At 51.9% G+C, this 115,343-nt stretch carries 94 protein-coding genes, 1 tRNA gene and 1 pseudogene (1 of these 96 running past the window's edge); 27 read left to right on the top strand and 69 right to left on the bottom strand.

What is annotated here, in order from left to right; genetic code table 11:
* Positions 1 to 899, bottom strand: partial view of an oxygen-dependent tRNA uridine(34) hydroxylase TrhO gene (gene trhO / locus G8770_RS16425; RefSeq protein ID WP_167189240.1) — the 5' portion only. It extends 40 nt beyond the left edge of the window; only the first 899 of its 939 coding nucleotides appear in the window; the start codon lies at positions 897 to 899; its stop codon lies beyond the left edge, outside the window.
* Between the two features lie 168 nt (positions 900 to 1,067).
* Positions 1,068 to 1,385 carry a BolA family protein gene (locus G8770_RS16420; protein ID WP_167189237.1) on the bottom strand — a complete coding sequence of 106 codons (318 nt, stop codon included), beginning with the start codon at positions 1,383 to 1,385 and terminating at the stop codon, positions 1,068 to 1,070.
* A gap of 209 nt (positions 1,386 to 1,594) precedes the next feature.
* On the opposite strand from G8770_RS16420, the gene G8770_RS16415 reads away from it, so the two are divergent.
* Positions 1,595 to 3,553: a VacB/RNase II family 3'-5' exoribonuclease gene (locus G8770_RS16415; protein ID WP_167189234.1), complete on the top strand. Its 1,959-nt coding sequence runs from the start codon at positions 1,595 to 1,597 to the stop codon at positions 3,551 to 3,553.
* A 110-nt stretch (positions 3,554 to 3,663) separates the two neighbouring features.
* Here the strand turns inward: G8770_RS16415 and G8770_RS16410 are convergent, their stop codons facing one another.
* Positions 3,664 to 5,352 carry an acyl-CoA dehydrogenase family protein gene (locus G8770_RS16410; protein WP_167189231.1) on the bottom strand — a complete coding sequence of 563 codons (1,689 nt, stop codon included), beginning with the start codon at positions 5,350 to 5,352 and terminating at the stop codon, positions 3,664 to 3,666.
* Positions 5,353 to 5,645: 293 nt separating this feature from the next.
* Between G8770_RS16410 and G8770_RS16405 the strand changes: the two genes are divergently transcribed.
* Complete coding sequence (locus G8770_RS16405; protein ID WP_167189228.1) at positions 5,646 to 6,284, top strand: TetR/AcrR family transcriptional regulator; 639 nt, start codon at positions 5,646 to 5,648, stop codon at positions 6,282 to 6,284.
* Between the two features lie 59 nt (positions 6,285 to 6,343).
* Here the strand turns inward: G8770_RS16405 and G8770_RS16400 are convergent, their stop codons facing one another.
* Positions 6,344 to 6,826, bottom strand: a complete 483-nt coding sequence (locus tag G8770_RS16400; RefSeq protein WP_167189225.1) for a DUF4124 domain-containing protein — start codon at positions 6,824 to 6,826, stop codon at positions 6,344 to 6,346.
* 132 nt (positions 6,827 to 6,958) lie between these two features.
* Here G8770_RS16400 and recQ point away from each other — a divergent pair, with 132 nt between their 5' ends.
* Positions 6,959 to 8,764 (top strand): DNA helicase RecQ, encoded by a 1,806-nt coding sequence (recQ, locus tag G8770_RS16395; RefSeq protein WP_167189222.1) that lies wholly within the window; start codon positions 6,959 to 6,961, stop codon positions 8,762 to 8,764.
* Between the two features lie 98 nt (positions 8,765 to 8,862).
* On the opposite strand, the gene G8770_RS16390 is transcribed toward recQ, so the two are convergent.
* The 5 genes from G8770_RS16390 to G8770_RS16370 form a co-directional block, all read right to left on the bottom strand.
* The gene (locus tag G8770_RS16390; RefSeq protein ID WP_167189219.1) at positions 8,863 to 10,188 is read right to left on the bottom strand and encodes a DEAD/DEAH box helicase; all 1,326 of its coding nucleotides are present in this window, start codon (positions 10,186 to 10,188) and stop codon (positions 8,863 to 8,865) included.
* Between the two features lie 427 nt (positions 10,189 to 10,615).
* Positions 10,616 to 11,326: a pseudouridine synthase gene (locus G8770_RS16385; protein ID WP_167189216.1), complete on the bottom strand. Its 711-nt coding sequence runs from the start codon at positions 11,324 to 11,326 to the stop codon at positions 10,616 to 10,618.
* Entirely contained in the window at positions 11,323 to 12,711 is a 1,389-nt protein-coding gene (locus tag G8770_RS16380) for an MATE family efflux transporter (protein ID WP_208022317.1), read from the bottom strand. The genes G8770_RS16385 and G8770_RS16380 overlap by 4 nt, the downstream gene beginning before the upstream one ends.
* Before the next feature lie 773 nt (positions 12,712 to 13,484).
* The gene (locus tag G8770_RS16375; RefSeq protein ID WP_167189213.1) at positions 13,485 to 14,660 is read right to left on the bottom strand and encodes a vWA domain-containing protein; all 1,176 of its coding nucleotides are present in this window, start codon (positions 14,658 to 14,660) and stop codon (positions 13,485 to 13,487) included.
* A gap of 124 nt (positions 14,661 to 14,784) precedes the next feature.
* A complete protein-coding gene (locus G8770_RS16370) occupies positions 14,785 to 15,630 on the bottom strand; it encodes an AAA family ATPase (protein ID WP_167189210.1) in 846 nt (281 codons plus the stop codon).
* Between the two features lie 355 nt (positions 15,631 to 15,985).
* Here G8770_RS16370 and G8770_RS16365 point away from each other — a divergent pair, with 355 nt between their 5' ends.
* A complete protein-coding gene (locus G8770_RS16365; protein ID WP_167189207.1) occupies positions 15,986 to 17,449 on the top strand; it encodes a coniferyl aldehyde dehydrogenase in 1,464 nt (487 codons plus the stop codon).
* 136 nt (positions 17,450 to 17,585) lie between these two features.
* On the opposite strand, the gene G8770_RS16360 is transcribed toward G8770_RS16365, so the two are convergent.
* The 4 genes from G8770_RS16360 to G8770_RS16345 all read right to left on the bottom strand — a co-directional run bounded on the left by G8770_RS16360 (position 17,586) and on the right by G8770_RS16345 (position 20,879).
* A complete protein-coding gene (locus tag G8770_RS16360; RefSeq protein WP_167189204.1) occupies positions 17,586 to 18,053 on the bottom strand; it encodes a rhodanese-like domain-containing protein in 468 nt (155 codons plus the stop codon).
* A 193-nt stretch (positions 18,054 to 18,246) separates the two neighbouring features.
* The gene (locus tag G8770_RS16355; protein ID WP_167189201.1) at positions 18,247 to 18,579 is read right to left on the bottom strand and encodes an Hpt domain-containing protein; all 333 of its coding nucleotides are present in this window, start codon (positions 18,577 to 18,579) and stop codon (positions 18,247 to 18,249) included.
* Positions 18,580 to 18,770: 191 nt separating this feature from the next.
* Complete coding sequence (locus tag G8770_RS16350) at positions 18,771 to 20,477, bottom strand: ATP-binding SpoIIE family protein phosphatase (protein WP_167189198.1); 1,707 nt, start codon at positions 20,475 to 20,477, stop codon at positions 18,771 to 18,773.
* Between the two features lie 96 nt (positions 20,478 to 20,573).
* The gene (locus G8770_RS16345) at positions 20,574 to 20,879 is read right to left on the bottom strand and encodes an STAS domain-containing protein (protein WP_167189196.1); all 306 of its coding nucleotides are present in this window, start codon (positions 20,877 to 20,879) and stop codon (positions 20,574 to 20,576) included.
* 537 nt (positions 20,880 to 21,416) lie between these two features.
* On the opposite strand from G8770_RS16345, the gene G8770_RS16340 reads away from it, so the two are divergent.
* From G8770_RS16340 to G8770_RS24695, 3 genes are all read left to right on the top strand, one after another.
* Positions 21,417 to 21,593, top strand: coding sequence for a PA3496 family putative envelope integrity protein (locus G8770_RS16340; protein ID WP_167189193.1), 177 nt, complete (start codon positions 21,417 to 21,419; stop codon positions 21,591 to 21,593).
* 605 nt (positions 21,594 to 22,198) lie between these two features.
* Positions 22,199 to 23,626: a tyrosine-type recombinase/integrase gene (locus G8770_RS16335; RefSeq protein ID WP_167189191.1), complete on the top strand. Its 1,428-nt coding sequence runs from the start codon at positions 22,199 to 22,201 to the stop codon at positions 23,624 to 23,626.
* 422 nt (positions 23,627 to 24,048) lie between these two features.
* Positions 24,049 to 24,237, top strand: a complete 189-nt coding sequence (locus G8770_RS24695; RefSeq protein ID WP_167189361.1) for a helix-turn-helix transcriptional regulator — start codon at positions 24,049 to 24,051, stop codon at positions 24,235 to 24,237.
* 657 nt (positions 24,238 to 24,894) lie between these two features.
* On the opposite strand, the gene G8770_RS16325 is transcribed toward G8770_RS24695, so the two are convergent.
* The 12 genes from G8770_RS16325 to G8770_RS16270 all read right to left on the bottom strand — a co-directional run bounded on the left by G8770_RS16325 (position 24,895) and on the right by G8770_RS16270 (position 39,737).
* Positions 24,895 to 26,604: an FAD-dependent oxidoreductase gene (locus tag G8770_RS16325; RefSeq protein WP_167189188.1), complete on the bottom strand. Its 1,710-nt coding sequence runs from the start codon at positions 26,602 to 26,604 to the stop codon at positions 24,895 to 24,897.
* A 30-nt stretch (positions 26,605 to 26,634) separates the two neighbouring features.
* Complete coding sequence (locus G8770_RS16320; protein WP_167189185.1) at positions 26,635 to 27,261, bottom strand: gluconate 2-dehydrogenase subunit 3 family protein; 627 nt, start codon at positions 27,259 to 27,261, stop codon at positions 26,635 to 26,637.
* A gap of 215 nt (positions 27,262 to 27,476) precedes the next feature.
* Entirely contained in the window at positions 27,477 to 28,550 is a 1,074-nt protein-coding gene (locus G8770_RS16315) for an NAD(P)H-dependent amine dehydrogenase family protein (protein WP_167189182.1), read from the bottom strand.
* Positions 28,551 to 28,632: 82 nt separating this feature from the next.
* The gene (locus G8770_RS16310; RefSeq protein ID WP_167189180.1) at positions 28,633 to 29,121 is read right to left on the bottom strand and encodes a TetR/AcrR family transcriptional regulator; all 489 of its coding nucleotides are present in this window, start codon (positions 29,119 to 29,121) and stop codon (positions 28,633 to 28,635) included.
* 114 nt (positions 29,122 to 29,235) lie between these two features.
* On the bottom strand, positions 29,236 to 30,837 hold the full coding sequence (locus tag G8770_RS16305) for a hypothetical protein (RefSeq protein ID WP_167189177.1): 1,602 nt from the start codon (positions 30,835 to 30,837) through the stop codon (positions 29,236 to 29,238).
* Between the two features lie 55 nt (positions 30,838 to 30,892).
* On the bottom strand, positions 30,893 to 32,335 hold the full coding sequence (locus G8770_RS16300; protein WP_167189174.1) for an MFS transporter: 1,443 nt from the start codon (positions 32,333 to 32,335) through the stop codon (positions 30,893 to 30,895).
* Positions 32,336 to 33,238: 903 nt separating this feature from the next.
* Positions 33,239 to 33,856 carry a TetR/AcrR family transcriptional regulator gene (locus G8770_RS16295; protein WP_208022316.1) on the bottom strand — a complete coding sequence of 206 codons (618 nt, stop codon included), beginning with the start codon at positions 33,854 to 33,856 and terminating at the stop codon, positions 33,239 to 33,241.
* 98 nt (positions 33,857 to 33,954) lie between these two features.
* Positions 33,955 to 35,706, bottom strand: coding sequence for a hypothetical protein (locus G8770_RS16290; protein WP_167189172.1), 1,752 nt, complete (start codon positions 35,704 to 35,706; stop codon positions 33,955 to 33,957).
* A 62-nt stretch (positions 35,707 to 35,768) separates the two neighbouring features.
* Positions 35,769 to 36,275 (bottom strand): VOC family protein, encoded by a 507-nt coding sequence (locus G8770_RS16285; RefSeq protein ID WP_167189169.1) that lies wholly within the window; start codon positions 36,273 to 36,275, stop codon positions 35,769 to 35,771.
* Positions 36,276 to 36,306: 31 nt separating this feature from the next.
* A complete protein-coding gene (locus tag G8770_RS16280) occupies positions 36,307 to 36,591 on the bottom strand; it encodes a hypothetical protein (RefSeq protein ID WP_167189166.1) in 285 nt (94 codons plus the stop codon).
* 100 nt (positions 36,592 to 36,691) lie between these two features.
* Complete coding sequence (locus G8770_RS16275) at positions 36,692 to 38,047, bottom strand: DUF1552 domain-containing protein (RefSeq protein WP_167189163.1); 1,356 nt, start codon at positions 38,045 to 38,047, stop codon at positions 36,692 to 36,694.
* A gap of 19 nt (positions 38,048 to 38,066) precedes the next feature.
* On the bottom strand, positions 38,067 to 39,737 hold the full coding sequence (locus G8770_RS16270; protein ID WP_167189160.1) for a DUF1592 domain-containing protein: 1,671 nt from the start codon (positions 39,735 to 39,737) through the stop codon (positions 38,067 to 38,069).
* 341 nt (positions 39,738 to 40,078) lie between these two features.
* Here G8770_RS16270 and G8770_RS16265 point away from each other — a divergent pair, with 341 nt between their 5' ends.
* Positions 40,079 to 40,363, top strand: a complete 285-nt coding sequence (locus tag G8770_RS16265) for a high-potential iron-sulfur protein (RefSeq protein ID WP_167189157.1) — start codon at positions 40,079 to 40,081, stop codon at positions 40,361 to 40,363.
* Positions 40,360 to 41,601: a c-type cytochrome gene (locus G8770_RS16260; RefSeq protein WP_167189154.1), complete on the top strand. Its 1,242-nt coding sequence runs from the start codon at positions 40,360 to 40,362 to the stop codon at positions 41,599 to 41,601. Before G8770_RS16265 ends, G8770_RS16260 begins: the two co-directional genes overlap by 4 nt.
* Positions 41,602 to 41,818: 217 nt before the next feature.
* Here the strand turns inward: G8770_RS16260 and G8770_RS16255 are convergent, their stop codons facing one another.
* From G8770_RS16255 to G8770_RS16240, 4 genes are all read right to left on the bottom strand, one after another.
* The gene (locus tag G8770_RS16255) at positions 41,819 to 42,640 is read right to left on the bottom strand and encodes an SDR family NAD(P)-dependent oxidoreductase (RefSeq protein WP_208022315.1); all 822 of its coding nucleotides are present in this window, start codon (positions 42,638 to 42,640) and stop codon (positions 41,819 to 41,821) included.
* Between the two features lie 147 nt (positions 42,641 to 42,787).
* Positions 42,788 to 43,942: an FAS1-like dehydratase domain-containing protein gene (locus tag G8770_RS16250; protein WP_208022314.1), complete on the bottom strand. Its 1,155-nt coding sequence runs from the start codon at positions 43,940 to 43,942 to the stop codon at positions 42,788 to 42,790.
* Positions 43,943 to 44,067: 125 nt separating this feature from the next.
* Positions 44,068 to 45,345, bottom strand: a complete 1,278-nt coding sequence (locus G8770_RS16245) for a cytochrome P450 (RefSeq protein ID WP_167189151.1) — start codon at positions 45,343 to 45,345, stop codon at positions 44,068 to 44,070.
* A gap of 53 nt (positions 45,346 to 45,398) precedes the next feature.
* Positions 45,399 to 45,758, bottom strand: a complete 360-nt coding sequence (locus tag G8770_RS16240) for a 2Fe-2S iron-sulfur cluster-binding protein (protein ID WP_208022313.1) — start codon at positions 45,756 to 45,758, stop codon at positions 45,399 to 45,401.
* A gap of 174 nt (positions 45,759 to 45,932) precedes the next feature.
* Between G8770_RS16240 and G8770_RS16235 the strand changes: the two genes are divergently transcribed.
* Positions 45,933 to 46,349: a TetR/AcrR family transcriptional regulator gene (locus G8770_RS16235; RefSeq protein ID WP_167189148.1), complete on the top strand. Its 417-nt coding sequence runs from the start codon at positions 45,933 to 45,935 to the stop codon at positions 46,347 to 46,349.
* A 791-nt stretch (positions 46,350 to 47,140) separates the two neighbouring features.
* Here G8770_RS16235 and G8770_RS16230 read toward each other — a convergent pair.
* The 10 genes from G8770_RS16230 to G8770_RS16185 form a co-directional block, all read right to left on the bottom strand.
* Positions 47,141 to 47,812, bottom strand: a complete 672-nt coding sequence (locus G8770_RS16230) for a Kelch repeat-containing protein (RefSeq protein ID WP_167189146.1) — start codon at positions 47,810 to 47,812, stop codon at positions 47,141 to 47,143.
* Positions 47,775 to 48,116 (bottom strand): Kelch repeat-containing protein, encoded by a 342-nt coding sequence (locus tag G8770_RS16225; protein WP_167189143.1) that lies wholly within the window; start codon positions 48,114 to 48,116, stop codon positions 47,775 to 47,777. The genes G8770_RS16230 and G8770_RS16225 overlap by 38 nt, the downstream gene beginning before the upstream one ends.
* 213 nt (positions 48,117 to 48,329) lie before the next feature.
* On the bottom strand, positions 48,330 to 49,076 hold the full coding sequence (locus tag G8770_RS16220; protein WP_167189140.1) for an SDR family NAD(P)-dependent oxidoreductase: 747 nt from the start codon (positions 49,074 to 49,076) through the stop codon (positions 48,330 to 48,332).
* Between the two features lie 59 nt (positions 49,077 to 49,135).
* A complete protein-coding gene (locus G8770_RS16215; RefSeq protein WP_167189137.1) occupies positions 49,136 to 51,505 on the bottom strand; it encodes a TonB-dependent receptor in 2,370 nt (789 codons plus the stop codon).
* 130 nt (positions 51,506 to 51,635) lie between these two features.
* Positions 51,636 to 52,649, bottom strand: coding sequence for a ThuA domain-containing protein (locus G8770_RS16210; RefSeq protein ID WP_167189134.1), 1,014 nt, complete (start codon positions 52,647 to 52,649; stop codon positions 51,636 to 51,638).
* 197 nt (positions 52,650 to 52,846) lie between these two features.
* The gene (locus tag G8770_RS16205; RefSeq protein WP_167189131.1) at positions 52,847 to 56,311 is read right to left on the bottom strand and encodes a glycosyl hydrolase; all 3,465 of its coding nucleotides are present in this window, start codon (positions 56,309 to 56,311) and stop codon (positions 52,847 to 52,849) included.
* A 374-nt stretch (positions 56,312 to 56,685) separates the two neighbouring features.
* Positions 56,686 to 59,112: a TonB-dependent receptor gene (locus G8770_RS16200; RefSeq protein WP_167189128.1), complete on the bottom strand. Its 2,427-nt coding sequence runs from the start codon at positions 59,110 to 59,112 to the stop codon at positions 56,686 to 56,688.
* A 195-nt stretch (positions 59,113 to 59,307) separates the two neighbouring features.
* Positions 59,308 to 61,203, bottom strand: a complete 1,896-nt coding sequence (locus tag G8770_RS16195) for a pyrroloquinoline quinone-dependent dehydrogenase (RefSeq protein WP_167189125.1) — start codon at positions 61,201 to 61,203, stop codon at positions 59,308 to 59,310.
* A gap of 170 nt (positions 61,204 to 61,373) precedes the next feature.
* Positions 61,374 to 62,657 carry a cytochrome P450 gene (locus tag G8770_RS16190; protein ID WP_167189123.1) on the bottom strand — a complete coding sequence of 428 codons (1,284 nt, stop codon included), beginning with the start codon at positions 62,655 to 62,657 and terminating at the stop codon, positions 61,374 to 61,376.
* A gap of 58 nt (positions 62,658 to 62,715) precedes the next feature.
* On the bottom strand, positions 62,716 to 63,033 hold the full coding sequence (locus tag G8770_RS16185) for a 2Fe-2S iron-sulfur cluster-binding protein (RefSeq protein WP_167189120.1): 318 nt from the start codon (positions 63,031 to 63,033) through the stop codon (positions 62,716 to 62,718).
* A 217-nt stretch (positions 63,034 to 63,250) separates the two neighbouring features.
* Here G8770_RS16185 and G8770_RS16180 point away from each other — a divergent pair, with 217 nt between their 5' ends.
* Complete coding sequence (locus G8770_RS16180; RefSeq protein WP_208022312.1) at positions 63,251 to 63,823, top strand: TetR/AcrR family transcriptional regulator; 573 nt, start codon at positions 63,251 to 63,253, stop codon at positions 63,821 to 63,823.
* 257 nt (positions 63,824 to 64,080) lie between these two features.
* On the opposite strand, the gene G8770_RS16175 is transcribed toward G8770_RS16180, so the two are convergent.
* From G8770_RS16175 to G8770_RS24690, 8 genes are all read right to left on the bottom strand, one after another.
* The gene (locus G8770_RS16175) at positions 64,081 to 64,506 is read right to left on the bottom strand and encodes a DUF6573 family protein (RefSeq protein ID WP_167189115.1); all 426 of its coding nucleotides are present in this window, start codon (positions 64,504 to 64,506) and stop codon (positions 64,081 to 64,083) included.
* A gap of 89 nt (positions 64,507 to 64,595) precedes the next feature.
* Positions 64,596 to 65,111 (bottom strand): JAB domain-containing protein, encoded by a 516-nt coding sequence (locus tag G8770_RS16170; protein WP_167189112.1) that lies wholly within the window; start codon positions 65,109 to 65,111, stop codon positions 64,596 to 64,598.
* A 104-nt stretch (positions 65,112 to 65,215) separates the two neighbouring features.
* Positions 65,216 to 65,641, bottom strand: a complete 426-nt coding sequence (locus tag G8770_RS16165) for a DUF3577 domain-containing protein (protein ID WP_167189109.1) — start codon at positions 65,639 to 65,641, stop codon at positions 65,216 to 65,218.
* A 190-nt stretch (positions 65,642 to 65,831) separates the two neighbouring features.
* Complete coding sequence (gene parM / locus G8770_RS16160; protein WP_167189106.1) at positions 65,832 to 66,923, bottom strand: ParM/StbA family protein; 1,092 nt, start codon at positions 66,921 to 66,923, stop codon at positions 65,832 to 65,834.
* A 4-nt stretch (positions 66,924 to 66,927) separates the two neighbouring features.
* Positions 66,928 to 67,284, bottom strand: coding sequence for a hypothetical protein (locus G8770_RS16155; RefSeq protein ID WP_167189103.1), 357 nt, complete (start codon positions 67,282 to 67,284; stop codon positions 66,928 to 66,930).
* Between the two features lie 5 nt (positions 67,285 to 67,289).
* On the bottom strand, positions 67,290 to 68,027 hold the full coding sequence (locus tag G8770_RS16150; RefSeq protein ID WP_167189100.1) for a PFL_4669 family integrating conjugative element protein: 738 nt from the start codon (positions 68,025 to 68,027) through the stop codon (positions 67,290 to 67,292).
* Positions 68,028 to 68,355: 328 nt separating this feature from the next.
* Positions 68,356 to 69,336 (bottom strand): hypothetical protein, encoded by a 981-nt coding sequence (locus G8770_RS16145; protein ID WP_208022311.1) that lies wholly within the window; start codon positions 69,334 to 69,336, stop codon positions 68,356 to 68,358.
* The gene (locus tag G8770_RS24690) at positions 69,318 to 69,770 is read right to left on the bottom strand and encodes a phage integrase N-terminal domain-containing protein (protein ID WP_208022310.1); all 453 of its coding nucleotides are present in this window, start codon (positions 69,768 to 69,770) and stop codon (positions 69,318 to 69,320) included. The genes G8770_RS16145 and G8770_RS24690 overlap by 19 nt, the downstream gene beginning before the upstream one ends.
* A gap of 993 nt (positions 69,771 to 70,763) precedes the next feature.
* Here G8770_RS24690 and G8770_RS16135 point away from each other — a divergent pair.
* The gene (locus tag G8770_RS16135; protein ID WP_167189094.1) at positions 70,764 to 70,967 is read left to right on the top strand and encodes a helix-turn-helix transcriptional regulator; all 204 of its coding nucleotides are present in this window, start codon (positions 70,764 to 70,766) and stop codon (positions 70,965 to 70,967) included.
* Between the two features lie 565 nt (positions 70,968 to 71,532).
* Here G8770_RS16135 and G8770_RS16130 read toward each other — a convergent pair.
* Positions 71,533 to 71,609, bottom strand: a tRNA-Arg gene (locus G8770_RS16130).
* A 179-nt stretch (positions 71,610 to 71,788) separates the two neighbouring features.
* On the opposite strand from G8770_RS16130, the gene G8770_RS16125 reads away from it, so the two are divergent.
* Positions 71,789 to 72,502, top strand: coding sequence for a 16S rRNA (uracil(1498)-N(3))-methyltransferase (locus G8770_RS16125; RefSeq protein ID WP_167189091.1), 714 nt, complete (start codon positions 71,789 to 71,791; stop codon positions 72,500 to 72,502).
* Between the two features lie 143 nt (positions 72,503 to 72,645).
* On the opposite strand, the gene G8770_RS16120 is transcribed toward G8770_RS16125, so the two are convergent.
* Together G8770_RS16120 and ald are read right to left on the bottom strand one after the other, a co-directional pair.
* Complete coding sequence (locus G8770_RS16120; RefSeq protein ID WP_167189088.1) at positions 72,646 to 75,204, bottom strand: putative bifunctional diguanylate cyclase/phosphodiesterase; 2,559 nt, start codon at positions 75,202 to 75,204, stop codon at positions 72,646 to 72,648.
* 308 nt (positions 75,205 to 75,512) lie between these two features.
* Entirely contained in the window at positions 75,513 to 76,655 is a 1,143-nt protein-coding gene (gene ald, locus G8770_RS16115; RefSeq protein WP_167189085.1) for an alanine dehydrogenase, read from the bottom strand.
* Between the two features lie 203 nt (positions 76,656 to 76,858).
* Here ald and G8770_RS16110 point away from each other — a divergent pair, with 203 nt between their 5' ends.
* The 3 genes from G8770_RS16110 to G8770_RS16100 all read left to right on the top strand — a co-directional run bounded on the left by G8770_RS16110 (position 76,859) and on the right by G8770_RS16100 (position 78,976).
* Positions 76,859 to 77,332: an Lrp/AsnC ligand binding domain-containing protein gene (locus G8770_RS16110; RefSeq protein WP_167189082.1), complete on the top strand. Its 474-nt coding sequence runs from the start codon at positions 76,859 to 76,861 to the stop codon at positions 77,330 to 77,332.
* A 198-nt stretch (positions 77,333 to 77,530) separates the two neighbouring features.
* Positions 77,531 to 78,070 carry an adenine phosphoribosyltransferase gene (locus G8770_RS16105; RefSeq protein ID WP_167189080.1) on the top strand — a complete coding sequence of 180 codons (540 nt, stop codon included), beginning with the start codon at positions 77,531 to 77,533 and terminating at the stop codon, positions 78,068 to 78,070.
* A 408-nt stretch (positions 78,071 to 78,478) separates the two neighbouring features.
* A complete protein-coding gene (locus tag G8770_RS16100) occupies positions 78,479 to 78,976 on the top strand; it encodes a hypothetical protein (RefSeq protein WP_167189077.1) in 498 nt (165 codons plus the stop codon).
* Positions 78,977 to 79,135: 159 nt separating this feature from the next.
* Here G8770_RS16100 and G8770_RS16095 read toward each other — a convergent pair whose 3' ends face one another.
* Together G8770_RS16095 and ttcA are read right to left on the bottom strand one after the other, a co-directional pair.
* Positions 79,136 to 79,531: a hypothetical protein gene (locus G8770_RS16095; protein ID WP_167189074.1), complete on the bottom strand. Its 396-nt coding sequence runs from the start codon at positions 79,529 to 79,531 to the stop codon at positions 79,136 to 79,138.
* Between the two features lie 267 nt (positions 79,532 to 79,798).
* Positions 79,799 to 80,701 (bottom strand): annotated as a pseudogene (gene ttcA / locus G8770_RS16090) (tRNA 2-thiocytidine(32) synthetase TtcA); the annotation flags it as partial.
* 296 nt (positions 80,702 to 80,997) lie between these two features.
* On the opposite strand from ttcA, the gene bioA reads away from it, so the two are divergent.
* A complete protein-coding gene (gene bioA / locus G8770_RS16085) occupies positions 80,998 to 82,299 on the top strand; it encodes an adenosylmethionine--8-amino-7-oxononanoate transaminase (protein WP_167189068.1) in 1,302 nt (433 codons plus the stop codon).
* Between the two features lie 135 nt (positions 82,300 to 82,434).
* Here the strand turns inward: bioA and G8770_RS16080 are convergent, their stop codons facing one another.
* The 10 genes from G8770_RS16080 to adk form a co-directional block, all read right to left on the bottom strand.
* The gene (locus G8770_RS16080; RefSeq protein ID WP_167189065.1) at positions 82,435 to 83,442 is read right to left on the bottom strand and encodes a tryptophan--tRNA ligase; all 1,008 of its coding nucleotides are present in this window, start codon (positions 83,440 to 83,442) and stop codon (positions 82,435 to 82,437) included.
* A 90-nt stretch (positions 83,443 to 83,532) separates the two neighbouring features.
* On the bottom strand, positions 83,533 to 84,669 hold the full coding sequence (locus tag G8770_RS16075; protein ID WP_208022308.1) for a tRNA-queuosine alpha-mannosyltransferase domain-containing protein: 1,137 nt from the start codon (positions 84,667 to 84,669) through the stop codon (positions 83,533 to 83,535).
* 96 nt (positions 84,670 to 84,765) lie between these two features.
* Positions 84,766 to 85,872 carry a cyclic nucleotide-binding domain-containing protein gene (locus G8770_RS16070; protein ID WP_167189062.1) on the bottom strand — a complete coding sequence of 369 codons (1,107 nt, stop codon included), beginning with the start codon at positions 85,870 to 85,872 and terminating at the stop codon, positions 84,766 to 84,768.
* A 128-nt stretch (positions 85,873 to 86,000) separates the two neighbouring features.
* On the bottom strand, positions 86,001 to 87,311 hold the full coding sequence (locus tag G8770_RS16065; protein ID WP_167189059.1) for a M18 family aminopeptidase: 1,311 nt from the start codon (positions 87,309 to 87,311) through the stop codon (positions 86,001 to 86,003).
* A gap of 122 nt (positions 87,312 to 87,433) precedes the next feature.
* Positions 87,434 to 88,318: an NAD(P)-dependent oxidoreductase gene (locus tag G8770_RS16060; RefSeq protein ID WP_167189056.1), complete on the bottom strand. Its 885-nt coding sequence runs from the start codon at positions 88,316 to 88,318 to the stop codon at positions 87,434 to 87,436.
* 190 nt (positions 88,319 to 88,508) lie between these two features.
* Positions 88,509 to 89,303 (bottom strand): undecaprenyl-diphosphate phosphatase, encoded by a 795-nt coding sequence (locus G8770_RS16055; RefSeq protein ID WP_167189053.1) that lies wholly within the window; start codon positions 89,301 to 89,303, stop codon positions 88,509 to 88,511.
* A 72-nt stretch (positions 89,304 to 89,375) separates the two neighbouring features.
* Positions 89,376 to 90,083 carry a tRNA (adenosine(37)-N6)-threonylcarbamoyltransferase complex dimerization subunit type 1 TsaB gene (tsaB, locus tag G8770_RS16050; RefSeq protein ID WP_167189050.1) on the bottom strand — a complete coding sequence of 236 codons (708 nt, stop codon included), beginning with the start codon at positions 90,081 to 90,083 and terminating at the stop codon, positions 89,376 to 89,378.
* Between the two features lie 187 nt (positions 90,084 to 90,270).
* Positions 90,271 to 91,128, bottom strand: a complete 858-nt coding sequence (locus G8770_RS16045) for a hypothetical protein (RefSeq protein WP_167189047.1) — start codon at positions 91,126 to 91,128, stop codon at positions 90,271 to 90,273.
* Between the two features lie 564 nt (positions 91,129 to 91,692).
* The gene (gene hemH / locus G8770_RS16040; RefSeq protein WP_167189044.1) at positions 91,693 to 92,679 is read right to left on the bottom strand and encodes a ferrochelatase; all 987 of its coding nucleotides are present in this window, start codon (positions 92,677 to 92,679) and stop codon (positions 91,693 to 91,695) included.
* Between the two features lie 217 nt (positions 92,680 to 92,896).
* Positions 92,897 to 93,547: an adenylate kinase gene (adk, locus tag G8770_RS16035; protein ID WP_167189041.1), complete on the bottom strand. Its 651-nt coding sequence runs from the start codon at positions 93,545 to 93,547 to the stop codon at positions 92,897 to 92,899.
* A gap of 931 nt (positions 93,548 to 94,478) precedes the next feature.
* Here adk and G8770_RS16030 point away from each other — a divergent pair.
* Positions 94,479 to 94,853, top strand: coding sequence for a pilin assembly protein (locus tag G8770_RS16030; RefSeq protein WP_208022307.1), 375 nt, complete (start codon positions 94,479 to 94,481; stop codon positions 94,851 to 94,853).
* Positions 94,854 to 94,873: 20 nt separating this feature from the next.
* Here the strand turns inward: G8770_RS16030 and mazG are convergent, their stop codons facing one another.
* From mazG to cysM, 4 genes are all read right to left on the bottom strand, one after another.
* The gene (mazG, locus tag G8770_RS16025) at positions 94,874 to 95,674 is read right to left on the bottom strand and encodes a nucleoside triphosphate pyrophosphohydrolase (protein WP_279537179.1); all 801 of its coding nucleotides are present in this window, start codon (positions 95,672 to 95,674) and stop codon (positions 94,874 to 94,876) included.
* 184 nt (positions 95,675 to 95,858) lie between these two features.
* A complete protein-coding gene (gene relA, locus G8770_RS16020) occupies positions 95,859 to 98,102 on the bottom strand; it encodes a GTP diphosphokinase (RefSeq protein WP_167189038.1) in 2,244 nt (747 codons plus the stop codon).
* A 68-nt stretch (positions 98,103 to 98,170) separates the two neighbouring features.
* On the bottom strand, positions 98,171 to 99,544 hold the full coding sequence (rlmD, locus tag G8770_RS16015) for a 23S rRNA (uracil(1939)-C(5))-methyltransferase RlmD (RefSeq protein ID WP_167189035.1): 1,374 nt from the start codon (positions 99,542 to 99,544) through the stop codon (positions 98,171 to 98,173).
* A gap of 196 nt (positions 99,545 to 99,740) precedes the next feature.
* A complete protein-coding gene (cysM, locus tag G8770_RS16010) occupies positions 99,741 to 100,628 on the bottom strand; it encodes a cysteine synthase CysM (protein ID WP_167189032.1) in 888 nt (295 codons plus the stop codon).
* Positions 100,629 to 100,797: 169 nt separating this feature from the next.
* Between cysM and G8770_RS16005 the strand changes: the two genes are divergently transcribed.
* Positions 100,798 to 103,581, top strand: a complete 2,784-nt coding sequence (locus tag G8770_RS16005) for a response regulator (RefSeq protein WP_167189029.1) — start codon at positions 100,798 to 100,800, stop codon at positions 103,579 to 103,581.
* A 160-nt stretch (positions 103,582 to 103,741) separates the two neighbouring features.
* Here G8770_RS16005 and G8770_RS16000 read toward each other — a convergent pair whose 3' ends face one another.
* Together G8770_RS16000 and G8770_RS15995 are read right to left on the bottom strand one after the other, a co-directional pair.
* Entirely contained in the window at positions 103,742 to 105,565 is a 1,824-nt protein-coding gene (locus G8770_RS16000; RefSeq protein WP_167189026.1) for an ABCB family ABC transporter ATP-binding protein/permease, read from the bottom strand.
* A gap of 276 nt (positions 105,566 to 105,841) precedes the next feature.
* The gene (locus G8770_RS15995; RefSeq protein WP_167189023.1) at positions 105,842 to 106,192 is read right to left on the bottom strand and encodes a hypothetical protein; all 351 of its coding nucleotides are present in this window, start codon (positions 106,190 to 106,192) and stop codon (positions 105,842 to 105,844) included.
* Positions 106,193 to 106,442: 250 nt separating this feature from the next.
* On the opposite strand from G8770_RS15995, the gene G8770_RS15990 reads away from it, so the two are divergent.
* The 4 genes from G8770_RS15990 to G8770_RS15975 all read left to right on the top strand — a co-directional run bounded on the left by G8770_RS15990 (position 106,443) and on the right by G8770_RS15975 (position 110,170).
* Positions 106,443 to 106,985 carry a hypothetical protein gene (locus tag G8770_RS15990; protein WP_167189020.1) on the top strand — a complete coding sequence of 181 codons (543 nt, stop codon included), beginning with the start codon at positions 106,443 to 106,445 and terminating at the stop codon, positions 106,983 to 106,985.
* A gap of 260 nt (positions 106,986 to 107,245) precedes the next feature.
* Positions 107,246 to 108,175, top strand: a complete 930-nt coding sequence (locus G8770_RS15985) for a D-hexose-6-phosphate mutarotase (protein WP_167189017.1) — start codon at positions 107,246 to 107,248, stop codon at positions 108,173 to 108,175.
* A gap of 192 nt (positions 108,176 to 108,367) precedes the next feature.
* Positions 108,368 to 109,213 (top strand): TSUP family transporter, encoded by an 846-nt coding sequence (locus tag G8770_RS15980; RefSeq protein WP_167189014.1) that lies wholly within the window; start codon positions 108,368 to 108,370, stop codon positions 109,211 to 109,213.
* A gap of 30 nt (positions 109,214 to 109,243) precedes the next feature.
* On the top strand, positions 109,244 to 110,170 hold the full coding sequence (locus G8770_RS15975; protein ID WP_167189011.1) for a histone deacetylase family protein: 927 nt from the start codon (positions 109,244 to 109,246) through the stop codon (positions 110,168 to 110,170).
* 67 nt (positions 110,171 to 110,237) lie between these two features.
* Here G8770_RS15975 and G8770_RS15970 read toward each other — a convergent pair whose 3' ends face one another.
* The gene (locus G8770_RS15970) at positions 110,238 to 111,050 is read right to left on the bottom strand and encodes a DUF1223 domain-containing protein (RefSeq protein WP_167189008.1); all 813 of its coding nucleotides are present in this window, start codon (positions 111,048 to 111,050) and stop codon (positions 110,238 to 110,240) included.
* Between the two features lie 661 nt (positions 111,051 to 111,711).
* On the opposite strand from G8770_RS15970, the gene G8770_RS15965 reads away from it, so the two are divergent.
* The 4 genes from G8770_RS15965 (at position 111,712) to G8770_RS15950 (ending at position 115,164) form a co-directional block, all read left to right on the top strand.
* Positions 111,712 to 112,530: a hypothetical protein gene (locus tag G8770_RS15965; protein ID WP_167189006.1), complete on the top strand. Its 819-nt coding sequence runs from the start codon at positions 111,712 to 111,714 to the stop codon at positions 112,528 to 112,530.
* Between the two features lie 258 nt (positions 112,531 to 112,788).
* The gene (locus G8770_RS15960) at positions 112,789 to 113,361 is read left to right on the top strand and encodes an ABC-three component system protein (RefSeq protein WP_167189003.1); all 573 of its coding nucleotides are present in this window, start codon (positions 112,789 to 112,791) and stop codon (positions 113,359 to 113,361) included.
* Positions 113,355 to 113,570, top strand: a complete 216-nt coding sequence (locus G8770_RS15955) for an ABC-three component system middle component 7 (RefSeq protein WP_167189000.1) — start codon at positions 113,355 to 113,357, stop codon at positions 113,568 to 113,570. Before G8770_RS15960 ends, G8770_RS15955 begins: the two co-directional genes overlap by 7 nt.
* A complete protein-coding gene (locus tag G8770_RS15950; protein ID WP_167188997.1) occupies positions 113,563 to 115,164 on the top strand; it encodes a DUF2326 domain-containing protein in 1,602 nt (533 codons plus the stop codon). Before G8770_RS15955 ends, G8770_RS15950 begins: the two co-directional genes overlap by 8 nt.
* Positions 115,165 to 115,343: the final 179 nt, after the last annotated feature.

Below are 115,343 nucleotides of genomic sequence, written 5' to 3'. Positions count from 1 at the left end.
ATGTGAATTTCATTTCGCTTACGGGCCAGCTCCATCTGCTTTTGCCGCTCCATAAAGCGGGCTCGCTGATCTGGGGTCTGCGTGTCATAGCACCGAGGACAAGCCACACCCTCAATAAACTTTTCAGACTTTTTATCGTCGGCAGTGATCGGCTCCCGGCATCCGTGACACAGATCATAAGTGCCCGGGTTCAGGTTGTGGTCAACACTTACCCGGTTATCAAACACATAACACTCACCATCCCAAAGACTCTCCTGCTCGGGCACATCTTCGAGATACTGTAAAATACCGCCGTGTAAATGATAGACCTCTTCAAAGCCCTGCTCTTTCATGTAAGCAGTCGACTTTTCACAGCGAATTCCACCAGTACAAAACATAGCCACCTTCTTATGTTTGCCGGGATCCATATTGTCAGCAACATATTGGGGGAATTCCCGGAATGACTTGGTGTTAGGGTTTAATGCCCCTTTAAAACTGCCCAGTTCGTACTCGTAATCATTGCGAGTATCAACCACAACCACGTCCGGGTCTGAGATCAGTGCATTCCAGTCTTTAGGGGCCACATAGGTACCAACGACCTGACGGGGGTCAATCCCCTCCACCCCCATAGTAACGATCTCTTTTTTAAGCTTGACCTTCATGCGGTAAAACGGCATTTCCGCATCCAGGGACTCTTTATGGCTTAGGTCAACCAGGCGCTCATCCGCTTTCAGGTAACTCAACACACTGTCAATGCCTTCCCGAGTACCGGCAATGGTGCCGTTTACTCCCTCGCAGGCAAGCAGTAACGTACCTTTAACTCCCGCAGCCAAACAATGTTCCAGCAAGGGGTCACGTAAATCCTTGTAATCTGGCAGGGCAACAAATTTATACAGGGCGGCAATAACAAACTGGCTCATAACGGTTAACTGACTCAACTTCTGAAAAACTAAAAAATGGCGGCAACAGGCTCAACTTGTACACGGCCCAGGCGGGCGCCATTGTAGCGAACTGGTGTTTTTTTGAACACATCAAATTTTAAGGCTCAGGCAGGGTATCCCGTCAGAGCGCCCCTTCACACTTACAACTCAGCGATCAGCCTTGGACCCACCCAGACACTGCGGTGACTCAGGGGCCAACCCCGTCTTCTGCCACTCCTGCGGGCTGTAGGTGTGCAGCGCCAAAGCGTGGACCTCGCCATCCATTTCGTCGCTCAGCACCTTATACACCTGTTGATGACGCTGAACCTGACGCACCCCGTCAAATCCCTCACACACCAAAACCACCTTAAAGTGGGACTCTGAGTCCGGCGGTACGCTATGCATATGACTCTCATTTACCACCTCCAGATATTGGGGGGAAAAACGTTGCTCTAACTTGGCCTCAATGGCCGACTGAATTTTCATAAACCCTGCGACTCCAATCGTGAAGCATAAAACTTGTCTGGCTGAAAAATAAATCCAATTATACCGGATTTCCCTGCCAAGAATTTATTAATGCGGCCACAAAGCCAAAGTGTCGCTTTATCTGCGGGTCGAATTTGCTATTATTGCCGCCTTAACGAACCGCCTTCCGGCGAGCTTTCTTCACGTATCCAACAAGATGCTGCCCTCACATGCTTGATCTCAATGCTCTAAACCAACTGAACCAACTGAAACAAACCATCCGTTCCGATAAAAACCTGTTCCAAGGCACCGTACGCGGCAGCCAGGGACGCTTTGGGTTTGTGGTTCTGGAGGATGGCCGCGAAGCCTTTTTAGCCCCGGATGAGATGGCCCGCGTCCTGCCCGGTGACCGGGTTGAGGTCAGTGTGACGGAAAAGGCCGAGAACCCCGAAAGCAACAAAGTTGATGCCGAACTGGATAAATTGATCAGCTCCACCACCAAAACCCTGGTCGGCCAGTACGTGGTGCGCGGCAAGGGGCATTTTGTGTCTGTGGACATGCCACAGCTGAATCGCTGGGTTTTCATCCCGCCCAAAGCCCGCGGTAAAGCCCAGGAAGGTGATTTCCTGGTCTGCCGCCTGGTACGCCACCCCTTCGAGGATGGCAAGGGCCAGGCCAAAGTCACAGACATCCTCGGCAAGCCCGGAGACGTCGGTATTGAGCACGCGTTCATCAGTCAAAAACACAATTTGCCGACCCAATGGCGTAAAGAGGAACAAACCCAGGTTGACGCCATCAGCTCCCTGGCTCTGACAGAATTGCCAGATTACGACGCGCGCACCAAGCTGCAGGACTCGCTGTTTGTCACTATTGATTCCGAATCGACCAAAGACATGGACGACGCCCTGTCTATTGAGACGACGGACTCAGGCTGGCTGTTAAAGGTCGCCATTGCCGATCCTACCGCGTCGATTGCCCCCAACTCGGCACTCGACAAAACCGCCATGCAGCGTGCCAATACCGCCTACCTTCCCGGCCGGGCCATTACCATGTTGCCGGAAACCCTATCCAACCATACTTACTCTTTGGTTCCCGGTGAAGACCGTCCAGCCCTGCTGTGCCAGATGCAGATAAATCACAGCGGTGAAATAGAGCAGGCCGACTTTGAATTCAGCATCATCCGCTCCGCCCACAAATTGAGCTATGACAATGTTGCGGCTCTGTTGGAACAGGAGCAGCAAGAAGCCGTCCCGACAGACTGTCACGATCTGTTGAAGACCCTGCTCGCCTGCAGTCAGGCACTCAACAACTACCGTCGCGACAACATGCTGCTGATGGAAGAGCGAGATGATTTCGACCTCGTTTTGAACGAAAAGATGCACATTGCCGACATCAGGCGCCAGAGCCACAATCTGGCCCAACAAATCGTCCAGGAAGCCATGCTGGCCACCAACCGATCGGCGGGCGATCTGTTTGCACGACACAACCTCAACACTGGCAGTCACAGCGGTATCTTCTCATCCCACAAAGGTTTTCGCGCTGAGCGACTGGAGAGCATTAAAAAAGTTGTCGCCGAAGATTTTCCCGACTTGGCCGAGTTGGACCTGGAAACCCTGGACGGTTATCGGCAATTAATTCACAGCCTGCACGGCAACCCGGAAGCAGCCTCCCAGCTGGCGGCTTTCAGGCTGATGTTACAAGCCGGTGTATTGACGACTGATGCCTCACCCCACTTGGGGTTGGCTATGGAACACTACGCCACGGTGACGTCCCCCATTCGTCGCTACAATGACTTCTTCAACCACCGGGCAATACGGGCCATCCTGGAGCAGAAAAGCCTTCAGGGCCCCTCCGTGGAAGCTCTGGCTGAGATGCAAAAAAGTATCGGCACCACCCGCAGCGCCAGCCGCGACCTGGAGCAATGGCTCATCTGCCTATTCATGGAACAACAGCAGGGCAAAACACTGGATGCCAAAGTCTTTCGGGTAACCTCACAGGGAATCACGGTAAAGCTGGACGAATGGGGCGTAAACGGCTTCGTGAAACTGAATCCGAAAGCCTTTAAATTTGACCCCGACCGCATGAGCCTCTGCGGCGAAGAGCAGAGCTTCCTTCTGGATCAACCGCTGCAGGTTCAGGTCAGCCGTGTGGATTTGGACAAAAAGCGCATCAACTTCAATTTGGTCTAAGCCCCAAAAGTAAGCCCAACAGATAGACTGGTCAGTGCAACGGCCAGTCTATCTGTCCCCCGTTCTCCCCTCGCCCGTCCTCCCCCAGTGACTTTCAGTCATCTCCGGATTCAGTCCAGAGAGGGCGTTGCCCGCTGTATAATCGCTTTACAATCAATGCCTTCAGGCAGAGTACCGTACACCCAACCCGAATTACTGCTGCCTAACCGCGACCGACAGAACGCGTCCGCCACGATGCCATCACCAAATTGCAACAGCGAAGATGCCTCAATCGCCAGTGCCATTTTTTCCACCACCGCACGAGCTCGATATTCCATGTTGTCGGTCACCTCAAACTCTTTGGCCAAATCAACGATCGCCTGATCCATGTTGGGGTGCAGCCCACTGGCTTTACTAATTTCGGCCATAAACGCGGAAAGAGAGCCTGGGCTTTTAGCCATTGCCCGCAGCATATCAAGACACTGGACATTGCCACTGCCTTCCCAAATGGTGTTGATGGGCGCCTCACGGTACAAGCGCGGCATCATGCCGTCTTCCATCACCCCCATACCGCCAATGCACTCCATTGCTTCATAGGCGTGTCCCGGTGCGCGCTTGCATATCCAGTATTTCCCCACAGCCGTCCCCATACGCACCAACTGCTTTTCCTGTTCATCGTGTTCACTGCGGTCCAGCGCGCGACCGATACGCATGGTCAGCGCCAGGGCCGCCTCCTGCTCAATGATCAAATCCGCCAACACATTCTGCATTAACGGCTGCTCGGTCAGCAGCTTGCCGAATGCCATTCTTTGAGAGCAGTGATGGGTGATCTGCGCAACCGCCTGGCGCATACCCGCAGCAGAACCGATCATGCAATCAAAGCGGGTCATGGCGACCATATCAATAATGGTTGGCACTCCACGCCCCTCCTCTCCGACCATCCAACCCAGAGCTCCCCGCAATTCCGTTTCGCTCGAGGCATTGGAGACATTTCCCATTTTGTTCTTCAGCTTTTGAATCTGCAGCGGATTTTTCGTCCCGTCCGGGCGCCAGCGTGGCACCAGAAAACACGAAACCCCGGATTCTGTTTGCGCCAGCACCAGAAACGCATCACACATGGGCGCCGAGACAAAATACTTGTGTCCGACCAATTCATAAGCCTGCCCAGGTCCACCCTCGGCAACGGGATAAGCACGCGTGCTGTTGGTACGCACATCAGAGCCACCCTGCTTTTCCGTCATAGCCATACCTATAGTGACCCCGGCCTTTTGCTCATGAGGCACATTGCGGGGATCGTATTCCGAAGAGAGAATTTTAGGCGCCCACTGCTGATACAAATCCGGTTGATGCCGCAGTGCCGGAATGGCCGCAGACGTCATCGTCACAGGGCAACCGTGGCCCGCCTCAACCTGATTCATCAAATAGTATTTGGCCGCCCGCACCACATGGCCCGCCGGTCGGTTCTCCGTCCAGTGCAAAGCGTGAATCCCCTCTTTAATCGACAGGTTCATCAACTGGTGATAGGCCGGGTGAAACTTCACCTCATCCACTCGGGCCCCATGGCGGTTATGAGTGTGCAGAACCGGCTTGTTTTCATTGGCCTGGTACCCCCACTCAATCACCTCCGCGGATCCGGTGAGCGCGCCAAAATGCTCCAGATCGGCCCTGGCCCACTCCCCCCCCTGAGCCATCAAGCTCTGCTGCAAGGCCGCATCGCTGGTGAAGGCGTTGTAGTTTTCCAGGGCGGGCGGCTGGTTTTCAACCTTGTGGGTTTCGGCCCAATAGCGGGTACTTGGAGTAAAATCAGCTGAATGAGTCATGCTACACCTCACAGGCAAGCTGGCAGGAAGACTTTTCGCCTGCCAGCCTTTGGTCGACGGTGGTTGAGCGACTGCTCGAAAGCCAAGCTTTTTAGAAGGCTCTTTCAAGGCAGGGATCAATTCACACCAATAAAGTGAATCCGAGTTCACAGATTAATAAAGTGAATCACGGTTCACACCTATAGTCAACAGCCGGCACACCCGTTAGAATAGCCCAGCCTTGAGAGTGTCAGTGTTAAAACTGTCAAAATTGAAAGCGCACCCCTCAAACCACTGGTTAGAAACAGGTCACCATGCCCTACCGCCCTACCGCAAAAACGGAAGCCCGCCGCGCAGCCCAGAAACAGCTGCTGCTGAAAAGCGCGCTGACTCTGGTCACTCAACATGGCTTTCAGGGCCTGACCATCAGCGCACTGGCCAAATCCGCCAACGTCGCCACCGGCACTGTGTACAAATATTTCAATTCCAAATCCGATTTGTGCACGGCGGTCTTTAAAAGCGCCACCGAAAAGGAGGTCAATAACGTCAGGGAGACCGCTTTCCCGAACGCTGACAGCGAAGCCGTGTCCTGCCGCCAGCGCCTCGTCAACGCCATCACCACCTTTACCGAGCGAGCCGTGAAAGCCAAGCGTTTGGCGTATGCACTCATCGCCGAGCCGGTTGACCCACAAGTTGATGCTGAGCGGCTGAACTACCGCCAGGCCTACGCCGATATCTACGCCGAACTCATCAGGGAAGGGATCAAGAGCAAAGAATTTCCGGAGCAGTCCGTGGAGGTCAGTGCCTCCGCGCTGGTCGGGGTCCTGGCGGAAACCCTGATTGCCCCGCTCGGCAGAGATCAGCAGCACCCGCTGAACGAACGTGAAGAACAAGCCTTGCTGAGTGCCCTGAAACAGTTTTGCCTGAGAGCCATTACCGGCCTGCCGACTTAAATCTCCGCTCCTAGCTCCTAGCTCCTAGCTCCTAGTTTCTAGTTTCTAGTTTCTAGTTTCTAGAAATCACACTGGCGTTTCACCGCCAGACGGTAAAGCTCCAGTTTTTCCTTCAGTTGCCGCTTGGCTTTTGGCTTGAGCCAGGTGCGCCGCTGGGCATCGTATTGCTGCACCGCATCTTCCAGTTTATAGCGCGCCTTATCACAGCGCTGCTGCAATGCTCTGGCTGCCTTGGCCGCTATCGCTCGCTGTTTAGCGCGCTTTAACTCTGCTGACTGGCGCTCCCGGGTTCGCTGCTGAAACCAGCGCTTGTTTTCCTCCAGGCGGCGCACACTCTCTTGTGAAGGCCGCTGCAGCGGCGGCCCGGACACCTCCAACACCCTGGCATCAGCTTCCGGCTCCAGCGCTGAATCCGAATAATGCGATTGCCCCTGAGCATCCACCCAATGATATACCCTGGCAGCTGCCGCAACTTGCCACATCGACAGAAGCCCCACGAGAAGACAGACGACTTCAAACCGCCCCGAACGACCATTCCACATACAGCCACCATTCCTTGGTATGAAACTTTATTGTCCCCACCAAGAATAATGACAAATACGGCAGCCTCCAACGCCCTCTGCCCACTTATGGCTGTTACAATGCGTCTCCCTTGATAAATCGTATACCAAAGCATGAACTCTGAGGCCGCCCTGGCACTTTTGCAAAACACCTACGGCTATGACGCGTTTCGTGGTCAGCAGTCGCTCGCCATTGAATCCGCCCTGAACGGCCACGACAGTCTGATTCTGATGCCCACGGGGGGCGGTAAGTCCCTGTGTTACCAAATTCCTGCGCAGCTGCGCGAGGGCACTGGCATCGTGATCTCACCGTTAATAGCCCTGATGCAGGATCAGGTGACCGCCCTGCGAGAATTGGGGGTCAGCGCCGCCTATCTCAATTCAAGCCAAACTTTGGACGAACAAAAAGCGATCACCCGGCAATTTGCCGCCGGTGAACTGCAAATGCTGTACATTGCTCCTGAGCGCCTGCTGAAACCGAAAACCCTGGCGTACTTATCCAGCCAGCCTATTTCGCTGATTGCCGTCGATGAGGCTCATTGTGTATCCCAGTGGGGACACGACTTTCGCCAGGATTATTTGGGGCTGAGCGTGCTGAAAGAGCACTTCCCACAGGCACCACTGATGGCATTAACCGCCACTGCCGACCAGCGCACGCAGCAGGAAATTGAACAGCGCCTGAACCTACAGTCGCCAGTCAGGTTCAACGCCAGTTTTGATCGACCCAACATTCGCTACCACGTGAGTGTTCGTCAGGACGCCCGCAAGCAATTGATCAAGTTTCTGGCACAACACAAAAACGAAGCAGGAATTGTGTACTGCTTATCCCGAAAGAAGGTTGAAAGTACCGCCGAGTGGCTGGTCAGCCGCGGGGTTAACGCCCTGCCGTACCACGCCGGCTTGCCGGCTTCCCTGCGGGAAACCCACCAGCAGCGTTTTTTGCGCGAAGACGATGTGGTGATGGTGGCCACCATTGCCTTTGGCATGGGCATTGACAAACCGGATGTGCGTTTTGTCTTCCACATGGATTTGCCCAAAAGCCTCGAAGCCTATTATCAGGAAACGGGCCGGGCCGGCCGGGATGGAGCGGCGTCTGAAGCTCACATGGTATACGGTTTACAAGATGTGGTGCGGCTCAACCAAATGCTGACTGAATCCCCCATGAGTGAACAGCAAAAGCAGGTGGAACGGCATAAACTCAATGCTCTGCTCGGCTGGTGCGAGATTACTCACTGTCGCCGCCAGGGGTTGCTGAACTACTTTGAAGAAGAAGCGCCCACGTTTTGCGGCAACTGCGATATTTGCCTGTCGCCCCCCAAAACCCGGGAAGCCACCACTGAGGCACAAATGTTTCTCTCTGCCGTGTATCGAACGGGGCAGCGTTTTGGCACTGCACATATTGTGGATGTTTTGCGTGGTCTGGACACGGAAAAAGTCAAACAGCACGGTCACGAGCAACTCAGCACTTACGGAATTGGCAAGCATTTAAGTGCCGCGCACTGGCAATCCATTGCCCGCCAGCTGATTGTTCAGGGTTACTTAAGTAACGACTTTGAGCGCTTTGGCGCCCTGACGCTTACCGAAAACAGCCGCGCACTCTTGCGCAGCGAAAAAACCTTCCATTACCGGGAGCAGCTGGCTGAACCCCAGCAGCGCAAAAAGTCGACTTCCCGCAACGGCGTCTCTGAGGCTGACCGCGCCTTATGGGATGCCTTGCGCGATTGCCGTAAACAATTGGCCAACGAACACGACCTGGCCCCTTATATGATTTTTCACGACGCGACGTTGATGCAAATGATGGAAGAGCGCCCCCGCGACATCCGTGCCATGGGCTTTATACACGGCGTTGGGGCAAGCAAGCTGGACAAGTATGGTGAAACGTTTCTGGAAGTGATCGCGAAATTTGCCGATCAGCCCTGAACTTCGGACAAACTTAAAGCGCCTCCCCTGAGTTCGTCTTGCGATTGGGCCCAAACAGTCAAAACCCACTGCTGTTCAGGCCCTACATTCACTCGATTTTAGCTTGCCGCCTTGCCGGGATTAGGCCGTGCCGAACGCCGACGATTGGCATTGGCGGGCTTATACGCGCTAGCGGGCCTGTGGCCACGAGCATTTTCACCCGAGCGCTGACCGTCACGGTGGTCCGGCTTGGGGTTTTTCGGCTTTTTCGGTTTGTGCTGTCGCGTATCCAGGCGTGACTGCGGCAAAGGGTGTACCGGGGTAAACCCTTCGAGATCACGCCGCTCCAACAGCTGATTGGTTAATCGCTCAATTGCCGTCAGCAACTTGAATTCTTCTGCCGTTACCAAAGATACCGCCTGACCTACCGCGCCCGCTCGGCCGGTGCGACCGATACGGTGTACATAATCTTCGGCTACGTTGGGCAGATCAAAATTCACCACCTGGGGTAACTGGTCAATATCCAAACCGCGAGCGGCGATGTCGGTTGCCACCAACACCCGGATAGATTTACCTTTAAAATCGGCCAGCGCACGGGTACGGGCACCCTGGCTTTTATTGCCATGAATGGCCGCGGCGGTTATGCCTTGCGCATCGAGCTGTTTGGTCAAGCGGTTGGCGCCGTGTTTGGTCTTGGTAAAGACCAGCACCTGCTCCCAGGCATTATCCTGGATCAACTGCGTTAAAACCGCTGGCTTCTGGTTTTTATCGACGCCATAGATCCACTGGCTGACACTCTCTGCGGTGGTGTTGCGTTTGGCCACCGAGATTTCAACGGGATCATTCACCAACCCCTTGGCCAAGGCACGAATTTCATCCGAAAAAGTGGCTGAAAACATCAGGTTTTGACGCTGCTTGGGGAGCACGGCCAAAATTTTCTTGATGTCGTGAATAAACCCCATGTCCAGCATGCGGTCTGCTTCGTCCAATACCAACACCTCGAGCTGCTGGAAGCGCACAGCATTTTGCTGGTACAAATCCAGTAAACGCCCCGGGGTAGCCACCAAGACATCGACCCCTTTGCGCAGACGCATCATCTGGGGATTGATTTTCACCCCGCCAAACACGACGGTAGACGTTAACGGCAAGTGCTTGCCGTAAGTCTCAACGCTTTCAGCCACCTGTGCGGCCAATTCGCGGGTCGGCGTCAACACCAGTGCTCGCACCTGGTTGGGCCGCGCTCGCTCGCCTTTTGACAACAATTCCAGCAATGGCAGAGTAAAACCTGCGGTTTTACCGGTCCCGGTTTGCGCAGCAGCCATCACGTCTCGCCCTTCCAGTACCGCGGGAATGGCCTGAGCCTGAATCGGAGATGGAGTATCGTACCCCTCCTCTTCAACGGCTTTTAAAATGGATGCTGATAAACTAAGGGACGCAAAACTCATAGGGGGGGAACTCATGTGGGGAGAAGCTTTCATAAGGAAAAACTTGCAAAGGAGACGCCCTCACGAGGAGAGACTCCTGAAGAAACATCTGGGTCAGGACACGTTTGAAAGGTCGATAATCGCCACCCAGCACGCATCAAATAAGCCGTGCAGCTTACAGGAAAAGTGCCCAAACTGCCACGATCCGAGCCCCAGGCAAAGCCGCTACCGCCCAGATATAGGGGCGTCAGTGCCACTGGAGCCTAAAATTGCCACCGATTCAAGCTCCGGCTCTTCATGATCTGCCGCTGCTACCCCGGCAAAACCCGGCCTGAGCTCCCGGTTCAGGCCATTGCCAGCCGTCCCCGGCCACAGGCCCAACCACCGGCTTCGCCTGCTGACTGACGTGGCCGACAAAAGAAGCTTTACCCAATATCAGCAAAGAGTGTCAGGATGACAGAGCCTCCACTTCTGCAGCCGTCAATGCCCTGGAATCCCCGGACAGCAGATCATCCGGCAGCGCCAGAGCACCAATAGCCTCTCGGTGCAGGTCGACCACCTTATTATTAAAACGGCCAAACATTCTTTTGATCTGATGGTAGCGCCCCTCTTCCAACACCACTTTAGCTTCATAAGGGTTGATGATAGTCAACCCGGCGGAGCGAGTGGTGATACCTTCAAATTCAAAGAACATCCCTGCCGCAAAGGCCTCGATATATTCATCGGTGACGGGCCGCGCCAGGGTGACGTGATAAAGCTTGGGCACTTTGGTGTCCGGATGGGTCAATGACTGAGACCACTGGCCATCATTGGTCAATAACACCAAACCTGTCGTGTTAAAGTCCAGCCTTCCAACTATGTGCAAATTGTGACGCTCATGAGCAGGCAAAAGATCGATGACCGTAGTGTGCCTGGTATCCTGGGTCGCACTGACCACACCTTTGGGTTTATGCAGCATGATATAACGAGGTGCCCGGGCAGACAGCAACGCTCCGTCAAACTCCACCCGACAAAATTTATCCACCACCCGATGAATCGACCGAGCCACAGCACCATCCACCCGGACCCGCCCCTGTGCCAGAATCAGGCGCACCTCCCGCCGCGGGATGTGCAGTTCATGACTGAGATAGCGGTCCAGTCGTGTCCGGCAAGTGATCATAAATTGGCGGCTTCAACCGGAGTCCACTCTTGCGGAATGTGCTTGCGCCATCCCGAGCCGGTCAACCGCAAAGTAAATGCCAAAGCCAGAGCCAAAATCAACCCCACAAAGATCATCCACGCCATTTTTGGTCCCAACTGCAGCTCAACAATCACCACATACTGCGCCAACACCATGAGCCAATGCAATAACACCGAAGTAACCATAAGCCAGCGAGTGTCTCCAGCTCCGCGCAACACACCACCCGCCACCAGAATCACCGCATCGGCCATGACGTAGCTGGCCATGCCGATCATCATCCAGCTCGACAGCTGAAAAATGGCGTCGTTTTCCGTTGCTGATGTCATAAACACACCCACCAAGGATTCCCGGAAAAAGATAAACAACAAAGCCAAACTACCGGAATACATCAATCCCAACACGAACCCCGAACTAATGACCGAATTCAGCCGCTGAAAATCCTGTGCCCCCATGCAGCGGCCCACCATACTGATCACAGCAATATGCAAGCCCACCATGGGCACAAAGGACAACAGGTCCCAATTCAAAACAATGGCTGCCGACGCTCCTGCGGTTACACCGTAGGACTGAAACAATAAAATGAACACATTGAAGGCCGCAACATTCAGAAACATTTCAAGGCCCGAGGGAAAACCCAAGCGCCAATAACGATTGAACAGCGGCCGATCAAATTGATAGGAATCGGCAACCGAAAATTCAGTACTGTTACTGCGCGAACGGTAAAACAGAAAAAACAATACCAGGGCAGTAAAATTACTTAACACGGTACCCCAGGCGGCACCCGCGATCCCCATTTCGGGCGCGCCCGCATAGCCAAATATCAAACTGTAGGAAAGCGGTACATTGATCACAACCCCCAGCAGATCCACTATCATCACAACTTTTGTATTGCCAATACCCGCAAAAAACGACGAGAAGCACGCTTTAAACAGGGTCAGAAACCCCCAGGCCAGCAGAATTTCAAAATACTGTTTCTCCAAAACCAGCTGTTGCGGATCATGACCCAAACCATCAAAGCTGAGATACACCCCATACCCCATGAACCACAGGATGGGTGTACACAACCCAGCGATAAAGAGTCCTTGGGTCACAATTCTGGAACACAGGCTTTTCTTTCCCGCACCTAAATACTGAGCGACCAAAGCATTGCCGTACGACAGCAGCCCTATCCAGAGAGACATACACATGAACGCTGCCACCCCACCACCCAGCGTTGCCGCCACATGAGTAGGGCTCACCAGCGACATAAAAAAGCGGTCGGTGAAAATCATCAGCGCAAATGTACCCTGGGATATCACCATGGGGATCGCGATCGCGATCAACATTTTTAACGTTTGTTTATCTGTTCGAATTAATGCCCACATTCTTCCATTCCATGCCCGATCCCTTCCGAGATAAAATCAGTTATTACTTAAAATAGCGATATCATCGATATCATCATCGTGATCCATCGTCCCTCTTCCTTTTCTCTACATCGGTTAGTAGCACCTGTGCTAAAAACCGGACAATCACTGCCCTGGTATCAAGCTCAGCCCAATTTCCGGGCATAAAAAAACCCGGTAGATCCAAGACCCACCGGGTTTTCAAGAAACTTGCCGGGAGGCCTCAATGCCCCCCATAGCCATGAGAGACGTTAAAAATCCACAATACGCAGTGCCGCACAACACGGCTTAAAGCCATGGCGCAGATCCGTTACGACCCCTGTCACGAACAGAGAAGTCGCAATAGCTTGTGGATATTCAATCATATACATGTTCAGTCTCTTTAAACCTTGTCTGTAAATGCGTTATTTCAATACAGCGCAGATTTAAAAATCTGCAGGATTTGGAACGCTGTATTGGTTGCCATCGATGGCTTTACGCTACGTTTACCATGATCCAGAAGGCGATAATTTTTACAAACTGCTGGTTGGGTAACATTCGATGGAGAAAAAGATGACTGCAAGCGTATAGAATACCCTTGAAAAGTCAACAGATTTTCGGGCTTTGTTCAGCCATTATAAAAAACGGCAAAACCTCACCAACACCGGACAACCTTTTCATGACGTCCCAGCAATCATCATTTGAAAAAGCCATTAAAAATGCCAGCATATAGCTGGCATTTTTGAGCGATCACAAAGAGTTGTCCGCCACAGGGGTTACTTGGTCAGGTACTTTATACCTTCATCCAAACCCTCCAGTGTTAACGGGTACATTTTGTTATTCACCAGCTTGCGAGTCATGTCAATCGTCTGGGTATGATTCCAATACTTTTCCGGTGTCGGATTCAACCAAATGACTTTGTTAAAGGTTTCCGTTAACCGCTGCATCCATACGTAGCCCGGCTCTTCATTCATGTACTCAACACAACCGTACTGAGTACTGATTTCATACGGAGCCATGGAGGCATCCCCGATAAAAATCACTTTATAATCGCTGGCGTAAGTATGAAGCACATCAAACAACGCAGTGGTATCGGTACTGCGGCGACGATTGTCTTTCCACAGATACTCATATATAAAGTTATGGAAATAGAAATATTCCATGTGCTTGAATTCAGTTTTACAGGCTGAAAACAACTCTTCACACACCCGCACATAGGGATCCATAGACCCACCGACATCAAAAAACAGTAAAATCTTCACTGCGTTGTGGCGCTCAGGGACCATTTTAATATCAAGAAAGCCGGCATTATTGGCCGTAGAGCGGATGGTGTTGTCCAGATCCAGCTCTTCGGCAGCACCGGTGCGGGCAAACTTGCGCAGCTTACGCAGCGCCACTTTGATATTGCGAGTGCCCAATTCAACGTCATCCGCCAAATTTTTGAACTCGCGCTTATCCCAGACCTTAGCCGCAGACTTGTTGCGGCTCTCACCGCCAACCCGAACCCCTTCCGGGTTATAGCCACTGTTACCAAAAGGTGACGTGCCACCGGTGCCGATCCACTTATTGCCCCCCTGATGCCGTTTTTTCTGCTCTTCAAGGCGCTTGTTAAACTCCTCAATCAGCTTTTCAAGCCCACCCAGGGATTCAATCTTGGCCTTCTCTTCATCGCTCAGCGTTTTCATGAACTCTGCACGAGTCCATTCATCCGGGATCAGTGCTTCAACAATACCGTCGAGGTTTTCCAGGCCTTTGAAATAAGCGCCAAAGGCACGATCGAACTTATCAAAGTACTTTTCGTCTTTGATCAGGCACGTACGTGCCAACAGGTAAAACTCGTCCACACTCCCGAATGCCAACTGCTTTTCCATTGCTTCTAACAGCACCAACAGCTCTTTCAGAGACACAGGTACTTCGGCCTTACGCAGGCCGTAGAAAAAATTGACTAGCATCTAATACTCCTTACCGAGCACCCGTTTTGGTTTTAGCGCCCTTCGTAAACATACCACCCGGCAAACCTGCTACCCAGCCTATGCTCAATTCAACCACAGCACTCGAACCAAGACGGTTCTGTATTTAGGCGTTTTTACGACGAGTCATAAACGCAAGACGTTCCAGCAAATGCACATCCTGCTCATTTTTCAGTAAAGCGCCGTACAAAGGTGGAATGGCCTGACGGGTATCGCCACTCTGCAGCACCTCATCCGGAATATCGTCGGCCATTAACAATTTAAGCCAATCCACCAACTCTGAAGTAGAAGGCTTTTTCTTCAACCCCGGTACCTGGCGCACATCAAAGAAAACATCCAGTGCATCCCGAACCAGATCAGCTTTGATGGTCGGAAAATGAACATCAATGATCTGTATCATGGTTTCACGGCTTGGGAAACTGATGTAATGGAAGAAACAACGACGCAGGAAAGCATCAGGCAATTCTTTCTCATTATTACTGGTGATAATCACGATGGGGCGCTGCTTGGCCTTAACCACCTCCCCGGTTTCGTAGACAAAGAATTCCATCTTGTCGATTTCAACCAACAGGTCATTGGGAAACTCGATGTCAGCCTTATCGATCTCATCAATCAATAAAACAACCTGCTCTTCGGACTCAAACGCTTCCCACAACTTGCCTTTTTTCAGGTAGTTGGCGATATCGTTCACTTTTTCATTGCCCAGCTGAGAGTCCCGCAAGCGCGACACCGCATCGTACTCGTACAACCCCTGCTGTGCTTTGGTGGTTGACTTAATATGCCATTGAATCAAACGCATTCCCATGGATTGCGCCACCTGCTCCGCCAGCATGGTCTTGCCGGTTCCCGGCTCCCCTTTGACCAGCAGAGGACGCTGCAGGGCTACGGCCGCATCAACGGCCATTCTCAAATCGTCTGTGGCGACGTAATTCTCAGTACCTTCAAATTTCATGAATCTTTCCCTTGGGTTGGCAATGGGCAGAGTCTATCACAGCCCTTTTCACGGGTAGCCATTCAGTCATTGGGAGCCCCCCGATTGCGCGAAAATGAACAGCAAATCGGCCATTTTGACCTCTCTTGCCGCTCAAGCTGAGCTCGCCTGGAGATCACGGACAGCCTCTGCAAGCCCAAGGCAGGACTGGACCCAACGGGCTCATAGGAAAGAAATCCCAAATCCTGCTTCTCATGCCCTCCGCATTAGGTTAAATTTGTACGTTAGTACTATTTTAATAATACGCTATGGTATACCCAAGAGCGCCGACTACATCTTGGCGCTTTGCCCACTGATGATGCGCCGGAGGCATTGCATGAATATTTCTGTAGAAACATCGGTTAACCGCTCCACGACTGCAGCTACGGATGAAACAACTGGCTTGAGTCGTTTTCAGCAGGTTTTTAACCGTCAGCGTCAGCTTTCCCGACAGACGCCCTACCCAAGTCTGGAACAACGTCTGGACAGTCTGGACAAGCTGGAAAACCTATTGCGGGACAACCAGGAGGCCATTGCGGCCGCGATCTGTGAGGATTACGGCAATCGCTCCAGCCAGGAAACCCGCTTGCTGGAAGTCTACGGCCTGCTCAGCGGCATAAATTACACCAGAAAGCGCATTAAGAAGTGGATGAAACCTCAGAAACGCCACGTAGGACTCGCATTTTGGGGCGCTAAAAACACCGTCATTCCACAGCCCAAGGGCGTGATTGGCATCGTGACGCCATGGAACTATCCGTTGTTCCTCTCCTTGAGCCCCTGCATCAGCGCCATCGCTGCCGGCAATCGCTGCATCATCAAACTGGCTGCCAACTCACAAACCCTTGCAAGGCTTCTGGACGAGCTGATCAAAGCCCAATTTAACGACGACACGGTGGCGGTCATCCCTGGCGTGTCCGCTACGGAATTCACTCACCAACCCTGGGATCATCTGGTGTTTACCGGCTCACCTGGCACTGCAGTGACCGTCATGGAAACCGCCGCGAAAACACTGACACCGGTTACCCTGGAGCTGGGTGGTAAATCACCCACCATTGTTGCGGATGACTTCGACGTGAATACCGCAGCCGAGCGCATGTTAATGGGCAAGTTTTTTAATGCCGGGCAAACATGCGTCGCTCCCGATTACGTCTTCGTGCCCCGCTCAAAAACCGAGGAGTTCGTGGCGGCGGCAAAACGCATTGTCAGCCAACGCTACCCTACGGCGCAAAGCAAGGATTACACGTCCATCATTGACCAAAAGGCATTCAACCGCCTGAGCAATACCCTGGCTGACGCCAAGACAAAAGGCGCCAACCCCATTAACCTGCTGGGCAACGACCCGATTGATGAAAGCAACCGTAAGATCCCCCCACATCTGGTACTCGATACCACCGATGACATGATGATCATGCAGGATGAAATTTTTGGCCCCCTGTTACCCATCAAGCCCTATGACACCATTGATGATGTCATTGCTTACATCAACAGCCACGAGCGCCCTCTGGCACTGTACCTTTATTCCAATAACAAGCCGCTGCAGGATCACGTTATCTATAATACGCTGTCGGGAGGCATGTGCATTAACGACAGTGTTTTCCATGTAGCTCAGCACGACATGCCATTTGGTGGTATCGGCAATAGCGGTATGGGGCACTATCATGGACCTGAAGGCTTTAACGAATTTTCAAAATTACGCCCCATCTTTAAGCCCGGAAAAATCAGTGGTATCCAGATGATGGCGCCGCCCTACGGGCCGACCTTTGAGAAGATGTACAATTTAATGGTGAAATTTAAGCTGTAAGGGCGTGAGTTCAGAAGCACTCTGATTCAAGGAATCTTAACCAGAGTCCTTTCTGCAATACAAAAAAAAGCCGGATGTTTTAATCCGGCTTTTTTGTGAGAAGACGTCGCTGGGGGTATTGGCGGTTACCGCACCGCTATTGCTTGGCAGCCATCCCCATCTGGGAGCGCTCATCCACGACAGCCACATGACTCATGACCGCCGGAAAATCCTCTAGCAGCCAGGCAAAATACCCAGCGCGAAAATAAAAAACATTCTTAAACCCCCAGTATACGCTCACTGCAGAAGCATACGCACTGCGCAGACAGTTTGAACTGTTGCAGTAGAGTACCAAGGGGGTATCACGAGTCACGCCTTCAGCGGCATAGAGCTTGGCAAAGTCACGCTGAAAATCCAGGTGTACAGCGCCCGCTATATGGCCTATTGACCACTCTTCATCAGCTCGGACGTCGACAAAAAGCGCGCCGCGGTCGTATAGCTGCTTGGCCTGAAAGACATCGACCGTTACGGCTCCGGTAATTCCCGCGGGTGATTCATCGCTGTAGGAACTGACAGCAAGAAACAAACCTGTTATGCACAGGACCCAGCTCAACACAAACGGCATAGCGACTTCCCCACCAGAAAACCCTCCACAGACAAGGCCCATGGAGAACTATCCGCAAGGGCTCGTAATATGAAGTGTAGGCAAAGGAAGTTTTAGGGCTTAGTGTGTTTTAGACTAAAGGCAGGATGCCAGCTTTACGAATTGATACAAGCAGCCTGAACGTTGGGCGTGGGGGTAATTTCATGGTATCAATTTATAGCCCCTCCAAAATTGACCTCACTTGATCAAACTCCGCTTTCACTTGATACAGAACATCTTCCAACCCATCCAGCTGGTTCTCCTTAGCCCTGTGCTCAACCTGAAAACACAACTCAGATAAACGCACAGCCCCCAAGTTGCTACTGCTGCCTTTGAGGCTGTGAGCGGTCTGTCTGAGCATCTCCCCATCGCCTGCGTTAAATTCCTCGAATAACTGCGGGATGCGTAGCTGGGCGTCGTCCAAAAAGGTGCTGACCAACAATTGAAAATCGTCCTCCATAACCTCTTTCAACATGCTCAAGGTATCTGTATCCACAGATTCGTTCATAGCATAAAACTCCTGAAAATAGGCTCTACAGCCGATCGGATCTCGGGAACCTGAGTTGTGGCCCGTTCTGGCCCCTGTCCTTCCCGAATGCTGATCTTCACGGATCTTGACAGCGCTTAAACACCCGCCGCCAAACTCACTGTCGGTATTGCGATTGGAAAAAATATTAAAACACGATTCACCAGCACAATCTAATCATCGGCATCCCATACAAAGGTCACTTCCACCTGATTGCCATTACCCAAATATCGGAGACTGTGACTCAGGGACCGAATCAGGGCAATCCCCCGCCCACTGTAAGCCTCCAATCGATGGCCATTATTGATGTTTTTCACATGCTCAAAACCATCACCGGAGTCTGTCACCCGAATGGTTAAAACGCCCCCAGCCCCCTGAGTTTGATGCTCCATATCAAAACGGATAAAACCTGCCGAGAGGGCATCCATACGCTTTTGACGCTCTTGATAATACCGTTCAAAACCCTCAGAGGTTGTTTTCCAGCTGGAGGGGAGTCTCAACACCCCATGCTCCAGTGCGTTTGAATACAACTCTGCCAGAAGAGTGTACAAAGTCCCGCTATGCGATCGTAAACCGGGCACTTCCACCAGGATATTCAGCAGCAGAGGCAAGGGATCAAAGAGCTTCAAGGTAGAAGTCTTGAGCTCCAGTGTCATCGACCACTCCTGCAACCCACCGTAGCGACTGGTCGTATACTCCTGCCGAGTATCGGGCAATTGTCCGGGGTCAGCCATCGTCAGTTCGATCAAGGATAAATCGTCGTCACGCTGACCGTCAGAATATTCATGAACGGCATCCAGTATCCGTTCAAACACCGTGTCTGCCTGAGCGTTGTTTTCGAAGAGTTGCTTTAGTCGCTCCTCACCGAACATTTCCCCGTGTTTGTTGCGGGATTCTATAATGCCGTCAGACCACAAATACAGCCGGTCACCAGGGTTCATTTCAACTTGTTCGCAATCATCCTTGAAATTAGCGTCATTCAAAACCCCTAGCGGTAAATGAGTAGAGCGCACCGTATCCACGGCTCCTGAGTCAAGCCGATGGATATAACAATCTGGCAGCCCCCCATTCCAGATTTTAATTTTCCTTTTGGAAAAATTCATATCTACTATCGTGGCACAACAAAAAACCCCCACTGGCAGTATTTGTTTTAGCTTTTGATTGATCTCCCGGAGGATATCGACCATTGAATAGCCTTTTCCCACCATGCCATAAAAAATTGAAGACAGTGGCATCGAGCCTATGGCCGCGGGCAACCCGTGACCGGTAAAATCGCCTAACAAGACCATCATACTACCGGAGGGACGCACGGCAGCGACAATCACGTCACCATTAAAGATGGCCAGGGGGGAGAGAGAATAGCGGACGTTAGGCGCATTCATGCTGCCAGTGTGGGCAATTTTATCAAAAATTTGTTTCGCCACCTCCTGCTCCCGCATTAAGTGACTGTTGTGCTGAGCAATTTGATCCCGTTGTAATTGAACCATTTGGTGCATTTCACGCATTCGTGAAAAAGCTTTAATTTTTGCCTTTAAAATTACACGACTGTAAGGTTTTGACAGAAAGTCATCACCACCCGCTTCAAGGCATTTAACCAAAGAGTCTGTATCGGCAAGCGAGGTGAGAAAAATGACAGGAACCAGGTCTTCACCCGCCAAAACTTTGATCTGGCGAGCAGCTTCAAACCCATCCATGACCGGCATCAGCGCATCCAGTAAAACCAGGTCCGGATGGTGCTCTTGGTAGGCCGCTACGGCCTTAATTCCATTATCGACACTGATGACCTGATGGCCTTCCTTTTTGACAATAGCTTCTAAAATCAATCGATCCGAATCTGTATCATCAGCGATCAGAACAGTTAATGCTCGGGATTCCAACATAGGGTAAGCAGACGCCTTTATATGTGTAAACTCAACTGTGGTTATACCTGCTGGCTTCACTCAAACAACCGGCCTCGCACATCCAGACAGACCGAATTACCGAATGGTAAACAGCTGCTCAAAATTAGAAATGGTTAAAATCTTTTTGACATCCGGGCTGCAATTCACAATTTCGATATCAGCTGAATTGCCACCGGCATGGTCTCTGAGCAACAGCAACATACCCAACGCCGAACTATCCAGATAATTGGCACCATCAAGATCAACCACAAACTGGGATGGAGCCACCGGCAGTGACTCGTAGGCATTTCTAAACTCCTGATGAGCACTGAAATCAAACCGCCCACTGATGGAGATGGTCAACTTTTGTTCAACTTCAGAAAGGTGAGACTTAATACTCATAAATACGCCTTTTGCCCTCTACCCAGCCTGTCAATTCTACCCCGGCAAGCACTCCAAATGTCCCCGACAGCCATTCCTGCTGCTGCGCACCTTGTATCCAATAGCTAACGGACTGAAAGTGATCGGTCCCCGTCCCCCCCAAGACTCAATGCCCGGTTCACAATGACGGGAAAATCCCCATCAATCGGGTGCTCAACAATAAACCATAACTAATATTAGACCAATATCTGCCAACCTCTTCAGAATTCAACCACTGAGGGCCCCCAGCATTCCTCACACGTTGACACCGACGTCGGTGCACTGGCGAAATTCGCACCAAAATAGACCCAAACTGGCTTGAAATCGTCATTTTTTGCACCGCCGAAATACCCCTGACTGTGCGACCGGGAGGGAGCGCTTGTTGGTCACAGATATTTCACAAAATCATCATCCAATGTGCTTGACCCAAGTCCCCTAAACGGTATATTTTTCATGCGAGCTTGATACATTAAACCAATAAAAAATACAGGCACGGTATCGACAAGGAGGAATCTCGATATGAGCAACGAACTCTTACAACCAGAAGCCACCACCAAGTCCAACACCAAAAACAATCGACGAAGCAGCGCCGAAGCCAAAGCCCTGGAACTGGATGCCCGGCGTAAATTAGAGGAACGGCTTGAAGACATGCGTCTCGAAAGAGAAATCGTCGAATTCGACTTCGATTACGCCTGATTCACGGAGAAACCCACCCCAGATTGTCAAAAGAAAGCAAGCAGTGATGCTCGACCAGATCTGCTTGCTGCCCCCGGATGAACGTCTCTCAGACCGACCGAAGCCCTCAGAATAGTCATGTGAGGAAGGCGTTGTTAACTTTTCCTCTCACGCACGAGCAAGCCTGGCGAACAGCCTGTAAGCAAGGACGAGCACGCAGCCAGCGACCTATTATTCAAGCTCGCTGACGATCACACACAAAGTGCACAGATACGCGCCGGCTCGCCCTGCATCAGAAATCAGACAGCACGCACCGCCCCAAGCCAAACGACATTGACCGAATGCACCAGAGCAAAATGCTCAAGGCTACACGTTGCGCGGGAAAACAAGGAAGTAACAGGAGGGTTTGCTGTCGAAATGGCCCGCCCTAGTGGATTCGAACCACTGGCCTTCCCCTTAGGAGCCAGCTATTAGTTGTTTTTTACTGTGCGGTAAAATCCTAACCTATTGTTTTTATTATATTTATTGTTCGGCATTGTTCGTTGTTTTCCGTGGCTGCATGCTCATATTGGCTGCATATTGGCTGCATGATATGATGCAACCAATAGCTAATGATAGGCTGAGCCATGAACAATAAGCCTCGCCAAAGATTAACAGCGATCACCAATGCTAAAGCGGACAAATTCGCCTCTTCAGCGGGAACTCGTTCACAACTTAGCTGTGCCAATATCAGCGGCTTTCATCTTGTAAAGAACGCTAGCAGTGCTTCTTGGCGTTATCGCTATACCGACAGTTCAGGCGTTCGAAAGCAAATTACTATTGGGCAGTACCCCGCCATGTTGCCACAAACGGCTGCAGCGATAGCCGCTGAGTGGAACAGTCGAGGCGCCGACCCACTGGGTGAAAAAGAGAAACAACGAAGCCAACAACTGCAACAGGCCCAAGAGGCCGGACGTCGTACACTACGCAACTACCTCGACGGACAATACTCCCGAACTTTGGCAACGTTTGGTGAGAAGAAAGCACGAGCCTACCGCTCCGAAATATTATTTAGCTTTGAAACGTTCCTCGATCGCGATATGGCCACCTTAACCCGTCGTGACATGGGTGAATGGCAAACCAGAATAGAAAAGCAGAAAAAGCGCTACAAGCCTAAAAACGGCTCATCTCCCTTTTACGACCATAATACAATTACTCGTTTTTTCGGGCTCTTGCGTGCCCTCCTCAACCAGGCGGTGAAAGATGAAGTGCTAGAAGTAAACCCTATCCAGGGGTTTGCGTTGAAACCACCCGTATATAACGAAGCAGTTGAGGAAAAAGAACGCCGCCTGGAAGCAACACGCCGAATGCTAACGCCTAGCGAAATGACCCAATTGCTGATTGGGCTAAATATGTTCGGCGAACGAAAGCGCGCAGAAAGACGAAATAGCCGTGCCCACGGCAAAGCCTATCTGCAAGAATTGGATTCTGTAGAATATCCCCACTGGTTTGTACCCTTCTGTCGACTTTCTATGTCCACTGGTTGGCGCCCTGGAGATATATACGCGCTTAGATGGGAGGAGGTAGATCTGCGCTTCAGCGGCAAGCTGCGTAAATACAGTGAAAAATCGAAAGCCACAGCACGGCGCAAAGGCAAGGCCGGAACGCTGATGGAAGTCCCCCTTTCGGCCAATACAAAGCAACTACTTCAGGCTTGGAAGAAACAACAAGACAACCCCGATACCGGCCTGGTTTTCCCCTCACCGGTTACCGGACAGATGATGGCAACCGACGCTCACTATGATCCATGGTCCGACACAAAAAAATACGGAGGGCTCCCTGAGGAACTCCACTATTACGCACTGCGACACCACGGGATAAGCACAATGGTTGCTGCCGGAATCCCTCTTCTTTCCGTAGCAAAGATCATTGGCCACAAGAGCGTAGAACTGATTGAGAGGCACTACGGACACCTTTGCCCTGACAGCGCCCAAGAGGCCATGGACGTTATAGAGGCAACAATCAGCAAAGCGCAAGACAATAAATCTACCATTCCAAATAATTTCCAAAGCTAGATTTTGTCTCGCCCCCATTTTTGTGACCTACTACCAAACCAAACAAGGATAAGCGCCACACTACTTAGCCTATTTTTTCATCGTATAAGCCTCAGTTTATAACCTCATCGAACAAACACTCAATGAGAGATAAGTCACTTTCAACCCCTCTTAAATACTATTGCACACCATCGAACAAAGTTGGTTTCTGTGAAAAAATAGTAAGCTGAGAACATCATCTGACGTTAGCGAGCTATTCGATGTAACGTATGATTGACGAATTACGATCAAGCCGTAAAATCAAGTTACATTGACAAACAACTTTAGTTTCAAAAGGTTTTTAGCAATAAAGTCGTAGTAATCAGCTCAGTTAAAATTCGAATCAAGAAATCCTAAGGGGCGCCATCGTGGAACCTAGATCTAACGAAACCATTTCGGAATTTATGCGCCCCAATACAGCGGCTAAATATATCGGCGTGTCACGGACAACGCTCTATGTGATTTCGGAAGTAGACGAAACATTTCCACGAAAAATAAAATTTTCTACTCGCTGTGTTGGATGGCGCCGATGTGACCTAAGCCTCTGGCTTGAAAGAAAAGCTGCACAAGCAGAATTGGGAAATAATGACTAAAGCCAATCTTAGATTAGCCAGATGAATCAATATCCGTTTATAGTATGTTTCGCTGGAAGCTATACCCCTCCTCGCGAGGTAGGCCTGAACATCCGTTATGCCTTTGGTTCCCGTTAAAAACCAGTTGCCTCACACAATCTTGTATAAGGCGCCCCAGGAGTAGCAGACGACATATGCCATAATTGGGGACTGGCCATAAGTAGTGCTGCCGCTTTAGTGGCGGCGGTGGCCAGCTTCCCCGAAATGGATTCTTACCCGAGCCACTGGCTCGCCGTCATAGCGCCGGTGAGCCAGGATTGGCAACGTCCCACTTATCGCCGACCTCAAGCCGGAAGACCTCCCTCTTCCTCCTGAATATATCAACCCCCATCTGTAAACGCTTACAGATCCTGTTGTTAATCTATACTTTGCGGCTCCACAACTCAAAGAACGACCCGGTTCAAGCTGATTGCCAGTCATAACAATAAACTCTCAGTGAGACGCCCATGCCCCGCTTCGGCACCTTGAAGACTTGGCGACCACGCCTGCTCGCCATTCTGTTGCTACTCGATTTTAATGAAACCTAGATACGCACGCCCAGAGCGACAATCAGCACTACCACCACGGCAGCGCTGATTTTCAGGTATTTTTTTGATATTCATGGATACCTTCCCGGCCTTAAATCACACCTGCTTCCAGCTGCTTCACCGCATAATCGCAGGCTCGGGCCGTAAAGGCCATGTAAGTCAACGACGGATTGACGCAGGAAGAGGACGCCATAAAGGAGCCGTCTGTAACAAACAGGTTGGGCACATCGTGAGCCTGGTTGTATTTGTTCAGCACTGATTGAGATGGATCATTACCCATGCGGGCGGTGCCCATCTCATGAATGCCGGAGCCCGGGACGGAGAGGCTTTCGGCATCGCCAAAGGACATGGTAAAGGCGGAACCCGACGCATCCACAATGCGCTTACCTTGTGCCTGAATATCCTTCGCCATGGCCTTTTCATTGTCACCCCAGTTGAACTCAAACGCTACCTGCCGCATGCCGTAACGGTCCTTTTTCTGGCTCAGGTAAACACGATTTTGGGGATTGGGCAGACACTCGCCAAAGCCGGCGGCAAAGAAGGTCCAGGTGTTGGGCAATTGAGCCAGCTTGGCTTTCAGGCCAGCACCAAAGCCTTTCTGGTTGAAAGAACCGGTCCAGTTGCTGTTATTGATAATCGTCTGATAGCCGTAGCCGCGTACAAAACCCAGATCCTCTTTCTGGCCAGGCAGGTTGCGGAAGCGCGGAATGTAGAGCCCGGTCGGGCGGTTGCCGTAGTAATAGGTATCACGATTATCGGCAAACATGCCCATAGTGCCGAGGCCGAGGAAGTGGTCCATCAAGTTCTGCCCCAGCACACCACTGCGATTGGCCAGGCCGTTGGGGAAAGCTTCACTGGTGGAGTTAAGCAGCAGTTGGGTGGAACCCACAGTAGAGGCGCACAGGAACACCACTCGCGCACTGAAGCTGTGACGCTGCAGGGTTTCGGAGTCAATCACATGCACCTTGCTGATACGCTGGGTCTTCTCGTCATACTCCAGTCGTTCCACCACCGAGTTGGGTCGCAGGGTCATTCTGTTGGTGGCTCGCGCAGCCGGCAAAGTGGAGCTTTGGGAGCTGAAATAACTACCGGTAGAACAACCGTTCTCGCAAGGACCACAGTAGTGGCAAGCGCTGCGCCCGGGCAGGTCTTCGGTGAGGATGGCGGTGCGGGCGTTGGTAAGGGTGACGTCCGGCGCGTTTTGCTTCAGACGCTCGGCGATGGTTTCCTCCACCGCATACCAGGGCATGGGCTTCTGGAATTCGCCGTCCGGCAGCTGCGGCAGGCCTTCCTTACGACCGTTCACACCGATGAATTTTTCTACATAGCTGTACCAGGGCGCGATGTCGTCATAGCTGACAGGCCAGGGAATCCCGTGGCCATCTTTGGCGTTAGCCTTGAAGTCTTCCTCGCTCCAGCGGTAGGTCTGGCGCCCCCACATCAGCGAGCGTCCGCCCACTACTCCGCCGCGGAACCACTGGAACTCCGAGCCCTCGTCGGTGGCGTAAGGATTGAGCTTGTCATTGTTCCAGAACTGTATGTTGGTCGTGCGGAAGGCGTGTAGCTTACTTTGCACCTCGTAGTTTTCCGCTTCCAGCTCGCGCTGGGGTTTACCGTTAAAGGGAATCTTCCAGCTCGGGGCATGTTCGCCCAAATATCCAGTGCCGTGTTGCAGATCGCGGCCTCGCTCCAGCACCAGCACCCGCAGACCCTTTTCAGTAAGTTCTTTTGCAGCCCAGCCACCGGTAATACCGGAGCCCACAACAATGGCGTCGAAGTCGTAATTTTTTGCAGTAATCATATCAGGCTATCCGTTCTCAGATCGGTCAACTCAGCGAATGGTCGCAAATGGCGCCCAGGTAGTGTCACCGGGCTTTCGGGGGTAGTGACCGTCAAATTTCATCGGCATGGGGTTGTAGCGCAGAACCTGCTTCACCCCCGCTTCGGAAGTGAAAAAGCCCCAGATGGTGAGTTCCTTTAGCTGGCAAATGAATGGCGCATCGCTGATAAAAGTGCGCCGCACATTACCCATGGCATACCAGGGACTCTTGCTGGCAGCAGCCTCCAGTGCTTCCAGCACTGACAATTGCTGTTCAGCACTGAGCTTGTCATAGGACGCGCCCAACTCCGCGGGGATGCCAGTCTCCAGATTTTGAAGTCCGCTCATAAAAATTGAACTTTCCTCATCGTTGAGCCAGTCCTGCACCATCAGCTCGATAAAGTGGGGGACGCCGGCATCGATAGCTCCGGGTGTGTCCGTGCGGGGGATGATCGTTTCCGCCGCGGCGGCGACTATGGCGCGCTGCTGGCTGGAAAACAGGGTCGCCGGCATTTTAACGTAGTCATCCGCCGAGGCGAGATAGGTCATTTGCGTCTGACTCAGCGCCAGCACATGGCCGGATACGCCAGCACTGCCCACCAGAACGGCGGCGCATTGCAGAAACTCTCTTCGGTTCATTATAGTTTCCTCTCACATTCTTCCGATTTTTGTTACGTCTTGTATGATCGGGCAGTACCGGATCTTATGCACTGCCCACATCTCCACAGATCAATTAGAGCAATGATCTGAAAAACTTTATTGTTCACATTTGATTAATTATGCGAGGAACAGAATAGGACGTAACCACGCTCTGCCCTATCTCGCCTATCAAATCCCAGAATGCAAACCGTGAATTATTTGACATGGAGTACTGACCCTAGCCAAGGAAATATCTGTGGCAGTTCTGCAGATGTGACGATGCCATGACGAGCAAAACACACGGAGGGGATTGCATTAACTGGGCGATGCGCAGTGAAATTGGGCATAATGGCAGCCCGTGTAAGCGGATCCTGAGAAATCGGGAACGTGATGGTAATGTCCAGCGGCGCATCGCCTTCAACCAGCACTCGCCAACCGTCCTCTCTCAGCACCCAATCAGCTTCCAGGTCCGTGGAGACGAACCAATTGGAGCGAAAGCGCAGCACAGGCCTGCCTTGGTGCAACCCGGTCACAGTATGACGCTGACCACCGACACTGCCAGCCGCAATGGTTGTGGTGTGTAACAGAACCGGCTGACGGGTTACTGCAAACTCGCTGTCGACAGAAACCTCATCAAACTCAAGACCAATCGCACTCGCTATCACGCCCAGCGAGTGCCCGAACACCGTGTCCCGCTCTGTGAATTGCAGCGCTGAAAACACGTCCGGCGCTTTGCCGAAACCCATGATATTCAGCAGCATGTCTTCCGAGCAGGTATCTACACAATTGGCAAATTCGTCAATGGTCAGGAGATCCAGCCGCCGCTGCAGTGACAACAAGGGTGGCAACAGCGCCTCGGTGATAAATCCCGGGCTACTGCCACTGGAATGAATTGAGCTGTTGCCTTCCCGGCAGGCGCTTTCCACCCGCTCCCGCAAAGACGTATCCATGGCAGCCGGATTGAAAAACTCGGCGCGGGTGGTGACAACATTCACACCACGGGCAAGTAACGTACAGACCTCATCGACGTCGGTCCGGTCCGGCATATACACCACACAGTCAGGTTTGAGTGCCAGAATGGCCTCCATGTCCTGGCAGGCCAGCACCCCGGTTGCTGGAAGGCCACACAGCTCACCCGCGTCAATACCTTCTTTCGCAGGCGAATAAACCCTCACTCCAACCAACTCCATTGACGGGTGCTCAAGCACCGCTCTCAAGGCGCTGCTACCAACGGTGCCTGTGGCCCACTGTGCAACGCGTAACTTTCTGGCAGGTTGATTATTATTCATATTTTGCTCCTGTTGGCACGCCGATGTTATATTGTGTGGTGTGTGTATCAGCCCCTTGGCTCTTGCTCTCTCACCCCAATGCTCAGGGCGTTATGATGGTGTACAGGTATTCGGCCACGTCTGTGGCGGGTACATCACCTTGCTGTTGCAACCACCACGACAAGGTTTCGATCATAGTTGTCACCGTGAGAATAATTGAAAGATCCCGAGGCAGCCTGCAGGACTTATCACCATGCGTTTGTGCAGCCACCTCGCGGGAGATGCGCAGTAACTCCGCTTTAATGGTGGCCGCCGCGCCTCCGGTTAACAACGCCGTCCACAGTGATCGATGGGTATCAATGTAACGGCATTGAGCCTGACAAGCTTCCAGCGTGCCGGAAGCCTCTAACAGCGGCAGACACAACCCGACCATGCGCTGTGTCTCATCCGCCGCCACATCATCCAGCAAGGCTTCCTTGGTGTCGTAGTGCCGGTAAAAAGCTGCATATCCGACTCCGGCTTCGGCCGTAATTTCACGCACCGCAATCTGCTCCAGTGACTTTTTTCCAGCAACCTCAGAAACCCCGAGCAAAGGGCCATTCTGGAGCGAATGAAACGGGCATCCTGCTTCTGCGCTACTGACATGTCAGGCTTGCTCGGACCAAACTCATAACCCTGGAATACACATGCCTGCGAACCAGCATGGTCACTGACATGCGGCACTGTCGCCGCCCGGAAAGACGATGTAGTTAAGACTTGCAGGCGAGAGCGTCAGCTCACCCGGCTCAACCGGTACGGCCTCCAATAGCGGCAGATCATTGTCAGGCGTCAGCGCTAACACCGTCCCATTGACCATGGCCTCATCTGGTGTGTTGCCTTCGGTCAACACATAGAGCTGCGCTGCTGCCGGAGCCTGCACTGTGCGTGTATTATCCGGGTCCAGATTAATGGCCAGGACCGCTACGCCACCGGGTTGATCGCGCAGACAATGGGCGTAGAGGTGCAGGTCACTTGTCCCTTTACCCGCATCCAGCACTTTCGTTCCCATAAACTGTCGCCACAGCCAGGCTGCCCAGTAGTTGGGACGCGGCCTGTGCGTCGTGTCATCCAGCAATCCGTAATCACTCGCCGCCAGAGTGTTGTGCATATAGACTTGCACCCCCTGCCGGGCAGAGCGGGCCAATTGATCGGTAAAGCGGAATACATCCGTAAAGGTAGATGCCCAGGGATTGCCGCCGCACGCCGTCTCACCGGTTTCGGTAATCCAGAGCGGCGCACCAGGTGCTACCTGATCACGCAACCCACCGGTCGTTGCAATCGCCTTGTCGATCAGTCCCAACCAACGGCTACTCAGCGCATCCTCTTTGCCAAAACCAATCACCGGTATCTTGCCGCAGCGCTCTGATCCGCCCCCATAGAAATGGAACGACACGGCATCAGGCGCTGGCTCATTCCGTGTCATCAAATCTTCGCGTTCGAACACCGTCAGACCCGATGCCCATTTGCGCAGGAACTGGTTAGGCTGGCCAAGCTCGGCAGCTCCCGGACCCAGGATCAACGTTGAGGGTGAGGCTTTACTCAACCAGTCATGAAAACGGCTATAGTCGCGCCGATAATCCTCTGGCGTATAACCTGCCGGCGCCTGCGTCAGCTCAACCGTTTCCGGTTCATTGGCAAACTCCGCCGCAGCGATCTCTGCCCCCAGATTTTGGGTGTAAGCCAGCCACGGCTCTGCTTGCAGGGACCACTGCCACACCCCATTGTCGTCACGTGCGCCAGGACTGGTGGCAAAAGAGGTCACAATAGCGGCGTCCACCCGACGGGAGAATTCCACCGCGGCTCGCCATTGTTCACCAGTCAGCACGGAATCAAACCCCTCTGGTGCTTTGCCCCTGGTCGAGTTGTCCGGGTCGAAATAGGTGGCATTTGCCCAAGTGCCACTGACACGCATATAGGCCGGCCCCAGAGCGGCGGCCAGTGCCGTCAGCCGCGGGTCGGACAGATCCAACGGAGGGCGGTACTCATAGCGATCATCGCCCTCCTGTTTGCCATCCTTGTAGGGACGCCAGAAACGGCCACCTGTAACTTCGACCATCTCCACATTGTAAGAAAGAAATCGATCGCTGACGGTGCCGACCAACTTCATCGACGCAGGATCGATCACCTCCCTACCGCTCCCCAGCCCGCGCAGGGCAAGCCAGACAAGCACAACCAGAACGACCAGCAGAGCCATAAGTTGCAGCGCAAGGATTTTACCTGTTGCCCAGCCTTTATGACCGGATCCCGACATTTTGTTATCGTTTAGCATGTGTTACCTGTACTTTATCGACTGACGTCGATGTTCAATTCGTGACCAAACTCCTTTAAAGACATTTACCTACAGTAGTCACCTGGCCTACTTCGGGAGCAGCCCGGAGCCCATTTCTGGAAAACAGTAAATAAAGAACAAACACCAGGAAGATGCCGGCAGCGACATACCCCATGGTCAGCGTATAGGAGGCTTGCGACGGGAAGTGCCCACTGCCATCCTCCAGAGTGACGGTGGATACACTGAGAAGATAGGCCACAACCTGGGCACCTATACCGGTTGCGGTGCCCCGCACCACAGTCATCATGCCGGTAACTTCACTGGTCCGCTCGGGCGGCACCACCCGGGAAATAATGATCGGCAACATGGCAAATAGGAATGAGCTTGACCCGCCCATCAGAATCATCAGCAGCACGATAAATGGCACCGAACCATGATGGATCATGGCGGTAAACCAGCACGCGCTGAGCAACAACGCCCCAAAGGCCATACTGGATCGAATGCCATAGCGAAGGCTGAACCAGCCGGCAATAGGGCCGCCGATAAACGCCATCAGCGTCTGGGGTTGCAGCAACAGTCCTGACATGGACGCTGACAAGCCAAGGCCCGCGCCGGTCTCTACCGGTTGCTGCAGTAAAATGGACCAGATTTGCTGGAACTGATTCCAGGTCAGACCGAGCAGTGCGGCGCAGAGCACCACCAGGGTGATCTCTCTGCTCTGCAGCAAGCGGATCTGCATCAATGGCTGGCTGGCTCGCAGCTCACTCCACACCCACGTCAGCAGGAACGCCAATCCGCCACCCATCAGCAACAGGGTCATACCATCGGTCCAGCCCCACTCCGTGGATTTCTTGAGCGCCAGCATGATCATGACAATGGCGGGCACAAACAGCAGCCCCCCCAGATAGTTGGTCCCGGCCGCTGCCCCGGATGCACGCCCTTGCGGCACACAGACATACACGATCAGCCACGCCAGAATCCCGACAGCGGCATTGGCATAAAAAATCCAGTGCCAGGTGAAAAGATCCACCAGCACACCGCCGGCCAACAAGCCCAAACCACCCGATACGGTCAACACGGCAGAGAGCACCCCCAGATACAGCGGCAGCGCCTTGGAATCAATTTGCTCGCGGAGAATGCCGACGCACAGCGGGAAGATGCCACCGGCAGCCCCCTGAATAATCCGGCCGATAATAACCCCGGTCAGGGTCGGCCACACGCTGGCGATCAGCGAACCAATGACACTCAAGCCGATCACCAGCAGCAACACCCGGCGGCGCTCAAACATATCCCCCAAGCGTCCGAATATGGCCGCGCTCACGGCACCAGACAGCAGAAAGGCGGTTATCGTCCAGCCAACCGCCGATGGACTGCCAAAGTCCTCGATCATAAAGCGCAAGGCCGCGAACGCCATGGAGACTTCGAACGTTGACAGGACTTCCGCCGCGACCAGCGCGCCCATCAGTTTGTATTGAAAACCACCTGAATTGGCCATCATCTTTTAATCTTTATTGTTGAAACCTACCCAAGCAGGCTCATTAAAATTATTGCTAGGGCCTGCAAGTGCCCAATCCGATACACTTTCTGTTCAGTTTGTGACGCTAGCCATTACAGCTGACAAGCCCGACACCAGTTATCGCCAAGCTCAGCAACAACGCCCTTCAGTGGCGCAGGTCTCCCAAACATCACTAATGATACTATGTGAATCATTAAGGGGCAATCATAATTCCCGGATAGCAGCTGATAATCAGTGGGCACGCAAAATTATGAAGAAACCGTCCTGTCCGTACACACGGGCAGAAGGGGACCAATAAAACCCATAGCGCCCGGTTTGCACAAGGGCGATTGTGATTGAATATTGGCCCATTCAATACAATGGTAAATGAGTCGTGAAAAAGCGAATTAGTGCTTTTCCACAGGTTTATAGGGCATCATTGGGGTAACCGAAATACATGCAAGCCACACGAAAATATTAATTATTTTCATGGCATCTCATCATTATTTTTGGTTTTTTTACAGACCGCCAAAGGTATTAATTAATGTCTCGCTCAGCATCCGGTTAGACGAAACTTCATTACATATATTTCGCAAATCATAGACTTATATTGCCGTGTCGGCTTTGTGGTTCTCATTGGCGCAAAAAATGAAGAATACACAAAGTTTTCACTGCAACTTCAAGCAATATTCTTTAAATGGATAAGTTTCGAACGGGCAACAGGTTTCGCTAATGACGGCTGCATTTAGACTGTCTCATTCGCCACGCCAGCACGTGAATTATTGTTTTATTGTTTGCATGCCAGTTTAAAAACACTACCAGAAGCTGCCCAAAGCACTGTAAGGCAAACCAGCCACTTGGCGTCATCCGTAAGCAGGAATCAAGATCGGGCCCACAACGGCCAATCTAAGCGGGCAGGTAGTCGCGCATGAAGCCACACAGCGCGTCGGCAACTACTTCAACCCTGACAAGCCCGACCTTGTCATCCGGGTTGGTAACGGCACTGGCACAAGCCCAGACGATTTCAATCACCAACAACTCCGCCCGGGCTCTAGGATAAGGGTCTTGACAGTTATCATCCATCGCAATCGCAAATGCCCGGGATCGCTCCGCTAGTGCCGAGAGCCAGGCGTAACCCACGTTGCGACCATAATTCGGACTGCTCTTCGACCGATGCCCGACAATCTGACTCAGCAGCGACAGAAAAGCCGATTCCTGCCTGAGGAAATTACCCACATCCAGCAACCAGGCCACCACCTCTTCTTTGGTCGGCGTTGGCCCCGGGAACTTTGCCATAAATTCCCGCCCCCGCGCCGTATAAACAGCCATCAGCTCTTCCAGAACCTGATCTTTATCTCGAAAGTGGGCATAGAACGTCGGGCGGCTGGCGCCGGCTTCCGCCGCAATCTGATCAACAGTGGCCGCCTCATAGCCCTCACGGTCAAAAATACGGCCGGCCGCATCCAGCAGTCGATTGTGGGTATCTTCCTTCTGCACATCACGTAAAGTTTTTTTGACGGCCATAATCGGACTACTTGGTGCTCTGTCTATGGTAAAGGTCGGATTATAAGTCATATTCACCAACAATACCGTGTCGAATCAAATCCGAAGACCGCCACCCCTTATTCAGCCTCTGCATTCTTCATCAGAGATACCAACTCCTGAGTAGGGATAAATGCTGTCACCCCTTCGATTTCGTAGGCTGCCGATATGCCGCGGAACTCCCCAATTTGTGGATCCCAATAACCGTCCGCAGCGCGCCTATAGGCATTGTAGAGGCTAGGGCACTGAAAACGCATAGTCGGCTCCAGGATGCGATTGCGACCCCAATTGGTCATCCGCAACCGCCAGTCAAGATAGCCGCCGACCACAGCTTTCATGCGGCGATTCGGTAACAGCTCGATTCGCATCTGTGCGTTGCGCAGCTTAAAGGCGTTCTGCCCCCCCTCCTGCCAGGTCATTTCAGCAACGGGCTCGGTCGTCACAACGCCGTTGTCTATACGACCCTGAAACTGTGCGGCAAACTGGGTGAATTCGGGATTGTCCGAGAGGCGAAAGGTATAGTCCGGCTGGATATCCGCCCCATCCGCGGTTTTCACCATGAGGTCCTTGGAAAACAGCACGCTGACCAGCACATCGTCATCGTTCTTGTCGTCGTCAATGCCGCTGATATTGACCAGTAGCGTTACAGAGCCGTTGCGCATCATTTCGTTCGCCACCTTGGGGATATTCCCCCCCGGACGGAAGCCCGGCACGCAGCCCTCAACCACATACAATTGGTTGTCAATGCCTTCCCGGCCGTCCTCAGAGACAAAATTCTTGTGCCGGTGCGTCTGTGCGGGAGCCTCACCTCTGCCATCGTAGTTGTCCAGGTCGAACCCCACCACCGTCTCGGTCTCGGGCGCTGCATGTCCCGGATCCGGTACAATTCCCGGCAGCGCACACACGTTCAACCCTTCCGGGCCGCGCAGGGCGATACCCTCCCGCAGTGTTGCCAGGCCACCCGACTGCATCAGCTCCGCCTTGCCTCTGGGAACCTCCTTCGGGTCCCACAAAGCGAAGTATTCATCCATGCCCGGCTCCCGGTTCATCGTCGGGCAGTCCCCCTCCTCAGTCCCCCCCTGCAACTGAATCCAGGTTAAAAGAAACGTCTTGCTCTCGCCCGAGGACGGCAAGGGCAGCAGCCTGGCCGGATCGGCTGTGGTTACGATACGACCGGCACCTTGATAATTGATCCATTCGATATCATCAAACTGCAGAATCAGTGCTTGCTCGGGCGCGCGGGATACCTCGGGGCAACTCAAATTCACGCCCTGCAGCTTGTATTCGAAATAGTCCGGCACCTCATCCGGTGGCGTGCCCACCTCACCAATGCGCCGAGCCAGCTGGGAGGACTCCGCGTAAGTCAGCTCCGGAATCCTGACACCGCGGTGACACAGCTGCATGAGCGGGGCATAGACATCACTGCGTTTATCCAGCGCCACGGCCAGGACACCAGCACCGGATTCAGGCGCCCAGGGAGGGGACATAAACAGTCGGGTCTCTTTCGGCTTCCACATTTTTGCGTCGCACACAAATGGGTTGCCTTTTTGCGGTTTACAGGCGGAGGTTTCAACCCACTCACGGGATTCAAGTTTGACCCAACCCTTGTAGTGCCCCCCCTGCCAGCCGCTGTCAATTCCCGGTATCCGCAAGAAACTCTCTCCGACATACCCGGCCTGTACCGATAACGAAACCGTGATTGCGAGCAACAGCGCAACGGCAACCCTGCAGCCACCTGGTACATCACCAGGTCTGATTCGTCGCCACAGGGAGCCGCGGTCACAGCGCTCCAACCCCAATAACACCCACCACTTTCGAACACACCTTTTCATAGCCGATAACCTTTATCAAAACTTCTGCCCCTGCTTGTCGAAAGCTCAAGCCTGCACGCTACTCAGCCCTTTTTGACAGATGACAGAATCCTCGGATCCAGCTGATAGAACATGATCGGATACCCGTCGGGGTCGCTGCTGTAAAGATGGCTGACATCTTCTTCGCGGACGCTATAGCCGGCTGCTGTTAACCGCTCTTTATAGAAATCATTCGAGGGCACCATAAAAATCAATGACCCGGCTTTGTTGACAACCTCCGCAACCGCTGGACCTCCGGCCTTCGCCACCTGCAAGGTAAGCATCATGCCGTCGAGAAATTTGCCACTGCTCGAGAGCATGATTTCCACCAGCTTACCGTCCCTTTCCACGCGACCAACCGTCTTCAGACCAATCACACCGGTATAGAAATCAATAGAACGCTCGATATTGGAGGCCTGCACGATCACACCGGTTAGCTGACCGCGGAGCTCCGCATGAGCATCCGGAGCGTCACCGCCCAAAACGTCAGTGAACGCACCGAAAAGTCCCAGAAAGCCGGTTATGAACAAAATGAGTTGCTTGTGTTTCATGCTGCCTCCAGTGTTTGCCAGTTATAAATGATTATTGATCAGACAGCTCAGACAGCTCACTGTCGATTTTCTCAAGCACCTCGGCAGTCACCATATCCGGTGCGAAAGACTGCAGACTGACCAGTGTCAGGGCACGGGTCATAGACACCTGATCGTTAGTGGTAAATCCCGGCATGTGCTTTTCCAGAATGGCGGCAGCCGCAGGATCATCTAACAGAGTTCCGATATCCGTATCGGCGGTTGAGTAATCCGCTGCGAAGACAGCAACAGACATGAGTGAAAAAGCAAATGCAAAAGCTTTGAGAATGTGACGCATAAATAAGTCCTCTTTGGGTAACACGCTGTATGGAAATTACTATCTTGGTCTTGTGTGCTTTACAGAATTGACTGGTGAATAAATCCTCCTTTGTCAGACATTAAGTTTCTATTAATTCGTCGATGGCTTTTGTGGTCTGCATGGCTTCGGTGCCCCAGCTGCTCACCGGCATACCCAGCACCTGTTGAATGGTCAGTCCAACCCTCGAACTGGGATCCCCCTGGCCGGCAATGTGCCGACCGGAGCGCAGTTTCCCGTTGGCCCGACCGGCCACCATAATGGGCAGCGAATCGATTGAGTGGACCTTGGCAGAGTTGGTGTCTGAAGTGGCCAGGATCAGGCTGTGGTCCAGCAGGGTGCCATCACCCTCCTTCACAGAATCCATCAGGTCGAGGAAGGCAGCAAATTCGTTCATGCAGCCCTCAATGAAAAACGCGGCTTCCGGCTGGTAACCCAGCTTGGGATCCACCGGGTCCACATGAGTCAGGTTGTGATGGGCCATACTGGCACCCGGTTTACGCAAATTGGAGGTGGCGCTGGTGAACGCGAGGTTAAATACCTGGGTCTGATTACAGGCCAGCGCATGCACCAGCAGTTTTCCCAACACCCGATGATTGGCGACCGCGGTATCCCAGACTGGCCCCAACTCGCTCTTGCGAGGCTGGCGGGGCAGCTCACAGGCCTCCAGGGGCTCCGGCTTCTGCAACATCAAGGCAAGCTGCTCCTCCATCTCCCGGACATTGGTGAAATACTGATCGACCCTGGCACGATCCTCCGCACCCACAGTGCGGATGAGCTTCTGCCGCTCGTCCTTAATGGAAGAGAGCACACTCTGGCGTAGCATAATCTCCGGATCGGGCTGGAAGTCGGCGGAGTTGGGGTCCTGGAACTCCGGGCCAAACAACCGCTTGTACAAGCGTACGGGATCCACTTCACTGGGGTTCACTGTCGATCCCTTGCGCATGCTGTAGCTAACTTTGGGATCGCCGGTGCAGGCAATTTCCAGTGACCGGAAGCGGGTCTTTGAGCCAAAGGCATCCGCCACCAGACAATCAATGGTCGGCGCGTCCGCGTTACCGTAACCAACGCCACCTTCCGTGGGCGCTGTACCACTCAAGGTCGCCATGGCGCCGGACCAATGCATGAAGTCCGGCTTGCCACCCAGCACGCAGTTGAAGCCCGACAGCACTGAGACCTTGTCCTGATGCGCCTTGATGGCTTTCAGCTCAGCCTTGAGGTCGTAGCCGGGCCCCAGGTTATCGGGTATCCAGCGGTCCGCATTGATACCACAACCCCAGAACCAAGTGCCGAAGCGCGTGGGCAGCGGCGCGCCCGACGCCAACGCCAGGCCATTGTCATTGAGGAAAAGATCCAGCATCGGCAGTGCCACTGTCACGGCCGAACCACGCAACATCCCTTTCAGAACCTGACGCCGGCTCCACTTTCTAGAAATCATTTTGGTTCTCCTCCGCCGATTAGTGGGTTGACAACGCAACGTCATTTGTCGACGACACAGCAACACGCCGGAAGGCATCGCTGGTAGCTATGGTTCTCAGCAGCGGCCCTAAACGGTACTGCTGCTTGGCAAATTGCGTCCGCAAATAACGCATCCAGTCTCTCTCCCCGGCCACCAGCGGCCGACCCACCCCATACTCATAAGCGCGCGTGGTCAGGCAGTCCGTGACGGATGCGCTTTGGCCTAGCAACTGTTGCAGCTCGATGGCATTGCTGTAGTTGTGGCCTTCAAACTCTCCAGCTGCATCGATAACTGCGCCATTTTCCGTAGTCCGGTATTTGCCAATGGCATCGTAATTCTCCAACGCCAGGCCAATCGGATCGGTAATCGCGTGGCACCCCGCGCAAGTCGGCACTTCGGCATGAACTTTTAAGCGGTCCCGAGCGGTTTTGAACTCCTGGTTATTGGTATCCTGTACCAGTTTGAAATCCACAGCCGGGGGCGGCGGCGGTACATGCTGGCACAGATAGAGTTCACGGATGCTCTTGCCGCGTATCGTTGGCGAGGTACGCCCCTCATGGGTGGGATCCAGCATTAAAAATGCAGCCAGCGAGAAGAGGCCTGCGCGCTGGTCGTCGTCGGCGAAGGTGTAGGTATCCCAGTCCGTCACGGCTTGCTCAGAGGCCGGGATGCCATACAGCGCGCTCAAGCGGCGATTGACGAAGGTGGTTTTGCTGGTAAACAACTCGCGGTAGCTCCCGTCACGGGTAACCATAAGATCCAGAATGGTTCGTAGACTCTGCTCTTTGGCATCTTCGGCCAGCCCGGAGGAATACATCGGGAAGATGGCCTGCTCTTTGGTCAAACCGTTAAATTGTTCATAGCCAAACATGTCGGAGAAAAAGGCGCGCACGCCCTGCACATACTTGTCCGACGTCATCATCCGGCTGACCTGGGCCTGCAGCAGGTCGCCATCACGCAGATCCCCGCGTTCCGCAGCGGCGAGAAGCTCTTCATCCGGAGGCGCATCCCACAGCAGAAAACTCAATCGTGTGGCCAGTGAATAATCGTCGATAAAAGCGACTCCCTCGACCACCGAGTCCGAATCGATCTCCTCAACACGAAACAGAAAATTGGGTGACACCAGCAACCGGGAGATGCCCGCCTCAATACCTTTGGTGAAACTGCCACTCAGTACGGTGGAATCCTGCACTACGGCCAACAACGAATCCAGCTCGCCACTGCTCAGCGGGCGTCGGTAGAGCAATTTACCGTATTTCTCGAAAAAAGCCGCGGCACATGCCTGGCTGAAATCACTGTCCACAGGCTCGTCGCAAGTTAAAAAGGAGGTTCGGCGGTCTTCATCCATCACCTGCGCAGCAATTTCCCTGGCCCGGAGCTCCGCCTGCTCAAAACCAGAGCGGGAGACGACCACTCGGCTGTTGCCGACCGCAAGCAGGCCCTCTTCCCGACGCGGAGGATCAAAGCGGCCGGGCACATCAATAGAGTGACCGAAGATCTCCCGCACTGAGCGGGTAATCTGCGCCTCACTCAGGCGGCGGAAGGTGATGGTACCGCCTGTAGTCTCCGGCTCGCGCTCGCCACCCAGAATCAGTATCGCCAGAGCAAAAACCGCCCCGACCGCCAGCACACCACATACAGGAACCAGTACACGCTGCCAATTGTTCATCGCCACTCTCACCACCAGCTGTTCTTATTGATTATCGCTGTTCTAAAAACAGAGCCATTCGCTCTGCTCCGAACTTCTTAAATATGGCTGCCCGTTTCTGCTACGCCATCAATTAAGTAGTTGCATTTTTTTCACACCACCATATCCTAACCTTACACACAGTAAAGTCAACAACCTTTGTGTACTCCAAATATACTTTATGTAACATGAACCTAAATCAAACAAGGTCAAGCTACAAGTCGCAGCCGTGACAGGCTGCTTGAAGGAAGGCGCAGGACAAATTTCTCAGCACAGAAACCGGAGACGATATGGATCGAATAAAGATAACAAGACGTTGTTTTATGGCACAAACGATAACCACTGCGGCAGGCTTCGTGCTGATTGCCACTGGGTGCACTGACAAAGCCACGACCCAGGGATGCTATGACCCCGAGCAACTGAGCAACGCACAAATGAATCTGCGCGCGTCCCTGAACTACACCGACCTCTCAACGAGCACCAGCGCTTGTCGCGGCTGCAGCTACTTTACTCAGGGGTCACAGACCGCGGATTGCGGCAACTGCGCCATCTTCAATGGGTCCGTGAGCGCCAAAGGCCACTGCTCGTCCTGGAGCCCCAAAGCGTGAAACAGATCATCCGCCAATCGCTCCAGCGTGTTTCCATGAGCGCACTTTTGTGTGTGGCCACCGGCCCCGTCCTCGCCGACTCATCTGCAGATCAAATAGCCGCAGGACAATACATTGCCATCGCGGCCAACTGCGCAAGCTGTCACACGGCTGATGCGCGCGCGCCTTTCGCTGGCGGGGTTGCCTTTGAGACAGCCTTTGGGACCATTTACTCACCGAACATTACACCTGACCCGAAAACCGGTATAGGTTCATGGTCCGCCACACAATTCCGGGACGCGCTAAAACAGGGGCTGCGGGCAGACGGTGAGCACTTGTACCCGGTGTTTCCCTACACTTCCTACAGCCAAATGTCGGATACGGACATTGATGCGCTGTATGCGTACCTGATGAGTATTCAACCCGTTAGCGCAACCAATTCAGAAAACCATTTGGCCTTTCCCTTTAACCAGCGTTGGTTGATGGCGCTGTGGAAACTGATGTTTTTCAAAACCGACCCACTCGCCGCCCCTGAAGATCAATCGGAGGCCTGGCAACGCGGACGCTACCTAGTGACCGCTCTGGGGCACTGTGGCGAATGTCATTCACCGCGCAATGCGCTCGGTGCAACCTTGGCAGACCATGCACTGACGGGCGGCTCCTACCTGGATCAAATTCCCGGCGGACAAACCCGCCCGTGGTTTGCCGTCAACCTGACCTCTGCGGACGACGGGCTTGGGCAATGGTCCAACGAAGAGTTGCAGCAATACCTGCAGTACGGATTAAACCGTTACGCCACCTCCTTCGGCCCGATGAACAAGGTCATCATGAACAGCACCAGCCAACTCTCGGAGCCCGATCTCACCGCCATGGTCACCTACCTGAAAAGTCTTCCAGCCAAGCCAGCAGACAAGCAGCCGCCGGCCACGAATCAGGTCAGTCTGGCACGAGGCCGCAGTCTGTATGCCGTTCACTGTGCGACCTGCCACCTTCCGACCGGCAAGGGCGATCCGGATACCGGCCCCGCGCTGATTGACAACCCAGTAGTACTGGGTGCCGATCCGTCGTCCCTGATCAATGTGATTCTGTACGGAGCAGAAATCCCATCCACTGCCCTGCCGATACAGCGCACTCCGATGGATCCCTATGAGCACAAACTGGATGACGAACAGGTAGCCGATATCGCCACATATATTCGTAATACATGGGGAAACACCGGCAAACAAGTATCGGTAGATGACGTCCTGAAGCAGCGTTGAGACTAGCATACTACTACGCCCTTAATGCCAGCCCTATTAACTCATCAGCAACCTAAGCACAAATCCAACACACCCCATGCTGATTGCCGAAAGTGACGGACTTATTTTTTGTACTACCGCGCTGAAAGATTCATGAAGCGAGATGAGGAAGAAAAACAGGAGCAGAAGAATGGGCGCTGGTGTCAAACCACACCAGCCCATCCTCCACCCCACAAGATTAGATGGTCTCCCCAGCATCCACCATTAATACGCTCCCTGTCATAAACAAAGACAGATCCGAGGCAGCAAAAAGAGCCACCCGAGCAATATCGTCAGGCACGCCGACCCTTCCCAGCTTGCTGGTAAGCATAGATGGAATATCGACGGCAGCCTGGTCTGAACCAGGCAGGTTTTGCTGGATCATTGCAAGATTGCCTTCAGTGACGACAAACGTTGGCGCAATCGCCAAGACCCGAATATTGTGGGGCGCAAGCTCCAGCGCAGTTTGCCGGGTTAATCCAACCACAGCATGTTTTGACCCCACATAAGCAGTCAGTCCAGGGGCGATCCCACGCACGCCAGCCAATGACGCGATATTGACAATAACTCCTCCACGGCCAGCCTCAACCATGGCTCGCGTGGCCTCGCGAGAGCCAATGAAAGTACCTCGCGCATTGATATCGTTGACACTATCCCATTGCTCATCACTCATTTCCAGAAGGGGCACACTGGGAAAAACACCGGCATTATTGACCCAGATATCAATGCCACCAAAGCTTTCTTTGGCCACGCTAACCGCCGTGATAATGGAGGATCTATCTGCGACATCCATACGAATACCGAGTACCTTCCCAGGCTGGCCAGCGTCAAGGTCGGCCGCCGCCTCTACAGCACGGGCCTCCTCTATATCACCAATCAATACATTGGCACCAGCTTCCGCCAAGCGCTGAGCAATACGCTTGCCGAGCCCCTGACCACCACCTGTCACTACCGCATTGCGACCTTTCAGGGAAACCAGATCCGCAATAGCGTGATTTGAAACGTCTGGAATTGCCATCATTTTATCTCCGCTTAGAACTATTTAGGGAAAGGATCACTGTAATGGTCGATTTCCTTCAACTACAGAAAGCAACACTACACTTCTATGGATCTACAGAAATCTGCCTTACTGGGTTATTAATTCACTAGCGACTGCTTGAAAAAAAACTTACGCGGATAAACTTATTACAGCCTTTCCCGTCGCCACAACAACACCACTCTGATTGGCCAGGGAAAATTTAACATTAACCTCTGAACCTCCATCAGTTCTTGTAACTTTATCCGTGACGGATCCGGTCATCACCGTAATGTCACCCGCAAACGCCGGCCCTCGGTACTGGGTATTGCAGTAGCTCACATAACCATGCTCACCAGCCCAACCCGCCAGATAATCCAGCGCCCAGGCCCCCATGGATGCACCGTACCCGTAGGCTTTAGGCATCCCGATCTGACGGGCGTAACGAGGAAACAAGTGCCCCCTGGAAGGGCCAATATAGGCGCCATCCGTCTGTTCGGGATTCACCTTTTCCCACTCACCATCCATTTCCTTACCATTCATGTCGCCGACCCAACCAAGCTCTACCGGCTTACGCCTGGTCATCGCCCCCCAAAGCGTCATCGTATATGCACGCCACTCTGTCGTCAGGCTAGGAATGGTATGAGGACCTATTACCCGCGTAGGCAACTGTTCGCCGACGCTCACTGAACTGAATGATCGATTGGCGTGCCCAAGATCATGCAGCGCGCTGATGAACTCAAATTTTTTGTCTTCCAGATCAACTAACTCCGCATCGCTCCATACATACTCATCCTGATTCTCACTGGACTGCATTTCGACGGCATAAGCGGGGTTATATCGAATTCCGGTAGAACGCTGGGTTGCGATCCGGTCACCTTCACGGCTGAAGTAGTGGCTGTCGCCCCGTTGAAAACAGGTCGGTCCGGCAAAAGAGGTTTCTTTAACAACATAATCGTATGGGATACGCTCGTTATAAATGCGATCCCCCTCATGGATTCTGGGGCCGTAAAACCACCACTCGTCCCCGCCAAACAGAAGATGTGAATTGGGAATCAAACCAATACACGCAGGTGTTGCGCCGTGCCCATCATCCTGGGTGATGGCAAACGATTGCGGGGCAACGAGGCGGCCTCCAAAACGACTTTCCTGGGCAAAACCCCGATCATAATGCAGCCGATTCGGGTAGTGCATGGCCTGCACCCAGCGGCGAATATCGTTTGCGGCGACCGGCTCCAGTGGGAGTGAGTCTTCCAGTCGTTTACCCATGTAGCGATCAAGATCGGATGTATCAAGAGTTCTTTTCATTATAGTTATCCTGATGTAGACGAAATTTAACCTGTAGGAGGCTGTCTATACTTAATGCCTACCAACCCGGACTATGCCCTGCCTGACTAACTCCGGGTTCCAGACTTTCTACAGCAATGAATCCATCAGGCTTTAAATTCGACTTGCAGGGTGTCCAGACCACGAATAATAAAAGACGGTTCAAACTTATACTTTCGACTTCCTACCTTGCCATGTACGGCCTCGTTGAAACCAATCTCCGAGGTATGGTCAAAAAACGCATTGATAATCTCAATCACCTCAGCCCGGGCTAACGGTGCGCCTGCGCAGGTATGCACACCACGTCCAAAAGCGAGATGCTCGCGGATTCTAGGGCGCTTCAGCTTAAACTCGTTGGCGTCCTCGCCCCATTTCACGGGGTCCCGGTTAATGGCCGCAATTGCCAATCCGACGCGTGTCCCGGCAGGGATATCCATATCGCCAATTTTGGTGTCCCGCACAGCCAATCGCGCTGTAATTTTAGAGGACCCTTCGAGGCGCAAAACCTCTTCAATCATCCATGGAATCAGATCCCGATCGTCACGTAATTGTTGTTGTAATCCAGGAATGTCAACAATGTAACGCATGGCATTTCCCAACAGTTTTGCACTGGTATCCTGACCCGCGGCAAACAGGAATGCTGACAAACCAACCAGCTCGGAAAGATCAGGCTTTGTTCCGTCTGGATAGCTGGATTGGGTCAACTCAGTCAGCATGTCACCCGTCGGATTTTTCATCCTGTCCTGAAGATATTCAGCCATAAACTGTGCAATGAAGTTCATAGATGTCATATCGGTTGGCGAATCAGCGTGCTCGATACTCCCCACCGTTTGACCAGCTGCAATCACCTCTTCGAATTTAACCCGGTCTTCGGGCGGAACCCCAAGCAGGCTGGCGATAATCATCGTTACATACGGGGCCGCCACTTCACTGACCAGCTCGCAACTGCCTCTTGCCACAACTCGCTGCACCAGCTCTTGCGCGTAGTCGTGCATAAAAACGTTATTTGCCTTTAATCGGGTGGGGGTAAATACTCGACTGATCAGAGAACGAACCTTGGTGTGATGCTTGCCGTCGTAACAAACCACCATATCGTGCCCAACAAACTTATCCCGTGCTTCATCCAGCTGTTCGCTAATATCACTGCCTTTCGGCTCAAAAGGCAGGGGAAAGGCTGCACTGGCCAGTGAGTTGACGGATGAGAAATCTATGGGGTTTTTCCACACCTCAAGCGCTTCTTCAAATCCGGTTATCAGCAAACAATCGTACTTTTCCAGCCGGCAAATTGGCCCTTGTGACCGCAAGGCATTGAAGTATTCGTAGGGGTCTACGAGGATTTCTGGATCTGTAAAGTAATCACGCTCTGATAATTCTTGTGCTGTCATGGCTGACTCTCCTGATAATGGGTTAGGCCTTATTTCGTGAGGAACAACTATGATTACTCTTCAGGTGCAATAGTGACCCTTAAACCATCATAAGCCTCAGTCAGCCTGATTTGGCAACATAAACGCGAATTTTCCTGTCTGCTTAGTACACCACCCAGCAAAACATCTTCATCTTCATCCATGCCACTCATGACGCTTTCGGGAGCCGCGTCTATGTAGACATGGCAGGTTGCGCAGGCACACACCCCACCGCATAAGGCAAGCATGTCAGGCATCCCTGAATTTGAAATCGCTTGCATTAAAGTCTCACCAGGTTCAATCGTGATGATTTCTTCCTGCCCACTTCGATCTACCACAAAAACGCTCGACATATTATTTAATCCCGGATTAATAGAACGGTTATTCAGCAACATTTTTACCCACTGTCAATGTACGGCAATGGGTGTACAATGCCACTATTGATACACACAGTATCATATGGATAAATTTAATATTGTCAAACTCCTAAGGATATATTTTTTTTATCCTTAAATATCAGTTAGTTATGATTATGGCGAAATACTTATAGTTACTATGAATATCATTTAATGAAATCCCCAAGAAACGGCAATTCGCCCTCCACGAGGACACGAGAAACACGAAAGTCCCTGCGCAACAGCTTACTGACACTGCTTGAAGAAAAGACGTTTGAGCAAATCATCGTGCGAGAAATCACGACCAGAGCTAGCGTGGGTTACGCAACTTTCTTTCGGCACTATAAGGATAAAGACGCCCTACTGAATGACCTAGCTGCACAAGAAATTCACAAACTACTGACCATGACGCTTCCCATTTTATACAGCGTAGATTCAATGGCCTCAGCGCAAGCTCTGTGCTCATTTGTATGGGAGCACCGAAAATTGTGGAAAACTCTTTTAACCGGTGGAGCATCTTCGATAGTAAAAGAGGAATACCTAAGTCAAGCTCTGGGATTGGCCAAAGAACAGGCCCATCCTGACGCCTAGCTACCTGAAGCTTTAGCCATTTCTTTTACCGTCGCAGCAGCGATAGAGACATTAGTTTGGTGGCTAAAGCAGGAAAACCCTGCTGCTTCCCAGCAGGTCGCCGTATACCTCAATCACTTAGCGATCAATCCGGTACTAAACCCGCCTATGGCCTAACGAACTCAGGAAAATAGCACAGCGGATTAACGCTTAGCATTGTGGACATCGCCTTGAAAAAAGATATTGCGGCCGCTTACTGGATGCAAACATTAAGAGCAAATTGACGGTAAGTTTGATCTACATTCCGCCTCAACACACCCATGTGACACCCGCCCAATGCCTGTCGTTAAGCGACCAACATGACGAATCGCTGCCACATCAATCGAAGAGAGCTGTTACGCCACGCACTGCGTCTTTTGGTTCCAAGGCAGCTGCCAGTTTCTCAACCCTTACATAGCCCTACCGATGCGAGCGGATTGCAAAGCAATGATTGAATCTGTAAGCAGGAATATGATCATGCAAAAAGAGGGATCTGCGCATCCGTGTTTAGAAAACACGATATGAGAACAACTCGCCTGAGTCGCGATCCTATGACTCCAATGCTGAATGGGTGAAACCAAGCACACAAGACTCTAAATCCATTCTACACTGATAGAGCGGCGATGACATCTTGACGCTGCCCGAATCCATCACTGACGAATACGGCCATGTCAGCAAGTGCGGCTACTATGTAGCCAGGCTGTGAGGCCGTGAATGATAGGCGTATCCAAGGATATGCCTATCGTTGTTGAAATAAAAATAGGCGTTTCTGCCTAATTGAAATTTAGCTGAATAGCTTCCAGCTTCGCACTTGTGCCATTGGTGGCAATTCCGGTGGCTCCACCAATCGCATAGGCACACCCACCATAAGCCACAGCTCCCAGGCCGTGGCGGGGTGTCAACATCGGCTGCTCCGTAAACCAGCGGTCTTTACTGGGCTCATAGCGCCACGCCTCAGCGTAGACCCGCACTCCGTCGGCCCCAAAGTGCTCGCCACCGAACACCATCAACTGATTATCGATGACCGTAGCAGCCAATCCACCCTGTGCTTGCGGCATAGGTGTGGCCGTGCGCCAGCGCTCCTCCTTCACGTCATAGACTTCAAGAGTATCGAGATTCACACCAGTATCTGACCGTCCACCAGCCACATATAGGTCGCCGTTTAAGACACCACCAGCCGCACTGTTCCTTGCTGTAGGCGCTGGCGCAGCCTGAAACCAGTGCCCGGCACTCGTATCCAGTATCAGGTGCCGGTCACTGCTGCGATGATCAAACCAACCGGTATTTCGCTCAGCTTTCGGGGTGCGCCCTCCGATCACGTGAATTGTATCGTCCACTAGCAGACTGACCGACTCTCCGTGAACCTCAGGTGCCTCGGTCAATAGCGACCAGCTGTCACTGGCGATCTCATACCGCCAGCTCTGCCCGGTCATGATCCAAGCCATTGTTGCCCTCCTGACGAAATCCACCCAGAGCATAGATAGCATCGTTTACCGTCACCAGCTGCAGGTGATGGCGCGCCTCTGGTAATGGTGCCAACTCTGTCCATCGGTCATCAGCAATACTGTATCGGACATGCCTCTCTGTAGCTGCGGTTTTGCCATTGATGCTTGCCAGACCTCCCGCCACATAAATACAGCCCTTATGCAGGGCGGGATAGATTTCCTGCACCGGATACGGCAGGTCAGACAACACTTGCCAGCCTGGCTCCACAAGCACTGCACCATAGCCGTGCCTCGTCAATGACATAGACACAATCGTTAGCGAGGTTGATTTCAAAAAGTTACGACGCTTCATCAGCCCGTATCTCCACTGAAGCTAAATAGTCAGCCAAGGGAAGCTTTAGCCAACACTATGACTGACGGCAATGACCAGGCGACACGAGCAAGTAACCGCTCATCCCCTGGGAACTCCCAGTGAATCCGGATTGCAACTAGCAGGCTGTTGAAACGCCACGGTCTGCTAGATGTACATCCCGCCGTTCACCCCGATCACTTGTCCAGTGATGTAACTGGCTTCGTCCGAAGCGAGGAAGACACAGGTTCCTGCGATGTCTTCAGGTTGTCCGGCGCGGGGAATGGGGATCATCGGTATGATGGCTTCGAGTGGAAATTGGCCCGCGTCCATCGCGCGGTGCATCTGCGGAGTTTCGCAGACTGACGGGGCGACTGTGTTGACAGTAATTCCCTTGGCCGCCAGCTCGCGCGCTAATCCTTTGGTCAGGCTGATGACGCCACCCTTAGACGCCGAGTAGTGCGCCATGTGCATTCCGCCTGATTGCCCTGCGTGTGAAGAGATCGTTACGATCCGGCCCCAGCTCGCCTCCAGCATATCTGGCGTTGCAGCCTGAATGGTGTGGAACACACCGGTAAGGTTAATATCCATTACCTGCTGCCACTGTGCATGAGTCATATCGGTAAACGGAACCATCGGTGCGATCCCGGCATTGGGAACGACAATCGTGATCGGACCCAGCTCCTTGCGGATTGCAGCATATGCGTCATCGATCTCTTCCCTATTACTGACATCGACCTTCTGTGCGAACACGCGCGCGCCCTCCGCGCTTAACTTATCTGTCTCTTGCCGAAGCAATTCATCCTGAACGTCGAGAAGCGCCGTCGGGTGGCCCTTCCGTGCGAAGCTCTGCGCGATGCCAAGGCCGATCCCGCCGGCGGCTCCAGTTACTACTACAACGCGATCTTTACTCATTTCAACCTCCATTTTTAAGGAACATACTGGTTAGCAGACTGTGGGTTTTCAACGACTTATTAGAAGTTGTACTTCAGGTTGACGCCCATCTCCTGAGGTGCGTTGAGCGTAACCTGACGATAGTCTGAGACCGCTGCCGGGACGCCAGTGAAATTTTGGCTTCCAGGCGTGCGATCGCGGGAAGTGACAACCTCCTTATCCAGTACATTCTTCACAAACAGCATCACCTCCCAACGCCCATTGCCATCCTTGAGGCCTGCGTACACATTCAGGATATCGTAGGCGCCGACGTCGTCGAGCGGATTGGACGGGTCATTTTCGGATTCGTCGTAGAAGGTCCAGAGCCCGCGCACATAGCCATCCATTCCAACCACGGGGAAAAGATACTCAGAACTCAGCGTCGCCGTCCACAAGGGCGCATAATCAGTTCGCTCCGACGTTTTGCACGTTGTCAGATTGTCGCTGCCCGCCGCCGCCTGAACATCACTGAGTGTAGGAACTGTACCGCTAGTGTCAGGAATGCCGTCCTGCGGCAGGTAATCGTTACAGGCCGCATAGGCATCTTGCACCTCGCCCTTCGAGTAACTCAACATAATGCCCGTACTCAGACTATCGGTGGGGAGCCAGATGGTCTCCAATTCGAAGCCATTAACTTCGACCGGAACCGGAGAGACGAAATTAAACCGCCCCACTTTCGGATTGCCAGATGCATCAAACTCCTGAAAGTACACCCCTGCTGAATTTCGCAACGGATAGTCGTCGAAGGTCTGGTGGTAGGCTGCGATGTTCAGCCTTAACTTTTCATTCAGCAAGGTCGATTTAAAACCAACCTCAAAGGACTCCGATGTCTCGGGCGGTAGTAGCAGGAAACTTTTTTCCAGATCTGACTGCATCGTACTGAGGTTTCCAATAGCATTGGCACCATAGCGCCAGGACGTTCCCCACGAGGTGTATACCATCAGCGATTCGCTGAAATTGTGTTTGAAACTCGCGGTGTAAACGGTTTCATCTTCACTGCGTTTACCATCAGTCAGGATTGTCCCAAGATTGGTAATCGCCAAATAATCGGTTGACTCCCAATCAATCTGGCGAGCACCCACCGAGACCTCGGTATCCTCCGTAAAATGATAGGTCAGGTTTACAAAAACCGATTCCTCGTCACTCGGTGAGGGCTTACCATTATTCTGGTTACTGATGTTGGTCAGAAATGTTCCTTCAAACAATCCGGGTAGATAGATAAGCTGCGGGGCTGAATAAGACACATTGGTGTCTGAGTGGCTTTTCAAATACCCAATCACATAATCCAAACGATCAAACAAAGGCTCAATGGATTGCAGTCTTATCTCATGATTGTATCCGTCGGCATCGGTATAAAGGTCTTGATCAACCCGCTGAAAGGCGTCTGGGTAGGATTCATCTACCGCATTGGTCACGTCTATCGGTGTCGTTCTTTCCACCAAATCAGAGTTGTAGGACCCCACGTAATTGAGCTGCGCGTAATCATTGATGTCCCACCTGGCATTAAAGACCGTCATACGCAGGTCTTGTTCTGCAATCTCCGGCGTGTCCTGAATCGAGCGGCGATCACTTGCCTTTATATCAATCGCTGAAACCGGCAGTGACGAATTCTTTAAGTAGGCCGACTCTACCGGGAAAAAAATCTCCCGACCAGGCTGAACTTGCTGGTACATAAGGTCGAATGACAGTGATTCTGTCGGTGTAAATGACAATGAAATCCGGTAACCATCTCCGCGATACTCAGAATCACCATGGCCGAACACACTGGAAACATCGTTAATGTTATTTTCTTCCCAGAAGCCAGCGAAGCGTATAGCCAGTCTGTCTTCGATCAAAGGAATATTTATGGCGGACTGCACATTCTTGCCACTGTTATTGGTGGCCGTGATATCAACATACCCGGAGAAAGCGTCAGATATAGGCGTCACAGTGGTCACGCTAATTGATCCTGAGGGCGATGCTTTGCCCCGCAAAGTACCCTGAGGTCCCCTTAGCACTTCAACACGCTCGATATCGAAGACGTTTTGCATAACGGTTAACTGACCCGCATGCGCTTCATTCATGTAGAACTCCACTGACAGAGGGACATTCGCGAATGAGTCAAATCGGATTCCCCGCATTGAAGCAGCGGGTGAAATGGTATCCTCTTCCATAGTCAGACCTGGCACTACGCTTTGCAGATCCTCCAACTTGCGAATGTTCAAATCCGCAATCTTCTGTCCAGTTACACCGTTAACGGTCAGCGGCACATCCTGAACGCTTTCATCCTTGCGCCGCGCCGAGACAATAATCTCCTCCATCGTCAGTGTTGGTGCCGCCACCGCATAAGTCGGTAGCCCCATATTGACTGCAATAACTGCCATTAAAAGAAGGTGTTGTTTTTGTCTTGCGTATTTATTTTTATTATGCATTTGTATCTCCTTTTTTAGCTCATCAGAGTTATGTATGAAATATCTACCTTCGACCTATAAACCCAACTCCCGAACACTGTAATCGTTTACAAAACATAGCGCACATGTCGCGAACCACACACCAAATTACTTAGTGTCCGGACTCCTTCTTGCGGCATGATTCCAAATTAGACCCGGCTGTCCACTCCAGCGCGTTTTTCAACAACCCCAAATTATTAACAGACTGGTAAGAACTGGGTAAATGGCCTATGCCGGTGTAGAAAGCCCTGCCCTGCCCCACACAACGGGACCAGGCTATTGGATGATCAGGCCCCATTTTAATGTCGATCCCCCCCATCACCGGCTTGTAACTCGACTCATCAATCGTAGCGACTACCTTCGCGCCCGATTTTCTCGGATTCTCGGAGAACGAATACCACTCTTCATTCAGCTTCCAGACCAGGGGCAACCCCTGCGCAATGCCCGTATCAGAGGGCTCCAATTTAATTACGGCATCCTGGTAGTGCGGATTCATGGTGTGGCCAATAAACTGAGCCCCAATCAGATCCTGGACGTACCAATCCCACAGGTAAATAAAATCCCCCCCGGATCCGTGGATCCCAAAATAACCACCGCCATTCTGCACGTAATTCTGAAATGCTTTTCGCTGCGACAACGTCAACACATCGCCACTGACATTGTTCCACACCACAACGTCAAACCTTTTCAGAGTGTCCGGACTGAAAGCACCGCCTCTGTCCGTCACCATCACATTCCAGCCAAGCTCGCCGGCAAGGGATTGTATGGCGGCGGTTGCCGCAGAGGTGGCCTCATTATGATCAAAGCCGTTGACCTTGATAAAAACCAGAATGGATTTTTCACCATCACCCAAGGTGACCTCCGGGCGATCATTGTCGTACCTGGCGCACCGGTTGTGCCGCGCCTCATCAGTGAGCTCGATCCCCGCCAACTGATCATTCAGTGACTGTAATTTTTCCTGACTTAACGGATATCGGACAAGGCCGGATACGCTGTTAAGCGTCGCTATCGCACTCAGCGAAGGCGCTTCGGTTTGCTTGAACATCGGCGGAACCCGCTTGGCCAGATCAGGAACTTCCTGCTCGATAATGGCAACAACTTGAGCATTAGCAAATAAATCCATCATCGGGGTATCCGCCGAATAACGTTCATTCCTTAAAGGACAGTCGACAATCTCCTGAGCAGGTTGTTGCACCACAGCACAAGACGTCAATATCAGCACGCCAAGCGCGCAAACCGTAAGTGGTAGTTTTAATTTTATGGATAACACGTTTCACCGGCTCCTCTGATTAAGTCAACAACGCCAGTTCTGTTGGCTTTGTCTCAGTTATTACTATTGACCGTCATTACCCGGACCGGACCCAACAAACCAGAAGGCCTCAAGGGAGCACTGGGTAAATAAGTTTTAAACGTTGTATAGCCAATCTGACTTTCATTATCCGGCTGTCTGTCGCCAACCAGCCTGTTCACCCAGAGATTAGCCACTTTCACGGTTAGCGTGTTATTGCCATCCTGGACCACTCCTGAAATATCAACTCGGTAAGGCGGCTTCCAGGCGGTTCCCGCATAACGGTCATTAACGTAGACCTCAGCCAGATCACCCACTTCGCCCAGATCCAGCATCACCTTTTGGTCGGAGTCTGTTGCTTCGAAATTGAATGAGTTGGTGTAGGTGGAGACTCCGGAAAAGTACCGCACGCCCGGATCTGTGCTATTTGACAACGACTCCAGACGGCCAAGAACAACTGACACTGGCGCTCCTCGGTCCTCCTCAAAGTCCACGGTCCACGGAGCTTCCACCTCAGTATGCATACTGATAACAGGCGCCCCCAGAACAACCTCGGGCTGATTGGCCTCATTTCGGAAGACCACAAAGAATGACTCCCAGTCGTTCATTGACAGGGGAACAACAGTGGTTCCGCCCTCTATGCGATAAGACATTGGCTCTATCTCACCGGTATCAGCTCGCCATTTTTCCGGCACCCGACCGTTTACGCGAAAACGGGCTTCAGCATTCTGGGAAACACCACGATTGGCGAGATAATAAATGTCAACATCCGGCATTTTTCGATGGACGAATTCAACAGCATTTGCCTCACCAGCGGCGCCTTTTGTAGACTTCAGGTCGCCAGTGCTGACAGTTACGCTCACGTCCGGCACTATCCCCAGATCAAGCAAGGCCTGCTCCAGCTGTGAGCTGCGGACAACCTGGCCCCTGCCAGGACTTGTCTCACCCTCGCCTGCCCAGATCGATGCCACCAGAGCCGAGAACTGTTCCGCGTCGTCCGCCAGACTGGGGGACTGCTCCGGCGGCTCCCCAATCAACGTTGCTCCTTCGCGAACGAGTTGCGCCAGCCGTGACAACACCGGAAGAGTCATGAAGTCCCGGCTCGATCCGCCAAGGTAGATAGCTCTGTATACAGCCCCTGCCTTGGTTTTGATCGTACCGTTCTCCACATACAGCTCATTCAAAATGGTGTGCGCCGATATGAAGTCATACCCATATTGACGGGGCACATCTTGTGGATAGCCCCGGGTGGCTGCGAGTACCCCTAACGGTGGCTCTTCCCCGTAAAAGTAGGCAACGTCCGCCACAAACTGGCCCTGCTGCAACATGTAGCTGTTTCTGGCGATATAGTCGATCCAGGGTTTGGCCATTTCCGCCCAGGTCTCGTGGCGAGTGAAGTATTGACCGAAGACATGCAGAGACAGTCCCGGAGCGTTGTCGTCCAGTGGCTGGTGAGGTGACGTGTGGATTATGGGTCGATTAACACCATGCAGAAATTCTGCATCTATCATAGGCTGGAGATCTGCAGGTGCATGTGCCCAGGGCGACAGGATCGAGGTTAAAGATTCAGTGGCCACATAATCACGGCCATACTGATGTGCCACAGACGCAGCCCCACGCATATCTGCTATGTAGTTCTGTCCCGGGTTTCCGCCCTTGGGATAAGTCCACATCGCGGCCATCGGTACATCGGCGAAACGCCGCATGTCCAGATCATCGCCCAGCGTGGACACCGTTCGATTGGCTTCCAATGACTCACCGTAAACCGTTAAGCCTTGCTTCTGTGCGACCTTAGCTACGGTACCGTAATGTTGTGTCGCAACAAGCTCCGCCAGAGTTCTGCGGTAATCATAGAGAAACGCATCGCTGTCGCGCCGGCTTCCCATCACTTCGCCAGTCAGTGCAGGCAACCAGGGGGTGGGGTCATACCCTCTCAGCGCTTTAAACTTGCCGACAATGTCTGGAGTCCAGTTGGAAGGACCCGCTTCGGTACTGTCCGTAAGCAGTGCATTCAGACCCCGATGCCCCATCAGATCATCGCCAACAACCTCGCGCAGATTACCGAGGTAGGTGTTCAGGTAGCGCTCCACAGCGGCCGCATCGTACTTATCCACTTCCAGTCCGGTGGCTTCCGCTGTCGCTGGCGAGTTGGTCTTTCCAGTTAGCGCATACCCCAATCGCAACACTCTCCAGCTTCCCGCCGGCGCAGACCAGGTCAGCACGCCCTCTGAATCCATCTTGTCCGTGAGATCCAGCACCCCATCAACGGCGATGCCGATCTGTTCAGCGTCACTCGATGTGGTCAGCTGATGGTAATCATCGACCAGACGAAAGCCGGCTTTGGTTTCAAAACTGTCGATTCTGGGACTGCCATACAATCTGAAATCGGCCAGTTCCGGCGCCCCTGCAGAACCGGATCCCAGCCCGCCCAAGCCCGATGGATCAATACCCGGTGCGGGCCGGAAGGCAAAGGCACCGCTGGGCTTCTCGCGGGTAAACACTAGCCTGAAGCGGCTGGCCACTACTGGCTTGAAACTGACCGTAGAGGGCGTCTTCCCTAGGGACACGCGGGCGATTTCCATCCACTCGCCACCGTCAGAAAGCGCTTCCAGTGTCGGCTGTAACTTGCCGCTCAGAAAATCGTCGGGCAAATGGTTTACGTATACAACAACAGCCTCTACCGACTGCGCCTGGGAATACTCAATGTCAATGCTGCCAGGCGTTTTACGAGTACCCTTGGGAAGGGACACCCCGGTTGCCAGATCGTCATCCAACAAGGATACAGCATCGATGGCAACGCCATTCGCCAGCACGGTAACCGGCTTCTGCACAACCACCGGGGTTTCCGGTAAGCGATAGGCCAGTACCAGGCTGTCTCGATAGAAGGCTTCAGGAATAGCACCGGGGTTGTGGCCGTGTTTATACTCTGCCGGGATTGACTGGTACGGCCCCGCCATCCCCGACGGGGCTGCCAACGGAACCCGCAGATCCTGGCCACCCGCCAGAGTGGTTTCACTCCACACCAGTTTCTTCATGGCATCTTCCGGAGTGACCCAGGGGCCGCCCGTCAGGCTCCAGCCGGCCGACGAAGCAACCGCGAACTCCAACTTGAGGTCTTTAGCGGTTGCCACAGCCTTCGCAAATGCCTTTTTCCATTCGGGCGTCATGTAGCTGATGCGCTGGTCTACAACAATCGGGGTCTCCATGGCCGCGTCAAAGTTCTGCACCCCGCCAATTCCGATTCGGTGCATCCACTCCAAATCTTTAACGATACCGGCTTCCGATATATTGCCGTTCATCCAGTGCCACCACACTCTGGGACGAGCCTCGGTGGGGGGTGAGGCAAATTCAGCCTCCAGGGTCTGATGTAAATTTTTTCCCTGCTGGGCGACGCTGTCATCGCAGCCTGACAACGAGATAACGGAAATCATTACCACAACTATAACCGGTGAAATACGGCAGAGTTTCAACATGGCCAACAGTGGGAACACTACAATCATTCTTATTTTCTCATTTCTTCTAACGAGCTTTCGGTTTCGTAAAGAGACCGTGTTCCGGGGACTTTACAAGCCGCCACCTTCACGCACAGAAGCTTAGCCCAAGGGGAAATCAATTACACAAAATGATCCACAATGTGTCATTAAGAGTTTCACATCAGCCAATGCAGGTCAACCATTTCCGTAACTAAATTTCGCAATAATAGCTAATATTTTCTAATTATTACCAAAATCACCTAAATCTACCCTTGCATGCAACAAACCACTATAGATCATCTCAATATCAATAATAGACAGGTAGGTTCGCAATAAAAAAAGCCCAATTACCATCGGTAATTGGGCCAAGCACCGTGTTGAGTATCAACGACGAGGGAAAGTTAGAGCCCGAAGTTGTAGCGGACGTTGAGGCCGATTTCTCGAGGGCTGTTCAGCTGAGTCTGATAGTAACCAGAGTCGCCGAGATAGTTGGCCAGTGTTCCTCCAGAACCGAATTGAAGATCTTCGAACGCAGTAACCACCTCTTCATCCAGAGCGTTCTTGGCAAAGAGCTGTACATCCCAACGACCTTCTGAATCGCGCAGACCCACATACAGATTTAGCAACCCATAGCTATCTATCGTTGTGCGCAGATGTTTATTGTCGTTTTCAGGATAGTATGAATATATTCCGCTCAGGTAACCCTCCATAGAATCACCTACAGGCACAAAGTACTCTGAACGCAAGGTGGCGCTCCAGTCAGGAATGCTGCTTGCTGATGCTCCTGTATCACACAGCGCGACCTGATGATTGGCATCCAAACTCGTGTTCAGGAAGTCCGGTGACCCATCCTGGTCTCCATCGTTACAGGGAATCGGCCCCTTAAGCTCGCTGTCATTCCAGCTCCCAATCGCAGACACAGACCAGCTCGGCGTCACCTGAAAGCTGGCATCCAGATCAATACCTTGCACAACGGCATCGGCATTGGAAGTAAAGCGGAATGCCTCAATGCCGTTTGTGCCGAAGTACTGGGTTTCTTTGGAGTAATACAGATAGTTGTCGAAGTCCTGATAGTAATACGCCACATTCAAGCGTCCCCGACGATCCAGGAAATCCAGCTTGACCCCGACTTCATAGGAAATCGAGGTTTCAGGATCGCGCTTGCCCACCAACTGACTCATGTTGGCATCCGGAGTCGGCAGCGGGTTTATTCCGAGACTGTCCATTGGCGCAAGGCGGAAGGAAGTACCAACGTTGCTGTACACCATCAGCTCGTCACTGAACCGATGTGAAGCAGCGATGTTCCAGATAACGTCATCTTCTTTTTGCTCAGGTGCATCCAGGACTGCCCCGGCGACCTCAGTGTAATTCCACTCGCGAGCGTAGATTTTACGCGCGCCAGCCGTGATTTCTGTCGCGCTACCCAAATAGAAGGTTAAGCTGGCGAAGGCAGAGATTTCTTCCGTCAGATCCGGACGATAGATTTCCGGCGATAATATATAGGCGCCGGTAACAGGATCAGGATTCAGAAAAGACAGTGCCGGGTGCAGGTCCGCACTGAGTATCTGGTTACCGTTTAACTTGTTAACACCTTTAATTTCTTGATAGAAGATGCCCACCGTGTAGTCAAACAGCCCCTTGTAAGGCTCATCGAGGGAGAAACGTATTTCGTGGGACACCTGCTCTTGATACAAATCCAGATTCTGGAACCACTCATCACGTTGATCGGCAACCAAATCCGGTCCAAGGGAAAAAGACCCGTCGCCTGATGAGTAAATATAATTTGTCTTGTCCACAGGGTCATTTGAATAACTCTGAAATTCACTGTACTGACCAACATACGACAGCATGTGATCGCCCAGTACCCAGTTCAAATTGAGAGTTGTCGCTTCAATCTCATTTTCGATATGAGCGGCCGTAGCCGAAATGCCTTTCCGGTCTTCCGATTGAATGGAACCGAAATCATGATGGGGCAAAGTCGATCCATCGTTGTAGCCGGTAAACTGCGTGAATGAAACCACATCCTTGGTTATTTTCTGGTACATCAACTTACCGTCAAAGTTTTCTGTTGGCGCGAAGCCTACAGTAGCCCTGAAGCCGGAAATGTCAGAGTCAGGTTTGGTATCATTAAAGACGCTTTCTACCTGATTAACTTCATTCTCATCCACCACACCGGCGATGCGAAACCCGAGCTTGCCATCGATTACGGGGACGTTCACTGCGCCCTGATAGTTGGTTCCGCCCTGATCGGTAGCGGTAGCGTTCACATATCCTTCAACGTCGTCGAGATTAACGCTTCTCGTGGTTACGGTAATCGCACCGGAAGGTGCTGACCGACCTCGAATCGTACCTTGTGGGCCACGCAGTACCTCAACCTGACCCACATCAAAGACCTGGGTAAAAATCTGGTTGGATTCGACAGGCGCATCGTTCAGGTAGAACTCGACAGTAGGTGCGGTATTGGATTCTACCGCGAAGCCGACGCCTCGCATGGCTGCTGACGTCGTATATCCATTGACTCCACTGTCCAACGATACACCTGGGACCAAGTTCTGCATATCTTTGAAGTTAGTGATATTCAACTCAGACAAAGTGTCGGCATTAACTGCATTTACCGTTTGAGGTACATCTTGAAGACTTTCGTCTTTTCTTCTTGCGGTGACGATAATCTCTTCCAGCGACATGCTCGGGCTATAGCTCGCATCGGATTGAGCAAATACTGTCGATGCGGAAATTGCCAGAAAAGAGGCACCTAGGACCTTGGTGCCACGATTGTTTATCAGAGAAACTGCGTGCGCCAGATTACTGCGGCTTGGGTATTTCTTCATATCAAACAACTCACTCTCTTTTTATTATTAAAATATGCGTTCCCCCACAGGAAAGAAGAACACACGTAACCGTTTATACTTATGCCAAAAATATAATCCTATTTGTGGCAAGACGTGTATCGTCAGGGCTGAAAACTGAGGAATCGCTCATCAGTTTAACCCCCTTCACCCATCAGTCACATTCTCAAGTACTCACTAAGACTTGGGCTGCAGCTTGAAAGCCACCACAGCATCACCCAACTCGGTTCCCCACATGCTATGACCGCCGGCGGGGACCACGACATACTGCTCACCCCGATACTGATAGGTTATGGGGGTTGAGTTCGCCGGTGACGGAAGCTCGTGAGACCACAGCGTTTTTCCAGATGCAACATCTATCGCCCTGAATTGATAGTCGGTGGCAAAGCCGATAAAGGCTATTCCACTCCCGATCATCAGGGGTGATCCACCACCAGGGGTACCGAGCTCCCAAGGGATAGGTACTGGCGCCAGCTTTTCAATACTGCCCAATGGAACCTCCCAGACAATCTCCTTCTTAACCAGATCTACCGCGGTCAACTTAGCCCAAGGAGGCGCCGAACAGGGAGCACCGAGGGGAGACAGGAAGGGCTTGATCGTTGTTATGTAGGCACTACCAGTGTTAGTGAACGTGAAGCCCGCAGATAGGTCGGCGTGCCCCTTTTCAGCGCCATCCGTTGCCGCCACCTCCTCACGCCTCTTATGGCTCACAATTAAAGGTACGGTATTGGAAGCAATAACCATAATATGGCTTGCTGGATCATACGCACCACCGCCCCAGTTAGGTCCACCAGATGGTGCTGGCTGATAGATAGTGCCCTGCTCACTGGGTGGCGTATAAATAGGCCCAGTTTGTAGCTTTTCCGCTTCCCGGCGACACAGCCATTTATCAATAGGGGTAAAACCCCAAACATCGTCGAGCGAGAAACCCTGGGGACTGACGGCAGGCATACCGACGGGGAAAGGCTGTGTGGGAGACAATCGCTCACCCGCAACAGCACCCATCTGGGGAACTTTTCGCTCCTCAATTGGCACCAGCGGCTCTCCGGTAATTCGATTGAATATAAACACCAGTCCCTGCTTGGTGTTTTGTACCAAGGCCGGCACCAGTTGGCCATCAACTGGGTAGTCAATCAGCATACCGGGAGTCGGCAAGTCGTAATCCCAAACGTCATGGTGGACCACCTGGAAGTGCCAAGCCACTTCTCCTGTGGAGCCTTTTAGAGCGACCACAGAATCCGTGTAAAGATTGTCGCCGGGACGCTCACCGCCGTAGAAGTCGACCGATGGGCTGGTCGTGGGCAAATACACCATATCCAGAGCTTCGTCGACCACCATACCGGACCATACATTACCACCACCGTTAACTGACTTTCCTTTGGTCCAGGTTTTCATGGCCGGGTTATTGCCATCCCGCGGAATCGGATCGAAATTCCAGAGGTACTCACCGGTACGAGCACTGAAAGCCATTACGCGACCACTAGGAGAATCCAGGCGCTGGTTATCCATGACACTTGAGCCAACGACTACTACATCATTGACCACAGCTGGGCGGGACAACGCTGCCACTTCTCCGGGAATGAATTGTGGCTTACTCGTCTCAATCGTTACTTCACCCTGCTCACCAAACGACTGGCAGGGCTGTCCATCGACAGCATCGATAGCGATCAAACGATAATCCGATGTCCCCAGCAGCAAACGAGTCTTACACTGCTGGCCATCCTGTGCCAGCGTATCCGTCCAAACGGATACTCCGCGACACTTGTTGGTCGAACTTTTGGGGCTTTTGGGATCGTATTCCCAGCGTTTTTTCCCTGTCGCCGGATCAAGCGCCATGACCTTACGGGTCACACTACAGACGATGAGATTGTCGCCGACCAGGACGGGCGTATCCTGGAACGCTGTCAAACCGGGGTCTGACGGTATATCCCCGGTATTGAATTGCCAGGCAAGGCCCAGCTGATCGATATTGGATTTCCGGATGCTGTCCAGCGGCGAGTACTTGCTGCCAAAGTTCCTTTCTTCCGTATCCGCTGACGCCCCGGGTGCCCCCAGAGCGATCAAGAATACCAAAGCAAAGATCCTACTAACTATTATTTTATATCTGCTCATGGCTATCTACTGCATGTATACGTTCGACCGAACCCAAACGGTCAGTGATTCACCATTCAGGGCTCGGCACCTACTTTGAGGCGCGAAAGGCGATGCCATCTCTCCTCACAACTCAGAATCGCTCGGGAAAGTTACTTGGGATCCAGCTCTACATACAGATTGTCCAGACCGCGAATAATGAACGATGGCTCAAACTGATAATGACGAGCACCAGGCTTTCCATGCTTTTCTTCCGATATCCGGATGTCGGAGGTGTGGTCAAAAAAGCAATTCAGAATGGTGGCAACCTCGACACGGGCTAGGGGGGCGCCTGCACACGTATGCTGACCACGGCTGAATCCGATATGCTCGCGGATACCGGGGCGCTTAAGCTTGAATTCATTCGCATCCTCACCCCAGCGACGCGGATCCCGGTTGGCCGCCGCAATAGCGACAATCACCTGGGTTCCCGCAGGCACGTCATAGTCACCAATTTTGGTATCGCGGCGCGCCAGACGATGGGTCGCCTTACTAGACCCCTCGAGACGCAGCACCTCTTCCAGCATCCAGGGAATCAACTTGCGATCTTCACGCAGTTGCTGCTGCAGCCCGGGGACGTCGACGATATAGCGCAAGGCATTGCCCAGAAGCTTGGCGCTAGTATCCTGACCAGCTGCGAACATGAACACCGCCAGACTGATCAGGGTCATAAGGTCAGGCTTGGTTTCACCATCAGGATACGTGGCAGTAACCAGTTCGGACAAAAGATCGGTACCGGGATTTTCGGCACGCTCCTGAAAATAGCGATAGAAAAAGGTACCCATGAACTCAAGGGTTGATGTGTCTGTTGGTTTATCGGGGTTATCGATACTGCCTACTGTCTGCCCTTTGGCAATTTCAGCTTCGAAGAGCTTCCGGTCTTCATCAGGCACACCGAGGAGATCAGCAATCACCATGGTTACGTAGGGAGTGGCAATACGACTAACCAGCTCACAACCGCCTTCTGCCACCACCTCCTTGACCATTTTGGTGGCGTAATCTTGCATGAACGCTTCGTTGGCCTTAAGACGGGATGGCGTGAACATCCTGCTGATCAAGGAACGTACATTGGTATGACGATCATCATCAAAGGTTACAACTAAATCCCCACCAACGTACTTGTCGCGATTTGCCTCGATTTGTTCACTGATATCAGATCCCTTAGGTTCGAAGGGCAACGGAAACGCCGAACTGGCCAATGAATTAATGGAAGAGAAGTCAATCGGGTTACGCAGAACCTCCACGCACTCCTGGAAACCGGTCACCAGCAAACAGTCATGTGTTTCCAGCTGGCAAATGGGTCCGCGGGGACGCATTTCTTCAAAATAATCATAGGGATCCAGCAACACCGTATGGTCGGTAAAGTAATCGCGTTCTACAGGACATTTTGTGACCATGGTTAAATATCTCTTATTAATTGGATTGAAAAATCTGACATTCAATTCGCAGCGCGGATCAATCCGCCGGTGCGATTGTCGCCCGCATACCATCGAGCGAATCGCTCATTCGAACCTGGCAAGCCAGACGCGAGTTTTCTTTTCGGTAAGAAGACATTTCCAGCAGACCCTGCTCGTCGTCGCTCATTGCGGATATCTGTCCGAGGAATTTCTCGTCGATATACACATGACAAGTGGCACACGAACACATACCACCACACAGCGCCAACAGGTCACCTATCCCCTCATCCGTGATCGCCTGCATTAGAGATGTTCCGGGCCTGATATCAATGATCATCTCCAATGCGTCCCGGTCAGTTACAAATACTGTTGCCATCTCACTCTCCTCCTCGCAGCACCAAGATGGGACTGCCTTATCCCCACTATTGATACACGGCATATCATTTACGCTAATGATATTAAGTGGATCATTAATAATCAAGTAAAATTGATATAACTGCGGAAATTGATGTAAAATTGACCTACAATCAATGTGTTACATGGGATTGCCGGGCTGCCACACCATGTCAGCCTGAGACACAATGGATCAAAAAATGCCAACAACAACCAAAAAGCCCCCACAAAAGCGCTTAACCCGCACCCGTGCAGCTCTATGCAGCACGCTGCTAACCCTCCTTGAAGAAAAAGCTCTCGAACAAATCACGGTAAAAGAAATCACCGCACGTGCCGACATAGGGTACGCGACATTTTTCCGACACTATGCAGATAAAGAGGAATTGCTTCATGACCTCGCGGCGCAGGAGATCCGTCGGCTGCTAACAATGACGCTACCCATTCTCTACACCGAGGACACACAAGCTTCTACCCAAGCTCTGTGTTCCTATGTTTGGGAACACCGCGTTCTATGGAAGGCACTGTTAACCGGTGGCGCATCAGCAACAGTGAAAGAAGAATATCTCAAGCAAGCCTTAGACCTGGCAGAAGATGCTCCTAAGGCAGAAGCTTGGTTGCCTGCAGAACTTGCTGTGACATTTGCGGTTACCTCTGCCCTCGACATTCTGACCTGGTGGCTAAAGCAGAAAAAGCCCATGTCAAATAAAGAAATTGCAGTAATACTTAACCGGCTGGCAATTGCGCCAGTTTACCAACCGCAGAAAACAGACTAATAAATTCATTTAATTTCAAAACGTCTCTACACAACCGCACCCTCAGTTTTTAATGTTGGGCAAGACAACTATCTGAGACGGTAATCCTCCCATTTTTAACTGACTTGGATTCAATAAGTAATCGCTGAGAATGCAAAAAGGGCTTTGCCCTGTAGCGATCGGCCGTTTACCAGAGTTTAATCACACCGTTGTCTCGTAAACGAAAGGCGCCACTTTATCCCAAGTGGCCAGGGTCAAGATGCCGAGGGTTGGCGTTATCAATCTTCATCAGGCATTAAAATCGTCACCATAGGTTCCCCGGTATCTCCGGGGCCTACGACCAACTTTAACGTGACTTCTTCAGGCTCTAGGGTGTACCCATCGCTGGGCACCCGATACAACGTAAAGGTCATTCGATCTTTGGGGACGGCTGCACGACGGATTACAAACACCGCCATGAATAACACGTCCCACAATCGACCGTCTTCATCCTGGCATACCTGGCTGCGGTGACGCTGTTCGTCCCAAGACACGCAGTCTCGCCACACCGAATACGTCAGTGCCACCGGCCATTGCAATCCGGCTTCCCGGGCCATGGTCGTGACGTCGATTAAAACACCGTCCGAGATCGCATCGGCTCGGTTGTAAATTGATACTAACGGGCCAAACACGGCTTCTAACGAACGGCTTTTGGTTTTCTTCATAACAGAACTCCCTACAGAAATGACCCCGTTAGGGAGTTCTGCCCCAGTGGGCCTTAGAACTCCCCAATGGGTGGATTGAGTGAACAGGGTTAAATCAGCCCCTGCTCGGCAAACGACAACGAGCCACCCGCGGCGACGATAAAATGATCCAGCACCCGGATGTCCACCAGCGCCAGCGCCTCTTTTAAACGCCGGGTGATCGCTTCATCGGCGTGACTGGGTTCGGCGACCCCGCTGGGGTGGTTGTGAAAAAACAGCACCGCGGCGGCGTTAACACTCAGCGCTTGCTGCACCACCACGCGCGGGTAGACCGACGCACTGTCCACCGTGCCCTGAAACATCTCGGTGGTATTGATCACCCGGTGCTGATTGTCCAAAAACAAACAGCCGAACACTTCGGTTTTCCGATCCGCCAACAGCAAACGCAAATAATTGCGGGTCTGAAGGGGGCTCGAAATCTCGGCGCCGGGCTGATGCAAGTCCTGTAACACCGCAAACGCCAGCGTCAGCAGGGACTGTTTTTCAGCGTCGTTTAAGGTCGCAAGGTTCACTTTTTGAAAACGGTTTTTACGGTTCACCGCAATCGGTGAGGCAGTTGACACCATGACGGGTCTCCTTAAAGGGTGCGAGCAGACCCGTCCGAGAGGCAGGGGGTTCCTCGCGGGTTCGGTAAACTGGCAGCGTCGGAAGACACTGCCAGGGGTTGCGCTTAAGCGACGACGGTGTTGCCGGTGATCGCCGGGTAGTAAGGGTTTCCTTCCACTTTGATCCACTGGAATCGCAGCAAGCGGGACTTCAAGCCCACCCCGGTGGTACCCGCCTTGTCGCCTTGTTTGAACACAAACGACTCGGCCTGCAAATCACTGAGGTGAAAGCCAACCAACACTTTCATGTCGGCCTCGATGGCCGGCATGAGCTGGCGCACCAGATCTTTTGCTTCTTCGCCCACCACCACACAGTCGAAATGGGTGTATTGAACAGCGTCAGCCGGACCTCGCAACGCCGCCACCGTGACACTGAGAAAGGGCGTGCCTGTCTCGGGGGTCACCAGTCGGGCGCGGTTGAGGTAACCGATGCCGTGGATATCAAGATCGAAATACTTCGGTTTTTCTGAAGGTGTTTGTCTTGGGTTCATAACGCAGTCTCCTGGACACAGTGAAACGCCGGAGCACGCGAGTCCCTGACGGGATCGTGTGCCCGGCAGGGTGAGTGGTAGCCTCAGGGCAAGCCCCGAGGTTGGATTGACGGTAAAACCGCAGTATCGATTGCACAATCCGCCGATACCTGAGTTGCCACTGAGACCGCAGTGACCACGTTAAAAACCGTTACGCGTTGTTTTCCGGATCATCACAGACGTATTGCAGGTACTTGAGCATGCCGCGGGCGTTGGCAAACGCCGCGTGATCGGCAACGATCTGGTTGGGGAACCAGTTGGCAATGTCCTCCACCAGTGCCATGCTGCCACCACCGACAAACAGCACCCGATCCAGCTCCGCGCCGAGGCCCAGCTTGCGCCGGGTTTCGGTGTACAACCGCTCCACCAGCTCCCGTTTCGCCTCCGTCACCATGGCCGACACATCGTGGTCCTTGCCGTGCACGCGCAAGGTATGGGTGTCGACCGCGCGACTGATGCTCTGCTCGCCGATCTCATTGAGGTCGAACGCTTCCTGGATCCGGTTGGCCACACGGATCGTCACATTGAGCATGCCCCGATTCAGAGAGCCTGAGGCCTCGTGCACCACCCCCTGATCCTGCACCACCACATAGTCCGTGGTGCGACCGCCGATATCGACGATGGCGATGGGGGCGTTCAGCCGGTCGGCGTCGAGTGTCACCCCGTCGTCCTGGGTCACAATGACGTGGTCGTACCAGGCCGCCAGCGCTTCCGGAATCACTTCGTGGAAAGCCACGCTGGCTTTACGGACGCGCGCCGACGCCGATCGGTTCGACCCGATGGGCTCCACCGTCACTTTCAGGCCCTCGCGTTTCACGCTGATCGCTGGCCGCCGTTGCTGCCCATCGTGGCGGTAATACGCCGACACCGGCAGACCGGTGACCATGTGAACAACCCGGCCCGACAATCCCGCTTGCTGCAGCGCGTGCTGCACAATCACCCGATTCAGCGACGAGCCCGGGTATTCATCAAATTGCGTCGGCTCGCCGTCCACGGCCCCGACGGAGTAGACACTGCCGCGGGTTTCGTACTCAAAAATCCGCTGCTCCTCCGGCCGGATCCAGGTAACCCCGGCCGCGCCGATCCGGGCCCGAGACGGCACCGCCACCAACCGCCCATCCGGCAGGGCCACTTTGGTATAGGCGTAACCATCGTCCACACCCACCGGCACCACCTGGGCGGGATCGTCCCGCTGCGGGGTTTGGGTCGTATTCAAAGTGCGTTCTTCGGTCGGTGTCATCATGATCTCAATCCTGATTGCAAAGGGGGCGTCCGATTTTTCCGATCACCTGCTGTAAGTGGCTAAATTGTTTGGGGAATGAACCCGGGGGAAGTAACGCCGTGTCCCTGGAGCGCGATGGCGTCGGTGACGGCACCGCCGTCGTTTGGCCGCCACGCAGGCTCGGTCGCATCGCATAGGCCGCAGTCCCCACCTCGACGTTGAGGGTCTGACACTCGCTCCGAAACCCCACCAGCAACAGTTGCCGCAACCACTCCGTCTGCCGGCCTTTCGGCAAGCGGTAGAGGCGTTGCAACACCACCGCCTCCAGTGGCACCCGCGTATCCAGGGAAAGTTTGAACTGCTGTTGGGGGCCGGTGGCCATAGCGGTTATGTCTCAACCAGCGGGTCATGGTCCTGCTCTCCGCTCTGTGGAAATTTCGTCGGCCGCAGGGACGGTAATCGATCTCCCTGCAGGACCTCCATCGGCACCTCTCCCATCCGCTCCCGCGCCCGGTTCACACTTGGCGTTCCCTGCGCAACGTCCTTGCGGCTGATGCCCAAGCTTTGATAACCCTGTGGCAACGCCAACACGCGGCGCACCCAGCGACCGCTGCCCTTGAGTTGATCCAGGAGTGCATCGGGAATCGTCATGCCCACGTGCCGCAAAGTCATCGCGGTACACACCACCTGGTCGTAATCCGCCAGCAACTGCGCGGCCCGAAAGGCGTATGGGTTGGCAAACTGCAACGAGACCCGCTGAGGCCGCTCAGAGTGGGCAATGCTCACCTCCAGTCCCTCCGCCGAGGCGATCAACGCCTCCAGCAACTGCTGCAATCGGCACAACTGGGCTCGACTGCCGGCAATGCCCTCTTCCACTTTCAGCAGCCACCAATCGGCGTAAGGGTCGTCCATCCGGGCGGCCTGCCACAGGGTTCGCAAGCGCTCGGCAAACCCCAGTAACCCCACGATGACGGGTTTACCCTCCTCGGCCCGACGCCCACGAATCAAGGCCTGAGCCTGATAGGTCTGCAGCGTCAGCCAGACGTCACCCTGCAAGCCACCCGGTCTGGCCAGGTGCGCACTCGGTGGGATTGTGTCGAAATCGATGTCAGTGTCTGAACTCATGGTTCGTGTCCACAGCGGAAAAATCTACGCCCTATGAACTCACGATGAAGGCGCGGGCTCCACGCAAAATCCAGTCGACGTGTGATGTCTTTACCCGAAAGGCTAATGCTCAGTGGTGACAGTGGAACCTGGGATACGCGGTGGTGACAGTGGAACCAGAGATACGCGGTGGTGACAGTGGAACCAGGGATACGCAGTGGTGACAGTGGAACCAGGGATACGCAGTGGTGACAGTGGAACCAGAGACACGCGGTGGTGACAGTGGACCCAGGGATACGCAGTGGTGACAGTGGCAGCGTTCGCCGGAGCCGCCGACAGCTGACGCCGCTCAGGGCTTGCGGTCCATCCCAAGCGACGCCCGTAATTTTTGCAACTGTTCCTCACCCGACGCTTTGGCGCTCGCGTGTGCCTGCGCATCCTGAAGGGTTTGCGGCTCGTCTTCGCACGGCGGCACGTGCCGCACACGATCCCGTCTAGCTTCAGCCACCTTGATCCCCAGATTCGGCACAAATTCACCCAGTTCGGCCGACTTGCACAGTGAATGCAAAAATCGCAACTCGTCGTACACCGGCTTCATGCCCTTGTGCTCGGACTCCAACCGCCCCTGCAACTCATCGAGTACCGGTTGCCGGTCTTCCGGTGCGAGCATGGCCAGGTACCGATCGGCCAAGTGTGTTTGATTCTCCGACAAACGCGGTGGGTAGATCAGGGCTGTGGGTGTCGGTGTCGGTGTCGGTGTCGGTGTCGGTGTCGGTGAATTTTCTGGCCGCTGCGGCACCAGACAATCACGCCCTCGCGCGCGCGGATTTTGTGTAGTCGTAGTAGTAGTAGTTTTTTTATAATGGTTTTTACAACTACTACTACCGTTGTAGTGTGTTTCCGCCGCCTTTAAATTTTGAAGTCGGTTCCCGCCCTCCCCCGACGCCACAGACGGTTTCAGACCCTGCAGGACGGCCGCCTGAAACGTAAAATAACGCCCGCCCGTGTCGTGCTTTCCCGTTGACGCCGACAAAACCTGCGCCGCCTGTAACCGGCGCTCCACCGCGGACTCCAACCCGCCCAGACTGCGTCCTTCCCGAATGTCCAGATTCAGGCTGTCGGACACCGCCTCGGCAACCCGCCGCACGCGCGCGTGGTGATGGGTTTGGGCCTGTTCCACAAACGCCATGTACGTCTCATCCAGATAGAGCGCATCGACCAGGGGTAAGGGTTCGTCGTGAAGAATGTAGAGGTTGCGGCTGAAACGGCCGCTCTGCTGACGCACCTTGGCGCACTGGGTCAACCAGCGCGTCAGGCGCAGGATCGCCAATGCCCGGGCATTGGTGGCCGTGGAGGAGATGTTGGAGGCTCATACGGACCCTGTCGTAGGATACTTTTTGCCAGCGTCTCATCGCTGACCGAGACGGCCTTGGAATCGTTGCTGACAAACTGCCGATCCGGAATCCCGTAGAACGCATTAGATCTTGCCACCACATTCTGGCGATTCACCTTAGCCGCCCACCATCGCAAGCAACTCATCCGATTTTTGATTGTGCCAGCCGCCATTCGCTCGCCAACCCAATGTGCCACCAAGGCGTCCACATGTTTCGGTTTCAGAGACTGAGTCGTCATCCCTCGGTAACCCAGGCTGTGCAGTTGATTGGCGATTTGGTGGAGAATAAACACCCTATTGACTTGGGTGCTGTAGCTCCCATCGCGATTGCGCCGACACAGCTGTTTCAATTGATAGTTCAGGTCTTTCACAGTGCGAATCCAGTCAGGTAAGTGTTTTTGACCAACCAGCAGGCCTCAGCCTAACCAGCTCTGCAACCGCAGACAGTCACGGGGCACTACTCCCGTTTACAATCATATGCCTGATGACAGGCAACCCAACGGCTCTTCTGATGAAGATAACGCCAGGCCAACCACTGAGCTCGACGAGCCCATCTTGATGGTGAGTTTTCACCTCCGTTTAAGTAAGACGGAACCATCTGTCCGCAGATTGAAATAACCCGTTCATTGAACGGCAGAATGGATGATCGGCTACTGACTAGCCGGGGTTGAAGTGGCTAATGCCACGCTAACTCATGAGCCTGAAAAGCCCATTTTGTGGTGAGTTTTTGCCTCCTTTTAAGTAAGACGGAACCATCTGTCCGCAGATTGAAAGAACCCGTTCAGTGAACGGCGTAATAGACGATCGGCTGCTTGTGAGCCGGGGTTGAAGTGGCTAATGCCTGGTTGAAGGAAGGACGTAAGCCCTGTGAGTGACGAGTCATTGAAGATGAGCTGCAGCCGAAGCTGTGCGTCAGTTAAGCTCGGCAGACGCGGATGCCGTTTTTGCTATTTACGATAGCGAGGTCGACCGCCTCATCCACATTACCGCTGTGGCCGCGTATGAAACCGTTTTGCGATAACGGGTGACAGTATAGTTAGACGTAATTAATACAGCATGTATAAATTCGACCGGAAACCCTCGCGGTTACGGGTCTTCCCGCCCTCGTCACTACCCCCCACTTCGTGTTGGCAGTGACGAGGGCTTCGCACGTTGCTTACGACATTTAGACGTCAGAAGTAATCCAAAGCCAGTGGTTTCAGTGTCACCAGACTGGTGACACTGAAACCACTGGACAGAAGAAGTACTGAACTCGATGTCGGAACTAGGAGCTTTCCACGTCAGAGCCTGAAGGAATTTACCGTGTATCTTGCTAGTCGGCCCTCCTAGTATTGCTCCCACCAATACTGGACTTGGAGAAGGTTATGACGGCCAAAATACTGAGAGTAAAAGACGTTATTCACATGACAGGGCTATCTCGCTCTACCATCTATGCGGAGGTAGCAAAGGGTAATTTTCCACACCAGGTGCAACTGACGGGCAGTCGCTCTGTCGGCTGGCATGAAAGCACGATCACGCAGTGGATTGAATCAAGGCAGGCTCCAGAGTTAGTAACACGTAAGGAGTAGCACCATACAGCTGGAGGACGTTGCCAAAGCTCGCAACTCATCCAGCTAATTTAATTAAGGTCGAATACCATGACCCGTCATTTCAGTTTTCCTGAAACTCGAATTGCATATTTTTTGAGCTCTGGGTTTTCAACCTCTCTGGAACCACTTGCACTTACTCTTTTGCGAATACCATTTCATTGAACTTCCTCCGGCAATTTAGCAAATCAGCTCAGTTTTACTCTGTACGCACAAAACTTCAATTCACATGTGCTGAACATTTCTCAACCACATCATGATCTAATTCCACTTCGTTGAAAGTCGTACCGATAAAAGAACGCTGTTTGTAATCAAAAAGCAAACTGGACATCTGTGCGTTTGAGCTGACATTAGCAAAAAGCAAGGTGCAGATTAAAAGGTATTTGCCGCCAACTGCATAGACACGAAAAACCGTCCAACAGCCCGAAAACATCAATAAAACGAAGTCAAAGTGGCTGCATATTGGCTGCATGGAAGAAAAATGGACGTTTTACAAATTTTCAAGGCGCGAGAAAACCTTATAATACATTGATTTTTCAGGAGTTTTTGGCCCGCCCTACAAGATTCGAACTTGTGACCTTCCCCTTAGGAGGGGGACGCTCTATCCTGCTGAGCTAAGGGCGGAATACAGAGGTGCAGTAACTGCTTGATATTTATACAGCCATCCGGCATCAAAAGCAGAAGAGGATTCTATCGAGTTCTACACAATCTCTCAACCGGCCACCGGGAAGAAGTCAGCCTGCCCTGTTCATAACCTAGGCAATTACGGGATAATAGCCCCTTACCACTTAGGCAAAAGCATCATGAACCTGCTATTACTGACAGCACAAGATTTTATCAACCCTACCACCGCCATGGTGTGTGATCGCCGATACACCCACCTTATGGAGATTCACAAAGTCAGTCCCGGCAGTCAGGTCCGGGTAGGTCTCATCAATGGCCTGCAAGGCGACGCCATCGTCAGCGTGATTGATGGCCAGAGGATCGAGCTTAGCGTCCATGTGGATCAACCTGCCCCGCCGCCACTGCCACTGACGCTGGTCGTTGCCTTGCCCAGGCCCAAGATGTTGAAACGCATCTTTCAAACCATTGCCACCATGGGCGTAAAAGAACTGATTCTGATCAACAGTTACCGCGTAGAAAAAAGTTACTGGCAAACACCGTGGTTGACGGAAGAGAAAATCAACGAACAACTGATTCTGGGGCTGGAACAAGGGGTAGATACTACTCTCCCCTCTGTGCGCCTGATCAAACGCTTCAAACCGTTTGTCGAAGATGAATTACCCGGGCTCTGCCAGGGCAAGCGGGCACTCGTGGCTCACCCCAAGCAGGCGGTTCCCTGCCCCCAAGCAAGTAACCAGGAAACGGTTCTCGTCATCGGACCGGAAGGCGGGTTTATCGACTATGAAATTGACAAGCTCAATCAGGCTGGATGCAAAACCATTCATTTGGGGCCGAGGATTTTACGAGTAGAAACGGCTGTGCCGGTGCTGCTCGCCAAGCTCTTTAATCTCTAGCCGTATCGAGCCTGGCAGGCATCAAATGACCACGCATTTATCGTGACCGTTGATGTGTAATCACGCCCACCGGTCCTTCAAGCAGCACTTCAGCAAACTTATACTTGGCCAGCTCGTCAGAAACGGTAACCGGGTCAACCCCCTCAAACTTCAAGAGCCACTGGTTGCCTGACCTCCAACAAGGCATGAAATTGAGCCAGCGGCACGGGCTTGCTGAAATAAAATCCCTGATAGTAGTCGCAACCAAACGCCGCCAGAATGTCGAGTTGGCTCTTCTCTTCCACACCCTCTGCGACTACGGACAGATCCAGTAACTGCCCCATGGTGACGATGGTTTCTGCCAGCACCCTGTCATTACGATCCTCCACAATATCCCGGATAAAACTGTAATCGATTTTTAACGTACTAACCGGCAAACGTTTCAAATAACTGATGGACGAATACCCCGTGCCAAAATCATCCAGGGAAAAGCTGATCCCCATAGAGGACAGGGTGGACATGGTCGCAATGGTGTCCTCGATACTCTGAATAATGACGCTTTCGGTAATCTCCAGGTCCAGGCTGTTGGCCGGGATAGGATACTCCTCAAGAATACGGGTCACGGTGTCCACGAAATGTTGTCCGCGGAATTGCCGAGAACTGACATTCAGGCTCAATTGCATGCCAGCCTGCCAACCGCCCATTTGATCCAGCTGCTGAAGCGTCCTGCAGCCCTCTTCTATGACCCATTGCCCAACATCGATCATCAAGCCTGAGCCTTCCAAAACCGGAATAAACTCTCCGGGAGACACCAGGCCGCGCTCCGGGTGATTCCAGCGCAAGAGGGCTTCGGCCCCCATAATATGGCCCGAGGACAACTCGATTTTGGGTTGGAAATACAGCTCAAACTGACATTCATCCAGCGCCTTATGCAACTCACTCTCCAGTTTCAACTGATGTGAGACTTTATCGGCCATGCCCAGGTTAAAAAATTCAATGGCATTGCGGCCCTGCGCTTTCACCTGGTACATCGCGGTATCGGCAAACCGCAGCAATTCATGAACCGAATTTTCACTGTCTGAATACACGACAATGCCGACACTGCAAGAAACATGAAGTTTAATGTCATGGTAGGGGTAAGGCTCGGAGATTTGCTTGCGGATATGATCGGCAATTTCACCCGCTTTCAGACCCGCCGAATCCAGATCGTCGCCTAACACCGTCAGTACGACCACAAATTCATCACCGCTCAGGCGGGCCACCAGATCTTCTTTACGAACGGCATTCCTCAACCTGGCAGCGACTTGTTTAAGCACCTGATCTCCCACCGGGTGCCCCAGCGAGTCGTTGATGTTTTTAAAATGATCAAGATCAATAAACAAAACCGCCCCGCAGTAATGATGTCGGCGCGCCCGTAGAATTTCATGCTCCAACCGCTCAACCAGATGGACACGATTTGGCAGGTTCGTCAAAGCATCGTGGTAAGCCATGTGCTCCATTTTTTCTTCGGCTTCTTTACGAGCCGTAATGTCGTTGGCCACCATTAATACGAACGTCTCGCCCTGCATGACAATGGGCTTCATGTGGCCTTGCAAGTACCTCAAGTCACCTTGTGCATCCCTGGAGTAGCCCTCAAATTCACCGGCCACTTCATTTTTAAAGTTCGGCTGCCCTTCCAAGACCCGATAACGATTGATCGAGTGTCCGGCACCCAAGCCAAAATTCAAAACATTGGTCCCGGGTATCGTATCGGTCGTGTGACCAAAGAATTCAGCCATATTCTGATTGGCAAACTCGATGCACCCGTCCGTGTGTCGCACCCCCACCATAGCCGGTAACTCATTGATGATGAGGCGTATGGACTCTTCACTGTCCCGCAGAGCCTTTTCTACTTCCAGTCGCTTGGAGAAGGTTTCTTCAATCGCATCCAGCATTTGATTACTGGACCTGGCCAGTAAGGCCAGTTCATCCATCCGCTCCGGATGGGGGACGGTTATACGCTTGGCTCCGGGCCTGTCGAGACGAATTTCCCGGAACTCCCGGGCCATTTGAATCAGCGGATTCGCCAACAAATAGAAAAAGGCCACAAACAGCAACAACACCAGCAGAACGTTACGCAACATGCCGCTCAAAATAACGAGTGTTGAACGCTGGTAAAAGGTGCCCAGAACGGTATTTAAGTCAACTTTAAAAGTAATAACACCCGATTTAGCCCAGGTCGATTGGGGGCTGGCACCCTGTGCCGCTGCAACCGGACCTGACTGGGACACGTTGCCTGCGGCGGCCCCCAAAAAAACGGCTGATGGATTACCGATCTCATCGTAGCCGGGCAGGATCAGCCTGGCGGAATAACTTTTACTACCCTGAATAAAATGTTGGGTCAGCCAGTCGGCGGGCATTTTCTGTCGGGCTTTCTGCCCCTGGGCCAGGATGTTGCCCAATTCGTCCAGGATGGCCACGTCGAAAATAAAATCGTAAGCCAGCATCCCATTGACGACTTCCGCCGAGAGATCATCATCCAGTGTGTGCACCGCCCGAGTCGCCGGGGGGGCTGCCACCTCAACCACCTGCGCGATGAGTTGATCCAGCTGACTTTCCTGAGATTGAAAATCCAGATAGAGCTGCACGGAGCTCATGGCAAAACCAATGACAAAGGCCAGTATCACCCCGACTTTTGCAAGTCGATAAGAGATCCCCTGAAAAAACGGATTTGAACGCCCCATCAAAATTGTCTCTGGCTTTCTAAGCTAGTTTACGGCCGCCCAGCGCTATCAGCCAGCCCATCATAGACATCAGTCACCTGCCCCCAGGCAGCATCCCCTTTTTACAAGCAGTTGGACCCTGCAAGTGACTCCCGACCACACTGTATCACCCCAGGCCCCCAGATAGGATCCCGACGACCCCGGTGCAATCAATGTCGTCTATTAAAACACACAGACACAAAAAAGCCGGCATAAATGCCGGCACAAAGAACGTGGGTTATCCCACAGGTAAGGAATTCAACTGCGATCGTTTAAAAAACGATCATCACTTAGCTGGCCATAGCTGCCTGGACGGTTTGTGGCAGAGCGGCTGCAGGGTGAACATAATCCAAATTTAACGCCTGGGCGACCGCTTCACAGGTTACTTTGCCCTGGTAAATATTCAGCCCCGCCAGCAGATGCGGGTTGGTTGCAACGGCTTTTTCTACGCCTTGATCCGCCAGAGCAATGACAAACGGCAGGGTCGCATTTGTCAGCGCCATCGTAGAAGTACGGGCTACCGCACCTGGCATGTTTGCCACACAATAGTGAATCACACCGTCAACCACATAGGTGGGGTCCTGATGAGTGGTGGCGACAGACGTTTCGAAACAGCCGCCCTGATCAATAGCCACATCCACTACCACAGAACCCTGCTTCATACGGCTGATTAAATCACGGGTTAACAGCTTGGGCGCGGCGGCCCCGGGAATCAACACAGCGCCGATCACCAGGTCAGCTTCTAACGCATAGGACTCAATAGATTCAGAACTGGAATAAACACATTTCACCCGGCCGGCAAATTCGGTATCCAATTGACGCAAACGCGGTAACGAGCGATCCAGCAAGGTCACTTCCGCGCCCAGACCCACCGCCATCATGGCAGCCTGGGTACCCACTACGCCGCCACCGATCACAAGAACTTTGGCGGGAGCTACACCGGGAACGCCACCGAGCAGAGCGCCCATTCCGCCCTGTGCTTTTTGCAGGTGATAGGCACCGGCCTGAACGGACAGACGACCAGCAACTTCCGACATTGGGGCCAGCAAAGGCAAACCATTCACCGCATCAGTGACCGTTTCATAAGCCACACAGCTGGCTCCGGATTCAGCCAGTAACTTAGCTTGCTCAGGGTCTGCCGCAAGGTGCAGATAGGTAAACAGCAATTGTCCTTCACGCAATTGGCGGCACTCATGAGGCTGAGGCTCTTTCACTTTGACGATCATGTCCGCTGTGGCGAAGATCTCTTCCGGAGTCTCGATAATCTTGGCCCCAGCAGCCACATACGCCTCATCATCAAACCCAATACCTGCACCACCCTGGGTTTCAACAATGACTTGATGCCCGCGCTCGGTCAGCTCTCTGACGCTGGCAGGTGTCAATCCAATACGGTATTCATGGTTTTTGATTTCTTTAGGGACGCCGATCAACATGGTGATTCTCCGTTAATTACTTTTATTCATCAAAGACAACTATTGTTACCGGTGATCGCCAGCTCTCACTGAATGAAGCCTGTTTGGCTGCAACCGATATAGCTATATTAGAGAGCATTAACTTAAGTGATCGTCTTAAATTTGTGATTTATGAGTCGATTCAACTATAATAAAGCCAATAATCACTACTTTTGGCTGACCACATGGAAAAGCTTAATACTCTTGATAAAAATATTATTCGGGTCCTTCAAAAGAACGGCCGCACCAGCTTTGCAGAGCTCTCGCGCAAAGTGGGTCTGAGCCCAACCCCCTGCAAGGAAAGGGTGAAACGGCTTGAACGTGACGGTGTCATCAAAGGCTATACCACCCTTATAAATCCGGACTATCTGTCTGCCGGGCTGGTTGTATTTGTGCAGATCAGTTTGTTGCGCACAGCCCAGGATACCTTTGAGGCCTTTCGGGAAGCCGCCATCGCCCTGCCGGAAATCCAGGAGTGCTACCTCGTCTCCGGCAGCTTTGATTACCTGATAAAGGCTCGGGTGGCGGACATGAGCTCATACCGAAAATTTTATGGCGAAACGCTGTTAACCCTACCCGGGGTGCAGGATTGCACCAGCTACGTGGTCATGGAAGAAGTCAAAGATACGACCGAAATCCCGGTCCACTACAATCGGTAATCTGAGGCAGAGCACTCCGCGCGATGGAATGCCATCGTAAATCAAGAAACGGCTATGCTTAAATAAGTCCTGCCTGATCGCAACCAAGGACAACCCAAGCTTAAATAAGGGCGGTCTGAGCCGAAAGGTGCCAGAGACTGAATCTTGGCAAACAGGCATTAACGACATCCCCAAACTCCACCGACGGAAAGCTCCCTGATGGCATTTGATGAATTCCTGCTTAAAGCGCACATCCCCATTATTCAGGATTGGCCTGTTCCCGGGATCAAATTCCGGGACATAACCCCTCTCTTTCGCAACCCACAAACCGCACGTCAAATCACTGACGCACTGGTGTTGCGCTACATGAACAGTGGTATTACTCACATTGGAGCATTGGAAGCCCGCGGCTTTTTGCTGGGCTCCAACCTGGCCTATGCCCTCAACCTGCCACTGTTGTTGATTCGGAAAGCCGGAAAATTGCCGGGAAAGGTAGACCGTATCGACTATCAATACGAATACTCTCAAGGCCAGCTCGAGATTCAGCAAGGCTCCATCAGCCGAGGTGATAACGTCCTATTGATTGATGATCTATTGGCGACCGGTCAAACCTTGCTGGCGGCGGCCCAGCTGATTCATCGCCAGGGCGGTGACGTTCAGGAAGCCGCCACCATTATTGATCTATCGAACCTGGGTGGCCGTGAGCGCCTGGTCGAGGCGAACATTCCCGTCTATAGCCTGCTTGCTTTTGATGACTAATGACTCAATGGCGAGGCTTCCGCCTTCAACGCTTGCGCTAAAAGCCCATCTTCCGCAGAAACACTTTACCTCAGCCTTGGGGCAAGGCTGCCGCACCACTGGATTTTCATACCAACCATCCCGCTTAAGGCACAAACTTTGCTGCTTTTCCAATACAAAGAAAACAATTGCGCCACTGGGCCTGACTGTAGAGTCACGCCTTAAAGTTAGTTAGGCCTGTTTTTTCTCAAAAATGATTAAGAAGCGTATCTAAGCGACTAAAATTTATACGAATGCTGGAATTGCGCTGAAATGCATACTACTACTTTATTAAAGGAACGCATTGCAAGGAAAGCGTCAGCTTAGGACCAGCCGCGTTCAACGAGGTTTTTCGAACACCATCGGGTGAGCGGCTTTAGAGGTAACGCAATGGGTATTTGCGCCGAAGAGTTACGTACTTTCGTTATACGCCCCACATTGAAACATTTGGGGCACCATTCAGATGCCGCTGAAGAACTGTTATTGGGCACGGCTGCGAAAGAATCCGGATTAGGTTTTCATTTGGCAGACGACCAAAATAAAGGCATGGGCATTTTTCGTATCCGCCCGCTTACCCATCGTCGTATCTGGGATAAATTTCTGATCCACAACCCTCCTCTCGCCTCCACCATCCGGGGGCTGGCCAGCCAGCACGCATTCCTCGATCACCCTCACGCAGAACTGGCAACCAACTTGCGCTACACCACCGCCATTGCCTGGCTCATTTATTACCGCCATCAAAAACCCCTGCCCGAGGCTGCCGACATCGAAGGACTGGCTCAGTTTTGGTGGCGACACTATCAGCGCCGAACCGGGGGCAGCACTCAGGAATTCATCCAGCATTACCACCAATTTGTGCGGGGTAAAAAACAGGCGACTGCGGCTTAACCACGATAGATGACCCTGATGCTGGACAACTAATGTCACTTCCACACCCGTGGAGCCACAGCAGGGTTAAATTCAGAGGAGTGGATTGTAAGCTACGGCGTGGAAAGCCCGAATTGTGAGGAGGCACGTGCCGTTAACAGACTCGGGCTTGAAGAGGATCTAGTGGCCTTTATCGGACGTGCGGCGCCCAATGCCCATTCGACGATCCGGTAAAATGGCAGAACCGCGGTAATGGTCTCTTCGATCGGACAATTCTCTGCGTTTTTCACTGCGGCGTTCGTGATACAAGCCATCCGGTGCGCTTTCCTGAATCCAGCAGATGCCTCCCGACTTTTTGATTTCCTCATCAAAACGGCAGGCTTCGTCGTACGAAACGCCCTTTTTCACCACAATGGGCTTGCCACAGGACATGAGTTCCAATTTTCGATCACTAAGGAGAAAGCGTTCCTTCAAGCTGGCTCTTGCCAATTCGGCCTCGATGGCATCTGCAAACTTATCAATATATATCACTTCATAAGTCTTCAGCAGAGCCGCTGTCACCTTGGCTTTTTCCATACTTCTCTCTCCTTGTCACCACTCGCTCGCCGGCGATGCCTGTGGTGCGTTTATTGATGTCCATATCAAGAAATAGCAGTCCCCCTGAGTATTTACAAGAAACCCAAAGTCAGGAAGTGAAACAGGTCATTCTTAAGGCTAACTTAACTCTATTGCATCGACGATTTGCACGCCGCTTGCCATTTCCGAGGAGCTGAACGACGAACCGGTACTGACCGGGCCGAGAATTGTTGAAGCTGCCATATTCGATGTACTCGTCTCGTCTGCTCCTATATTAGAAGCAGACGCGCCCTCATTAGACATAGAAGCCCCTACATTAGAAGCCCCGATGGTGGCTTCATCGTAGTCATACCCTGCTCTCTCACCGCTGCGATCGAGAGGAAGGTTCACAAAATCAAACAAATTGGTATCTGCCAACTGACTGGGCGAGACGTTCTGCAAGGATTTGAAGATACGCTCCACCCGGCTCACATCGTTCTGTTCCCACTGCTGCAACATGCTCTTGATGGCCTGGCGCTGTAAATTTTCCTGAGAACCACACAAGTTACAGGGGATGATTGGAAATTGTTTGTGACTGGCGTACTCAATCAAGTCAGATTCGCGACAATACGCCAGCGGGCGAATCACCACGTTACGCTGGTCGTCCGAGCGCAACTTCGGCGGCATGGCCTTCAGGCGACTGCCATGGAACATGTTCAAAAACAGGGTTTCGACGATGTCGTCCATGTGATGCCCCAAAGCCAACTTGGTGGCACCGATCTTTTCCGCAAAGGCGTACAGGGTTCCGCGGCGCAAGCGGGAGCAAAGCCCACAGGTCTTTTGCCCTTCGGGAATTTTTTCTCGCACCACGCTGTAGGTGTCCTTGTCCACGATGTAATAAGGGACTCCTATGGACTCAAAATACTCCGGCAGCACATGCTCCGGGAATCCGGGCTGCTTTTGGTCCATATTGACCGCGATCACGTCAAACTTGACCGGCGCATTTTTTTGCAGGTTCAGCAGGATGTCCAGCATGGCAAAACTGTCTTTGCCACCGCTGATACAGGCCATCACCACATCGCCCTCTTCCACCATGTTGTAATCCACGATGGCATTACCCACATTACGGCGCAGGCGCTTTTGCAGTTTGTTAAATTCAAGCCGCTGCTTGCGATCAATAGACTCGGACATGATGAAACCCAGATAAATCGGACACGGTTAGATGAGGACACGTTAAAGGCCGCCATTGTACGGATTTTAAACGAGGCAGGGAACATCCCGGGCACTCTTTTGAAGCCGCATCCCGCTATTAAAAAAGGTGTCACACCCTCAGCCACCTATTGACAGCTGTCCTGAGCCCGAGGGGTGCCCTGGTTCGCTCAACGCTCACACCACTCTCTGATCGCACAGCCTTGCGTTAGGCTCTTATCCGCCTACAATGTCGCCCTGATCCGTAATCTACGACATTCTCAGTACAGGGGACACACATGACCATCCCGGAAAACCAGATCATCAGTATCGATCAAGCCCATGTCTGGCACCCTTATGCCTCCTTCATTGAGGCTCCTCCGGTCTTCGTGGTAGCGTCCGCCCAGGGCTCAACACTGACACTGAGTGATGGCTCGCAATTACTGGATGGCATGTCCTCCTGGTGGTGCACCATCCACGGCTACAACCACGACACCCTGAATCAGGCCGCCAAAGATCAACTGGACAAGATGTCGCACGTCATGTTCGGCGGTCTGACCCACGCCCCGGCCGCCGAGCTGGCGCAACTTTTGGTCGACATCACCCCCGCCAGCCTCAACAAGGTCTTTTTTTCCGATTCCGGCTCGGTGGCCGTGGAAGTCGCCATGAAAATGGCCATTCAATTTTGGCACAGCCAGGGCCAGCCACAGAAAAGCAAGTTACTGAGCCTGCGCAACGGCTATCACGGGGACACGTTTGGGGCCATGTCGGTGTGCGACCCGGTGACCGGAATGCATCACCTGTTCAATGACAATTTGATGCAGAACTTGTTTGCCGACGCACCCGTCAGCGGCTACCAGACAAAATGGGACGATGCGTACATCGCCAACTTTCAATCACTGATTGAAGAACACCATCAGCAACTGGCCGCGGTAATTCTGGAGCCCATCGTGCAAGGTGCCGGCGGTATGCGCATTTACCCACCCGAGTACCTCCGTCAGGTGCGTCGACTGTGTGATAAACACGATGTACTGCTCATCGCCGATGAAATTGCTACCGGCTTTGGTCGCACAGGCAAACTGTTTGCGTGTGAACACGCCCAGATCGAACCCGATATTTTGTGCCTGGGTAAAGCCCTGACGGGAGGCTACATGACCATGGCCGCCACCCTGTGCAATGATCGCATCAGTGACGGCATCTGCCGTGGCGAGGCCGGCGTATTTATGCACGGACCGACCTTTATGGGCAACCCCCTGGCGGCAGCAACCGCACTGGCCAGTACCCGACTGCTGTTGAACCAGGACTGGCAAAGCAACATACAACGCATTGAATCTCTGCTCTCGGAAGGCCTGGCCCCCTGCCGGCAATACGCCCATGTCGAGGATGTGCGCATCATCGGAGCCATTGGTGTGGTCGAAATGACATCGCCGGTGATCATGACGGAGATTCAAAAAGCCTTCATGGCCGAAGGCGTCTGGATTCGTCCCTTTGGCAAACTGGTGTATGTCATGCCGCCCTATGTGATGACCGATGAAGAACTCACCACCCTGACATCCGCCATGACCACCGTACTGGCAAGACCCGAACTGTTACAGGGTTAATCGCCAGGCATAAAAAAAACAGCCCCTGCGAGGGGGCTGTTTTTTCAATGACCCGCAACGAAGTCAAACGCTAAAACGCTGGCAGCGCCAGATTGATTCAACGCTCAACGCACGGAGCTCAGGCAAAGCTCGGATTTAGCCGATCGGACGAATACCCACCGCTTTGCGACACTGGGTCATCAGTGGGGCACTGAATGAGCGCGCTTTTTCAGCCCCTTCCTGCAACTTTTCCTCAATGAATTTGGGGTTGCCCATCAGTTCATTGTAGCGCTCACGCGCTTCCGCCAACTCACCGTTGACCAATTCAAACAGCTGCTTCTTGGCCTCACCCCAGGCAATACCATCCACAAATGCCTGGCGCATATCGGCGGTTTGCTCTTCGGTCGCAAAAGCCTGCCAGATCTGAAAGACCGTGGAGGTGTCCGGGTCTTTGGGCTCGCCGGGCTCCAACAAGTTGGTTTTGATCTTGTTGATGTGCTTTTTAAGCTGCTTTTCCGTCAAAAAGAGTGGAATGGTGTTGCCGTAACTCTTGCTCATTTTGCGGCCATCCAGCCCTTGCAGAACAGCGACCTTGTCATCCACAACAGCCTCTGGCAACGCAAAGTGCTGACCATAATGATGATTGAAACGAGCCGCAATGTCTCGAGCCATCTCCACATGCTGGATTTGATCTTTGCCTACCGGAACCTTATTGGCATTGAACATCAAAATGTCGGCGGCCATTAACACCGGATAGCTGTAGAGCCCCATGGTCACACCAAAATCCGGGTCTTCACCCGCGTCCAAATTTGCGGCTACCGCCGCCTTGTAAGCGTGAGCACGGTTCATCAAGCCTTTGGCCGCCATGCAGTTTAAGGTCCAGCACAATTCAGTGATTTCAGGAATGTCCGACTGGCGATAGAACACGACATTGTCGGTATTGAGCCCCAACGCCAGCCAGGTAGCCGCAATTTCCGTGGTCGATTGATGAACCAACTCCGGGTCCTGACACTTGATCAGCGCGTGGTAATTCGCCAAAAAATAGAACGACAAATTGTCCGCGTTTTGACTGGCTTCAATAGCCGGCCGAATGGCACCGACATAGTTGCCAAGATGAGGGCTGCCCGTGGTGGTAATACCCGTAAGAATTCGTGTCTTTGCCATATCTACTCTAATCATTGTCTGCTGGATAAGGATTCTTTTCGCGACTGAGACAGGTCTGCACGTTGATCCCTGCAGTCACAGGAGGCGGTATCATACCAATCCCTCCAGCAATTGACGATAACGCTCTTTCTGCTCTTGCCATCCCCACCCTCTGACATCCTGCTTAAGGTCCGCACCGGGCTCTTCCGTTAGAGCCACTATACGCTCAACAGCCCTGCACGCCTGATCGACCACATTGTCTGCAGACACATCATACAAAAACCGGTCTGAGACGATTTCCGGATAAGACAAGCGATTTGGCAACACCGGTATGCACCCTGCGGCCATGGCTTCCAGAACCGCCAACCCCTGAAATTCGTGCAACGCGGTGGACAGGACCACATCCGCCGATGCCAACCACTGCCGATAACGTTTAACGTCGGGTTCGTGGCCAAACTGCACAAGTTGCCCTGAAAAACTCTGCTGGATCTCATCAAACTCCGCTGGCGATTGCCGAAACCCTTGCCCCAACAGACACAGCTGAAACGCCACCCCACGGCGCTCCAACTCCTTAAGTATCGCCAACAATAATTGCGGCCCTTTGTCGTATTCCCAGCGCGCCGCCCACAGCAGCCGCAATGGACGCCGAATCGAACCTGCATTGCCCGCTGCAGGCCACAGAGCCTGCTGGTCCTGCAGGCCCACCTCCGGAAGCTCAAAGCAAGCATCCTCCAAAGGCACCGGCAAAACCGACGACCGCGCCGCCAACTGCTCAACGACCCCTTTAGGCACGTAGTCCGGCAATCGCTTTAACAGCTCTTGAGTTCCCGCCAGGAAAGACTGGCGATTAAAGTCCGTGTTGAAGACGATGGCATCCGCACACAGCGCCGTATACACATTGAGCATTTGCGGTTCAACCGACTGGTGAGCGCTGGCACTGCTGGGGTAGGCAAATTGATTTTCATGGAAGTAAACCAGAGTCGGAACCGAGGCCAAACCAGGCACCAACCCCCGCAACGCGGACAAGTCCGTCATCGAGGTCGTGACCAGCAGGTCGTAGGGGCGCTCCAGCAACGCCCGCTGCTCAAGGCCCCAGAACAGGCTGTTGCCACGCACTCGCCAACTGAAGTAACGCGGCGGTAAGGTAAGCAGCGTCCATTGATACTGGGGGAACTGGGCTCGCAAGCCCTGATGCCAGCGATTGTGGCTATCGGCGTCGTAGGCCGATAATAAAAGAACGTTCAACACGGGAAGAAAATTTTCAGCACTTGGGCTCCACTGGCGAGGCCGGCTGTGAGCACAAGCCTGTTATTCGGCCCACTTCGCATGCGCTTGACAACTCAGTCAACTGGAATAGTTATGTTCAGATTCCTGCAGGATACGGGCATCAAAGCCCGCCTGGCACAATAAATAGGCCGCCAGATGGCTGCGTCGACCACCGTCGTCTGTGACCGCATACTTGACCTGGTTATCCAGCTCGAACAAACGATCACGTAATGACATCAGCGGCAGGTTACGACTCCCTGGCACATGGCGAAAACGGAACTCCAAAGGCATTCGCACATCCAGTAACACGCAATTGTCCTTCTGCTGTTGATACTCTTCGAAGGTTAAGACTTCCTGCACCGGCTCGTGCAACAAACGGGTGAAGTCCTCCTTGCCCAAGCGCATCAACACACCCGGCGTCAACATGGTGACGGTGGCATTGCGGGGAGTCTCGGCCACCAGAGCCTCTTCCCCAAAATATTGGCCGACGTCCAATTTAACATTGACCTGACCGGTCATATTTTTGACCTGAGCCTGTCCCCGGTCAATCACGTAAAAATAATCGCCCGTTTCGCCTTCTTTAATGATCTCATCACCGGACTTAACGGCAATTGCCTCAAAGCAGGTAAACAACTGTTGAATGTGGGCGGGTGGCACCTTGGAAAACAGCAGCGACGAAAACAGCCCCGACATCCAATCGCCCGTACTTTCCTCAACTTCGACATGGGCCTTGGACAGATTCAGGCCAGAAAGCGGATCTTCGTTAAAAAACGGGTCTGGTCCCTCCAGAGCGTCTTCATCAAAATCAGGGTCTATCTGGGCTTCGCCAGAAACCTGACTCCACACCATGGCCAAATCCAGAAAGTCCGCCTCTACTTGCAGTAAGGTAACTTCTGATTTGGCCACCGCCGACACCTGAGTCGGCGAAGTCTCCGCCAGCGTCTGTCGGGCTCGCTCGCTGCCCGCGTCGATGGTTTCCGTGGAGAAATTTGCCCCGACCAGGTCAACACTGCCCTCTAAAAGGTAGAATCGATAGTCCGCAGCTTTACCCCGCCGGAACAAGAGCTTGCCTTTATCCTCTGAAATCAGCTGGCTGTGGGCCGCTACCTGCTCAACATATTCATCATCCAGCCCGTCAAATGGACTGAATTGCTTTAGCAGGGGAAGAATTTCGGTATTGGGCATGCTATATCTCAATCAGGGAACAGATACGACGAAACAATTACGTCTAAACAGTGATGACTTAAAAGACAACCACGTCCTTATGACCCTCTATTATACCCCTAAGCCCAGCCGTCACAATGTGACTTGAATCACCGTGGAGTATCAAGCTCAGAAGCCGGAGAGTGGGCAAAGGTCACCAGAACCCGATACAAAGCATGGGCGTCAGCTACCCCCGCCAGCTCGCGAATGGAGTGCATGGCAAAGGTAGGGACACCAACATCCAAAGTTCGCACCCCCACTTCGGAAGCCGTAATAGGACCGATTGTGCTGCCACACGCCATGTCTGTTCGAACCACGAATGACTGCACCGGCACATCAGACTGCTCACACCAGTGACGGAATACAGACGATGTTTCACTGTTGGTCGCATAAGACTGATTGGCATTGCTCTTGATAACAGGCCCCTGGTTCAAAACCGGGCCATGATTACCGTCATGACGACTGCTGTAATTAGGGTGAATGCCGTGTGCGTTGTCCGCTGAAATCATCATGGACTGGGCAATGCAACGTAGACGGGACTCTGGATCGGTAAAAAGACGGGTTAAGAAATCATCCAGCATAGGCCCTTGTGCACCGCAAGCCGAGCGGCTGCCAACCTCTTCATGATCGTTGCACACCAACAACACCGATTGCTTTCCATCGGCTTCCAGAATACTTTGCAGGCCAATAAAGCAACTCAGCAGATTGTCGAGACGGGCACTGGCAATAAACTCTTCTTTAAAGCCCACCAAAGCCGGCTTTTGTGTGTCATAAAAGCTCAATTCATAATCCAGCACGGACTCAACATCCTGCACTCCCTGCGCCGTTAAAGCCTCAGCCAATAACCCTCTGAAATCGGGTTTGTCAGTGCCCTCCACCTGCATCAGCACCGGCGGCAAATCTGTTTGCGCATTAATCGAACGCTGTTGGTTGGCCTCGCGATCCAGATGAATCGCCAGGCTGGGAATAACCGCGATTGGCCGCTTAAAATCCAGCAGACTACTGGTCACCTTTCCGGTCACAGTTCGATAAGTGACACGCCCAGCCAAGGATAAATCGCGGTCAAACCAAGGGTTCAACAGCACACCTCCATAGGTTTCAACACCCAACTGGTAATAGCCCTGTTGAGTCACTTCCGGTTGCGGCTTGACCTTCAAGCACGGGCTGTCCGTATGCGCGCCCACCATACGGATACCGTCTTCTACCAGGGACTCAGCCCCGTAGATGAACGCAATAATGGACGAGTCATTGCGGCAGAAGTAATAACGCTTCCCCGCCTCCAGCGACCACTTCTCGGATTCCAGCAATCGCGTAAACCCCTTCACCTCCAATCTGCTGGACATGGCTTTCACCGCGTGAAAAGGGGTTGGGGATTCTGCCAGAAAGTCGAGCAACTGCTGATTAAATTCGGTCGTATTCAATGGTGTTCTCTCTATAAAATGCGTATTCCGATCTGGGCTCTAAAGCACCTTGCTGAAATCAGATTATTTTCGGACAAAAAATCAATCCGCACGTCAATCACGTGACAATTATCGCGCAGAAGTTATTTTTCCGATGATGACTCTGGCGTTAACCTGGCCAGCAGGCTGGATGTATCCCAACGACCACCGCCCATGTTCTGTACATCGCCGTAAAACTGATCCACCAGTGCCGTCACAGGCAGCCGGGAACTGTTGTGTCGTGCCTCATCGAGTACAATGGACAAGTCCTTGCGCATCCAGTCAACGGCGAAACCATGCTCGTACTCACCAGCCAGCATGGTCTCATGGCGATTATCCATCTGCCAAGATTGCGCCGCGCCCTTACTAATAACCTCAACCACTTTTTTGCCGTCCAGCCCGGCCTGTTCTGCAAAGTGTAAGCCTTCGGCCAACCCTTGAACCAAACCCGCGATACAGATTTGGTTCACCATTTTACACAGCTGGCCACTACCGACAGGCCCCAACAACTGCACCGAACGGGCCATCACATCAACAATGGGCTTCACTTGCCCGAAGACGATTTCATCCCCCCCCATCATAACCGTTAAGGCTGCATTTTCAGCCCCCTGCTGACCGCCGGATACCGGCGCATCCAGAAACTGACACCCCTTGTCCTGCAACACAGCGCTGAGCTCTCTGGCAACGGTTGCTGAGGCGGTGGTATGGTCCACCAAAACAGCACCCGACTTCATGCCGTGCACAGCGCCTTCGGGGCCTGCAACAACCTGCCGGAGATCGTCGTCATTACCAACACAAACAAAGACGATATCCGCCCCTTTTGCAGCCAAAGCTGGAGTGGCAGCTGACTGGCCCTGATGCTCTTCAACCCATCGCTGGGCTTTAGAGGAAGTGCGATTATAAACAGTGACAGAATAGCCGGCGGCCTGCAGGTGTCCGGCCATAGGGTATCCCATGACCCCAAGCCCCAAAAATGCTATGTCTTTCATATACTCCGCCTTTACTGATAAACAAGGGTTTACAGGATTTGCTTCACTCCTGACTCACTCCACTTGCGATTGTCTTCTCGACTGATTTGCCCCGCTAAACATTTACCCCCATGTATAGATTGCTGATGACGCACGCTTCAAGCCACCACCTAAAGCTGTAAGGTGATAAAAACCTAGCACTCACAAGGCATTAACCCAGGGCAATAAACAGCAGGACAAACCCCAGCAGAAAACGATAAGCCACAAATGGCCACATACCAATCCGGTCGATCCACTTTAAAAACAGATGGATACACAGAGCAGCACTGGTCGCCGCCACCACCACACCGATGAGCAAATTTGCCCAGGGAATTGTTTCGTGTTCTAAAAGCTCAAGCGTTTTAAACCCGCCACTTAGGGAAATAATGGGAATGGACAGCAAAAAAGAAAACCGGGCTGCTGCCTGACGAGTCAACCCCAGTGCCAGTGCCGCAGTGATCGTAATTCCAGATCGAGATGTCCCAGGAATCAAGGCAAGGGCCTGCGCACAACCAACCAACAGGGCCTGCTTCAGCGACATTTTTGACAATTCAATGCTGCGCTTGCCAGACCAGTCTGCCCAACCCAGCGCCGCGCCAAAAATAATGGTCGTGCCAGCAATCACCAGGACCGAACGCAGGTTTTCTTCAATAAAATCATTAAAAATCAGACCGCACAAGCCTGCTGGAACCGTCGCCCAGATGACATACCAGGCCAATCGGCTATTCTCGGTCTGCCCTGTTTTAAAACTGCTGAACCAGGCGGTAATCAACTGGATAATATCGTGCCGAAAGTAGCCCACCACTGCGAGCAGTGATCCAACGTGTACGGCCACGTCAAAAGCCAGCCCCTGATCAGGCCATCCAAGCACAGCACTTGGTAGAATCAAATGACCGGAGCTGGAAATAGGTAAAAACTCGGTAATTCCCTGAATTAAAGCAAGCAGTACTGACTGAATAGCGTCCATGTTGTCCCTAAAAAGATTTACAAACTGATTTCACAGCTTCTGTCGGGTTAAAAATTTCAGAGCTCACTCTGGCTACGAGCGTATACGCTGGCGCTTTTTCCACGCGACACTGTCCCTGAGATAAACAGGCTGTGCGTCTTCCGCCTTAACGACCTTGCCCTGACTTATCGCCATTTCAGCCAGGTGTAACATATTTTCTGCCCGTGGCAGCAGGTTTTGATCTTCAAGCTGGGCCGGAATCTTTGATATAGCAGGATAGTGACAACCCGCTCCAACCTTAATCAACGCCTGTTTATCTATTTCGCTCAATAATGGAAAACTCAACACATCGTTGGGAGAGCAGACAAATTCATCAGAAACCGGATTAACGTTTCCTGCTTCAAACTGAAAAAGCGCCCAATAGACCTCCTCCATCCGGGCATCCAATGCCACTAGAATATGCCCCCCCTCTTCCAGATCGTGTGTAACAGCCGCTCCGACAGCCATAGTTTGCAGTGTTGAAACGGGAATGAGCGGCGTATCGGAAGCAAACCCCAGGCCCTGGACAACACTCAAACAGATTCTCAGGCCGGTAAACGATCCCGGCCCACGCCCATAGGCAATGGCATCCAAATCAGACACCGTCATCGAATGATTTTGCAAAAGTGCATCAATCATGGGTAAAAGCCGCTGGGTGTGCTCACGAGGAGCCTGGATAAACTCAGCATGAGCGATTCCATCCTTTAACAATGCGATGGAGCAGGCATCGCAGGACGTATCAACAGCCAAAATGGTATTCATGCCTTCAAAACCTCAGACAGGGTGCGTAAAGAAGCCGCATTTTGTCAGATTTCATGCGGAGACAACAGCCAGAGGGCACAAAAAACCCCGCGACGTTTCCGTAACGGGGTTTTTATGGGGCTTTCAAGCACCTGCAAGCCGGGGCGGCCCCCTTAACACGGGAGCTTAGCCTGCTCTAGACCGAAAATTACTTCTTTGCGGCTTTCTTGGTTGCTTTCTTAGCTGCTGCCTTACGCTTGGGAGCGGCCTTTTTCTTCTTTGGAGCAGCTTTCTTCTTGGCGGCTGCGGCAGCTTTCTTTTCAGCGGCTTTGGCTTTAGCTGCTGCTTTCTTCTCAGCGGCTTTGGCCTTGGCTTCTGCCTTCTTAGCAGCTACTTTCGCCTTAACAGCGGCTTTTTTGGCAGCTACTTTAGCTTTGGCAGCGGCTTTTTTGGCAGCGGCTTTAGCTTTAACAGCAGCTTTTTTCTCAGCCGCTTTGGCTTTGTCAGAAGCTTTTTTAGCTACAGCTTTAGCTTTTGCCATTGCCTTCTTCTTGGCGGCAGCGACTTTCTTGGCATCAGCGGCAGAACGTTGCTTTTTCCACTTAGCTTCGAAAGCTTTAACAGCTTTAGCCAGATCCGCTTCAGCCTTAGTAGCCAGATCCGACGCCATGGTATCAGCTTTTGCAATTACTGCATCTTCTGCTGCCTTGGCAGTCGCTACACTCTTGGCTTTAGCCAGAGTCAGCTTGCTGTCAGCGGCTTTGCCACGCAGATCTTTCACTTTGGCGCCCAACTTGGCCGCAGCGTTAGCTGCAGAGTCTGCTGAACGTTTATCAGCCGCTTTTTTCGACTTAGCCGCTTTAGCTTTGGCTGCCGCAGCTTTTTTACGAGCTGCTGCCTGAGCTTTAGCTTGAGCCTGGATTTCTTTTTGCAATTTGCTCAAAGCTTCCTGGGCTTTTACAACTGCTGCTACTTCCGCTTTAGCTTTAGTTGCTACTGCTTTTTTGGCTGGAGCACGGCGTTTCGCCGGTGCCTTTTTTGCTTTTGCTTTTGCTACTCTTGCCATCTTTAATTCTCCTCAACATTAAATGATGCCGTACCACTAACACATTGAACCATAGCACAAATATTAAACGCCAAAGACGTCGTCAAGAATATTATTTAAAAAACCAAACTTTTGCACCCTTTGTCCTGTTTTTTTTCCATAAAAATTCATTTATTTGATGTTTTTTTCCATTTTCGAGCACATCAAAGCCCTTAAGGGATCGTTTTTTGAATTTTTGAGAAATATGTAAGGAATTCCAGAAAGGTCTTTCGTTTTTCATTCAAGATAATTTAAGGGCTGCTTTCACCCAAACCAACGAGGCAACAACCGCATTCTGAAAGCTGAAAACCTTTCCACTGAAACGGGTGTGGATTAAAAAAAGAATACTCAGGCTTGAGACAATTGCAGCCAAAATCCTGACACCGGATTTATTAGGAAGGCGGATAATGTATTAGGAAGACGGATTGGCTGGCAAGTGCGTTGGGTTAAAAGGTGCCTGTTTCGGCACCTCACCCTTTCCAATTAAAGGAAGGCAAGCGACGAAAAAACGCTGCCTTCTGTTAATTCTCATCTTTTTCGAAAGATTTAGGGTTTGGGCCGGTATTCATTCACGATGTTCGCCATCATATCTGTATGTGCAGGCAAATCATTTAAACAGGGAATATACCCAAACCGCTGACCGCCGGAGGCGAGAAAAATCTGCCGGTTTTCTCCGTCGATCTCCTCTAAAGTCTCTAAGCAGTCTGCCGAGAACGCCGGGCAAATAACATCGACACTCTCAATACCCTCTTTTCCCCACTGCTCCAATTGCAGGTCGGTGTAAGGTGTTAACCACTCAGCCTTACCCAAGCGGGATTGAAAACTCACCTGCCAGCGTGATTCATCAAGCTCCAACAGACGAGCCACCATCTCGGCTGTTGCCAGGCAATGCTTCTCATAAGGATCGCCACGCTCAACAAACAACCTGGGGATACCGTGAAAAGAAAAAAGCAGTTTTTCGGGAGGCTCATTCGTCTGCCAATGGGTCTTGATTGATTGCGCTAATGCCATAACGTAATCTTCCCGGTCAAAATAGCATTTATGGATTTTGACATTACTGATGTTGCGCTGACGAGAGATCAAATCCGCGTATTGGTCGTATATTGCCGCGGTAGTGGTGGCCGAATATTGGGGATATAAAGGAAGCACCAGGATACTATCCACGCCCTCAGCCTCCAATTCGGCAACACGCTGCTCCATTTTGGGATTCCCGTAAGTCATTGCGTAAGTTACTAGCACCTCTTGCTTATCAAACTTCGACTGAAGCGCTAAAGCCTGCTTTTCAGTAATAACCTTCAGCGGTGATCCTTCCGCCTGCCAAATTTCCTCGTACAATTTGGCCACCCTGGGAGCTCGGAATGGCAGAATAATTCCGTAAAGAATTGGCCACCACAAAGCTCGAGGCAACTCCACCACCCTTCGATCACCCAAAAACTCAGCCAGGAAGCGCCGCACTTCTTTCGCGGTTGGCTTAGCAGGCGTCCCCAGATTCATTAAGATGACTCCAAGCTTACCTCTGTGATTCGATGACATTCACCAATTCCCCTTCGTTTAAGTAACATTCTGGTTTGGCAACCTGCAGCCAGATGAGAAAGACGATGACTGCCGTCAACCCCCTTCCAGACACAGTAGCTTTATACGAAAAATGCAGGCAAAAAAAATAGGCCCCTAAAAGGGGCCTATTTTACATACTTTTTCGGTTAACCAGCGTCTTATATAAAGAAGCTGCTCAACGGTCTCAAAGCAAGGATTAGCCTAAAACGTCATAAACTTTGGCTTTGATATCGGACAACTCACCCACGCCTTCAATGCGAGTGTATTTCGGTCCCTTATCGCCATTTTCAGCCAGTTTCTGGTAGAAACCGACCAACGGTTTAGTTTGCTCATGGTAGATAGCCAAACGCTTGCGAACGGTTTCTTCATGATCATCTTCACGCTGAATCAGATCTTCACCCGTTTCGTTATCCTTACCTTCTACTTTAGGTGGGTTGTAGACCACATGGTAGGTACGACCGGAAGCCGGATGTACACGACGGCCACTCATACGACTCACAATCTCTTCATCATCCACATTGATCTCAAGAACATGATCAATATCAACACCGGCTTCCTGCAAAGCTTCAGCTTGAGGAATGGTCCGGGGGAAACCGTCAAACAGGAAGCCCTTTGCACAATCCTCCTGAGCAATTCGATCTTTTACCAAAGCAATGATCAGGTCATCGGACACCAAGCCTCCGGAAGCCATAATATCTTTTGCCTGAAGCCCCAAAGGGGTGCCAGCTTTTACTGCAGCACGTAGCATATCGCCAGTAGAAATCTGCGGTATACCGTACTTTTCCATAATAAACTGGGCCTGTGTACCTTTACCTGCACCAGGTGCACCCAACAAGATAATACGCATAAGGGGATTAGCTCCTAATTGTTCAACTCTCAGGGACGACCTGTTTGCAGCAGACCGGTACCGTTGCTGATGGCACAGCAATGGAGCGGCTGACGTATCGCAGATTCTAACAGAGAGAAGAGGGTCTAAAAAAAGGGCCTACCATACACGCTACCCCCCCCAATCTCAAGAGGACAAACACTTACCCTCTGCCTGCAGCACTCTAAGCACTTGATTTATAATGACTTTCCCATACTCACCTTAGACTATGGTCTAGCAGGCCGGTCAAACTGGACACCTGCCCCTTTTTATTGCTGCCTTTTCACCCTTCATTCAGCAAAGGTGGGCTATAACTTATACAGGGAGACCAGAAAACTTAAGCCGCCCCCTTGTTTCGCAAGCACAGTGCTGAACGTTTCAAGTGGACTATTCAATGAAACGACTCACATGGACTACAGAAGCAGACTAAACAGAGGCAACCGAGAGCTGGACGGCAAACTCAGTCACACCAGCGAGGCGATCTGGGTACTCAATAGCAAGGGTTCAATTCAGATAAACGCCTGTCTCTTATAGTATTGGCAGCATTATTGCATTAGAGGTAAGTATGAATGCCCAAGACTTGATCAAAGAACTGAACAATCCCTCTTCCCGGCAGACGGAAGTCTGCTGCTCAACTCCTCTACCCCTCGAAGATGCCGCTAAAATAGCCGCACTGGTAGAGCTTCACCCACATCACACGACTGAGAGCATCATTACCGCACTGCTGCATCACGCACTGAATAATATCTCTCCCCCAGTGGGAACTAGGGAGCATTAGGTAGAACGGTGCGCCAAAAGAGGGCACGCCAGGGCAGGTTAATCTTGGAAGCCACTTAATATTAAAAGCCACATTATATTAAAAGCCACCAGGATCGTTGACTTTACAATGAGAGCAGGAGGTAAATAGAAGGCCATGGAACCTTTTATTGAATTAACAGAGAAGTGGAGGCAGTTTGGTCAAGGTGACTTGACACTAAAACCCTATGACCTAGCCATCCCTGTTGTAGATCGTGAGTTACTGGAACGCCTATATCAAACTTACCCACGCCTGGATCGTGCTGAAATTTTACGCGACCTGTTGTCGGCTGCGCTGCGCGACATGGAGCAGTCACTGCCTTATGAAAAGGGCAGCCGTGTCATAGCAACCGATGAATGGGGAGATGAAATTTACGAGGATAGCGGCCTTACCCCTCGTTTTTTAAGTTTGAGCAAGGAATTCCAAAGCAAGCTGAAGCATGACCTAACCCAGCAAAATACCAGCAAGGGTGAAAACACAGCCGCCAAGTAGCGGCGACGCTCAAACGGCCGTCACTTTAGCGTCAGCTTTGCCTGATCCCAGAGAGCATCCATCAATTCAAGCGATGCTTCCTGGGGGGTGCTGCCCTGCTGTGCCAATTGCTCCTCGATGTATCGGAAGCGCTGCTCAAACTTGGCGTTAGTGCCCCTTAATGCACTCTCGGAATCCACCTTGGCATGACGACACACGTTAACTGCGCAAAACAACAGATCACCCAACTCATCTTGAATTGCCGCCTCATCCCCGCCTGCCAAAGCCTCTTTGACTTCTGCCAGCTCTTCTTCGAGCTTCTCAATTACACCCTTCATGGAGGGCCAGTCAAAGCCAGATGATGATGCCCGCTTTTGCAACTTGGCAGCACGCGTCAAGGCGGGGAAATTCAAGGGGATATCGTCCAGCAGCCCCCCCTGCCCCTTGGCCTCGCGCTCTTCGCGCTTCAATTCTTCCCAGCGCTGTTTGATTCGCCCCTCATCACGATGTCGGTTGACAGGGTCAATTCGGCTTTCCAGCGTGTTTTCAGGGAAAACATGTGGGTGACGGCGAATCAACTTGGCCACGACTTCCGAGACGACATCATCAAACTGAAAACGTTTTTCTTCCGCTGCAATTTGGCTGTAAAAAATCACCTGAAACAGCAGGTCACCCAGCTCCTCCTTAAGATGACCGTAACTTTCCCTCTCGATTGCATCCACAACTTCATAGGCTTCTTCAAGCGTAGAGGGCGCAACCGACTTGTAAGTCTGCTCCAGATCCCACGGACACCCGGTCCCCGGTTCGCGCAAGCGACGCATTAATTCCTTTAAGTCGTCCAGTGTGTAGTTAAGAGCTTGAGGGTTAAGACATGATGAGTTGAGACCTTCAGAGGTTAACTCATTGTCTTTTTTGAATGTGTCATTGCGTGAATCAATCACGGAGATTTCTCCTGGAAAACCGGGCTTGAACCATGACCGGCAGCTCGTCCGGTCACGGTTCAGCAATAGGCAGACATTACGCGGATCAACTGTGCTTTCGGCGTGCGGAAGCAACGTTAGGCAGCTGATTCAAACGGCTCAGTACACGACTTAGCTCTGTGAAACTGCTGATTTCAATCGTCACCAACATGTCCACCGTGTTCTTGCGTTTATCCGAAAGGGTCTGCATCGCACTAATGTTTATGTGTTCAGAGTCCAGCAATGCCGTGATATCCCGCAACAAACCGTGGCGGTCAAAAGCCTCAATCATCACATCAACCGGATACACACTCTGAGGAGCCTCACCCCAATCGACTTTAATGATACGTTCAGGCTCATCAGTTTGTAACTGCAAAATATTGTGGCAGTCCTGGCGATGAATGGAAACGCCCCGCCCCAGGGTGATATACCCCATAATGGCATCCCCGGGAACCGGGTGACAGCATCCCGCGATGTGGGTCAGCAGATTACCCACACCGTCAATAAACAGGTCAGAATTACTGTGTTCATGAGTTGCGCGCCCGACCAGACTGATAACCGGCTCGGCAGTGGCGTTTTTCGACAGCAGTTTCTGGGCTGCATTGACCACGTGTCCGACACCAATGTCGCTGGCACCGACGGCCGCATAGAGATCATCCAAACCGACCAGGTTCAGCTTGCGAGCGAGCTCATCGTAATCCAGTTCGTCCATCGCCAAACGGCGGAATTCCTTATCGAGAACCGCACGGCCTTCAGCAATATTCTGGTCCCGAGCCTGCAATTTGAACCATTGCTGCACTTTCGCACGGGCACGACCGGTTTTTAAATAACCCAGTGCTGGCGACATCCAATCCCGGCTGGGGGATTCATGCTTGCCGGTCAGGATCTCCACTTCATCTGCGGTTTTTAAGGCGTAGTTGAGCGGAACAATTCGGCCGTTTACCTTGGCCCCGCGGCAGCGATGCCCAATTTCAGTGTGCACACGATAAGCAAAATCCAAAGGCGTGGCCCCCTGAGGGAAATCGATAATGTGGCCTTCCGGGGTAAACACGTAGACGCGGTCCTGCTCAATCCCTGCCGACAAATCATCCTCAAGCGGATGCCCACCCAGCTCTTCGTGCCATTCCAGAACCTGCCGCAGCCAGGCAATTTTTTGCTCATAGCTGTCTTCACTGCCCTGCCCATCTGTGCCCTTGTAGCGCCAGTGTGCGCATACCCCGTACTCCGCTTCCTCGTGCATGTCCCGAGTGCGAATCTGTACTTCCAGGACTTTCCGGTCGGGCCCGATTACCGCCGTGTGCAAGGAGCGGTAACCATTTTCTTTCGGCGAGGCGATGTAATCATCAAATTCATTGGGAATATTACGCCAGAGACTGTGCACGATGCCCAGTACCGCGTAACAATCACGAACGGTAGGCACCAGAATACGCACAGCCCGAATGTCATAAACCTGCGAGAAACCGATGTCCTTGCGGCGCATTTTGCGCCAAATACTGTAAATATGCTTGGCTCGGCCGCTAATATCCGCCTTGATATTCGCGCTCTTCATCTCGCCTTCAAGTATATCGATGACGTTTTCAATGAAGTGCTGCCGATCGAGGCGGCGTTCATCCAAAAGCCGGGCGATGCTCATGTAATCATCCGGCTCCAGGTAGCGAAAAGAGAGGTCTTCCAATTCCCATTTAATGTGCCCAATTCCCAATCGATGCGCCAGAGGGGCATAGATTTCAGCCACTTCCTTGGCGACAAGCCTGCGCTTTTTCTCATCGATATCTTTCACTGCACGGATGGCACAGGTTCTTTCCGCCAGCTTTACCAGGGCGATACGAACATCGTCCACCATCGCCACCAGCATCTTGCGGACATTGTCCGACTGCTCCTGGGAAGGAGAACCTAATACGCTCTCATCAGAGTCATTGCGCTGGGTGCTGATGGCAGCCATGCGGATAACGCCTTTGATCAATTTGGCAACGGTTTCACCAAACTGTTCTTCGACGTCTTTGAGGGGGATTTTGTTTTCACGTACCGCACGATACAGGATAGCGGCCTGCAGGGTCTCACCGTCGAGCTGCAGGTCCGCCAAAATTTCGGCCATTTCCAGGCCCGTTCTAAAGCTGCTGGCACCTTCCGCCCAAATATTGTCATTGGCAATCGCCATTTCTTCAGCTTTCAAGCTGACTTCGCAAGCTCTTTGTAACGCTGGCAGATCAATATCCTTCAATGAATGGGTATCTATTAAGCGGTGCAACCACGCTTCAATATCCACTTTTCCGTCATCCTTAACCGGATGATCTTCTCTTACTTTAACCATAATCTAATCGAGCCAGTTCCGTTCAATTTGGCACAAATGTGCGTAAAGCTCACTCAATAAGCCCATGCCTAGCGAGTTGCCGCCTGCACACGCACAAACAATGCCATTGTTTCCATATGAGCTGTTTGAGGAAACATGTCCAATGCTCTGAGGGAGATCAGGGCAAAGCCTGATTCCACCAAAATTGCCGCATCCCGAGAGAAGCTGGCAGGGTTACAGGACACGTAAACCAACCTTTCGACGCCAGAATCTTTAATTTGTTCACAAACAAATTTTGCACCAGCGCGTGGCGGATCCAACAACAATTTATTCGCCTGCTCGCGACGTAAAAGTGCAGCCAAAGCCTGAGTATCCAGATCCAGTGCCTGAAACTCACACTGAGCCACATGGTTTAATGCACTATTTTCGTGCCCGCGCACCACCATGGACTCGACACCTTCAATACCGATTACTTTTTGGCACCGACGAGCAATTGGCAGGGTAAAGTTACCTATGCCACAAAACAAGTCCACAACCCGGTCAGAATCGGTCAAATCCAGCCAGTCCATCGCCTGTGCGACCATGGCCTGGTTCACTTGAGGGTTCACCTGAGTAAAGTCTTGAGGATGAAATGCCAGTTTTATGGATTCCCCTGGCAACTCAAGGTACAGACATGGATCTGCCGGCTGGCCTCGGGTATCCGACAAAATTCCGTTTTTCTCCGCTTGCAGCCAACAGTGCCTCAAGCCAGGGATTTGCTCCAACAACTCCAATGCCGCTTCCGGTAAAGCCTTGACGTGCCTGATCAACGCTGAAGGTGCCGGCCGCCCCTTTTCATCGTTCGCGGAGATGAGTTCGACATGAGTTACGCCGGCCTTCTCTGGTAGAGCGGTCAACCATGCCTGCAACAACGGAATTATAGACGTCAACGAGGCATCCAACACCTCGCATTGGCCAATAGGCACCAACCGGTCACTGCCCTGCTCCCGAAATGCCAGGCGCCGTTCACGGTCGACCCCCAGCCGAACGCGGGAGCGATAGCCATAAGCGGGGGATCTTATAGGCCCCAGCACCTCATTTGGTTCAATTTTGTGCTGTCGTTTTAACAACGTCAGCAGCGCCTGTTGCTTATAGTGTATTTGTTGATCAGCGGAGAAGTGCTGCAATTGGCACCCCCCACACTCTTGAAAGTGTGGGCACTGCGGTTCCACTCTGTGCTGGGAAGCCTGCTCAATGGTTTTAGCCTCGCACTCACTGAAGCGCTTTTGACGACGGTAATGGGAGACCAGAACACGCTCCCCCGGGAGGCCACCGGCCACAAATACCGTTTTTCCCTCGTGGCGGGCAACACCGCGACCGTCGTGAGCCAAATCTTCCACATACAGCTCGGTCGGTGTTGTCTCGCTGGAAGCGCGCTTACCCTTTAGGGGCTTAAACAAACGGGGTTTAAAGAGTCGTGCCATAGCGGACAGTACCAGGAGAGAAAAGTAAAAATATGGAAAGGCAAACTGGACGATCATCTAGCGTCCAGTTCCTCAGGACATCAGCTCTGAAGCCCGGCGTCAACCACGCAGGCATCCACAGCTCTGGCGACAACATGACACAGTTATGACACAGGCGCTGTGCAACGGCTCATGTGGGCCACGGACATGCGTTCTATTAACCGTACAAACCGGAAGATAAATAGCGATCACCACGATCACAAATGATGGCGACGATGACCGCGTTCTCCAGCTCCCGACTCAAGCGCAAAGCGCCGGCAACCGCACCACCGCTGGACACTCCACAGAAGATACCTTCCTTCTGAGCCAGAGCCCGCATGGTCTCTTCCGCTTCAACCTGTCCCATGTTGATCACCCGATCGACACGGGTTTCATCAAAAATACTCGGCAAATACTCTTTCGGCCAACGGCGTATTCCTGGGATACTGGCGCCATCTTCCGGCTGTAAACCAACAATTTCAATGTTTTGATTCTGCTCTTTAAGATACTGAGAGGTCCCCATGATGGTACCGGTGGTGCCCATTGAACTGACAAAATGCGTGATTTCCCCCCCGGTTTGCTGCCAGATCTCCGGGCCGGTACTGTAATAATGCGCTAGCGGATTATCGCCATTGCCGAATTGGTCCAACACCGTGCCCTCGCCATTCGCTTCCATGGTTTTTGCCAAATCCCTGGCGCCCTCCATGCCCTGAGCCTGGGTAACCAGAATCAATTCCGCCCCGTAGGCGGTCATTGCCGCTTTACGCTCTGAAGTCATGTTGTCCGGCATGATAAGCACCATGCGATAACCTTTGATCGCCGCAGCCATGGCCAGAGCAATACCGGTATTGCCACTGGTGGCCTCAATCAAGGTGTCACCGGGACGAATATCGCCCCGGGCTTCGGCTCGCTCAATCATCGACAACGCTGGACGGTCTTTCACTGATCCTGCTGGATTATTTCCCTCCAGCTTCACTAAAATGGTGTTCGTGGTGTTGCCAGGCAGGCGCTGCAAGCGCACCAGTGGAGTTTGGCCAATGCAAGACTCAATAGTGGGGTAATTCATAGGATCCTTTAAAACCGATGATCGGCCTTTGTCTCAATAATGCAGTCGCTCTATTTTAGCGCCGATTATGGTATGGTGAAACCTGCAATTAGCTGGGCCAAGGATAGCCGCAAACGATCCCCATACTCAGCCCAGGTAGTGCTGAGTACCCCCATACAGGAGTTTCCAGGTGCAATTGCCCACGACATCACAGAGTTTGGCGTTTCGAATCCAGCAACTGAGTGTGTTGCCGGTGTTGGTGTGCATTATCCTCATCGCACTGGGCTTTACAATCATCCAGCTGATAGAAAACCGGGAACTGGAGCACGAGCAAAACCAGCTCGCGACCCGCTGGCTGGTCAGTTTGACCCAGCACTCTCTTATTCAAAACAATTCCAAGCATATATCCGAGAGCTTTGGCGACCTGCTGGAGATGCCCGATATACGCGGTATCTACCTGGTTAGCCCGGAAGGCGAGTTTATCCTCAAGCACGGTCAGCGACCCAATGCAGACATTCCCGGCCATTTAACCGACGAACCCTACTACTGGTCTGGCCACAGCAACTTCTATTACAGCGCCCCCATCGTAGAAGGGGTCGGCACGAATAACACGATCCATCGCGGCTGGATCGTCGTCTCCATCAATGAAACCGCTCTCAGCATTCACCAATATCAGGGTTTGACATTAATTCTGCTGGGCCTGCTGACGGCTTCAACCCTGCTGATGGTATTGGCCTGGCGCTTAACCCGCAGCATCGAAGTTCCCCTTTATAACGTACAGCGCACGCTGCAGGACTATAGCCGGGGAAAGTTTGAAAGCCGCGTCCCCATTGCTGGCTGTACGGAATTGCAAAATTTGGCGCACAGCACCAACGAAGTCGGCAAAAGCCTTCAGCAAACCCAGGACAACATTCGTCAACAAGTGGAACAAGCCACGTCGGATTTGCAGGAAACCCTGGAAACTGTCGAAATTCAATCCATTGAACTGGATATTGCCCGTAAAAATGCGGTTGCCGGCAGCCGGGCAAAATCCGAATTTCTGGCCAACACAACCCACGAAATCCGCACCCCCATCAATGGCATTCTGGGCTTTACCAACCTGTTACTAAAAAGCCCCTTAACCACACAGCAACGGGAATATCTGCGCACCATTGCCCACTCCTCCCAGGGGTTGCTGACCATCATCAATGACATTCTGGATTTTTCCCGCCTGGAGGAAGACGAGCTCACCCTTGATCGCGCCCCATTAAACCTTCGCCAGGTGATCGAAGAAACCTTACAGATTCTGGCTCCCACGGCCAGTGAAAAACAATTATATCTGATTGCCACCAGCGAACCGGAAGTCCCCCAGCAATTACTGGGAGATCCTTTACGGCTGAAACAGGTTCTCATTAACCTGGTCAGTAACGCCATCAAGTTTTCCGATGAAGGCGATATTCTGGTCCACTCCGAAGTGATCTCTAAGGATATTCGCTCTGCCAAATTAAAAATAAGCGTTAGCGATTCCGGCATCGGCATTGATCCCAAACAGAAAGACTCCTTATTTGAAGCATTCAAGCAAGCGGATTCATCAGACAGTCGCTTGCGAGGTGGCACCGGCCTGGGATTAGCCATCGCCAAAGGCCTGGTTGAAAAAATGAGGGGGGAAATAACAATAGAAAGCACTTTGGATCAAGGCACAACGGTCTGGTTCACCCTGCCACTGCCCCTGCAGCAAAATATCATCGAAGCTCGTCCCTCAGGGTTACAAGGAAAGTATGCCGCTTGCTATATTGAGAACCCACTCATCCAACAGCAACTGGAAGAGTATTTCCATCTGTGGGGGGTTACCAGTCAAGCGTTCTCATCAATCGAAGCTCTGCAGCAATACCTGGATGAAAAACCGTCAACTGCGCCAGACTTCGCTTTTATTATGCCCTCGAACAACCGTGGTACGACTGCCTCACTTTGCGAGTTGACCAAGCTACACCCCGCCTTGCCCATATTCGTCACGGCTTTGCCGGACAGTGACCTCGCCTATGATGACTCGCTGCAAAACGCAGACATCAGTTTACTGTTTTTACCTCTGTCAAAAGATCATCTACAACGGGTACTGCAGGACGCACTGGTGACCGACCAAGCGGAAGCAACCGAGCCACAGCCTTTCCAGACATTTCTGGCCGATGTCCTTGTGGTTGACGACAATCCGGCGAACTTACAACTGGTCAGTACTTTCTTGCAAAGCCTGGGGGTCAATGTCATGGAAGCCAGCAGCGGCATGGATGCCATCAATATCCTCAATGCTCACAATGTGGACTTGATCTTTATGGATGTGCAGATGCCTAAAATGGACGGCATTGAAACGACCAAAAACATCCGTAAGCAGGAAACGTTGGGCTACCACGTTCCCATTATTGCGTTAACCGCCCATAACATTAACGAGCAAAGGGCCAAAATATTAAAGGCCGGAATGGACGACTGCGTCAGCAAACCGGTTTCCGAGGAGCAACTGGCCCATATACTGAAACACTGGCTGGGTCTGCCACTGTCGGGCAGCAGTGCACCACACCCGATTAGAGATGAACACCCTCTGGTCGGCCAACCCCCGTTAAGCCGGGTGATGAACCTGCAAGAAGCCTTGCGGTTGAGTAATGGCATAAAAGTTTTAGCCCGGGATATGCTTTCCAAGTTAACGGCAGAGCTGGCCACGGAAGCTGATCACATCTCTCGCCTATACCAACAAAGAAACTGGCCAGAATTGCAAGAAAGAGTACATCGCCTATATGGCGGCTGTTGTTACTGCGGTGTACCCGAACTGCGTAAAGCCAGCGCCACCCTCGACGGGCTGCTGATAAAAGGGGAAACCGAGCATATTGATCAAGACCTGAACAACCTACTGAGAGCCATGCAGCGTTTGCAGGACTGGGTTGAGGAACACGATCTGGACATTATTTTCGATACGGAAGAGAGCCATTCGGCGGCTACCGATTCTTGAAAAGCCTGACAGGGCCTGTAGAGGCCCTATATAGCCCCTGAAGAGGCCCTATATAGCCCCTGAAGAGGCCTTGTATAGCCCCTGAAGAGACCCTGTATAAGCCCCTGTCGCCCTGACCAGAAGCCCTCCCATAAAACCAGATACCTTCAACGGGAATCGGCTACACGCTTGAGGTTGACGGTAGCTCCACCAATCCGGGCCCGGCAGGCTTCTGTTGCTGAATTTTCCAAAGATGCGCATAGTGACCATCGAGCTGCAATAGCTCATCGTGACGCCCCTGCTCTACCACCTGCCCCTGATCCAGCACCACGATTTTATCCGCATCAATGACCGTGGATAAACGGTGGGCAATCACCAGGCTGGTTTGTTGACGTGAAATTTCAGAGATGGCTTGTAAAATAGTCCGCTCGGAACGGCTGTCCAATGAAGAGGTGGCCTCATCAAACACCATAATCGGCGGGCGCTTCAAAATCGTTCGGGCAATGGCTACCCTTTGCTTTTCACCGCCCGACAGTTTCAACCCTCGCTCTCCTACCAGCGTTTGTTCTTTTTTGGGCAGCTGTTGAACAAACGCTTCCAGATGGGCCAAACGAATGGCTTCCCAGACATCGTCATCCGTGGCCTCTATTCGCCCGTAGCGAACATTTTCAAATATGGTGGTGTTGAATAACACGGTATCCTGAGGGACAACCCCAATCGCCCCGCGCAGAGAGGCCTGGGTGACCGAGCGCACATCCTGTCCATCAATCAAAACCGCCCCATCATCTACATCGTAAAAACGAAAAAGCATTTTCGCCAAGGTGGATTTGCCTGCCCCGCTGCTGCCCACAACCGCCACCTTCTGCTTGGCTGGCACAGTAAAACTGACCCCCTTTAAGATAGCTCGATCTGGGTGGTAATGAAAACAAACATTCCGGAACTCAATTTCCCCAGCCCGAACCTGAAGGGGGGGCGCGTTTTCACGATCTTTAACTTTCGGATCAACCCCTAACAGCGAGAACATATTTTCAATATTGGCCATCGAGCCTTTCATTTCCCGATACACAAAACCGAGAAAATTGAGGGGCATAAAGATCTGCATCATAAACGCATTAATCAACACAAAGTCACCCAGGGTCATGACACCCTGAGTGACATCCACCGCAGCCAACACCATGGCAGAAGTCATGGCCGCGGCAATCACAAACGACTGGCCGCCGTTTAACGCAAACAGGGACAGCCTGTTTTTGCGCCGCGCCTCTTCCCATCCTGCCAGTTCGACATCGTAATGGTGAGCTTCATAATCCTCGTTAGTGAAGTACTTAACGGTCTCATAGTTCAGTAAACTGTCAATTGCGCGTGTACTGCTTTGCGATTCGGCCATGTTGGCTTCACGGACAAAGCGGGTTCGCCATTCCGTCGCCATCACCGAGTAAGCCACATAACAAATAACTGAAACGCCGACAATCACGGCATACCAGAACTGGTAATTCCACAAAAGAATGCCAATGACCAGACCAATTTCGAGCAGTGTCGGCACAATGTTAAAGACCATAAAACGCAGCAAAAACGCGATGCCATTGGTACCCCGTTCAATATCCCGCGACAGTCCCCCCGTCCGCCGATTCAGGTGAAAATCCAGATCCAGGGCATGTAAGTGCCTGAACACCTTCAACCCGACCCGGCGCATGGCCCGCTCCGTGATGCGCCCAAACAAGGTATCGCGCAACTCACCGAACAGTACGTTTGAAAAACGCACAACGCCATAAGCCAGCAGTAACCCTAGGGGCAGCGCCACCAAAGCTCCGACATCCGACTTTTGATCCAGATCGTCCACGATGTATTTCAGAATAAACGGCAAACCCACACCGGCAACCTTGGCCATCACCAAACACAGCAGAGCCATGGCCATGCGCGCTTTGAATTCAATCAGGTAGGGAATCAGGGTTTTGAGGGTCGACCAGTTTACATCGCCAATAGCGACATCAGTTCTCATACTGCGCATGGATGGGGCATTCTCTCTTGAAAGGAATATTCAACCTTTGGCTGTCATTACTCACAACAAGAGAAGGTGATGAAAGAGAGTAAAACAACAAGGCCAAACCGGGTGATGAGCTAAAAAGTATCATCAAAAGCTCTGTCAAGGATACCCTGATTTGGCCCCGTTCGCTGAACAGAACCTCGCTTTTGGTCAGGTGATCAGCAAAACGCTTTATTTTTACCCCTGCGCGCTATTCAATCACCCGATCACACCTCTCAATCACCCGGTCACAGCTCTCAATCACCAATAGACATCCGGTATCTTGTCGGTAACCTTGCGAGACAAGTTGATTTTTGATGATTCTGAAGCAATATTGGAGGGAACCGGGCGCAACCTTTCCCGCTGGCAACGGTTTGCAATATCCTCTTCGAAACTCCCTTTGAAATAGGGGATCTCGGTCATTTCGGTATCCCCATCCAGGGCAAAATACATCTGATCAGACTCGGGAGGACATACTGTGATCTGCCCACACTCACTGGACCGGGATAGACCATGCTGAAAATCTTTAAACTGTAAATAAATCTCTTCGTAACTCTGACCCTCCAGGGTCATTTCGCACTCTGTTGTAAATCGAAATGTCATGCTGGGCATGGTGCACTCCTTAAGAGTTGGAATTTAACGTCTTCCTCAAAAGTGTACGCAATTAAGATCACTACAACTTAGAATAATTCACTCTAAACTGCCCAACGCTTATAGATACTGCAAGCCCGGTGATCACCCGATCTGACCCTGGAACAAACCTGACGCATCCCCCTAAAGGTCGCCTCAAGGCCCGCCACAACTCAACGCTGCTATACTTTGACTGGAACCGTCACTTAGCCAAAAAGGGATCTGTACCACCATGCCAAAGTTCACTGCGCCTTTCCGCCCCTCACTTTCTATAGCCCATTGCTCTGCTGGCACAAAAATACTGCTGGTTGTTTTAGCGTTCACGCTGAGCAGCTTTTCTGCGCTTGGGGTCGCTGAAACCGAGACTTTGTCGGAAACTGAGATTGATCGCCAAAAGGCGCTTGAAATCCAAAGCAAGAATGAGCTTCAGACCAAGCTACTCCGGCCAATCGTCGGCAATGAGGATAAGGATGCAGGTGCGCGAGTCGAGTCCGTCGAATACCTTGACGATGGCAAAACGGTAAAAATCTCAGTTTCGTTGCCTGAAAACAAGTACTCCGAGCTGGAAGAAGTTGTCGTATTGGGGCGGCCCGACAAACAGAAAATAGAGTGGCCAACACTGTTCCAGCCCAAAAAGTTTGAAGTGGTTAATAACCTGCAAGAAGGCAAAAGTGGAGTAATTATCTATCTGGGCAAAGAGCAGGATTTTCTCCTGAAACTGAACTACACCGAACCACGCCCGGATGTAGAGCCCGATGTCTACAATCGTGACTAGAGCACGCAGACAGGAGACAGGAGACAGGAGACAGGAGACGGTATGGGCTCATAAGGGCTCATCCCCCCCCATCGAATTCTGTTTTGTATGCAGCCCATCCCCATAAAATGAACCCCCTGCCCACCATCAAGTCCCGCTAGGCCCCGCTGAATTTCCCACCCCCCTGCCCCTGTCGTCATTCTGTATTCGCCGGAATCCATTTTAGACTCCCGAAAATTGACCTCGGCTGTTAAAATCCCTTCCTGACTTAAGGATGGACTATGACGCACACAACCGGCATCGCCACTGCAGCAACAGTTGAAAACTGCCCACACCTGACTCTCACCGACAGCCATAACGCCTTCCCAGACCGGAATCATGAAGATTCTCTAGCGGTCATTGCGGTGAAAAACCCCTACTGTACAGCCACCATCACCCCTCAAGGGGCACAGTTACTGACCTTTGAGCAAGCTGATGGCACGCCGTTACTGTGGCTCAGCCCGCAAGCCATCTTCAAAACCGGCAAAGCCATACGCGGCGGAGTCCCTGTGTGTTTGCCCTGGTTTGGCCCACACACCACCGATCCCTCAAAACCCCAACATGGTTTTGCAAGGAACAGTCTTTGGCAGTTAACCCGTGCTCACGCCCTTGATGACGGTGCCACCCAGCTCACCTGGCGTTTCCAGGTCGGGACATCACACCCAGCTCAGTTTGCCGGCGAATTTACCGCGGAATTGACCATGACCTTGAGCAAGCGCATTGATCTGCAACTGGTCGTGAGCAATGACGGAACACACCCTCTACCGTTAAGCTGGGCGCTGCACAGTTACCATCCTGTCAACAACCTGGCTACCGCACGTGTCGCTGGGCTGGACGGCTGTGAATACCTCGACAACACCCGGCAACAATCACGTTTCACCCAAACCGGCGACATCACTTTTGGCCGGGAAGTGGATCGTATTTTTGTGTCCACCTCCAAGCACCAGGATCTGATCACCGAGACTCAACACCTCCGGGTTTCCGGCCACGATTGCAGCAGTGCCATTATCTGGAATCCGGGCCCCCAACTCGCGGCCGGCATGGCCGATGTGGGCGAAGGCAATCACCAAGGGTTTGTCTGTGTCGAGCGTGGCAATACCGCAGACAATGCCCTTCGATTGGCCGCAGGCGAAACCCACCGTGCCAGTGTCCGAATAGAGGCCTTGACGTAAACTTTATGTTTGAGGTTGTCGTCCGCCCATAAACCGGCCACGAGGAGCTTACCCGGGCGACCTTCACCCGTCAGCTGAAAACTTTATACGTCAATTTCCACCGACGGCCTTATCCGTCATCCGAATGTTAAAACGATCGAGGGGTTAACCCGATCGTCCCTAACCGAATTACAACCCCGTGTGTGAGCCTGTATGAGTGAACTGTCTCTTTTTCAATTAATATTAATCGGGCTTATTTTCATCTGGAGTGGCTTTGTCCGCTCAGGCTTGGGATTTGGCGGTGCCGTGCTATCCCTGCCCTTTCTGCTGATGGTGGATAACCGGCCATTGGTTTACCTGCCCATCATTGCAGTACATCTGCTGGTTTTTGCGTCACTGACCGTCTGGCAAAACAACCGTCAGTTGCGGAAAAAAACCAAGCCGGCTCCCCTAACTGGATCCGGCACGCACGACTCTGGTCAGGCAGGCTCCGAGGACAGCAGTCACAACGGCACAATCGCCTGGGGTTACCTGAAATACGCCCTGATGGTTATGATCATCCCCAAACTGGTCGGAGTCTTCGGCCTGATTGTGCTCCCCAACACCCTCATGAGCGCCATCATTTTCACAATTGTCGGGCTGTATTCACTCACCTACATTTTCAACAAACCCTTTAAAAGCAACAGCAGGTGGCTGGATATTGTATTTCTGGTCCTGGGGGCATACATCAGCGGCACATCACTGATAGGTGCCCCCCTGGTCATTGCCGTCTTTGCCAACCACATTGCCAAACATCAACTTCGCGATACACTGTTTGCCCTCTGGTTGATTCTCGTGGGCATTAAATTAGCGGCTTTCATTTACGCCGGCATCGATTTACAGCTGATTCAGCACCTGTGGTTACTGCCCTGCGCCGCCATTGGCCACGTGCTGGGATTGCGCGCTCACCAGCGCATGCTGGCGGCCGAAACTCCGGTATTTTTTCGGGTATTGGGCACGACGCTGTTTATCATCAGCTGCGTGGGTTTGTACCAGGGCATCAGCCAGGGCCTGGGGTAACTTCAGGGCACGACATCAGAGAACCCGATCATGACACTGCACCTTGTGACACACCCGGATTACAGTTTCGACTTCCCGGCAAAACACCGTTTTCCCATGGAGAAGTTTCGACTGCTGCACCAATATTTACAGGAAAAAGGATTAGCCACCAAAGACAACACGCTGCGACCGGGCAAGGCCAAGAAGGAGTTGCTGCAGCTGGCCCACGACCCGGACTATCTGGATCGCTTTATTCACAACCGCCAGTCCCCGCAGGAAGTGCGTCGTATGGGGCTGCCCTGGTCACCGGCGTTAATGAAGCGAACCCTGATCGCCCCCAACGGCACTTTTCTCACCGCCAATCTGGCCTTGCAGCATGGTGTGGCCTGCCACTTGGCCGGGGGAACCCATCACGCACACCGGGATGCAGCGTCCGGCTTCTGCATTCTCAACGACCTGGCCATTGCCGCCCTGGGGTTGCTCCACAGTGGACGCAAAACACAGCTGGCGCCCGCCTCTGTGTTGATTTTTGACTGTGACGTTCACCAGGGTGACGGCACCGCCAACATATTGCAGCATGAGCCCAAAGTCTTCACCTGTTCGGTGCACTGCGACAAGAACTTTCCGGCGAAAAAAGCCCACAGTGATATGGACGTTGAAGTCGCAAAAGGGACGGCTGACGACGAATACCTGGCCATCGTCAGGAAAGCCTTTCTGACCGCCGTTGATCGCTCACGTCCTGCGCTGGTGCTGTATGATGCCGGTGTCGATGTCTATGCAGGCGACCCACTGGGCCTGCTCAACATCAGTCTGGGCGGATTGCGGGCTCGCGAGCGGATGATTCTGGAACTGTGCCGCGAAAAAGGACTGCCGGTTGCCACCGTGATCGGAGGCGGCTATGACGACGATCGTCACGCGTTGACGCGGCGCCATGCCATGGTCATTGAAGAGGCGTTTGGCGTGTTTCAACCGGCCTGAACTGAAATTGAAACTGAAGCAAGGCAGGTAACACAGACGGTGAAGCCCACCGCCGCTGGCGCTGGCATCAGGGCGGCAACCAACCGCCCGTCGCCTGAATGGGTACAGGGTCCATTGCTTCACTGACCCAAAACGCCACCGCCCGGGTTCCCTCAACACTCGTTTTTGGCAGGTGTACATCCCAGCTTCCATCGCTGGACTTGTAGGTCTGATGGCTCAACACCACAAAATCCTGATCCATAAGCAGACCGGAATTTTCGCCCTTTTTAATCTCGGTCACCAGATCACAGCCCAGCACGGCGACATTCAGCACCAAAGCCCGGTAATCCCCATCACTGGTAAAACGCGCTTCCAGGTTTCGACCGTCCCGTTTGACGATCAGCTGGCCCGGTGAGCCGGACGGCAACTCTGGCAATGCCGGGTTCTGAAACCAGCCCGTCCACTCCTTACCCGAGAGCATAAAACCCGGAGTGTAGACCGCGTTGCTGCGGCCGTGTATTTGGTACAGACGCTGACGCTGAGAATGCTGAAGTGAAGCGTAGGGGTCAGGCCAACCCAGATAATCCCAATAGTCCACATGAAACACCACCGGCACCACGTGAGACCAAAGGCGATCATCGGTTTTCAGTTGAGATATCCAGCGTTCCGCCGGTGGGCAACTGCTGCAGCCCTGTGAGCTGAAAAGTTCCAGTAAGGTGACTTGGGCGCGACCGCTGTCAAAGACTTGGTGTGTTGGCTCCCCGGTGATGATTTCAACCGGGCTCTTCAACTGTTGAGCAACAGCCGCTGGCGTCGTTAAGATCATTGCCATCGCAACCCATAAGACGACCCATAAAGCCGACTGAGTCAAACGATAACCTTTGCTGTATCCGACGTTCATAGTGATCCGTAGCCAATCTTGACCCGTGTGTGTCTTAGGTAGGCTTTAGGGTATTTAGTTCAATCTGTTGGTAGGAACCATTGACCTGCATATCCAAGAAGAACGCAGCGAATCTATGGTATGCCACTCACGATCATCGTGAATCAGATTAACTTCGTGTGTAGGCGCAGGAAGAATTTAGAGAATCGAAAAATGCAGAGGCTTCATGTTATTCACGAATGACCTATGTGGGTAATTTAACCCTATTCAGATACGGCCAAGATTAAGCGTGTACGGGCAATAAAATCCGCATACAAATGACTTCAATTCCGTCAAATATTGTCAGATGAAAATCTTGGATAGCGGAAATATCGAGCATGGTCTAACTGAACTGTTCATGTCTGCAGCCACACCTTATCTGGATACTCGTTGGACATATATTTTTAAGGCTATAATACTTCGTTAAAATACCTTGTAATTTCAATAGGTTAGAGATATTGTTTTGGCAATGTTAAATGATATGTATCAGGAAGATATGCCTAACATGGATGCTGATCTTTACTCTCGCCTTGTTATTTCCCTGATTTTATAAAAATTAAGATTCTGGAGCCGGTTATATTGCTCCGGGATATGCCCAACGTTGGGCAGAAGAAACTGTTAGAGAGCAATCACGAGAGATATCATGTCAGCGAAAGAAGAATTCGAAGAAAATGAAGAGTTGTTGAATAAAAATAGAAGCTACAGCGAGTTTAAAAAACTTAGACATAGAGAGCTCCTCTACCAAAAAGCTATGCTGCAAAGATTAGAGGCAAAAAAGAGAAGCTACACATGGGTATTAGCGGCTCTAACTGCCGGGCTATTTTCAGCAATTTTTTCTTTAGTTACAGTATCACTGGAAGATGGAAGGTATATTGATAAAGAAAGCTTACAAAGGGATATTGTTACTATTGTTAGTAACAATGGTGATTTAAGGGCAATTAAACAATCCTTCGCAAATCAATCAACGATAAGTGAGCTTAAACTTATTCTTTCATCGAAGTCATCGTATTATCCAAAAACAATAGCTTTATCTTCTGTTTTGGATGATGTTCGTGTTCAGGCGTTTATAAAAAATGAGAAAGAGCTCCTTCCAAAACTTGAGCCTCTAATAAAGGAATATGAAGAAATAAATCCCTTCGACAAACTCCAAATCGGACAAAAAGACTATTTTGAGAATATCAGAATTAAAACTGAAGGCACTTATCCTAAAATTAAAAATGATATAAACAACCTTGTTGATGAACTGCATCAAAAGAATTTACTAGTTAACGAATACTTGTCAGATTCAAAAATGTCATTTTGGATATCTATATTTGCAGTATTCTTGTCACTAATGATTGGAGGCTATCAGATTTATTCTGGCAGGCCAGAAGCATTACGAAAAACATTAATTGGGCTTGTAGATGTTTCGAGTGAAGACGAGGAGCAAGCCTCTAACAAGAAAAATCAGTCGGACAGCTAAAGCTGCCGCTGTTTTTGACGTTATATGCTATAGGGTCATCTAAATCAAAGGCTTTGAATAAATGAAGGCAAAAAGAGCTGATGTAAACGATACGGTTAAGATGAGTCTCTTGTGCGACGTACAAGGGGCGTGCCCGCTGTGTAGCCGAGATTTGATAGTTAAGAGGTCTGGAAAAACTGTAAGAGTTTTTGATGTCGCTCATATTTATCCCTTAAATGCGACAGAACATGAAAAAAAATCTTAGTTAATGAAGAAATATTGGCGGATGACATTGATTCAGAGCCAAATTTTATGGCTTTGTGCAAAAATTGTCACAAGATCTATGACACACAAAAAACCGCTGAAGAATACAGGCAGCTAGTAGCAATAAAGAAGAATATTAATAAAGCGAAAGAACTTTCTGCGACCTGGGATACACAAACTCTCCATAGAGACATATCTATAGTTGCATCAAAAATAGGGGAGATGGATGAGAAATCCATCTCAAACACTAAGCTATCCTATGATGCTCTTAAAGTAAGCGATAAAACAGATGCCACCTTTGGAATAATAAATGAAATGAAGGTTAGTCAGTATGTCTTGAACTTCTTTGTTCCTATACGCGAGTCACTAAAGTCGCTCGAACTTCAAGAAAAAGCAAAGTCAGCATTTATCTATTCTCAAGTTAAAAGTTATTACACACTTCTATTAATGAAGAATTATGATCAAAAAGAGATTTTTGAAAAGTTATGCAAGTGGTTTATGACTAACACAGGGATTACTGAAAGAGACAAGGCTGAAGTATTGGTTTCTTACTTCATACAGAATTGTGAGGTTTTTTCAGAATGTTAGTGCCTAGTAAAACAATTTCCATTGAGGAAAGCAGCTTATACAATGCTTGCCAATTACTAGGGATATTGGATTCGCCTGTTGAATTGGTGGAACTATATCAAACAAATAAAAAAATGTTCTCTGACCTGTCTTCTTATATTGACGCTTTAGATATGCTCTATGTGTTAGGGAAAATTGACATTAAAGAAGGGGTAGTTCAGCTTGCTTAAATCCATCAGCTGTGAAGCAATCGTCAAAACTCCTATAACCTTTGGGGAAGGTTTAAATTCCGTTGTTGGTGCGGACGACGCTCAAAACTCTATTGGTAAGTCATCCGTGCTCATGCTTATAGATTTCGCGTTTGGCGGTAATGATTTCCCTGTTAAATGTGATGATGTAACCAGGAATGTAGGAGATTTCAAGGTAGGGATTGAATTTGAATTTGACAAGAAACACTCGTTTATAAGAGATACCTCAAAACCAGATTCAGTGTATTTTGTTGAAGATCAAGAGATGAAAACGTTAAAATATTTTACTAGCTTTCTCAAAGAAAAGTACCTTCCTGATGAGCTAGACATTTCATTTCGTGAGTGTGTGAGTGGTTTCTTTCGGATATATCAAAGAAACAACTATGATGACAAAAGACCGTTGGATATCGTAAAAAAAGATAACTGGGATAGCATCAGAAAGAGAATCCTTAAGATATATGGGGAATATTGGAAGATTTCAAACTTAGAGAGCGAGAAATCGGAAAAAACTAAGAGATCAAGCGACATTAAGGGAACTTTCGGGTCTGGTGCAGTAAGAAAGATTACAAAAACACAGTATACGAAAAATAACGCTTATATTGATCACATGACATCCGAGATTGAGGCGATAAAGCATTCGCTAAGGAAGAATGTTACTGATATTAAATCACTTATTAACGATAGAAACATATCTCTAAAAAAAGAAAAAGATGAGTTATTAGAAAAGCGAAACTCTTTAAGTGTTCAATTAGCTAGAATAGATTCTAATTTAAATGGTAGCAAGATAAGAAAGAGTAAAAGCTTTCAGGTGGTTACTGAGTTTTTTCCTGACATAGATTCAGAAAGATTAGAAAGAGTTGAAGAATTCCATAAAGGTATAACTAAGATTCTGAAAAATCACTTAAATGCAGAGAAAAAGCTGATACTAGAAAGTATATCAGCAGCAGATTCAGATATTGAAAGGTTAGATAAAGAGTTGCTGAAGATTGTAGATTCGAAAGAGGAATCGGTGTATTTGCTAGAGAGGCTAATGGAGCTGGATCGTTCTAACAGGGAACTGATAACTCAAAATGAGTATTGGAGTAGAGCAGATAAAGTAAAAGAAGAGATACGTCAGATCAAGGAGGAAATTAATAAAGCTATAGAAAGCTCAATCAGTAAAATTGAACAATCTTTAAACTCTGGAATGAAGGTATACATCGAAAGAATATATCACGACAAAGCAATACTGCCCACATTGTCATTGGATAGCACGGATTATAAATTCAGTCATGGAGATGATAGAGGTACGGGGAAAGGATTTGCCAATATGATTGCGCTAGATTTGACTTTTCTAGAAAAAACACATTTGCCATGCATAATTCACGACAGCTTGTTATTTAAAAATCTAGATATCCCTGCCGTAGAGAGCTTAATTGAAATATATTCAGGTTTTAAAAAACAAATATTTATTTCAATTGATGAGGTGTCAAAATATAGAGAGGAAGTTAGAGATTTGATCCAGTCTTCCGAGTTTATAAAGCTTGATAAAGAAAAGCTTGCCTTTAAGGTTAAGTGGAAAAGCAGGCAGGATTAGAAATGCCCCACATAACAATCGCAAGTACAGCGACTCGCAAGCTCGCGCGTGTTGCGGGGAGAATGTCCCACTAACTGTGTAAACCCCGTGATTCATATTACCCTAGAGGAGTTAATGAATCATGGTATCGACAATGAAAAACAAAGAACTACAGGACATGGCCGACAAGGTGGCTGGCG

Source organism: Pseudomaricurvus hydrocarbonicus (assembly GCF_011602365.1).
GTDB classification, from domain to species: domain Bacteria; phylum Pseudomonadota; class Gammaproteobacteria; order Pseudomonadales; family Cellvibrionaceae; genus Pseudomaricurvus; species Pseudomaricurvus hydrocarbonicus.
Note: the sequence above shows the minus strand (reverse complement) of the source record. Positions and strands in the feature narration are given on the sequence as shown.

Bases quoted from the DNA above. Each gene is read 5' to 3' on its own strand.
- G8770_RS16420 (WP_167189237.1), bottom strand. From the start codon at position 1,385: ATGAAAATTCAGTCGGCCATTGAGGCCAAGTTAGAGCAACGTTTTTCC.
- G8770_RS16415 (WP_167189234.1), top strand. From the start codon at position 1,595: ATGCTTGATCTCAATGCTCTAAACCAACTGAACCAACTGAAACAAACC.
- G8770_RS16410 (WP_167189231.1), bottom strand. From the start codon at position 5,352: ATGACTCATTCAGCTGATTTTACTCCAAGTACCCGCTATTGGGCCGAA.
- G8770_RS16405 (WP_167189228.1), top strand. From the start codon at position 5,646: ATGCCCTACCGCCCTACCGCAAAAACGGAAGCCCGCCGCGCAGCCCAG.
- G8770_RS16400 (WP_167189225.1), bottom strand. From the start codon at position 6,826: ATGTGGAATGGTCGTTCGGGGCGGTTTGAAGTCGTCTGTCTTCTCGTG.
- recQ (WP_167189222.1), top strand. From the start codon at position 6,959: ATGAACTCTGAGGCCGCCCTGGCACTTTTGCAAAACACCTACGGCTAT.
- G8770_RS16390 (WP_167189219.1), bottom strand. From the start codon at position 10,188: ATGAGTTTTGCGTCCCTTAGTTTATCAGCATCCATTTTAAAAGCCGTT.
- G8770_RS16385 (WP_167189216.1), bottom strand. From the start codon at position 11,326: ATGATCACTTGCCGGACACGACTGGACCGCTATCTCAGTCATGAACTG.
- G8770_RS16380 (WP_208022317.1), bottom strand. From the start codon at position 12,711: ATGTGGGCATTAATTCGAACAGATAAACAAACGTTAAAAATGTTGATC.
- G8770_RS16375 (WP_167189213.1), bottom strand. From the start codon at position 14,660: ATGCTAGTCAATTTTTTCTACGGCCTGCGTAAGGCCGAAGTACCTGTG.
- G8770_RS16370 (WP_167189210.1), bottom strand. From the start codon at position 15,630: ATGAAATTTGAAGGTACTGAGAATTACGTCGCCACAGACGATTTGAGA.
- G8770_RS16365 (WP_167189207.1), top strand. From the start codon at position 15,986: ATGAATATTTCTGTAGAAACATCGGTTAACCGCTCCACGACTGCAGCT.
- G8770_RS16360 (WP_167189204.1), bottom strand. From the start codon at position 18,053: ATGCCGTTTGTGTTGAGCTGGGTCCTGTGCATAACAGGTTTGTTTCTT.
- G8770_RS16355 (WP_167189201.1), bottom strand. From the start codon at position 18,579: ATGAACGAATCTGTGGATACAGATACCTTGAGCATGTTGAAAGAGGTT.
- G8770_RS16350 (WP_167189198.1), bottom strand. From the start codon at position 20,477: ATGTTGGAATCCCGAGCATTAACTGTTCTGATCGCTGATGATACAGAT.
- G8770_RS16345 (WP_167189196.1), bottom strand. From the start codon at position 20,879: ATGAGTATTAAGTCTCACCTTTCTGAAGTTGAACAAAAGTTGACCATC.
- G8770_RS16340 (WP_167189193.1), top strand. From the start codon at position 21,417: ATGAGCAACGAACTCTTACAACCAGAAGCCACCACCAAGTCCAACACC.
- G8770_RS16335 (WP_167189191.1), top strand. From the start codon at position 22,199: ATGAACAATAAGCCTCGCCAAAGATTAACAGCGATCACCAATGCTAAA.
- G8770_RS24695 (WP_167189361.1), top strand. From the start codon at position 24,049: ATGCGCCCCAATACAGCGGCTAAATATATCGGCGTGTCACGGACAACG.
- G8770_RS16325 (WP_167189188.1), bottom strand. From the start codon at position 26,604: ATGATTACTGCAAAAAATTACGACTTCGACGCCATTGTTGTGGGCTCC.
- G8770_RS16320 (WP_167189185.1), bottom strand. From the start codon at position 27,261: ATGAACCGAAGAGAGTTTCTGCAATGCGCCGCCGTTCTGGTGGGCAGT.
- G8770_RS16315 (WP_167189182.1), bottom strand. From the start codon at position 28,550: ATGAATAATAATCAACCTGCCAGAAAGTTACGCGTTGCACAGTGGGCC.
- G8770_RS16305 (WP_167189177.1), bottom strand. From the start codon at position 30,837: ATGCTAAACGATAACAAAATGTCGGGATCCGGTCATAAAGGCTGGGCA.
- G8770_RS16300 (WP_167189174.1), bottom strand. From the start codon at position 32,335: ATGATGGCCAATTCAGGTGGTTTTCAATACAAACTGATGGGCGCGCTG.
- G8770_RS16295 (WP_208022316.1), bottom strand. From the start codon at position 33,856: ATGGCCGTCAAAAAAACTTTACGTGATGTGCAGAAGGAAGATACCCAC.
- G8770_RS16290 (WP_167189172.1), bottom strand. From the start codon at position 35,706: ATGAAAAGGTGTGTTCGAAAGTGGTGGGTGTTATTGGGGTTGGAGCGC.
- G8770_RS16285 (WP_167189169.1), bottom strand. From the start codon at position 36,275: ATGAAACACAAGCAACTCATTTTGTTCATAACCGGCTTTCTGGGACTT.
- G8770_RS16280 (WP_167189166.1), bottom strand. From the start codon at position 36,591: ATGCGTCACATTCTCAAAGCTTTTGCATTTGCTTTTTCACTCATGTCT.
- G8770_RS16275 (WP_167189163.1), bottom strand. From the start codon at position 38,047: ATGATTTCTAGAAAGTGGAGCCGGCGTCAGGTTCTGAAAGGGATGTTG.
- G8770_RS16270 (WP_167189160.1), bottom strand. From the start codon at position 39,737: ATGAACAATTGGCAGCGTGTACTGGTTCCTGTATGTGGTGTGCTGGCG.
- G8770_RS16265 (WP_167189157.1), top strand. From the start codon at position 40,079: ATGGCACAAACGATAACCACTGCGGCAGGCTTCGTGCTGATTGCCACT.
- G8770_RS16255 (WP_208022315.1), bottom strand. From the start codon at position 42,640: ATGATGGCAATTCCAGACGTTTCAAATCACGCTATTGCGGATCTGGTT.
- G8770_RS16250 (WP_208022314.1), bottom strand. From the start codon at position 43,942: ATGAAAAGAACTCTTGATACATCCGATCTTGATCGCTACATGGGTAAA.
- G8770_RS16245 (WP_167189151.1), bottom strand. From the start codon at position 45,345: ATGACAGCACAAGAATTATCAGAGCGTGATTACTTTACAGATCCAGAA.
- G8770_RS16240 (WP_208022313.1), bottom strand. From the start codon at position 45,758: ATGTTGCTGAATAACCGTTCTATTAATCCGGGATTAAATAATATGTCG.
- G8770_RS16235 (WP_167189148.1), top strand. From the start codon at position 45,933: ATGAAATCCCCAAGAAACGGCAATTCGCCCTCCACGAGGACACGAGAA.
- G8770_RS16230 (WP_167189146.1), bottom strand. From the start codon at position 47,812: ATGGCTTGGATCATGACCGGGCAGAGCTGGCGGTATGAGATCGCCAGT.
- G8770_RS16225 (WP_167189143.1), bottom strand. From the start codon at position 48,116: ATGTCATTGACGAGGCACGGCTATGGTGCAGTGCTTGTGGAGCCAGGC.
- G8770_RS16220 (WP_167189140.1), bottom strand. From the start codon at position 49,076: ATGAGTAAAGATCGCGTTGTAGTAGTAACTGGAGCCGCCGGCGGGATC.
- G8770_RS16215 (WP_167189137.1), bottom strand. From the start codon at position 51,505: ATGCATAATAAAAATAAATACGCAAGACAAAAACAACACCTTCTTTTA.
- G8770_RS16210 (WP_167189134.1), bottom strand. From the start codon at position 52,649: ATGATGGATTTATTTGCTAATGCTCAAGTTGTTGCCATTATCGAGCAG.
- G8770_RS16205 (WP_167189131.1), bottom strand. From the start codon at position 56,311: ATGATTGTAGTGTTCCCACTGTTGGCCATGTTGAAACTCTGCCGTATT.
- G8770_RS16200 (WP_167189128.1), bottom strand. From the start codon at position 59,112: ATGAAGAAATACCCAAGCCGCAGTAATCTGGCGCACGCAGTTTCTCTG.
- G8770_RS16190 (WP_167189123.1), bottom strand. From the start codon at position 62,657: ATGGTCACAAAATGTCCTGTAGAACGCGATTACTTTACCGACCATACG.
- G8770_RS16185 (WP_167189120.1), bottom strand. From the start codon at position 63,033: ATGGCAACAGTATTTGTAACTGACCGGGACGCATTGGAGATGATCATT.
- G8770_RS16180 (WP_208022312.1), top strand. From the start codon at position 63,251: ATGCCAACAACAACCAAAAAGCCCCCACAAAAGCGCTTAACCCGCACC.
- G8770_RS16175 (WP_167189115.1), bottom strand. From the start codon at position 64,506: ATGAAGAAAACCAAAAGCCGTTCGTTAGAAGCCGTGTTTGGCCCGTTA.
- G8770_RS16170 (WP_167189112.1), bottom strand. From the start codon at position 65,111: ATGGTGTCAACTGCCTCACCGATTGCGGTGAACCGTAAAAACCGTTTT.
- G8770_RS16165 (WP_167189109.1), bottom strand. From the start codon at position 65,641: ATGAACCCAAGACAAACACCTTCAGAAAAACCGAAGTATTTCGATCTT.
- parM (WP_167189106.1), bottom strand. From the start codon at position 66,923: ATGATGACACCGACCGAAGAACGCACTTTGAATACGACCCAAACCCCG.
- G8770_RS16155 (WP_167189103.1), bottom strand. From the start codon at position 67,284: ATGGCCACCGGCCCCCAACAGCAGTTCAAACTTTCCCTGGATACGCGG.
- G8770_RS16150 (WP_167189100.1), bottom strand. From the start codon at position 68,027: ATGAGTTCAGACACTGACATCGATTTCGACACAATCCCACCGAGTGCG.
- G8770_RS16135 (WP_167189094.1), top strand. From the start codon at position 70,764: ATGACGGCCAAAATACTGAGAGTAAAAGACGTTATTCACATGACAGGG.
- G8770_RS16125 (WP_167189091.1), top strand. From the start codon at position 71,789: ATGAACCTGCTATTACTGACAGCACAAGATTTTATCAACCCTACCACC.
- G8770_RS16120 (WP_167189088.1), bottom strand. From the start codon at position 75,204: ATGGGGCGTTCAAATCCGTTTTTTCAGGGGATCTCTTATCGACTTGCA.
- ald (WP_167189085.1), bottom strand. From the start codon at position 76,655: ATGTTGATCGGCGTCCCTAAAGAAATCAAAAACCATGAATACCGTATT.
- G8770_RS16110 (WP_167189082.1), top strand. From the start codon at position 76,859: ATGGAAAAGCTTAATACTCTTGATAAAAATATTATTCGGGTCCTTCAA.
- G8770_RS16105 (WP_167189080.1), top strand. From the start codon at position 77,531: ATGGCATTTGATGAATTCCTGCTTAAAGCGCACATCCCCATTATTCAG.
- G8770_RS16100 (WP_167189077.1), top strand. From the start codon at position 78,479: ATGGGTATTTGCGCCGAAGAGTTACGTACTTTCGTTATACGCCCCACA.
- G8770_RS16095 (WP_167189074.1), bottom strand. From the start codon at position 79,531: ATGGAAAAAGCCAAGGTGACAGCGGCTCTGCTGAAGACTTATGAAGTG.
- bioA (WP_167189068.1), top strand. From the start codon at position 80,998: ATGACCATCCCGGAAAACCAGATCATCAGTATCGATCAAGCCCATGTC.
- G8770_RS16080 (WP_167189065.1), bottom strand. From the start codon at position 83,442: ATGGCAAAGACACGAATTCTTACGGGTATTACCACCACGGGCAGCCCT.
- G8770_RS16070 (WP_167189062.1), bottom strand. From the start codon at position 85,872: ATGCCCAATACCGAAATTCTTCCCCTGCTAAAGCAATTCAGTCCATTT.
- G8770_RS16060 (WP_167189056.1), bottom strand. From the start codon at position 88,318: ATGAAAGACATAGCATTTTTGGGGCTTGGGGTCATGGGATACCCTATG.
- G8770_RS16055 (WP_167189053.1), bottom strand. From the start codon at position 89,303: ATGGACGCTATTCAGTCAGTACTGCTTGCTTTAATTCAGGGAATTACC.
- tsaB (WP_167189050.1), bottom strand. From the start codon at position 90,083: ATGAATACCATTTTGGCTGTTGATACGTCCTGCGATGCCTGCTCCATC.
- G8770_RS16045 (WP_167189047.1), bottom strand. From the start codon at position 91,128: ATGGCAAGAGTAGCAAAAGCAAAAGCAAAAAAGGCACCGGCGAAACGC.
- hemH (WP_167189044.1), bottom strand. From the start codon at position 92,679: ATGTCATCGAATCACAGAGGTAAGCTTGGAGTCATCTTAATGAATCTG.
- adk (WP_167189041.1), bottom strand. From the start codon at position 93,547: ATGCGTATTATCTTGTTGGGTGCACCTGGTGCAGGTAAAGGTACACAG.
- G8770_RS16030 (WP_208022307.1), top strand. From the start codon at position 94,479: ATGGAACCTTTTATTGAATTAACAGAGAAGTGGAGGCAGTTTGGTCAA.
- relA (WP_167189038.1), bottom strand. From the start codon at position 98,102: ATGGTTAAAGTAAGAGAAGATCATCCGGTTAAGGATGACGGAAAAGTG.
- rlmD (WP_167189035.1), bottom strand. From the start codon at position 99,544: ATGGCACGACTCTTTAAACCCCGTTTGTTTAAGCCCCTAAAGGGTAAG.
- cysM (WP_167189032.1), bottom strand. From the start codon at position 100,628: ATGAATTACCCCACTATTGAGTCTTGCATTGGCCAAACTCCACTGGTG.
- G8770_RS16000 (WP_167189026.1), bottom strand. From the start codon at position 105,565: ATGCGCAGTATGAGAACTGATGTCGCTATTGGCGATGTAAACTGGTCG.
- G8770_RS15995 (WP_167189023.1), bottom strand. From the start codon at position 106,192: ATGCCCAGCATGACATTTCGATTTACAACAGAGTGCGAAATGACCCTG.
- G8770_RS15990 (WP_167189020.1), top strand. From the start codon at position 106,443: ATGCCAAAGTTCACTGCGCCTTTCCGCCCCTCACTTTCTATAGCCCAT.
- G8770_RS15985 (WP_167189017.1), top strand. From the start codon at position 107,246: ATGACGCACACAACCGGCATCGCCACTGCAGCAACAGTTGAAAACTGC.
- G8770_RS15980 (WP_167189014.1), top strand. From the start codon at position 108,368: ATGAGTGAACTGTCTCTTTTTCAATTAATATTAATCGGGCTTATTTTC.
- G8770_RS15975 (WP_167189011.1), top strand. From the start codon at position 109,244: ATGACACTGCACCTTGTGACACACCCGGATTACAGTTTCGACTTCCCG.
- G8770_RS15970 (WP_167189008.1), bottom strand. From the start codon at position 111,050: ATGAACGTCGGATACAGCAAAGGTTATCGTTTGACTCAGTCGGCTTTA.
- G8770_RS15965 (WP_167189006.1), top strand. From the start codon at position 111,712: ATGTCAGCGAAAGAAGAATTCGAAGAAAATGAAGAGTTGTTGAATAAA.
- G8770_RS15955 (WP_167189000.1), top strand. From the start codon at position 113,355: ATGTTAGTGCCTAGTAAAACAATTTCCATTGAGGAAAGCAGCTTATAC.